The sequence below is a fragment of the Nocardiopsis kunsanensis DSM 44524 genome (genome assembly GCF_000340965.1).
Classification (GTDB): Bacteria; Actinomycetota; Actinomycetes; order Streptosporangiales; family Streptosporangiaceae; genus Nocardiopsis; species Nocardiopsis kunsanensis.
The window spans coordinates 1-113,960 of record NZ_ANAY01000011.1 but is presented as its reverse complement, the minus strand read 5'-3'; the positions used below and the strand labels follow the sequence as shown (position 1 = coordinate 113,960).

The window sequence follows — 113,960 nt, the reverse complement described above, 5'->3', positions numbered from 1 at the left end:
ACGCCGTCACGCACTCGCGCTCCCAATGCCCCGGCGGCACCGTGGTCCGACTGCTGTCCACCCCACTCGTGGTGGGACGGCAGACCACCCTGCGCCTGTGTGTGATCGACGACGGACCGCTCCCCCACCGCCCGACCGTGCCCTCGCCCCGACGCTCGGTCGAGGACTGGGAAACCACCGAGTCCGGACGCGGCCTGGCCCTCATCCACCACCTGGCCGACGAATGGGGCACCTGCCCGTGCCCCTTCTCCGACACCCCGGCCGGCCCCGGAACCGTGCTGTGGGCCGAGTTCACTTACCTCACCCGCCCCACCTGCGCCTGCGGAGGTGTGCGATGACCACCGCAGCACTGTCCCCGGGCATACGCCAGGTGCTGTCCGCGCCCCGCGGCCGGCGTTTCACCGGCCGCAGGGAACCCCGCACACGGCAGGCGGACATGCTCGCCCAGATGCAGGACAACCCCCGAGTGCGCTATCGGCAGCTCCACGGAGAACTCCCCGCCTGGATGCTGCCGAAGGAAGACCGGGTGTCCCGGCCTCCACGACCCCGGCCCGAGGCCCCACCCGTCCCCCGCCCGCGAACACCGAGCGGAGCCCGGCCCGCTCCCACCACGACCCGCACGCGCCCGCGCCCCGCGCGGCCGCCCGTGCCGGTACCGCAGAGCCGCCCGGGAGCCCACCGCAAACCACGCCGCCGCACCGGGTGGATCCTGGCCGGTTACACCCTGGCCGCCACCGCAGGGGCGCTGGCCTCCCATCTGCTCGGGGCAGCGGTAACACCCTGATCCGCTCCGGCGTGCCACGGGGCTGTCGCCGACGGCGGGTCCTGCAGCGACGCCTACGGGCCGGTACGGGGTGTTTCCGACATAGAAAAGGTCCCGGCTCCATCAGGAACCGGGACCGGGGTCTCAGCGGCGAAGCGTGCAAGAGCGGGGTTCACACGCTCCACCACCAACAGGTTTGTGAAGGTCTTGACGCCAGAAGGGGTCTTGTCACCAGAGGTGGTCCACGATGACCTCGGCATCGTCGATCTGGTGGTGGTAACGGTCGGGGTAGGCCGAGCGCTGCACGTCCTGGGCGACCTCGCCGGGGGCCACGTCCTTCCAGCTGTCACCGGGGTAGACCACGCTCAGCTCGTCGAAGAAGGCCTCGGTGGCCCACCCGACGTCGAGCCGGTCCTCGGAGGAACCGTAGTGGTTGCGTTGCTGGAAGAGGCCGACGCTGTCGCGGTCGCCGCCGGTGTAGTTGTTCAGGTGGGTCTCGACGATGGTGATGGCCATCGCGATGGCGGCGGCGTCCTTGCCCATGTCGCGGTCCTTCGCGGCCTCGATCACTTCCTTGGCGCAGGTGGCGGTCCGCGCGTTCATGTTGCCGGCCATGTCCTGCTTCAACTTGTCATTGAGGGCGTCGGCAGCCTTCTCCGCCTTCTCGGAGAAGTCACCGGAGACGCCGGAGACGCTCAGCCCAACGCCCGTACAGCCGTCACTGGCGTCGTCCTTCTTGTCATCGGCGGCAGCGGTGCCGGGCCCGGCCAGGAGGAGTCCTCCACTCAGCACCAGGGCCGAGGTCGCGGTAAACATAAATTTCTGCATCGGTTCTGTAAATTTCATGGGCGCAAACCTACGGCATGACCTGCCCTTCTAGGTCCCCTTCATGGAGTGGGATGGACAACACCAAGACGGAGCAACCTCTCGGGCACCTCGGCAGAGGCATCACTCTGCCGGGCCCGCTCCCCTGTACGCCGACCGCCCATGGACCCGCCGGACAAGCGCAAGAAGCCCTCAACCACCGCGCTCCACCTCGATGCGGCACGGATCGGGCCCGCGCTCTCGGACGTCGGGCAGCCGCCCACCACGAACATGTAAAGACCCCGGTTCCGTCGGGAACCGGGGCCGGGGTTTCAGCAGTGGAGCGTGTGAGAGCGGGGTTCACAGGCTCCACCACCGCAGGTCTACAAGGGGCTCATGACCAGAGGTGGTCCACGATGACCTCGGCGTCATCGATCTGGTCGTGGTAACGGTCGGGGTAGGCCGAGCGCTGCACGTCCTGGGCGACCTTGCCCGGGGACTCGTCCTCCCAGCTCCCGTCGGGGTAAACGACGTCCAACTCGTCGTAGAAGGCCTCGGTGGCCTGACCGGCGTCGAGCCGGTCCTCGGAGGAGCCGTAGTGGTCGCGCTGCTGGTACAGGCCGATGCTGTCGCGGTCGCCGCCGGTGTAGTTGTTCAGGTGGGTCTCGACGATGGTGGTGGCCATCGCGATGGCGGCGGAGTCCTTGCCCATGGCGCGGTCCTTCGCGGCCTCGACCACCTCGTTGGCGCAGGTGGCGGTCCGCGCGTTCATGTTGCCGGCCATGTCCTGCTTCAACTTGTCATTGAGGGCGTCGGCAGCCTTCTCCGCCTCCTCGGGGAAGTCACCGGAGACGCCGGAGACGTCCAGCTCCACGCCCGCACACCCCTTGTTGGGGGCCTCCTCCTTCTCATCAGCGGACGCGGCACCCGGGCCGGCCAAGAGCAGTCCGCCGGTGAGCAGAACGCTCGATGTCGCTGTAAACACAAACTTCGGCATCGATTCGATAAAGTTCATACGTGCAATGTATTCAGTGACCGGCCCTTGTACAGTGTTTGGGGCCACATTGCGTGCGTGTGATAGGCGACGCAAACACGAAGCAACCTTTTGGCCTCTTCCGCAGACACCACAGCCGCACGCACCGTGCACGCCAGGGGGTAACGCTGTAGGTCAGGCCGCATACAGGGCGATCCGGCCCGCCCCGTTCCTCGCATGTCCCCCGGCACGGAAGCAGCCGTCCGGCGAACAACCGGCCCCTCGTGGAGGCCGAGTCAATGATTCGGGAGGTTTCGGGGGCAGTGTGTCCTCGAACACTGCACACGCCACCTGTCCCGGCCCGCCCGCGCGTGATCCTCGTACTTCTTGGTGGGGCGTCGACTGGGGGCCGACCGCAGGGTCCGAGCACGGCCCCGCGTGCACACATCGACCCTGCCCCCTGTCCGTCGGCCGCTCACTGCTGCACACGTCTCAAGAACGCATCGCTGCCCCGGCTGCCCCGGGGCTCTGCGAACTGCACGAACACCTCTGTCGTGCTCGAACCCCTCGGACACGCCCTACGCAGGCAGCAACGAGGCACAGGAGTTCCGAGAGCACTTCACCCTGTTGGGGAGAACGCGGTCGCGCTCCGTCCGGACCTGGCCGCCGGGTCCGGGGCCACCCCCGCCGAGATACGGTGCCGGGTTCCGGCCGCCCCCATGTGGCACACGGCTACGACCCCGCTGTTCGGGAACCGGCCCGCCGGCACGAGCGGCTGATCGGACCTGAGAACCGATCGACCGCGTCTCCCCCGTTCTTCCGGTGCCGATGTGCGCCGGCAATCGACTGCCCCGTAGCAGATACATCTTCCGGTGCAGCCCAGTAGCCACCGTGTACACCACGAGTAGCAGCCACATTTGCACCATGCGCGTGTTGAACGCCGCAGAACCTCCTTCTTAGCGTCGCCCCACAACGAAGAAACGGAACGAGGAGCTTCTATGCGTATGGCGCTCGGCGCCGTGTTCGGGCTGGTCGGCGGGTTCTTTCTGGGAATGGTGCTCGACCAGGTGATCGGGATCATCGGGTTCCTGTTCTTCGACGGACCGGTCCATTTCCGGGGGCTGCCGGTGATCCTCGCGGTCGTGGGTATTGCCGCCGGCGTGTTCCTGGCATCGCGTTCGAGGACTCAGTGATCACCCTGGGGCGACACCTGCCCCGTGGGGCACCGGACCGCGTCCCACGGCCGCTCCACCCGGGACCACTGCTGGGCCCGGACGGACGGGCCGGACGGAGGACGCCCGGTCGGCCTACATCCCCGGCGGTAGGGACGGCGTACCGCCCACTTCCCCGGTTGTAGCACCGATATCCGCTCCGGAGGGATTCCACGGGGTGATGCACGCGGTCAGGGTTTCCCGTGACAATGCGTTTCCACCTGCAAAGGCTCCAGGATGTTCGAAGACCCGCTCCTGTCGGCGAGGTTCCAATTCGCCCTGACCGCAGCGGTCCACTACATGTTCGTCGCCTTCACCCTCGGCCTGGCCCCTTACATCTTGTTCGGCCAGTTCAGGGCTACTCTCCGGAGGGACGGACCCAGGATGCGCGCGGTCCGTTTCTGGGGAGGTTTGTACATCATCAACTACGCCATGGGGATCCTTTCCGGGATCGTCATGGAACTGCAGCTGTCGCTCAACTGGTCGGGCCTGCACGAAATGTACGGGTACGCCTTCGGAGCACCTCTGGCGATCGAAGCCATGGGGGCCTTCTTCGTCGAGTCCACCTTCTTGGGCCTGTGGATCTTCGGCTGGGACCGCATGGGCAAGTGGGCGCACTGGTGCTGTTTCCTGGTCGTCACGACCACCGCCTACGCCTCCGCCTACTGGGTCCTGGTCTCCAACGGCTTCCTCAAACACCCCACGGGCATCTCGATCGAGGACGGCGAGGCCGTCATCGACGACGTCGGGGCCATGGCCGCCAACCCGTCCGCCCTCCTGGCCTTCACCCACGTGACCTTCTCCGCGCTCCTGCTGGGCGGCGCCGTCATCGCGGCAGCGAGCGCCTACCACCTGCGCCGGGGCTGCGACCCCGACGGCATGTACCAGCGGGGTGTCCGGCACGGCACGGCCCTGCTGCTGATCGCAGTGTTGCCCACCGTGATCAGCGGTGGTCTCCAATTCATCATGTACGGCCAGGATCCACCGAGCAGCGGAACCACCTACTCGGCGGAGCAGATCGCCGCGATCGAGGAGGGCTACGGGGAACTGAGCACCGCTCACGCGCTCGGCATATCCGGCGACATGGTCATGATGCTCTCCTGGGCCCTGATGCTTCTGGTGGGCATGCTCTCCGCGGGGGTGTGGGCGTTCCGCGGGCTGGGCCGGTGGCGGTGGCACCTGCGCTTGCTCGCGTTCGTCCCGGTGCTGCCCTACGCAGCCAGTGTCGGCGGCTGGGTCTTCCGTGAGACAGAGCGCCAACCCTGGACCGTGCGCCACCACCTGACCACGGCCGACGCCGTGACCGACATGTCCCCGCTGATGGCGACCGTTTCGTTCTCCCTGTTCACGTCGGCCTTCGCCGTGCTCGGCACTGTGACTGCCTGGCTGCTCGTGCGCTTCGCGCGGCTGGGCCCGAACGCCGGTCCCCTCGCCCCACCCCGCGTTTTTGACCAGGACGACGAGGACGGGCGCACCCCGGTCCTGCGCCTCTAGGGGTGTCGGCCCCAAAAAGCTCTCGGATCGGTGAACGGCCGTTCAGGACGCGATCCCGGAATGATTCGACGACCACGAGCCGGTCCCACGGTCCGCCGACCCACAACCACAGGGAACCCGTATGGAAATCGCCCCGGCCCTCTTCCTGACAGGTCTGATCGTCGGCTACTTCGTCCTCGCCGGATGCGACATCGGGCTCGGCATGGCGGCGCCCTACCTGGCCCGTACCCCGGCCGAGCGCCGCCGCCTGGTCTCGGCGATCGCTCCGTACTTCCTCGGCAGCGAGGTGTGGCTCGTGGGCGCGGTGGGCGTGGTGGCCGGCCTGTTCCCGTCCTTGAAGGACGTGCTGTTCGAAGGCGGCATGTGGGCCGTGTCCACGGTCCTGTTGACCGGATGGCTCATGCGCGACGCAGGTCTGTGGCTGCGCGCCCGCGTGGACACCGGCGCCTGGCGTTCGGTGTGTGACTCCGCCCTGGTCAGCGGCAGTTGGCTGCTGGCGCTGTCCTGGGGACTGATCATCGGTGGCCTGCTCTCGGGCGGTGACCCCCTGACGCCCTTCTCGCTGGTCTGCGCCCTGACCGTGGCGGTCCTGTTCCTGCTGCGCGGCGCGGCCTTCGGGGCCGAACGGCTCGTTCCGGCCGACGGCTCCGCCTCCGGCCACACTGGACCGGCTACGGCTCCCGAAGCCGACCAGGCCGCCTGGGCCACCCGCGTTCTGGCCCGAACGGGCCTGGCCACGACCGCGGTGACCGCGGCTCTGGTCGCGTTCCCCGGCACGGGCCCGGCGGTGGACCGCCCGCTGCTGCTGGCCGCGGTGGCCGCCGTCCCGGCCACCGCGCTGGCGATCACCTCGGGGCTGTCGGGCCCGCATCTGTCCAGGCACACCTCGGCGGTGGCGATCGCCGCCGTCCCGCTGCTGGCGGGGGCCCTGAACCTGCCCCTGGGTACACCCCCGGCCGGCACCCTGCTGCTGACCGGGGGAGCGATCCTTCCCGTGCTGCCGCTCATGGTGGTGGGCCAGGTCGCGCTCCACCGGATGCTGCGGCGTCCGGCCGATGACCACGGTTTCTTCGTCACCCCACCGCCTCAGGACAGCCAGCCGGGGCGGACCGTTCCCGTCTCGTAGGCGATCACGACGAGTTGGGCGCGGTCGCGGGCACCGAGCTTGGTCAGGATCCGGCTGACGTGCGTCTTGGCGGTCGCGGTGGAGACGACGAGACGCTCGGCCAGTTCCCCGTTGCTGAGTCCGGCCGCGACCCCGGCCAGCACCTCACGCTCGCGTTCGGTGAGGCTGTTGAGGTTCACGGCGGGCGGTGGCTCCTTGATCCGTCCCACGAACTCGGCGATCAGCCGCCGGGTGACCGTGGGTGAGAGCAAGGAGTCGCCACGGGCCGCCACGCGTACGCAGTGGATGAGCTCCATCGGCTCGGTGTCCTTGACCAAGAAGCCGCTGGCCCCGGCCCGCAGCGCGGAGTAGACGTACTCGTCCACGTCGAAGGTGGTGAGGATGACGACCCGGACCTCCTTGAGCCGGGGGTCCGAGACGATGCGCCGGGTGGCCTCCAGGCCGTCCGTCCCGGGCATACGTACGTCCATCAGGACCACGTCGGGGCGCTCGCGCAGGGCCGTCTCGACCGCCGTACCACCGTCGGAGGCCTCCGCGACGACGCAGATGTCGTCCTCTTCGTCCAGGATCGAACGGAAACCCGCCCGCACCAGCTTCTGGTCGTCGGCGATCAGTACGTTGATCACGCTGCATCCCTCGTCGTTGCCGGGCGCAGAGCGCCGTCGTGCCGGATGTTCCCGTTCTGTGAGTCTGCCAGGATGTTCCGCGCCGTAGCAGATCATGTGGCGAGGGCCTACGGCTGCCCGGTGCTCAGTCCACCGGAAAGGCCGCCCGTACCTGGAACCCGCCTCCCGGAACGGGACCGGCCTCGAACCTTCCGCCCAGTGCCGCTGCCCTCTCACGCATGCCCCGCAGACCGTTGCCTTCCCGGTGCGGGCCGGCGTGGCCGGTCCCCTCATCCACCACGCTTACGACGATCTGGCCGGGGGAATTGTCGATGGCCACGTCCACCCGTGCGGAGTCCGAGTGGCGCCGCACGTTGGTCAGCGACTCCTGCACGATCCGATACACGGCCAGGTCCACCGGGGAGGGCAACGACATATCCGCCGCGGCGGATCCCCCTGGACCGTCCGTGACCGCTGAGTCCGTCCCGTCCACCGTGAAAGTTACGTCCAGACCGGCCTCACGGGTGCGGTGCACGAGCTCGGGCAGTCTGCTCACCCCGAGGGCGGGGGCTTCGGGCGTCCCGGCAGGCTCTTCGTCCACCTGGCGGAGCACGCCGAGTGTCGCGCGCAGTTCCCGCAGGGTGTCCTTGCTGGTGTCCTTGATCGTTTCCAGGGCCTGGAGGGCCTGTTCGGGTTCGCGCCGGTGCACCGCCGAGGCCGCTTGGACGTTGATCAGGGAGATGTTGTGCGCGATGACGTCGTGCAGCTCTCGTGCGATGTGCAGACGCTCCTCGCCGGCCCGGCGGCGGGCCTCCTCCTCACGGGTGCGTTCGGCCTCGGCCGCACGTTCCTCGGTCGCACGCAAGTACAGAGCACGGCCGCGACTGATCTCGGCGGCCGCGATGATGGCGATCATCCATCCCAGGACGGCGATTGTGCGCCATGGCTCGAAAGCCAGCGACTCCCCCACGCCGAAGACGGCAACGGCTGTGAGGACGGTGACCACGGGAGCTGCACGCCGCCCCGTCGCCGCCAGCCGCATGACGGCCACGAAGAGCAGGAGCCACGCGGGCCAGGCGTCGGTGCTGCCCGTCAGGTAGTACAGCGGCAGACACAGGCCCACGACCACGGCGGTGACCAGGGGCCGGCGGCTCAGGAACATGATGGAGGCGGCGCCCGCCACGAGCAGGCCCGTGCTGTGGATCTGGAGGGAAACGTCGTTCCTGTGGGCGAAGACGACCTCAGCGATCAACAGGGCCGTCGCCGCGACGACGGCGATAGCGACATCGTTCAGGGTCTCGTCCGGCCGGCCGGGAACGCGGTCGCTCCTGCGGGACTGAAACCAACGCGCCGCCATGTCCTCTACTTCCTTTCGCGCGAGACCAGCACAGGTGCGCAGATGAGGCCGAAGGCCGCGAACAGCGGGAGGAAATAGCGCAGGGCAGGGGCCCATTCCGGCAGTTCCCCGCCCCCCAGCACGAAGAGGAGAACGGCGAGCACCTCCGAGAGCGCGAACCCGACGGCGCCACCGGCGATCAGCCCCAGCGCCGCCGCACCGATGGCCTTCAGCGCCCGCATGTCCCCCGCCTTTCCGATGGGAGTTCGTTCCTGACCGTCCGTGGAACGGAAAGGACCCGTGTCTGTCCCGCCGCTCGTCGGAACACGTGGAGACCGCTGGGGTGAGGACGCCCTCTCACGTGGTCGCTCGACCAGCGCCGTGCAACGCTACATCGAAGCTTTCGGCCGTTCGTACAGCCGTGGCTGACACCTCTCGTCCTCCCCGAGATGTACGCCGCCGGTTCCTCCACCGCTCCCGCGCAAGGCATCGTCGATGCGGGCTCCAGTGCGGCAGGGGGCTTCGGGTGCGCGACGAGCCCCGAGGAGTAGTGGTGGTCGACACGGAAGAGACATCAGAAGGGGCCGGGCCCATGCCGCTGCCGCCCGTCCCGGAGTACCCGACCGGTCGTTACTACGTAGACCACCAATACATAGATTGCCAACACCAGCTCCGCTAGGCTGGCCGCCATGAGACAGGATGCTGTTCGCGGGCACCTCGACGGGTTGCTGCTGGCCGTGCTCGAATCGGGCCCTCTGCACGGATACGCGATCATCACCGCCGTCCAGCAGCGCAGCAGCGGAGTGCTGGAACTGCGCACCGGCACGATCTATCCGGCTCTCAACCGTCTGGAGCGGACCGGGCTCCTGCACAGCAGCTGGCAGTCGGTCGGCGAGCGCCCCAAGCGCTGCTACGAGCTCACGGACGCCGGTCGGCGCATGCTCTCCGAGGAGCGGTCGGCCTGGGAGTCGTTCACGACCGCCATCGGGTCCGTCCTCAACCCCGGCACGGCGCACGGGGCAATCTCGTGAGCGAGGCCGGTCCCGAGATCCCCACCGGGGACACCGATCCCGTCGAGCGCCACGTCGCGGCCCTCGATGCCGCGTTGGAGGGCCCGGCTCGCGTCAAGGCACGCCTGCTGGCGGAGGCGCGCGACGACCTCGCCGAAGCGGTGGCCGAGCGCACCCGTGCCGGGTCGACCCGGCACAGCGCGGCCGAGGGAGCCGTGGCGGAGTTCGGGACCACCGAGGAGGTCGTCGGCGCCTGGCAGCACGAGCTCACCATCTCCCAGGCACGGCACACCGCCGGCGCCGTCGCGATCACCATCCCTTTCGTCATGGCCTGCTGGTACCTGGTCCAGCAAGCCGGCCCCGCGGCGGTCTGGCCACTGCAGTGGTCGGCACGGATGCTGGCGGTCAACCTCGCCGGAGTGTCCGGGGCCGCCGCGCTGCTCGCGGCGGTCGCCTTGGCAGCCACCGGAACACTCGCGCGCCGGCTGCCGACACCGGACGAGGTCCCGCTGATCATCGCGTGGGCCGCAACGATCGCCAGTCTGGCGATGGCCGTCACCACACTCACCCTCGCCGTCGCGGCGGCCCTCGGCACGGACTGGGTCCTGTTCGCGTTCGCCGGAGTTCTCGCCGCCACCTCGCACGCGCTGGTGGCGGGTTCCGCCCGCGTCTGCCGCCGCTGCGCCCGGGCCACGGCTGCCCCGCGCTGAGCACCAAACCGAGTCGGCCGGAGTAGGGGTGAGCGTGGGGCCGTGGCCCTCGATGGCCACGGCGGTCCTTGTCCTGGTTCGTGCTCGGCGGCCACCGGGGGTGATCCGGGCGGACGGGATCAGGCCCCGGGACGGACGATCATCAACACCACGATCACCACCCAGAGCAGGTTGAAGACGCCGGTCACCATGGCCAGGCGTGCTGTCCCGGACCGCGTCGCCTCGGCGGATTCGGGGTCCTCCTCCGGATCGGTGGGAGGGAGGGCGAGCAGCCGCTTCTGGCCGGGCAGGATCGACCACACGAGCAGCGCCGCCGCGATCGCGGTGAGGACGACGGAGATGAGGAGCCAGGCCTCGCCGAGCGCCCCCATCTGCATGCCGGTGGCGATACCGAAGACCGGAACGGCGATGCCCACCACGGTGTAGCCGCGACAGATCTGGTGGAGGAGCGCCGCGCCGGCGGGCGTGCGCTCCTCCACACCGGTGTCGCCGGCCGGCCGTGGTGCGACGAATCGGGGGAACATCGACGCCGCCACAGTGATCGGTCCGATCGCCAGGATCGCCGCGATCACGTGGATCGACAGGAGGAGGTTGGTCATGGGGGGCCTCAATAGGGTTGTCTGCCAATACGTTTTCTGCCTACCTATTGATAGCACGCCCGTGCGTTCCACGGGAGAGTGGTCTGCACTCGGGCCGAGGCTCGGACCTGCACACCAGCGGCGATGCAGGAGCTCGCCGAACAGGAGCTGAGCTCGGAAGACCGTGAGTGTCCGTTGCCGTAACCGGCGAGCGGATCTTGCGAACGCCTCGTCCCTGCCCGGCGGCGTACGGTGGCTGGCAGGGACACCTGTCGGCACGTGGTCATCCGATCAGGCTTGCGCGTGCCCGGCAGCAGAGCCGTATCCCACAGAGGAAGGACGCTGCCATGCCCGCTCAGAACATCGAGACCGACCGGAGCGGAGAAGCTTCGCACCACGAACATGTCGATCTGCTCGTCATCGGATGGGGCAAAGCAGGCAAGACTCTTGCCGGCACCGCAGCACGCGAAGGGCTCAGGGTCGCGCTGGTCGAGCAGTCCGCGGACATGATCGGCGGTTCGTGCATCAACATCGCCTGCGTCCCGACCAAGATCCTGATCCACGACGCCGAGGAACGGCGCGATTCCGACGATCCGGAGCGGTACTTCGCCGATGCCGTCTCCCGCCGTGACACTCTGACCGGTGCGATGCGGAAGAAGAACTTCTCGCTGCTCGACGAGCTCGACTCGGTCCTCCTCGTCGACGGCACGGCGACCTTCACCGGCGAACGGAAAGTGCAAGTGACCGGAGGCAAGGAAGACCTGCAGATCTGCGCGGACACCGTCGTCATCAACACCGGCTCGTGCCCCGCGCTGCCGCCTATCGACGGGGCGCGGTTCGGCGGGCGGATACACAGTTCGCAGACCCTGCAGCACGTCTCACCGCTGCCGCGTTCCCTCGTCGTTGTCGGCGGGGGCTATGTCGGGCTCGAGTTCGCCTCGATGTTCGCCCACTACGGCTCGGAAGTCACCGTCCTCGACCGCGGGGAACGCCCCCTGAAGAACGAGGACACCGACGTCGCCCGGACCGCAGCCGAGGCGCTGCGCGGGGACGGCATCACGATCACCTCGGGGGCCACGGTGACATCCGTGGCCGACGGCCCCGATCATGCCCGGGTCACTTACCAGGTCGAGGGCCGGGAACAGACGATCGAGGCCGAGGCCGTGCTGTTGGCGCTGGGGCGCGCGCCGGCCACAGCGGACCTCGCGTTGGAGCGGGCCGGGGTCCGGACGGACGACCGCGGATACGTCGCGGTCGACGAGCATCTACGCACCTCGGCGTCGGGCGTCTACGCCGTCGGCGACGTCAACGGAGGACCGCAGTTCACCTATGTCTCCCTCGACGACAACCGCATCGTGGCAGATCAGCTCTTCGGTACAGGTCGGCGCGCGACCACCGACCGGGCAGCGGTGCCGTACACCATGTTCCTCACCCCGCCGCTGGCACGCGTCGGACTGAGCGAGGACACGGCCCAGGAACAGGGATACGACGTCGGCGTCGGAGTGAAGCAGATGGCCGACATCGCCGCCGCGCCACGGGCGAAGATCGAGGGCGACCCGCGCGGTATCGTCAAAATCGTCGTCGACAGTACGAACGACCAGGTGTTGGGCGCCGCACTCATGCACCTCCACTCACAAGAGGTGATCAACCTCGTGAGCCTGGCGATCCGGCACGGGATCACCGCATCCGAGCTCCGTGACTCGATCTACACCCACCCCTCGACGACCGAAGCCCTCAACGAGGTGCTCGGCGCACTGCAGTGACTGCGTCATCAACACGGGGCATGCGCCTCGATGCCCGTCGAGTCCGGAGATCTACTCCGTTTCGAAGGCAGCGACTGTCAGTGAGATCCCGACGGGCTCATCACCGGAGGGCCGCTCCGCCAGTTCATGGACGACCCGTCCGAGCTCGCGGGCGAGCTCGTGGACGCGCGGCCACTCCTCGGCCGGGATCGTGACGTGCGCATCGGTGAAGGCGAAACTCGTGCCCTCTCGGTACAAGGGCGCGCGCACGGACATCTGTCGGGCGAGCGCCTGCATGAGAGCGAGAAAGCTTTCCCGGTCAGAACCGTCGAGCGCCTCGCCGCTGCTGGGCTCGTGCGTGTACCGCTTGGCGATACCACCGCGCACAGGCATTTCGTCGACGAACGTGAGAAGCCCTCCCTCAGCGAGCCGCCGGACGTGGTAGCTGACGTTGGCCTGTGTCTCCCCCAGCTCTCGCGCCGCTTCCGCGGCGCTCATCGTCCGCCCGGTCAGCAACGAGAGCAGCCGAAGTCGGAGCGGGTGAGCGACCATCCGCAATCCGTTCAGGTCGACGCCGTCGCCCTCGCCCATACCTGCTCTCCTCGGCCTTCTCGCGACACCGTTGAACCACTCATCAGAGCTTCGGCCCGAGTCGGCCACTGTAGTCGGCGATACCTGGAACTCGTTCTCCGGATCAGCGTGACAGCGGTGCTCGTGCGCGACCTGCCTGCATCAGTGCCGCCAACAGTACGGCGACGACGATGAATGCCGCAGCGGTAGCGGCCATGAGGACCGTTGACACCGTGATCGTCACACTGTCCAGCAGTGCGCCGCCCAAGGCGAAGGCGAGCGCCGCCCCCGCGTTCACGGCCGTGTTGATCAGGGTGGAAGCTTCCGTCCGTTCTTCGATCGGAGCAATCTCATCGGCGGCGAGGTAACCGGTGATCATCGACGGTGCGACGAAGAGCCCGACCACGGTGAACAGGACAATGAGAACGACCAAGTCGCTTCCCCCGGCCGCGCAGAGCAGTGCGACGCACGCCGCGAGTCCCAGGAAGGTCATCCGGAGCAGCAGTGGCGCCGCCCAGGTGCGCGAGCCGTAGAACAACCCGCCGGCGGCACTGCCCACGGCGAAGAACGCCAGTAGCACACCGGCCAGGCTGGAATTGCCCATTGCTCGGCCGTGCGCCGTGGAGAGCAGTTCGATCGCGCCGAGCACGAGGCCGACGGCCGTGAGCGCGGACAGAACCGGCCAGATGCGCGCGTGCCGCAACGGGCCGACCCACCCGCTCCACCCCGACGCGCGGCGCTCCGCCCGCCCGGGCTTCGGCACCGGCGCGAGCACCACACCGACCGTGCCCAGGAGGCCGGCGGCTGCCGACGCGACGACCGCGGTGGTCGGGCCGTGCGGCAGCAGCACGGTGAGGCTCACCAGCAACGGACCGGCGATGAACACCAGCTCTTCGACGACCGCGTCGAGGCTGTAGGCCCGGGCCCGGTACTCCTCGGTCGGCGACAGCAGGGCCCACACTCCGCGCATCACCGCCCCCAGAGGCGGGGTGCACAGGCCGCTCAGTACCCCCAGCAGGACCGAGACGGCGCCCGGAGCGGCGCCGACGACGGCGAACACGATACCGAACAGGCCGGCGGCGTACCCGAGCGCAAGCCCGGGGAGGACGCGGCGGGCGCCGTACTGGTCCACCAGGCGTGCGCGCAGGGGCGCCACCACGACGTTTCCGAGGCCGAACCCGCCGACGACCGCACCGGAGAGAGCGAAGCCCCCGGGTCCCTCCTGCACCAGCAGCAGGAGCGCCAGCGAGACCATTGCGAACGACAGCTTGCCCACGACCGTCGGCAAGAAGGCGCGGAGGGCATACGGCAGACGCAGCACGTCCAGGTATGTCGTCCGCAGTCCAGAAACCATTCCGTTCCCCGTCCCCCGAGTGGCCCCGCAACCTCCGCGCACCGCGGAGCGCCGCGGAACACCGGAATGTGTCAAGTCCAATCGGACACGGACCAGTGATCGTCAGGCCGCTTCGCGCAGGTCAGGAACATGTTGCTCGGCTGCGGACTGCTCGTTGGGCTCGTTGATCCACGCGGCCTCGGGAAGGCCGGGCAACACGGCCCGGCGGGTGAACCGCTGCGGATGGGCTACCCGGAACGCCTCGATGGTCTCGGCCCGCTTGTGCTGGACCGCGCGTGCGGTGCCGATATGGACCGAAAAGGGCGTGTGCAGCCCGATCCCACAATGGTAGTGGTGGAAGTTGTAGAAACCGAAGAAGGAGCGGCAGAACTGCCGGGCATCCTGGGTGGACCCGAACCTGTCGGGAAAGGCGGGGCAGTACTTGAGTGTCTTGAACTGTGCTTCGCTGTAAGGGTTGTCGTTGCTGGTTTTCGGCCGCGAATGCGACTTACTGATCCCCAACACGGACAGCAGTTCAGCCACTGACAACGACGTCATTGCGGTACCGCGGTCGGAATGGATCACCTCGGCAGCGATCCCTTGGTTGGCATAGACACAGTTCTTGATGAATTCTCTGGCGGTACGGCCGGATTCGTGGGAGTGGATCTCCCAGTGCACCACGTACCGCGAATAGATATCGATCATGACGTACAGGTCGAAGTACCGTCCCTGCCCGGGCCCGCGCAGCTTGGTGATGTCCCAGCTCCACACCTGGTTGGGGGCCCGGGCCACCAGCTCGGGCTTGGCCTTGGCCCTGTGGCGGGCCTGGGCGCGCCGCTCCCGCACCTGGCCCTGGCTGCGCAGCAGGCGGTACATCGTCGAGACCGAGCACAGGTAGGTCCCCTCGTCCAGCAGTGCGGCCCACACCTGCCGGGGTGCCTTGTCCCGGAACCGCTGGCTGTTGAGCACAGCGATGATGTGCTGGCACTCCTCGGGTGAGAGCCGGTTCGGCGGCGGGGTTCTGGGTGTGTTCTCCGGCGGCTCGGGTGTGGGGTTGCGGTGGCGGTAATGGGTCGAGCGGTTGATGCCGGTCAGGCGGCACGAGGTTTTGATACCGACCCATGGTTCGAGGCGGGCTCTGGTGTCCTCGCGGAGGTGGTCTACGGGTTCTGAGTGTCCGCGCTCTCGGAGATGGTTTCCAAGAGCGCGTGTGCTTTTCCCAGTACTTCCATGGCGGCTTCGGTCTGCTGGAGTTTCTGGGACATCCGGGCGTTGGTGCGCTCCAGTTGCGCTTTTTCTTTGCGCAGTTGTTCCAGTTCGGCCTGCTCGGGTGTTTTCTTCTTTCCGGTGTTCGTGCGGGTGGAGGCCGAGGGGTCGAGTTCGCCGGCGTCGCGCTGTTTGCGCCAGAGTTGGATGCTGGAGTCGTAGAGGCCCTCGCGGCGCAGGAGGGCGCCTTTTTCTCCGGTGGGTGCGGCGTCGTAGTCCTGCAGGATCCGGAGTTTGTAGTCGGTGGTGAAGGTGCGGCGTTTGGGCCGGTCGGCTCTGGGGCCTTGGCCTGGGGTGTGGAGGTCGTGGTTGGTCATGGTCACTGTGGTTGCTGCCTGTCCTCGCCCTGCTTGTTCTAGTTAGTGAAGTTTAGTCCCTTGTGTCCCACCTGAGCCTGACACAGAGGGATCGCGGACCGTTTGGCGTAGGGGCCCGGCGCGGTCATGACGGCCCCGCAGCACATGGCCTTGGTGACCGCCCCCAGCGCCACCCCACTACATCGGTGCGGCACTGAGGGTGTGAAGTTCGGTGGTCGGCCTGGCCTTCACCGCCAGACTCTTGCTTAGCGGATTCCTGGTGGGCACCGTCGGCTGGGAGTGGATCTTCCTGGCCAACGTGCCGATCGGGCTTGCCCGGCTCGTCATGACTTGGGTCTGCTACCGGGCGGCCAGCCGCAGGGCCGCCCGGCTCGCCTCCTGCGAAATGTCGCTGTCCGACCCGGGCGCTCGTCCTGTTCTTCGCCTTGCAGAACGGGCAGCACTACGCGTGGCGCACAGTCTGCCCGGTCACCATCTCCGCCATTCTGACCGGCGGCATTCTACTACTGCTTGCCTTTGTCGCATCTGCGGGAGACACATCGCGAGAATCGCTGATGCCGCTCGGTCTTTTCCAGCGGCTGGATTTTAGCACGCCGTCGTGGAAGCGCCGCACGTCGGCTCCGACAACAACACAATGCCAGACCTCCTCGCGCGCACGGTCGATCAGGGTGTCCACACGGCGGCGACCATCCAGGCCGGTCACGGTCTGTTTGACCGGGACCTCGTCCACGTAGGGCATCCGGCGTGCTTCGAGGAAAGCGTGGAACTTCCTGTCGCGGCCGTAGGCGGAATCGGCGGCCACCTAACCGGCCTGGACCCCGACATCCAACGCCCGGGCGATCATCTCGTCAGCCTCCTCTGAAAACGGCCTTCTTCACCAATCCCGGTCCGGATCATCGATCCAGGACCGGGGGCAGATACAGCTCACGGTCGATCAACGCCCGCCACCCGGGGGTGCGACGTAGGCCAGGAACACATTCAGCTGGCAGCTCTCCACCCGCCCGGCCGTGCCCGAGTACTGACGCTGGCCCTCACGGAAAGACGCCCCTTCTTAAAGAATCCGGTCTCATCGACCACGAGCACACCTTGGGGCCGGCCAGAGCTTGGGCGACGTAGGAACGGACCGCACCGCGCACAGAATCGGCGTCCCACCGGGAGCGGTACACGAAGTGCTGGTTCCCTGTCGGTTCGGCCACACTGGCCGCCTCGGCCAGCTGCCAGCCGTTCTTACGTTCCACTGGTGCCAACAGACCAGTCAGGTACACCCGTGCCCACTTGCGCGTTTCTACCCGGCCAAAGCACCCGGCCAGGCGGCCGAACAGCTCGTTCAACCCGGCCCGCCATGCTGCATGTCGTGTGTCGAGACACTATCCACCACGACCACAGGATAGTGCACAACGAACTACGACTGTCGTCCTAGCCGGACCGCACAGGACCAGAGGCGTACCAAACTGGTCCAGTACCCGTTCTCACCCATTCAGGAATGTACAAAACTGATCGCCCATACCCCGCCATTTGCACCAGTGCGTGCACCAGCACGACCAAGCTGGCACACGCACTGCCTTCACCTGGAATTAAAAGAAGTTACATTTCCGGTCCGGATTAGATCAGAACACCTCATCTTTTCCAGCCTTTTCAATGATCGCCCTGGACCAACGCCGCGAGCGATTGAACCTCTCAGCTAGCTTTCGCTCCGAAATTGGACTCCCGATACGTACGCTCTCTCGGTACACCACCACTCCCATCTGGTCAGCATCACGCCCGCTAGGGGGAGCCTGCCCTGCCTCTTTGCCGCTCGTTCTAACCAGCCACATCAACATCTCATAGCATCCCACCAGAGCCACAGCAGGCCATGCAGCAACAATCGACCCGAAAACCCCGTACTGCCACCCGTGTGCGACGTTCGCCGCCAGAGTTGCCAGAATTCCGAGCCACAGCAGTGCCCATGCCAAAGGAGGAGCCTTGATCCCGATGCGAGCAGAATGAAGGATCACCATTGAGGCGGCGTAGACCAGACCGTCAATAGTCAACGGGATCATGATCGCCGTAGCTCCACTCTCACCGTACTGAGTCACTACTGCGTAGGCGTGGCGATAAGAGACGATGGCAGCAATCACTGCCACGATGCACACCACCAGCTTGGTGGTGCCTCGGATGAAGCGGTCGGCACTTGGCTCTTGCTTGGCCTCATCCCTGTCAGCCAGGGCTCACCTCACTTCCTCTGCCTCCATCAGAAGAAGCCGTTGAACCCGACAAAATGTGACACCAACTGAGCGACGAGATGACAGCTGGTTGGCTCTACTATCCGACGCCCGCAGTCGCCGTCTTCGCCTTCCCGGACACAGCGCCTTCAGCAGGGCGCCCCGCAGCCCTTGCCAGACGTCCTCGACACAGGCACAGCGAGAGCTCATTTCAGGACACTATGGACATGCAGACAGCTCCGTAGGCCGCGGGAGCTGATGTTGCCTCGAGCCACGACCCGAGCAACGCTCCCATGCGGATGAAGCTGCCACTGCTGACCTGCTGCAGCAACAGCAGGGCCCTCGGTTTTGGCACCCCATCATCCGCTGGGAAGAGGCCCAACCATCATTCAATGATGGCTGAGCCATCGTTGAACCATCATTCGAGTGTTCGCGGGTATACCCGCATGTGCTCAGGCGTACTACTCTAGGGGCCGCTTCCGATCCGCGTTATCCATGCTCACGACGCCGATCGGGCAACTGGCGCCGGTTCCGCCCGAGCCGCAGTATCCACTAGGATTCTTGTGCAAGTACTGCTGGTGGTAGTGCTCGGCGAAGTAGAACGCGCGCAGGGGCTCGATCTCGGTCGTGATCGGCCCGTACCCGGCACGCTCCAGCACCGGCTGGAACGCGTCGCGCGTGGCCTCGGCCGCCTCGCGCTGGGCCTCGTCGTGGTACAGGACCATCGACCGGTACTGGGACCCGACGTCGTTGCCCTGGCGCAGCCCCTGAGTGGGGTCGTGGCCCTCCCAGAAGATCCTGAGGATCTCGGTGTAGGAGATGCGGTCGGGGTCGAAGACCACACGGACCGCCTCGGTGTGCCCGGTCAGCCCGGAGCACACCTCCTCGTAGGTCGGGTTGGGCGTGTATCCGCCCGCGTAACCGACAGCGGTCGTGATGATGCCGCCCTCGGCGCCCAGGCGCCAGAAGACCTGTTCCGGTCCCCAGAAGCAGCCCATGCCGAGGTCGGCGATCTGCGCGCCTTCGGGGTAGGGCGGAGCGAGCGGTGTACCGAGCACGGTGTGGCGCTCGGGCACCGGGACCGGGGTGTCCCTGCCGGGCAGGGCGTTGGCTGGTTCGACCATGGTCGCGTTTCTCCCGAACATGTCCCCAGGATATCGCCCGGTCAAGGGGCGACCGGTGCCATGGCTCTCCACAGGACCCGGGACATAAGATCACAGGATGCCCGATTCGAACCGCGGCGTCCTCCTGGGTGCGAGCGCCTTCCTGTTCTGGGGCTTCGCCGCCCTGTACTGGCCCCTTCTCTCCGCCTCGGAGCCCTCCGAGGTGCTCGCCCACCGCATGGTGTGGGCACTGTTGGCGATGGCTGTGATCCTGCTGGTCACACGCCGCGGCTGGGGCTGGATGGTCCCGGTCCTGCGCGAGCCGCGCCGTCTGCTGCCGGTGGCCGTCGCCGCGGTGGTGATCTCCCTGAACTGGTGGGGCTTCATCTACTCGGTCTCGATCAACGAGACGCTCCAGGCCTCGCTCGCCTACTTCATCAACCCGCTGATGTCGGTTCTGCTCGGCATGGTCTTCTTCACCGAACGGCTGCGTTCCCTGCAGTGGGCGGCGGTGGCGCTGGGCACGACCGCGGTCGTGGTGATGACCATCGCCTACGGCGCGACACCGTGGTTGTCGCTGCTCATGGCCACCTCGTTCGCCGCCTACGGCGCGGTGAAGAAGTACGTGGACCTGGACGGCACCCAGAGCCTGACCGTCGAGACCCTGGTGATGTTCCTTCCGGCGCTCGGGTTCGTGGTGTACCTGGAGGCCTCCGGGTCGGGCACGGCGTTCTCGGTCTCGGCCGGGCACACGGCGCTGTTGGTCGGCGGCGGGTTCGTGACGGCCCTGCCGCTGCTGCTGTTCGGTATGGCGACGAGGCTGATCCCGCTGAGTGTCGTGGGGATACTGCAGTACATCGCGCCGACACTGATCTTCCTCATCGGGTGGCTGATCCAGGGCGAGGAGATGCCGGCGAGCCGCTGGGCCGGGTTCGTCCTGGTGTGGCTGGCGCTCTGTGTGTTCGTGTTCGACCAGTTCAGGACCCAGCGCAAGGCCCGGTCCACGGGAGCGAGTGGCGTGACCAAGGGCGAGGCAGACCCCGCGCAGGGCCGGGACGGGCAACCGGCACGGCAGGACGGACAGCCCGAACAGTGGGACGGGCCTCCGGAACGGCGCGGCTGCCCCTCCGACGAGTGACGGCACCGGCCACCCGGTTCCGGCAAACCGAAAACACGCTCGGTGGCGTTGTGCTAACGTGCAGTCGCATGCGCGGGACATCCGCGCAGACCGTAGTGCTCCCCGGAGGGTCCTCCCATGCCCGACACCGGCCGCGCGGCCCACGCCCCTCGCGTGGCCACCGCCGTGCACCCGGTCGTGGCGGCCCTCCTGATCCCCCTGCTGGCCTTCTTCTTCCTCACCGCGCTGTGGCTCCTGGGGAGCGGTCCCGCCCACGCGCTCGACCTGGACGGGGGTGTGGAGGGTTCCGAGGCCGGCGGCCCCGCCCCGGGCACCGAGGGCAGCGCCGGTGGGACAGGGTCTGCGGAGACCCCGGAGCCGGACTCCGACGGCGCCGCCGAGGGCCGAAATACCGAAGCCCCCCTGGACACACTCGTCCCGAGCGGGGTCACCGGTGAGGTGACCGTCCCCGTGACCGACACCCTCGGCTCCGTGCACCAGCGCATCGGGGATCCCGTGTCGGAACCCGGCGGCGGGCTCTCCGGGGCCGGGCTCCCCGTCGCGGAGATCGGCGAGGGCGCACGCCGCGCCGTCGAAGGCCTCGGCCGGGAGGAGAGCGTCGTCCCCGGTTCGGGCCTGACCTCCGTCATCACCGGTGAGGGGTCCCCCGCGCCCGACGCCGCCTCCGAGGACCGCGCCGAGAGCGCCGTCCGCGATCACGGCACCGGTGACGCCTGCGACACCGAACGCGACCATCGCGCCTCGGAGCGCACCGCACCGGAGGACCCCGGCGCCGCCCCCAGGACCGCCACCGGCACCACGACGGTGCCCGGCGGGGCCACCGACTCCGGCACCGACACGGTCTCGAAGGCCGGTGCTGGCTCCGACACGGGCGAACCGCGCCTCTCCCATCCGGCCTCGGCGCCGGCCGTCTCCGCCCAGACGGCGGGCCCGGCCGCGCCCGCCGTCGCCGGGTTCCTGCCTTCCGCCCCGGTCACCGGGCCCGCTTCCACCGCGGTCCGCCCGTGGTCGACCGCTCCGCACGGGGTGCCCGCCGGCCCGGTCGAGGACCCCACGGTCTTCCCCGACTAGACGGCCCGACGACGCAGCGCACGCCCGCGAGGACCGTCCCAGTTCCTGTCCCCTCGCCTGGGGGCTGACCTGAGTCCCGTGCCCGACGCTCACGGGGTTCACGTCAGCCGGTGGTCCAGTGCGTCTCCGACACGCCTACCGGCTGCTGCCCCGGCCGCCCCACACAGCGCGGCCGCCCCGAACACACCACGCACCACTGTTCGTCCAGGAAGGAAGACCCATGCCGCAGTACCGCCTCTTCACCGCGAGGACGGCCCTGCTCGCCGCGAGCACGGCCGGTTTCGTCGCCCTCGGTTCCGGGTTCGCCGGCGCCGGCACCCTCGAGTCCGCCACCCAGGAGGTCGCCCCCGCAGTGGAGCGGACCCTGATGGAGAACGTCGCGCCCACCGTCAACAGCCTCGTCCCCCAGGGCACGGGCAACGCTGCCGGGGGCGCACTCGACGAGCTCCAGCAGACCGCGAACGACCCCGACAAGCCCGCACCGGACCTCGGGGAGGCCCTGCCGGAGAGCGGGGATCGCATCGTCACCCCGGTGGGGGACGCGCCCAACCCGCTTCCCGTGGCCGCAGACACGCTCGCCGAGGGTCAGGAGATGACCGGCCTGGACGGCGACCCCTACGACACCGCGGGCCACCGGGCCGGGGAAGCCGTGGAGGAGACCGCACACGGGGCCGGGGACCGCCTCGAGGAGAGCGCCCGCGGCGCGGGTCAGGGCCTGGAGGAGACCGTGACCACGGTCGTCCCGCAGGCGGCCCGCACCTTCGTGGACGTGCGCGACCAGGTCGTCCCGCAGGTCTCGGACCTGGAGCGGGTCCCGGCTCTGCCCGGTGAGGCCGCCGACCGCGTCGGCGCTGAGGAGCCGCCGACGGTTCCGCAGTCCGCACAGGAGAGCCCGGGCCTGGCCGGGACGGCCGAGGCGGCGACCGACGGCCTCACCCCGGAGGGTGTCGAGACCTTCTCCCTCAGCGGTCCGGCCGCCGACACCGACGTGCGCCTGACCGACGGTGAACTCGACCCGGCGCTGGAGGCGGTCGAGCCCGTCACAGGACAGGTCGGGCAGACCCTCCCCCAGTCCTCGGAACTGGGGCTCCCGCAGGTCGCCGAGGGGGTGGACACCGGAACCGCCGAGGACCTCGTCGACGGGCTGAGCCGGGGCACCGACCTCGTGCACGACATCGACCTCAGCGACCCCGTCAGCATCTCCGGGGGCACCGAGGCGCCCGAGACGCCCGAGGGCATGGTCGAGCACCCGACCGTCACCGACCTGCCCGGATCCGACGCCCTGCCCCTCGTGAGCTGAGCCCCGCGCCGGCCCGGCCCCGGCCCTGCGTCGCCGCCCGACGGGCTCGGGCGGCGACGCCTCGTGTACGTTTCGGGACCTTCGTCGCACAGAACCGGTGACGAACAACGCCGTTCCCGAGCACGAGTGACCTGAGTCATGATCGAATCAGGGTGACGTACCCGCGGTGGAAGGCAGGAGGACCGGGATGAACCCCGAGCGCGAGGACATCGACCCGGACGACGAACCACTGACCGAGGAGGAACAGCGGTTGGACGAGATCCAGGCGCGCGGCCTCCGGGAGCGACAGGCCGACCAGAAACGGGCCGGGCACCGGTTCGACCTGTTCGACGAGTCCGAGTGGGGTCCGAAGGAATAGGAGCACACGTCCCGGTGCCGAGCAGGGAGCGGCGAACGCATCCGCTCCTGCGGCACGCGGCCGGTCGCGTGGGGCGGTGGTGCACCGTCCTGGGCGCGTCCGCGTCCGGCCGATTCCGAGGACCTCCTGACAGAAGTCCCGTCCCGCTCTAACCTGGAGGCCTCTGCCTCCGGGCAGCCGAGGGACCGGACACGGTACAACTGCCCCGCCCGGCGCGGGGCCGTCACTCGTAACGGAGGAGTCGTGACGACGTTGAAGGAACCGCACGACGAGGAGGCCGGCCCGACGGACGGCCGGGACCGCGTGGCCGCGTTGGAACAGCACTCGGCCCCCGACCCGGACGCTCCCCTCACCCCGGCCGAGCGCCGTATGGAGGAGCGGATCGGTAAGTGGCTGGAACGGGGGCGTGCACGTGAGGAACGGGCCCGGGCCGCGGGGTTGAGCCGCGAAACCGCCCGGGAGTCCTGGACCTGGCGTTGACCGCACCGTCGGCACCGCTCCGAGGCTGAACCTCCACCGGGCCCGGGCCCCATCGGGGTCGTTGTCCGACCGTGCCCGGGCCCCTGTGCCCGCGGGGCACGCCCGTGCCGGCCCCCGTTCCTGCCCGGGTCAGTCGCCGGCCAGACGCTCCACGTAGGAGCGGTACTCGCGCAGCACCAGGCGTAGCGACTCCGTGTCCGTCCTTGCCCCCTCGCCGTCCCAGACCGCCCGCAGTTGTGCACGGCGGGCCTCGATACCCGCGACGACGGCATCGGCGACCTCCGCTGCCAGCGCGTCCGCCTCGCGTACCGCCCGTGCGGGGTCGTCGACGAACCCGCCTTGGGTGCCCGTCCACCGTTCCTTCAGCCCTTTCGGGTCCATGCCCTGCGGCGCGATACGCCACGGGTCCCCTTCCCACGGTCGGGCGGGTCCGCTCGGGTCCGGATCCGGCCGGTCCTTACGCGCGGGTTTGCGGCGCACGGGCCTGCGTGCGGGGCCGGAGCCCTGGGCAACGGCGCCGCCCGCGCCGGTGCCCTTCCTCTGTTCCGGTGCCTTCACCGCTCGCCCGGCCTCCCGGCCCACGGTCCCGTCCGGATGATCCGCACGGGAGACTTCCGTGCTGTCGCCGTCTCCCCTGTCTCCCGCCGGTCGCTCGACCATCGTGCGCCTCCTCCTCTCGACGCCGGCCCCGGCGCCTCTCGGTCACCGTTCCGCGGGTCCGGCGCCGCTCGCCGGCCCCTCCTCGTCCGTGGGCTGTTCTGCCGTGCCCGCCGGCCACTCGGCTCCCGCTGTGTGTTCGATCGCCGGCCGCTCGGCCGCCGCGCACACCGGCGTGTTCCCTTCCCGGGCGGGTCCGCCTTCCAGCAGCGCGGACACCAGTGCCCGGTAGGCCACCAACAGCCCACGCAGCTCCTCCGTGCGGGCCCGCTCGACATCGGCCGGACGCACGGCCGCGTGCGCGCGATGGAGTCCGGCGACCGCGCCGGGATGGTCCACGGACAGGTCCTTGGTACGCCGCTCGAACGCCCCGTCGCTCTCACCCCGGTCGGGGTAGCCCAGGTCGGCCGCGATCGTCCCGGACAGGCGCCGCGCGCTGCGGACCGCACCGGCCGGGTCGTCCACGAACCCCTGCTGTATCTCGGCCCAGGCCCGCGTGTGGCGTTCCCGTTGCCCGTCGGTGAGTTCGCGGAGGTCGGTGCTGGAGCGTTCCCTCAACCGTGCGGCGAGGTCGTGTTCGGCCGCTGCCGTGTCCCCGTGTTCCTGGACGGCGTGGTCGTACTCCTCGCCGAACCGTTCTCTGAGCCGGGCCGTACGCCGGGCGGGCAGGACGAACGCCCACAGCAGGTACGCCGTTCCCGCCCCGATGAGCACGGCCACGACCACGGCGGCGACGACGATTCCCGTGTCCACGGAGCACCTCCTGTGGCCCAGGGGTTGCCCCGGCAGGGGGCGGCCAAACGCCCGCCCCGGCCCCCGGGAAACCTGCCCCGCCGAAGGAGCAGGTCGGGGCGCGGGTGTCCGGAAGTCTGCAGAACTCTCACCGCCGGGCACGTTTGGCGGTCCGGCGGGGCCGGGCCCGTCCGCGGGGCCGACGATCTCCCGGGTCCCGCACATGCCGTGGGCCCCGGCACAGAAGCGCCGGGGCCCAGAAGACCGGGGTCTCAGCCGGTGCGTTCGACCACGTAGTCGCAGAGCGCCTCGAAGGCCGCGCGGGGGCGGCCCTCGGGCAGGGTCGCGAGTTCGGCGCGGGCCTTGTCGGCCCACCAGCGCAGCGTCGCGTCGGCCTCGGCCATGGCCGGGTGCGGACGCAGCAGCGCCAAGGCCTCCTCGGCCTCGGTCTCGTCGAGCGGGCGGCCCAGCAGGGAGCGCAGGCGCTCGTCTGCGGGGTCGGTCGAGCGCTGGGCGTAGAACATCGGGAGGGTGAGCACACCCTCGCGCAGGTCGGTTCCGGGGATCTTGCCGGAGTCGTCGGGGTTGCCGACCACGTCCAGGATGTCGTCGGCCAGCTGGAAGGCCATACCGAGGGCGTCGCTGGCGCGGGTCAGGGTCCCGGTGGTCTCCGGGTCGACCTTGCCGAACATCCCGCCGAACTCGGCGGAGGAGGCGATCAGCGACGCCGTCTTGTCGCTGATGACCTGCAGGTAGTGCTCGAGCGGGTCGGTGTCCCCCAGCGGGCCGGAGGTCTCGCGTACCTGCCCCTTGACCAGGCGGGCGAAGGTCTCGGCCTGCAGCCGGACGGCCTCGGTGCCCAGGTCGGCGAGCATCCTCGAGGCCTGCGCGAACACGTAGTCGCCGGTGAGGATGGCGATGCTGTTGCCCCAGCGCATGTTGGCGCTCGGACGTCCGCGGCGGATCTCCGCCTCGTCCATGACGTCGTCGTGGTAGAGCGTCGCCACGTGGGTGAGCTCGACGACCGCGGCGGCGGGGACGAGGTCGGGGCTGTTAGGGTCGCCGAAATGGGAGGCCAGCAGCACCAGCATCGCGCGGAAACGCTTGCCGCCCGCCTGCAGCAGGTGCGAAGCGGACTCGGTCAACAGCGGATCGGCCGAACTCACCGAGTCCTCGAGCAACTCCTCGACCTTGTCGAGGTCGTCCTGCACCTCACGGGCGAGGGACAAGTCGACTCTCGGCAGAGCGAGAAACCCGCTCGGGACAGCACCGCTCACCGTAAAGCTCCACCTGTTGAACGGGCACGTACACGGCTCCGAAGGGGGAATCCGCGACCGTGCACAGCACATGAACATGATCCGACTTGCCACGGTATCCGACCCGGAATGGTGAACCAAAGCCACCACCCGGGTCGGGGACCCTGGGGCGGTCAGGGCGCCGTGCGCTCCAGCGATGCCTCGTCCACCATGACCGCGGCCGGCTCCGGGCCCGCCTCGTCCGACGGCAGGAGGGTGTCGAGCACGGGCCCCGGGAACACGCCGAGTGTCAGGGTCGCGGCCACACCCACGGTGATGACACCGCCGGTGAGCATGCCCGCGGGCACGACGGTCGGGCCTTCCTCCTCCGAATCCCGGAAGAACATCACAACGATGATCCGGATGTAGAAGAACGCGGTCACCGCGCTGCTGAGCACACCCACGACCACCAGCGGGGTGGCCCCGGCCGCCACGGCTGCCTCGAACACTGCGAACTTGCCGATGAAGCCGCTGGTGAGCGGGATACCGGTGAAGGCGAGCAGGAACAGCGACAGCGCTCCCGCCAGGCCGGGGTGGCGCCGACCGAGCCCGGCCCAGCGCTCGATGTCGCCGAGCTCCTGGCCCCCGTCGCGGGTGCGCACCAGCGTCAGGACCGCGAAAGCGCCCAGGGTCGTGAAACCGTAGGCGGCCAGGTAGAACATGGCTCCGGCGAGCCCGTCCGTGCTGGCGGCGACCACGGCGGTGAGGATGAACCCGGCGTGCACCACCGAGGAGTAGGCCAGCAGGCGTTTGACGTCGCGCTGGGTGACGGCCACGATCGCGGCGACCACCATCGTCAGCACGGCGATGGTCCACAGCATGGGCTCCCACAGTTCCAGGGAGCCGCCGAAGGGCACGAAGAAGACCCGCAGCAGGGCGCCGAAAGCGGCCACCAGGGTGCAGGAGGCCATGAGCGCCGTGATGGGTGTGGGTGCACCCTGGTAGACGTCGGGTTTCCAGTTGTGGAAGGGCACCGCACCGACCTTGAACAGCAGGCCGATGGCCACGAGCCCGACCCCCATGAGCATCAGGGGCTCGCCGTTGCCGCCGTCGAAGGCCGGGGCGCCGCCGTTCTCCACGGCAGCGCGCACCTCGGCGAAGTTCACACTGCCCGCGTACCCGTAGACCATGGCGATCCCGAAGAGGAAGAACGCCGAGGAGAACGCGCCGAGCAGGAAGTACTTCACCGCTGCCTCCTGCGAGAAGAGGCGACGGCGGCGGGCCAGCCCGCACAGCAGGTACAGCGGCAGGCTCATCACCTCGAGGGCGATGAACATGGTGAGGAAGTCGTTCGCGGCCGGGAACATGAACATCCCCAGCACCGCGAACAGCACCAGCGGGTAGACCTCGGTGTGCTGGGAGCCCGCCATGATGTGGGCGCGCTCCTGTTCACTCCCGGGCACAGTGGCGGCCTGGGCGGCGAAGGCGTCCCGTCCGTCGCGGCGCTCGGTGATGAGCACGAGGCTGATGAGCGCCAGCACCGCGACGGTGCCCTGGAAGAACAGGACGACCCGGTCCACGGCCAGCACCCCGGCCACGAGTGTGGCGCCCTCCTCCGGCAGGCTCCCGGCCTGCAGGACGAACAGCACGAAAGTGGTCAGCAGGGCCAGGAACGCGACGGCGATCTGCAGACCGCGGCGCCGTGCGGCGGGCACGAAGGCCTCGAAGAGCACGGCGAGCACGCCGGCGCCGAACACGACCAGGAACGGGGCGAGCAGCCACCAGTCCAGGGTCGGCGCCTGTGTTGTGACGACGGGTCCGGAGAAACCCTCGTCGGTGTTGAGGGGGATCACTCCCGTCCTCCTTCCTCGGCGGTGGCGCCGTCAGCGGCCGGGGCATCCGCGGTGCCGATCTGCACGGTGCGCTCGACCGCGGGGTCGATCGCGTCGAGCATCGGCTGCGGGTACAGGCCGAACACGATGAGCAGGGCCAGCAGCGGGCCGACCGCCCACTTCTCCCGCACGTTCAGGTCCTTCAGACCGGAGAGCCGCTCCGGGGTGGGGCCGGTCATGGTGCGCTGGTACATCCACAGGACGTAGAGCGCGGCCAGCACCACACCGAGGACGGCGATCACGGCTGCGACGGGACTGAAGGCGTAGGCCCCGATGAGCACCAGGAACTCGCTGACGAAGGGCGCCAGCCCCGGCAGTCCCAGACCGGCCAGACCGGCCACGAGGAAGGCCCCCGCCAGCACCGGGGCGACCTTCTGCACTCCGCCGTAGTCGGCGATCTCGGCGCTGCCGCGGCGGGAGACGAGGAAACCCACCACGAGGAACAGGGCGCCGGTCGCGAAACCGTGGTTGACCATGTACAGGGCCGCACCGGCCTGGGCCTGCTCTGTCAGGGCGAAGATCCCCAGTGTGATGAACCCGAAGTGGGACACCGACGTGTAGGCGACCAGGCGCATCATGTCATTCTGGCCGATCGCGAGGATCGCGCCGTAGACGATGCTGACCAGGCTCAGCGCGACGACGGGCCACACGAACGCGGACACCGCCGAGGGGAACAGTTCCAGGCAGTAGCGGAGCATGCCGTAGGTGCCGACCTTGTCGAGCACGCCGACGAGCAGCACCGCCGTGCCGGGCCGGGAGGCCTGCGCGGCGTCGGGCAGCCAGGTGTGTACCGGCCACATCGGCGCCTTGATCGCGAAGGCGATGAAGAACCCGAGGAACAGCCACACGGCCAGTTCCGTGTCGATGCCGGCCAGGGCCCCGCCGGATCCGGTGAGCTCGGTCCACAGGAAGGTCCCGCCGGCGACGTAGACGCCGATGACGGCGACCAGCATGATGAGTCCGCCGGCCAGGCTGTACAGCAGGAACTTGACCGCGGCCCGGGCCCGCTGCTCGCCCCGGCCGTAGCGCCCGATCATGAAGTAGACCGGGATCAGCATGGCCTCGAAGAAGACGTAGAACAGGAACACGTCCGCGGCGGCGAAGACGCCGACCATCATGGCCTGCAGGGCCAGGATGAGCGCGAAGTACCCGGCGCCGCCGTCCTGTCGATCCTCGTGCTCGCGCCAGGCGGCGAGCATGACCAGGGGCACGAGAACCGCCGAGAGCAGAATCAGCACCAGGGCGATGCCGTCGACACCGACCGCGTAGTGCACGCCGAAGCGCGGGATCCAGTCGTGGGTCTGCTCGAACTGCAGCCCGGAGGCGCCCGTGTCGAAACGCAGGGCCATGGCCACGACCACGGCCAGGGTCGCCAGGGAGAACCCGAACGCGGCGCGTTTGGCGTTCTCGGCACCGGCGGACGCCGACCGCTGGGCGGGGCGGACCCGGGTGATGGTGTCGGTGCCTCCGCCGGCGGCGGCCTCGGCCCGGTTCGTCTGTGCCGTGTCGGCCGCAGGTGTCCGGGACCGGGACAGCGCCCAGACGGCGACCGCGCCGATCGCGGGAAGCGCGATCGCGATGGTGAGCCAGGGGATCATTTACAACCTCACAGCCAGCGTCGCGGCGACGATGACGGCGCCGAAGAGCATGGTGAGCGCGTAGCTCCGGGCGAACCCGGTCTGCGCCCGGCCCAGCCCGGACGAGGAATCGCGGACCCCGGCCCCGAGGCCGTTGACCGCGGCGTCGACGACCTTGTCCTCGATCACGACCAGGGCCTTGGTGAGGACCTGGCCGGGGCGCATGACCAGGCCTTCGTTGATCTCGTTGCCGTACAGCTCCCTACTGGCGGCGACGGTGACGAGGTTGCCCTTCGGGGCGGTCTCGACCACCGGCTTACGCAGGTAGAGCGCCCAGGCCACGGCGACGCCGAGGACGAGGACGACCAGGGCCGCGAGGCCGTAGGGGGCGGTGAAGGCGTGGGCCACGTCGAAGTGGTGCACCTCGGCCCCGGTGGCGGGGGCGAGGAACGTGGCGAAGCGGTCGCCGAGCATGAGGAAGGCACCCAGGGCGAGCGAGCCGATGGCGAGCAGGACCATGGGCACGGTCATGTTCGCGGGTGACTCGTGGGGGTGCACGCCTTCCTCCCACCGCGGTTCGCCGAGGAAGGTCATGAAGACCATCCGCGACATGTAGAACGCGGTGAGCAGGGCGCCGAGGACGACGGCGCTGCCCAGGACCAGCCCGGTGGTACCGCCGACGCCGAAGGTGGCGGAGATGATGCTCTCCTTGGTCCACCAGCCCGACAGCAGCGGCACACCGATGATGGCGAGGTAGCCGACCCCGAAGGTGGCGAAGGTGATCGGCATCTTCGGGGCGAGTCCGCCGTAGCGCCGCATGTCCACGCCCTCGTTCATGGCGTGCATGACCGAACCGGCACCGAGGAACAGCCCGGCCTTGAAGAAGCCGTGCGTGATCAGGTGCGCGATGGCGGCGACGTAACCGACGGGGCCGAGGCCGGCGGCCAGGACCATCATGCCGATCTGGCTCATCGTGGACCCGGCCAGGGACTTCTTGATGTCGTCCTTGGCCGAGGCGATGATGCCGCCGGCGAGCATGGTGGCGGCGCCAACCGTGACGACCGCGGTCTGGGCGACCGGGGCGGCCTCGAAGATCGGGCCGGCGCGCACGATGAGGTACACACCGGCGGTGACCATGGTGGCCGCGTGGATGAGCGCGGACACCGGTGTGGGGCCCTCCATGGCGTCGAGCAGCCACGCCTGGAGCGGGAGCTGCGCGGACTTGCCGCAGGCGCCCAGGAGCAGCAGCAGGCCGACCGCGAGGAGGATGCCGTCGCCCGCGCCGGGTACGGCTGCGAAGACCTCGCTGAAGCTGATCGCTCCGAGCACGGCGAACATGATCATCATCGCCACGAGCAGGCCCAGGTCGCCGACCCGGTTGATGAGGAAGGCCTTCTTGGCTGCGGTGGCGGCCGAGGGTTTGTACTGCCAGAACCCGATGAGGAGGTAGGAGGCCAGGCCCACGCCCTCCCAGCCGAGGAAGAGCAGTACGAAGTTGTCCGCCAGCACCAGCACGAGCATTGCGGCGACGAACAGGTTGAGGTAGGCGAAGAAACGGCGCCGACCGGGGTCCTCGGCCATGTAGCCGATGGAGTACACGTGGATCAGTGAACCCACGAAGGTGATCAGCAGCACGAAGCTGATCGAGAGTGGGTCCACGAGGAGGTCGACCCCCGCCGAGAACCCGCCGACGGTGAACCACTCGTAGACGGGCACGGAGACGCTGCGTGCGTCGCCGGCCCGGCCGAGCAGATCGAAGAGGATCAGCACCGCCAGGACGAAGGAGGCCACCGGGAGGAGCGTCCCCAGCAGGTGGCCCCACTTGTCCGTGCGCCGGCCACCCAGCAGCAGGATCGCCGCGCCCGCGAGCGGGAGAGCGAACAGCAGCCAGGCGAACGACAGGACGGGGCTGCCGGCAGCGGTCGCCGCCGCGGGTTCGGCGGCGAGGTACGCGTGATGTGTCACAACTGCCACGTCGCCTTCTAGTTCTTGAGCAGGTTCGCGTCATCGAGCGACGCCGACCTGCGGGTCCGGAAGATCTGCATGATGATCGCGAGCCCCACGACCACCTCGGCTGCGGCGACGACCATCACGAAGAAGGCGATGACCTGCCCCTCGATGTCTCCGTGCATCCGGGCGAACGCGACGAACGCCAGGTTGCACGCGTTGAGCATGAGCTCCACGCACATGAAGACGATGATCGCGTTTCGGCGCACGAGGACGCCGACCGCGCCGATGGTGAACAGCAGCGCTGCGAGGACGATGTAGTTCATCGGGTCCACGAGGACTCGACCTCCTGCCCGTTGCCGTTCTCGTCGTGGCGGTAGGCCTCGCCGCTCTCGACGGTCCCGCCGTCGACGGTCGGGGTGCCCTGCTCCGGGTGCCCGGGGCCACCGTTGGCCGCCCCGATGGGTTCGGCGATCTTCAGGCTCGCCGGGTCGGAGCCGCTGCCGGCCAGCGCGGTCCGGCCGGCCAGCGCTTCCTCCGGCACGCTCGACTGGTGTTCGGGGTCGCGTGCGGTGAGGACCGGGTTGAGCGAGAGCTGGGAGACGGTGCCGTCCGGCAGCAGCGCGGGCATGTCGATCGCGTTGTGCCGGGCGTAGGTGCCGGGCCCGGGCAGCGGGGTCGGGTGGTCGCCGCGGATGCGGTCCTCCGACATCTCCCGCTGGGTTCGGCGCTTCTTGGTGCGGGAGGTGTGGGCCAGCACCATGGCGCCGAGCACGGCGGTGACCAGCAGTGCCGCCGTGGCCTCGAACGCGACCAGGTAGCGCAGGATCAGCTCACCGGCGATCCAGGGAATGCTGCCGCCCGCGGCGGCCGCTCCCCCGGCGATCCCGGCGGGGTCGCCGACGGTGATGCGGGTGATCCCGGTGACGAGGGCGCCGACGAAGGCCAGGGCGACGACGGCGGTCATGATCCGCTGCCCGCTGAGCGTCTCCACGAGGGAGTCCGAGGAACTGACTCCGACGAGCATCAGCACGAACAGGAACAGCATCAGGACCGCGCCGGTGTAGACGACGATCTGCACGACCATGAGGAACGGGGCCTCGTTGATGCCGTAGAAGATCGCCAGACCGACCATGGTCAGGGCCATCGACATGGCCGAGTGCACGGCCTTGCGGGAGAAGACCACGCCCAGGGCCCCGAGCACCGCGATGGTGCCCAGCACCCAGAAGACGCCGGCCTCCCCCGCACCGATGGGCGCGGCGAGGGTGGTCACGGGGACGGAGGGAACGAACGGGTTCAACGCAGGGCCTCCGCGTCCTCGGCCGTGCCCTGCGAGCCGTGCTCACCGCGCCCGGTGGCGTAGTAGTCCTGTTCGGTCTCCCCCAGGCGCATGGGGTGGGGCGGTTCCTCCATGCCCTCCTTGAGCGGGGCCAGGAGCTGTTCCTTGGTCCAGATCAGGCTCTGCCGGCTGTCGTCGGCGATCTCGTACTCGTTGGTCATGGTCAGGGCGCGCGTGGGGCACGCCTCGACGCAGAGGCCGCAGAGGATGCAGCGCAGGTAGTTGATCTGGTAGACGCGGCCGTAGCGCTCGCCGGGCGAGTACCGGTCGTCGTCAGTGTTGTCTCCGGCCTCCACGTAGATCGCGTCGGCCGGGCAGGCCCAGGCGCACAGTTCGCACCCGATGCACTTCTCCAGCCCGTCGGCCCAGCGGTTGAGCTGGTGCCGTCCGTGGAAGCGGGGCGCCGTGGGGCGCTTGACCTCCGGGTACTCGACGGTGGGCACCTTCTTGAACATGGTGTGGAAGGTGACACCGAATCCCTTCACGGGGTTGAGCCACTCAAGCACCGGAAACCTCCTCACCCTTCTCGTTGCGGTCGACAGCGCCGGCGGTGACGGCGTCGGCCGTCCTCGACGGTTCGGCGAGCACGCTGCTGCCGTAGTGCGATGCCGTGCTCGGGGGCACCGGGAACCCGCCGAAGGACGGGTCGCTGTGGGCCCGGCGCGCGTTCTCCGCGCGCCGTAGGGACTCCTCCGCGTGTTCGCGGCGCACATGGCGCAGCCAGGAGTAGAAAGCGGCGAGGGTGACCACGGTGAAGGCGGCCACGACCGCAGCGATGACCAGCGGGGAGGCGCCGTCGAGCACGAGCATGCGGACGACGGCCACGCCGGTGATCCACACGAGCTGGATGGGGATGAGCACTTTCCACCCGAGCTTCATGAGCTGGTCGTAGCGCACACGGGGCAGGCTGCCGCGGGCCCAGATGAACAGGAACATGACGGCGGCGAACTTGAGGAACCACCACAGGAAGGGCCACCAGCCCTCGTTCGCGCCGGCGAAGAGCGTGGAGACGCCGGGCGGGGCGTACCAGCCGCCGAGGAAGAGCGTCACCGACACCGCGGCGACGGTGCACATGTTGACGTACTCGGCGAGGAAGAACATCGTGAACTTCATCGACCCGTACTCGGTCATGAAGCCGCCGACGATCTCGCCCTCGCCTTCGGCCAGGTCGAACGGCAGACGGTTGGTCTCGCCGATCATCGTGACGATGTAGATGAGGAACGAGGGCAGCAGCAGGACCGCGAACCACACGTTCTCCTGGGCGGCGACGATCCCCGAGGTGGTGAGCGTGCCGGCCATGATGAAGACCGCCACGAACGACAGGCCCATGGCGATCTCGTAGCTGATGACCTGAGCGGAGGCACGCAGGCCGCCGAGCAGGGCGTACGGGGACTGGGAGGCCCATCCGCCGAGGACGAACCCGTAGACACCGAGCGCGGCGGTGGCCAGGACCAGGAGTGCGGCGATGGGCAGGTCGGTGAGCTGCAGCGGGGTCATGACCCCGAACATGTTCACCTCGGGGCCGAGCGGGATCACCGAGAACGCCAGGAACGCGGGGATCGCCGCGATCATGGGCGCCGCGATGTAGACGAACCGGTCGACCCCGCGCGGGATCACGTCCTCCTTGAGGGAGAGCTTGATGCCGTCGAACAGGGACTGCAGGAGCCCGAAGGGGCCCATGCGGTTGGGTCCGTGGCGCTGCTGCATGCGGCCCATGACCTTGCGGTCGGCCATGATCATCATGAGCACGCAGAGCATGAGGAAGACGAAGATCCCCAACGCCTTGATGGTGGTGATCCACCAGGGGTCGTTGCCGAACATCTCCAGGGTGCTCTCCGAGGCCAGATGGGCCACACGCGGATCGAGAGCGGCGGGGGTCACTGCTGCCTCCCGGCGTCGGTGGTGGGCGTGGCCAGCGCGACCGTCTCCCCGGCGTGGCTGCCCAGGTCACGGCGGACGTCGCAGCCGTGGGCGTTGGCGGGGAGCCAGACGACCCGGTCGGGGATGTCGGTGACGATCGCGGGGACGGTCACCGAGCCGGTGGCGCCGGTGACACGCAGGCTTCCCCCGTCGGCGACCCCGACCTCGTCGGCGGTGGCACGGGACAGGTAGGCGCGGGCGGGCCGGGCGGTACCGGCGAGGAACGGTTCCCCGTCCTCCATGCGCCCGGTGCCGAGCAGTTGGCGCCATGTGGACAGGACGGCCTGCCCGGCGCCGGGAGCCGACACCTCGGCGGGCCTGGCGGAGGGCGCGGGCGCCCGCTGCCCGGCCCAGGTCCCCAGTTCCATGAGTTCGCGGTAGGCGGTGGCGTCGTCGGGAAGCCCGAGGTGCACGTCCATGGCGTCGGCTACGGCGGAGAGCACCCGCAGGTCCGAGAGGGCTCCGGGCACCTTGAGTGCGTCGCCGAAGGGACGGTGGCGTCCCTCCCAGTCGACGAAGGTGCCGGACTTCTCGGCGACCGCGGCCACCGGCAGCACGATGTCGGCGCGGTCGGTGACCTCGCTCGCACGCAGTTCGAGACTGACGACGAACGGGACCCTCGCCAGGGCCTCGCGGGCCGCGGCGGGGTCGGGCAGGTCGTCGAGTTCGACGCCGGCCAGGACGAGTGCGTCGAGTTCCCCGGCTGCTGCGGCCGCGAGGATGGCCTCGGTGTCGCGTCCCGGTGTTTCCGGGACGGTGCCGGTGTTCCAGGCACGGGCGACCTCGGCCCGGGCCCCGGCGTCGGCGACGGGACGGCCGCCCGGAAGCAGGTTGGGCAGTGTGCCGGCGTCGACGGCGCCGCGTTCACCGGCCCGGCGCGGGACCCACACGAGGCGGGCCCCGGTGCGGTCGGCCAGTGCGGCGGCCGCGGTGAGCCCGCCGGGGACCGCACCCAGGCGTTCACCCACGACGACGACCGCGCCCTCGCGACCGAGGGCCTCTGCGGCATCGGGGTGTTCCTTCTCCAGCTGGTTGAGGGTGCGGGCTTCGTCGCCGGGGACGGTGGAGACCAGGGTGCCGTCGGCCTTGGTGAGGCCCAGGGTGGCGTGGGAGGCCACCGAGTAGACCTGGAGTCCGTGTTTGCGGTGGCCCTTGCGCAGGCGCAGGAAGACCGTCGGTGACTCGTCCTCGGCGTCGAACCCGGCCATGAGCACGGCGGGCGCCGTCTCCAGGGCGGTGAAGTCGACGTCGATGGGGCTGCCGGCGACCCGGTTGGCCAGGAAGTCGGCCTCCTCGTCGGAGGAGACCCGGGCCCGCATGTCGACGTCGTTGGTGTCCAGGGCCAGGCGCGCGAACTTGGCGTAGGCGTAGGCGTCCTCGAAGGTGAGTCGTCCGCCGGCGAGCACGCCGACCCTGCCGCGGGCGCGTCCGAGGCCGTCGGCGGCCATGCTGACCGCTTCGGACCAGGAGGCGAACTCCAGGGCGCGGCTGTCCTCGTCACGTACCAGCGGCCGGGTGAGCCGGTCCGGCTGGGTGGCGTAGGTGAAGGCCCAGCGGCCCTTGTCGCAGTTCCACTCCTCGTTGACCTGCGGGTCGTCCCCGGCCAGGCGCCGGGTGACCTTGCCGCGCCGGTGGTCGGTGCGTTGGGCGCAGCCGCCGGCGCAGTGCTCACAGACGCTGGGGGTGGAGACCAGGTCGAAGGGGCGCGACCGGAACCGGTAGGCGGCGCCGGTGAGCGCTCCGACCGGGCAGATCTGCACGGTGTTGCCGGAGAAGTAGGAGTTGAAGGGCTCGTCCCCGGCGATACCGACCTGTTCCTGGGCCCCGCGTTCCATCAGCTCGATGAGCGGGTCTCCGGCGATCTGTGCGGCGAAGCGGGTGCAGCGCGCGCACTGGATGCAGCGTTCCCGGTCGAGCAGGACCTGGCTGGACAGCGAGATCGGTTTGGGGAAGGTGCGCTTGACGTCGACGAACTGTGTCTCGCCCTGCCCGTTGGCCATCGCCTGGTTCTGCAGGGGGCACTCGCCGCCCTTGTCGCAGACGGGGCAGTCCAGCGGGTGGTTGATGAGCAGGAACTCCATGATCCCGCGCTGGGCCTTCTCCGCCACCGCCGAGGTCAGGTGGGTGTTGACCACCATCCCTTCCATGACGGTGATGGTGCAGGAGGCCTGGGGTTTGGGCATGGCTCGGCCGTTGCCCATGTCGGGGACCTCCACCAGGCACTGGCGGCAGGCCCCGACCGGGTCCAGGAGCGGGTGGTCGCAGAACCGGGGGATCTGGATCCCGAGGAGTTCGGCGGCCCGGATGAGCAGGGTGCCCTTGGGGACCTGGATCTGGAACCCGTCGATGGTGACGGTGATCAGGTCCTCCGGGGGCGGGGCCGGTGACGAACCACCGGAGGTGTTGGAGGTGACGGTCACTGGTTCCCTCCCGTCGTGGTCACGCGGTCGCCCCAGAGGGTGGACCTGGAGTGGTCGAAGGGGCAGCCGCCCTGCTCGTAGTGGTCGACGTACTCCTGGCGGAAGTACTTGATCGACGACATGACAGGGCTGGCGGCGCCGTCGCCCAGCGCGCAGAAGGCGCGGCCGAGCAGGTTGTCGCAGATGTCGAGGAGCTTGTCGATGTCGGCCTCGGTGCCCTCGCCGCGTTCCAGACGGTCCAGGACCTGGACCATCCAGTAGTTGCCCTCGCGGCAGGGCGTGCACTTGCCGCAGGACTCGTGGGCGTAGAAGGCGATCCAGCGTCCGACCGCGCGCACCACGCAGGTGGTCTCGTCGAAGAGCTGCAGGGCGCGTGTGCCGAGCATCGACCCGGCCTGGCCCACGGACTCGAAGTCCAGCGGGGTGTCCAGGTGCTCGTCGGTGAAGATCGGTGTCGAGGAGCCGCCGGGGGTCCAGAACTTGAGTTCGTGCCCGGGGCGCATGCCGCCGGCCATGTCGAGGAGCTCGCGCAGGGTGATGCCGAGCGGGGCCTCGTACTGGCCCGGTCGGGCCACGTGCCCGGACAGCGAGAAGAACCCGAAACCGGCGGACTTCTCGGTGCCCATGGCGGTGAACCATTCGGTGCCGTTGGCAACGATGCCGGGGACGCTCGCGATGGACTCGACGTTGTTGACCACCGTGGGCGAGGCGTAGAGGCCGGCCACGGCGGGGAAGGGCGGTTTGAGGCGGGGCTGGCCGCGGTAGCCCTCCAACGAGTCGAGCAGCGCGGTCTCCTCACCGCAGATGTAGGCGCCGGCGCCGGCGTGCACGACGACTTCGAGGTCGAAGCCGCTGCCGAGGACGTCGTTGCCGAAGATGCCGGCCTCGTAGGCCTCGGCGACGGCCTGGCGCAGGCGCCGGACCACGTGGAGGACCTCACCGCGCACGTAGATGAAGGCCTGGTGGGAGCGGATCGCGTAGGCGGCGATCGCCACGCCCTCCAGGAGCACGTGCGGGTTGGCGAGCATGAGCGGGACGTCCTTGCAGGTGCCCGGCTCGGACTCGTCGGCGTTGACCACGAGGTAACGCGGCTTGGGGTTGTCGTCGGGCAGGAAGCCCCACTTCATGCCGGTGGGGAACCCGGCCCCGCCGCGGCCGCGCAGGCCGGCCTGCTTGACCTGGTCGACGATGGCGTCGGGGTCCGTGTCCAGGGCCTTGCGCAGGGCCTGGTAGCCACCGGTCTCCCGGTAACCGTCGAGGGTGTAGGAGTCGGTGCGGTCCCAGTTCTCGGACAGGATCGGGGTCAGGGTGGTCATTGCTGGCCCCCTTCTTCCTCGGAGGGGCGGCTCGGGAGGTCGTTCGGGTCGGGAGCGGTCCAGCCCCGTTCACGGGCCAGCTTCAGCCCGGCCAGGGACGGCCCCTTGGCCTGGACGCCCTCGCCGCCGCGGCCGTCGTCGAACCCGGCCAGGACCCGGGAGGCCTCCTGCCAGGTGCAGAGGCTCTCCGCTCCGCGGGTGGGCACCACGTCCTCGCCCAGGCGCAGGCCGTCGACGAGTTCCCGCGCGGTGTCGGGGGTCTGGTGGTCGAAGAACTCCCAATTGACCATCACCACCGGCGCGAAGTCGCAGGCGGCGTTGCACTCGACGTGCTCGAGGGTGACCTTGCCGTCCTCGGTGGTCTCCCCGTTGTCCAGGTCCAGGTGTTCCTTGAGGGAGGAGTAGATCTCGTCCCCGCCCATGACCGCGCACAGGGTGTTGGTGCACACCCCGACCTGGTAGTCGCCGCCGGGGCGGCGGCGGTACATCGTGTAGAAGGTCGCGACCGCGTTGACCTCGGCCATCGTCAGGTCGAGCTGGTCGGCGCAGAAGGCCATGCCCGCCTGGCTGACGTGGCCCTCCTCGGCCTGGACCAGGTGCAGTAGTGGCAGCAGCGCCGACCGGGCCCGGGGGTAGCGGGCGATGATCTCCTTGGCGTCCGGTTCCAGACGGGTGACCGCCTCGTCGGGGAAACGGTCGGGCCCGCTCTCCGGTGTGATCTCGTTCTCGCTCACCGGTCCACGCCTCCCATCACCGGGTCGATACTGGCCACTGCGGCGATGACGTCGGCGACCGTGCCGCCCTCGCACATGGCCGCGACGGCCTGCAGGTGCACGAAGGAGGGGTCGCGGAAGTGCACGCGGTAGGGGCGGGTGCCGCCGTCGCTGACCGCGTGGCAGCCCAGTTCGCCCTTGGCGCTCTCGACCGCCGCGTAGGACTGGCCCTCGGGGACCCGGAAGCCCTCGGTGACCAGCTTGAAGTGGTGGATGAGCGCCTCCATGGAGCCGCTCATGATGTGTGCGATGTGGTCGGGGGAGTTGCCCAGACCGTCGGGGCCGAGCGCGAGCTTGGCCGGCCAGCCGATCTTGCTGTCCTCGATCATCACGGGCCCGGGCGTGAGCTTGTCCAGGCACTGCTCGATGATCTTGAGGCTCTCCTCCATCTCGGCCACACGTACGCGGTAGCGCGCGTAGACGTCGGCGCCGTCGGAGACGGGGACGTCGAACTCGTAGTTCTCGTATCCGCAGTAGGGCTGGGCCTTGCGCAGGTCCCAGCCCAGGCCTGCGGCGCGCACCATCGGCCCGGTCACACCCAGGGACATGCAGCCCGCCAGGTTGAGGTGGGCCACGTCCTGGGTGCGGGCCAGGTAGAGCGGGTTCTCGTCCAGGAGCTTGCGCATCACCTTGATGCGCTCGGGCATGACCTGGAGCAGTTCCTTGATCTTGCCGACCGCTCCGGGCGGCAGGTCCTGGGCCACACCGCCGGGGCGCACGTAGGCGTGGTTCATCCGCAGGCCCGTGATGAGCTCGAGGACGTCCAGGCACAGTTCGCGCTCACGGAAACCGTTGGTCATGATCGTGGTCGCGCCGAGCTCCATACCGAAGGTCGCCATCGCCACGAAGTGGGAGGACATCCGGTTGATCTCCATGACCAGGACACGGATGATGTTGGCGCGGTCGGGCACACGGTCGGTGATGCCGAGCAGTTTCTCGACCGCCAGGCAGAACGCCGTCTCGTTGAAGAGCGGCGTCAGGTAGTCCATGCGGGTCACGAACGTGGTCCCCTGGGTCCACGTCCGGAACTCCATGTTCTTCTCGATGCCGGTGTGCAGGTAGCCGATCCCGACCCGCGCCTCGGTGCAGGTCTCACCGTCCAGGGTGAGGATCAGGCGGAGCACGCCGTGGGTCGAGGGGTGCTGGGGACCCATGTTGACGACGAGGCGCTCGGCGCTGGTGGCCTGGGCCTTCTCGATGACGTCGTCCCAGTCCCCGCCGGTCGCGTCGATGTAGTCCTCGGTGACGGTCACGCCGTACCTCCCTTCTGGCCGAACTCGGTGTTGGTGGTCCGTCGGGTCACTGGTAGGACCTCCGTTCGTCCGGCGGGGGCACGGTGGCGCCCCGGTACTCCACGGGGATGCCACCCAGCGGGTAGTCCTTGCGCTGGGGATGGCCGTGCCAGTCGTCGGGCATCTGGATCCGGGTCAGGGCGGGGTGGCCGTCGAAGACGATCCCGAAGAAGTCCCACGTCTCGCGCTCGTGCCAGTCGTTGGTCGGGTAGACCGACACGATCGAGGGCACGTGCGGGTCGGCGTCGGGGCAGGTGGTCTGCACCCGGATCTGGCTGTTGTGGGTGATGGAGCGCAGGTGGTAGACGGCCTGGAGCTCCCGGCCCGTGTGTTCGGGGAAGTGCACGCCGCTGACCCCGATGCACAGCTCGTAGCGCAGTGCGGGGTCGTCGCGCAGCACCCGGACCAGTTCCAGCAGGGCCTCGCGCCGTACGTGGAAGGTGATCTCCCCGTTGGCGACCTCCACCCGTTCGACGGCGTCGCCGCGCTCGCCCAGGGCCGCTTCCAGTGCGTCGGCGACACGGTCGTAGTCGGCGGTGCGCGGGTCCTCGGGGTCGGCGAAGGGGCGGCTGCTGGACGCGGGAGCGCTCCCCCTCACCTGGAGCCCGCCGTAGCCGGAGGTGTCACCGGTGGTGCGCGCACCGAACATGCCGGTGCGTTTGACCGGTGCGGCCAGGCGTTCGCGTCCCTGGACGGCGGGCAGTTCCTCGGCCTGCTCGTCGCGGTCGCGCTCGTACTCGTTGCTCATGTTCAGTCCTTGTCCACGAGCGGGAGCGAACGGCGCAGCATCCGCTCCTCGGTCTCGGCGATCTCCTGCTCGCGGTGGGCGCCGAGCTTGGTGTTCTGCACCTTGTCGTGCAGCTTGAGTACGGCGTCCAGGAGCATCTCGGGACGGGGCGGACAGCCCGGCAGGTACATGTCCACGGGCACGACGTGGTCCACGCCCTGGACGATCGCGTAGTTGTTGAACATGCCGCCGCTGGAGGCGCACACGCCCATCGCGATGACCCACTTGGGTTCGGGCATCTGGTCGTAGATCTGGCGCAGGACGGGTGCCATCTTCTGGCTGACCCGGCCGGCGACGATCATCAGGTCCGCCTGGCGGGGCGTGGCGCCGAACTTCTCCATGCCGAAGCGGGCGATGTCGTAGTCGGGGCCGCCGGCCGACATCATCTCGATGGCGCAGCAGGCCAGACCGAACGTCGCGGGCCACATCGAGCTCTTACGGGCCAACCCCACGACCTGTTCGACGGTCGTGAGCGCGAACCCGGCGGGCAGTTTCTCTTCGAGTCCCATCAGCGGTCCTCCTCCGGGCCGGTCTGGGGGCGTGTGCCACGGATCGTGCGTGTTCCGGTCAGTCCCATTCGAGGCCCCCGCGACGCCACTCGTAGGCGTAGGCGATGGAGACGTTCACCAGGAAGAGCACGATCGCGATCAGGCCGAACCAGCCCAGGGCGTCGAAGTGCACGGCCCACGGGATGAGGAAGATGATCTCGATGTCGAAGACGATGAACATCATCGCCGTCATGTAGTACTTCACGGTGAACCGGCCGCCGCCGGCCGGCTGGGGGGTGGGCTCGATGCCGCACTCGTAGGACTGCATCTTGGCGCGGTTGTAGCGCTTGGGCCCGAGGACGGCACCGGCGACCATCGACACGACCACGAAGGCGGCGCCGATACCGCCGAGCACGAACAGCGGTGTGTACAGCTCCACCGTCATCCTCCTTGGAACTGGCGCCGGCCCGAGGGGGTCGAAGCGCTTGTGATTGCTTTCACTTGCACGGGTTCTTCTCTGGTTCGTCCCGTCGGTGTCTGAGGCCGGAGCGGGCGGGCCGCCCCGGGGGGGTCGCGGTTCGCTCAGGCGGCAGGCGCGATCCTGGACAGGCCGTTGACGACCCGGTCCATCGCGTCGCCCTTGCTGGGCTCTGTCAGGTTGGCCATCATCTTCAGCCCGAACTTCATGAGCGTGCGCTGGCGCAGGCCGTACTTGGTCGCGTACTTCATGAACTCCGGCTGGCCGATGAGCTTCACGAAGCAGCGGCCGAGTGTGTAGTAACCGCCGTAGGTGCCGGCGAGCACGTCGGGATAGCGCAGGAGCGCGCGCTCCCGGGTCTGCTGCGTGGGACGGCCGCGTGCCTGCACGATCACGTCGGCGGCGAGGCGGGCGGCCTCCATCGCGTAGGCGATGCCCTCACCGTTGAAGGGGTTGACCATGCCGCCGGCGTCGCCGACGAGCATGAGACCGCGGGAGTAGTGCGGGACCCGGTTGAAGGCCATGGGCAGGGCCGCGCCGCGGATGGAGCCGCGCTGGTTCTCCTCGGTGAAGCCCCACTCCTCGGGCATGGAGGCGGTCCAGCGCTGCAGCAGCTTGCGGTAGTTCACGTCCTGGAAGGAGGAGGTGGAGTTGAGGATGCCCAGCCCCACGTTGCTGGTGCCGTCACCCACACCGAAGACCCAGCCGTAGCCGGGCATGAGGACGTCCTTGTCGCCGCTGCGGTCCCACAGTTCCAGCCAGGCCTCGAGGAAGTCGTCGTCGTGGCGGGGGCTCTCGAAGTAGGTCCGCACGGCCACCCCCATGGGCCGGTCGTCGCGCTTGCGCACGCCCATGGCCACGGACAGGCGGGAGGAGTTGCCGTCGGAGGCCACCACGAGCGGAGCGCGGAAACTCGTCGGCTCGCGGTCGGCGTTCTTGGCGTGCACCCCGACGATGCGGTTGCTGCGCTCGTCGATGATCGGGCCGGTGACGGGGGTGCGCTCCATGAGCTCGGCGCCGGCCGCCACCGCACGGTCGACCAGGATCTGGTCGAAGTCGTACCGGGTGCGCACAAGGCCGAAACCCGGGTACTCGGCCAGGTCGGGCCAAGGCAGTTCCAGGCGTGCGCCGGCGCCGACCAGGCGCAGGCCGTGGTTCTTGATCCACCCTTCGTCCTCGAAGGTGATTCCCATTGCCGTGAGCTGCTTCACCGCCCTGGGTGTCAGTCCGTCACCGCAGACCTTCTCGCGGGGGAAGGAGGTCTTCTCCAGGAGGAGGACGTCCAGCCCGGCCTGGGCGAGGTAGTAGGCGGTCGTTGCGCCGGAGGGGCCGGCGCCCACGACGATCACGTCGGCGTCGTATGCGCTCCGCTCCCGACCTCTGGGAGGGGAGGTGGCTGTCTCACTCACGGGTCTGGTCCTCGGCTGTTCGCGGGTGCTGCGCGACCGTCCGTTGCGGGGCGACGGTCCGGTCATTCGGTGTGCTGTATCCGTTTGGGGACGTTCGTCTTGCCCGAGATGCGAAGTATGTCCCACATCTCCGGGCCTTGTGAAGCACTTCACAAACCTCTTTTCCGAAGTCTAGACCACTCCCGCACCCCATAGCGAACCCCGGGGGGTATGAAGATCGCGTGATGCACAAAATTCCCATTGACCTCAGACGCCCTCATCAGGAACGAATGCCGCCATTCGCGTACAAACATGCAGCTCAAGTTTGTTTCAGGCGCTACGGGCCGCCCCACCAGCACCCCGAGGACACAAAAACCCCGAGGAAGTGGACCTTCCTCGGGGTGCGCTGGGCCTTCGCCCTCTCCGCCCCCACGACGACTCGTGAGTGGTTTATGTTTTTTTATGCCTACTCATGCATGAATGGGCGTTATGCCGGTTTTACTTGCCCCGGAAGCCTCGGTGCAGAGCCACGATGCCGGTCGACAGGTTGCGCCAGGCGACCCTCTCCCAGCCGACCTCCTGCAGGCGCCGGGCCAGTTCGGGCTGCTTGGGCCAGGCCATGATCGACTCGGACAGGTAGTCGTAGGACTCCCCGCTTCCGGACACCAGGCCCGCGACCTTGGGCAGCGCACCCATGAGGTAGGTGGCGTAGAGCTTGTCGACGAACTCCACCGGGATGTGACTGAACTCGCAGATCACCATCCGCCCGCCGGGCTTGGTCACGCGGTGCAGCTCTTCCAGGGCCTGGTCGACGTCGGCGACGTTGCGCAGGCCGAACGAGATGGTGACGGCCTCGAAGGCCTCGTCCGCGAAGGGCAGCCGGAGGGCGTCGCCGGCGACGAAGGTCACCCCGCCGCGCGAGGCGCCGCCACGGCGCTGCACACCGGTGCGCAGCATGCCGAGGGAGAAGTCGGAGGCGATCACCCGGGCACCCTTGCGGGCGATGGACTCGGAGGAGGTTCCGGTCCCCGCGGCCAGGTCGAGGACCAGTTCGCCGCTCTGCGCGTCGACCGCGTCGACCACGGCCTTGCGCCAGAGACGGTCCTGGCCGAGCGAGATGACGTCGTTGACGAGGTCGTACTTCTCAGCGATGCCGTCGAACATCGCCGCGACGTCCTGGGGCTTCTTGTCGAGCTTGGCGCGGGTCATGGCACAAGACTAAAGGGCCCGCACACGCGGTGCGGCCCGGACGCCCCGGCCCGTACGGGCCGGCCGTCACGGCACACGGCCCACGAGTTCACCGGGGCCCGCCCCGCGTCCCGACACAGAACACAACATCCCATGAATCCCACGGGAAACAGGTCCCTGCTCGTCCAATATCTTTCGGCCAAGTTTCCTTGGCCAATAAGTCTTGGCCAAGGAAACTTGGTCATCTACCGTCGAAGTATGGACGAATCGCCCCCCCGTTCTTCCGCTTCCTCCCCCGACCCCTTCTCCGACGCCCTCGTGCTCGACGCCCGCTCACTGCGCGGTATCGCCCACCCATTGCGGTGGCGCATCCTCACCCTTCTGCAGCGCCGCGGGCCATTGACCGGAAAGGCCGTCTCCGAGGCCCTGGAGATCACCTCGGCCTCGGCCAGTTACCACCTGCGCCAGCTGCACACCTACGGCTTCCTCACCGAGGACCCCGGGCTGGGCACGAGCCGGGAGCGCTGGTGGAGGGCCCCGCACTCGGGGATCCGGCTGCCCGAACGCCTGGACACCGAGGCACCCGAACTGGCCACCGCCACCCGCGCCGCCATGGCCCTCATGTGGGGCGAGCGCCTGGCCGCCGCGGTCGACGCGTGGGCCTCCCAGCCCGAGGAATGGCGCGAGGCACAGGGCATGTCCGACCGCCTGACCCAGCTCACGGCCGAGGAGACCGACGCGCTCCGCGAGGAACTGCGTCTGGTGCTCGACCGCTACGCCCGGCGTCCAGGGCCGGAGGCCGACACCGAGGCACCCGACAGCCGGCTGGTGCAGGTCCAGCTCGCACTGTTCCCCAGCCCCTACCCCGACAACCAGCGGCCGCACGAGAACGGCGGCGAGGAGCGGTGAAGGCCCGCCCCTTACTCGGGCTGGTGGTGGCCCAGAGCTTGGCCTACGCGGGCACTCGCTTGGCGATGATCGCGCTCCCCTGGTTCGTACTCCAGACGACCGGCAGCCCCGCCCACATGGGTGTGGTCACCGCCGTGGAGATGGGTTCCTACGGGACGGCCCGTCTGCTCGGCGGCCCGATCATGGACCGCATCGGCCACCGGACCGTGGGGGTGTGGGCCGACGCCGCCGCAGCCCTCGCACTACTGGGTGTACCGCTGCTGCACCAGGCCGGCCTGTTGTCCTTTCCCCTGCTCCTGGTGCTGGTGATGCTGGTCGGTCTCTCCACCGGCCCCGCGGAGGCCGCCAAGGTGTCACTGACGCCGTTCGTGGCCGAGGTCTCCGGTGCCCCCATGGAACGGGTGACGGGACTGACCGGGACCGTCGACCGCCTCTCCCAGACCGTCGGCCCCGTCGTGGCGGGGGCGGTCGTGGCCGCTGCGGGTGTGATGCCGGCCTTCCACCTGACCGCCGCGCTCATGCTCTCGGCCGCGCTCGTGCTGCTGTTCTTCGTCCCACTCGAGCGGCCGGGCACTGACGTGCACGCGGATCCCGAAGCCGGGGCCGGTTATCCGGAACGCCTGCGGACCGGGTGGACCGCGGTGTGGAGCGACGTGCCGCTGCGGGTGGTGGTCTGTGCCGTGCTGGTCATGAACATCATCGACGTGACCGTGTCCACAGTGATCCTGCCGGTATGGGTGGACGCCCGGGGCCACGGCCCCGGGACCGTCGGCCTCATCGCCGGTGTCATGGGCGCCACGGCGGTGGCGGGAGCGGCTCTTGCCGCCTGGCTGGGTCACCGGCTGCCCCGGGTACCCACACTCGTGGCGGCCCTGCTGGTCAGCGGGGCGCCGCGCCTCACGGCGCTCGCACTCGACCTCCCCCTGTGGGCCGTGCTCGTCGTGTGGGGGGTGGGTGGGTTCGGCAGCGGGTTCGTCAACCCGATCCTGTCCGTGGTGATCCTGGAACGCCTGCCCCGCCACGTGGTCGGGCGCGGCATGGCGATGACGGGGGCGCTGACCCGGTTGGGAGTCCCGCTCGGCGCTCCGGTGCTGGGCGCACTCGTGGGGATCGTGGGCACGGCTCCGGTCCTGCTGGGCTCGGCCGTGGTCTACGCCCTGATCGCGACGGTGCCCGCGAACCGCAGAATCAGCGCGGGGATCGCCCGGTGTCCCTCCGGGAACGAAGAGGGCCCGGACGGACCATCCTCGGCCGACCGGGCCGGCTGACCGTACGGGCGGCGGACCTCAGCTGCCCTTGGTCTCGGCCCTGGCGGGCTCGTCGCCGTCCGCGGCGGCGGGCTCCTGGTCCGCCTGCGGGACGGCCCCGCCCTCGGGAGCCCCCTCCTGGGCGTCCTGAGACTCCTCTGCGCTCTCCTCAGGGGCACCCCGGCCCTCCTCCGCGGACTTGCCCGGAGTGTTCTCGGAGGAGGCCTCCTGAGAGCTCTGGGACTCTTCGGCGGCGTCCTGGAGGTGGTCCTCGCGTGAGGCCCCGCCATCGAGGCGGTCGCCCAGACGGACTCCCCGGCGCGCCTTGTCGCGATCGACGATCTGCTGGGAAATCCGGTCACGCCACTTCGACAGCAGGACGTAGGAGGCCAGACCGCTGACGACCCAGGCCAGGACCAATGCGATCCACGAACGGGCGCCGAAGAGGTAGACGACCCCGAAAGCAGCCGCGAAGAGACCGAGACGGGCCGCGGTATAGGTCAGCCAGCTACGCATCAAAAAGCCTCACAACAGACGATTGCCTGGACTAGATTGGTCGCCACACCCCTCTGTGCCGCGTGGCCGGGCCGAGGTCCGGTGGTCCGCCGTGGCGCGCCGATGTCCTCCGTCCAGGTTAAGGGGAGGCCGTTGGTACCCGGCACCAGGTCGGTGTGGTCCGGGTCGCAACGGTGTGCGCGGCGGAAACTGAGCGGGATTCATAAAAACATGGGATGTTTTCCAATCCCGACAGCCGGGCCGGGACATCACGTTCCGGTCACATATCTCGCACTCCTCCCCCCAACACCGCAATTTCTCCGAAAACTAGGGAGGAAACGGACCGACTCGTGCACACTAGGGGATCAAACGCCCGCCTCCCTCAGACTCCAAGGCGGGCAAGATTGGGGGAATGTGAAGGTGGAACGAGCAAACGAACGCCTGTTGACCCCCGGGGAAGTGGCTTCACTCTTCCGGGTTGATCCCAAGACCGTGACGCGTTGGGCCGCGTCGGGACGGATCAGCAGCATCCGCACCCCCGGCGGCCACCGCCGTTTCCGCGAATCGGAGGTGCGCGCACTGCTGCTCGGGGAACCGAGCGAGACGCACTGAGGGAGACTTCACCCCTGGCCGTGAGACCGGCGACCACGGCGGAACACCCTGTGTCGGAGAAGCATCGGCAGGATAGGCTTGGGGCATGCTGTGGCTCGGTGGCCTGATCACGTTCGCAACGATCGTTCTGTGGGTGTACGCGTTCTTCGACGCCATGACCACGCCCAAGCAAGAGATCCGGAATCTGCCCAAGATCTTGTGGATGGTCGTGATCGTCCTGTTCCCGGCCGTCGGTGCGGTCCTGTGGATGCTCCTGGGGCGCCCGTACGGGCCGATGGCCGCCCAAGGCGACGGACCCGCCCAGAGCGATCTCGGTCGTTCGGCGGACGACCTCGACCCGTCAGACTTCGCCAGGCCCTCGGACCCGTCTCGCCCACTCGGTCCGGACGACGACCCCGAGTTCCTGCGGAACATCAACCGGCGCATCGACCCGGACGAATGACCGCACACGCGCTCACGTGAAACCGTCCGGGGCACCGCCCCGGACGTACCGAGGGCCGGACCGGGCTGTATGCCGGGTCCGGCCCTCGGTACGTTCGGGCCCGCCTCGGGGTACGGCCCCGCGCGGGCGGACGGCCCGCCCCGTCAGGCGTAGGAGTGCAGCCCGCTGAACATGTAGTTCACGGCGAAGAAGTTGAACATGACCGTCGCGAAGCCCAGCACGTTGATCCAGGTGGCTCCGCGTCCCCGCCAACCACCGGTGGCCCGCGCGTGCAGGTAGGCCGCGTAGATCACCCATGAGATGAAGGACCAGACCTCCTTGGGGTCCCAGCCCCAGAAGCGGCCCCAGGCCTCGTCGGCCCAGATGGCGCCGGCGATGATCGCGAAGGTCCACAGCGGGAACGCGAACAGGACCATCCGGTGCGAGATGCGGTCCAACAGCTCGGAGCTGGGCAGTTTGCCGGCCACCCCGGAGACCTTGTGTCCGGCCGCCCGCTTGTCCTCCGCGCGGCGGGCGATCAAGTAGGTGACGGCAGCGGCACCGGAGACCATGAAGGCCCCGCCGGCGATGATGGTGGCGGTCACGTGGATCGGCACCCAGTAGGACTGCAGGGCCGGGATCAGCGGCCCCGGTTCCACGTAGAGCCAGCGCGCGCCGATCCCGAGCAGGACCACCACGGGGACCAGCACGAAGACACCGAGGAAGCGGGCCTGGTAGCGCCATGCCGCGAAGAGCAGCGCGCCGACGGCGACCAGGCACATCGCCACGATGAACTCGAACATGTTGCCCCAGGGCCAACGCTCCGCGGCCAGGCCGCGGGTGACGATCTGGGCCAGACTCAGCAGGAAGCCGAACCCGGTGACGCCCAGGGCGATCTTGCCGACGACGCTCTGGGGTGCCTTGGCCTCACCCTCGGTGGTGCGGACGTTGACGTGGATGTCCTCGTCCTCGCCCTCCTGGCCGCCCGCGGCGACCGGCATGAGCTTGCCGGACTTGAGTGCGGTGCGTCGGCCGTAGGCGGCCTCGACAGCGAAAAGGAACAGGGCGACCGAGTACACGACGATCATCGCGATGATCAACGTGTCACTGGTCGAGGTCATCGCCTCGTCCGCTGGTCCGGCGAGTGTGTACGTCACCGGTCACTCCCTCGTGTTCGTCGATTCTGGGGGGTCGGATGGGTTGGGGCCCTCGCCGGTCCGAGTACTGCGGAGCCGGCCGGCGAGCGTGGTGGTGAGTTCGTGGAACTCCTGATTGTTGGCGGCCACCTCGGTCTTGCCGAGCCCGGCCAGGACGACTTCGGTGCGGCCGTCCTCCCGTTCGGTGGCACGTACCCAGACCCGCCTCGGACGCACGAACAGGGTCAGGAGCAGGCCGCCGACCGCGGTCGCCGCGGCGCCCAGGGCGAAGGGCCGGGATCCGTCCCGGTTGCTCTGGAGACTGATGAACTCCTTGTAACCACTGAAGGTGATGGAGCCGGCATCGTCGGGCAGCTCCCAGGTGTCGCCCATCTCCATGACCGTGGACTCGCCGATCTGTTCCAGGTCCTGGGTCCGGAGTTGGTAGACCGACTGGGGTTCGTGCATGCCCAGGTCGCCCTGGTAGGCCTCCATCGTGACCACGGGGTTCTCCGGACCCGGGAAGGAGGAGACGAGTTCACCCTGCTCGTTTTCGGTGGCCGTCGGCAGGAACACGCCCGTGAAACCGAGTTCCTCGCCGCCCGTGTCGGGCACCTTGACGACGCCGTCGGAGGTGAAGCTCATGGTGTCGCGGTACAGGAACGGCACCGCCTGGTCGAAGACCACCTCGCCCTCGGCGTTGCGGACCTCGAACTCGGGGGCGTAGCCGTGACCGAGTAGGTAGACCTGCACGCCGTCGACGTTCAGCGGATGGTTGACCTCCAGCTCGTGGGTCTGTTCCTCGACCCCGGGCGACTCGCGGTAGGTCATGTCTGCGGAGTAGGAGTCGGCCTGGCCGCGCAACTTGCCCTCCTCGAGGAAGACCGCCTCGAAGTCGTCGAGCTGGAGGGTGAAGGGCTCCATCCGGTCGGTGTCGGTCCAGTGCCCCGGGTAGATCGCGTCGTAGGAGGGGAGGGTGTTGGCGAAGCCCTCCCCCTCGACCATGAGCATGTTTCCGCGGTACCCGAAGAACGACCCGGCGGCCAGGGCGAGGAGCAGAGCGATGAGGGCGACGTGGAAGAGCACGTTGCCGGCCTCGCGCAGGTATCCGGTCTCGCTGGACACCGAGTCCCCGTAGCGCTCGGTCCGGTACCCCTTGAGGAGCTTCTCCGCCTGCTTCAGAGCGGTCTCGGGCGCCGCATCGGTGCTGAAGGTCGCCGCGTAGGGCATGCGCTGCAGGTTCTTCGGTGTCCGCACCGGCCGACCGCGCAGTGCCTTGGCATGGGTCATCGCACGGGGGATCACACAGCCGGTCAACGAGACGAACAGCAGCAGGTAGATCGCCGCGTACCAGGGCGAGGAGAAGACGTCGAAGAGGTAGAGGGTGTCGAGGACCGGCGCCAGATCGGGGTTCTCACGGAAGTACTGGTCGACCTCGTCGACGCTGACCCCGTTCTGCGGCAGGATCGATCCGGGGATGGCACCGACCGCGAGCAGGAACAGCAGGATCAGTGCGGTGCGCATGGACGTCAGGATGCGCCAGGCCCAGCGGAGCCAGCCGATCGGGCCGAGCCCCTTGGGTTTCTTCTCGGGCGGTCCACCGGAGTCGGTGGAGGCCTCGGACGTGGTCGTGGTCATCAAATCACCGTCTGGAAGTTCCCGACCCACTGCTGCATGGCGATCGTGAGCTCGGCCCACAGACCACTGACCATCAGAAGGCCGACGAGGACGAGCATGAGGCCACCGGCGACGGTGACCGTGCGTATGTGCCGCCTGAGCCAGGCGAAGGTACCCAGGGCTCGCCGGTAGGCCAGCGCCGCCACGACGAAGGGCAGACCCAGGCCGATGGAGTAGAGGATCGAGAGGAACATGCCCCGTCCGGCTCCGCCCTCGACGAAGGCCAGACTCTGGACGGCGGCCAGGGTCGGGCCGATACAGGGGGTCCAGCCCAGACCGAAGAGGATCCCGAGCAGCGGGGCCCCGGCCAGTCCGGCCTTGGGCAGCCACGTGAAACGGAACTGGCGCGCGAATCCGGGCACGAGCCCCATGAAGGCCAGACCGAGGACGATGGTGAGCGCACCGAGGACCCGGGTGATGGGGTCGGTGTACTCGATGAAGAGGTCGCCGAGCCAGCCGATGAAACCGCCCACTGCCACGAACACGAGCGTGAACCCGGCGATGAACAGGACGCTTCCGGTGACCATGGTCCAGCGGCGGGTCGCGAGTTCGGCGTCGACATCGGCGACGGTCGCGGTTCCGCCCCCGCCCTCGCCGGAGGTCCGTTGCCTGACCTGGGTGCCGCTCATCCCGGTCACGTAGGAGAGGTAACCGGGTACCAACGGAAGCACGCACGGGGACAGGAAGGACACGAGCCCGGCTGCCAGGGCGAGGGGTGCCGCGAGGAGGAGGGAGCCGCTCAGGACGGTAGTGCCGATGGGGTCCATTACTCGGAGTCTCCCTCGGCGGCACCGTCGTCGGTTCCGCTGCTCTCTTCGGAGTCCTGTTCCTCCTGCTCCTCCTCGGCCTCCTGTTCGGCCACCCGCGGACGTTCCTCCGGGTCTCCGAGGTCGAACTCCGTGACGACCGGGTTCAGCAGGTCGGTGAGCTGACCGTAGGTGGTGGGGCCGATGACGCGGGCGGCGATGTCACCCGCGGGGTCGATGACCAGCGTGCTGGGGATCGCCCGCGGGGGCACGGTGTCGCGGAAGGCCTGCGGGACCTCTCCGGGCTGGTCGTAGAGGCTGGGGTAGGCCACACCCTTGTTCTCGGTGTAGGCCTCGGCCGCAGTGCGGTCGTCCTTGATGTTCACACCGAGGAACTCCACGCCCAGGCCGGTGTACTCCTCGTGGACCTCGTCGAGCACGGGCTGCTCGGCCCGGCAGGGGCCGCACCAGCTCGCCCACACGTTGACGACGAGGATCTCGCCCTCGTAGTCGCTCAGTGCGAGGCTCTCGTCCTCGAAGGTGGTGCCTTCGACCTCGGGGGCGGGTTCGCGCTCGCCGGCGTCGAACGCGGTCGCACTGCCGTCGCCGGAGATGAAGCGGTCGTCCTCCCCTCCGGTCTGGACCTCGTTCCCCCCAGCGCATCCGGACAGGGCGAGAGCGGCGACGGACACGGCCGCCACGGTACGCGCCACGGAGTTCCGCGGTCGCGCACCGGTTCTGGTTCTGCGCATCGAGCGAGCCTCGCGAACGGGGTGTGAACAGGACTGACTACAACAACGACAAAGTGTAGTAGACGCCCTGGCCGAGCCGGAGGCACCCCGGCACGAGTGGGTGGTCGAGGCAGGCGGGTCCTGCGGCGGGATCCGTGGAGGCGGTTCCCGTGGAGGGGCGGTGTGTGGGGGACACCGCCCCTGTGCGCTACGGGGCGGCCGCCGAGGCGCGGGCGGTCATGCCCTGCCTCGGCCGCCCTGCCGGTCAACCAGCCTCGACGAAAGCCTCGCGGAGGTAGTCGTGCACGGCCCGCTCGGGCACCCGGTAGGAGCGCCCCACACGAATCGCGGGGAGATCCCTGGAGTGCACCATTCGGTAAACGGTCATCTTGGACACACGCATGATCGTGGCGACCTCCGCCACGGTCAAGAACCTGACCTCGTCGAGAGGCAGCTTGCTCCCGTTCATCTTCCGACGCCCTCATTCCCGGACGTGAATATTGTCTACCGTTCGACCCGGCGATGGCGGACGGCGGGCGACCCCGGTACGTGCCCGCCCCAAAGCCATGCCAGCGTGTCGTGCTTTCACTTTTGACACGTCCGTTTTCAGAGTAGAGCGGAGTTCCCGTCGACGAAAGACCGTTTTCCGTTCCTCCGGCTCCTCCCGCCTCTCACGGGGCCCGATGATGTTTAACGGTGGGTATAAATGGTCGAACTCGTTCAGAGAAGTCCGGCCCGCGCCAGGACGTACTCCCGCAGAGGGGCGTAGTCCTCGGTCAGATATCCGTCGTCCATAGGCACGGTGACCAGTAGTTTTCCCTCGTGCTCACCCAGAAACAGGGCCGGGTCGTTGCAGTCCGCGAAACCCACGGTCGGCACTCCGGCCTCACCTGCCGCACCCGCGAAACCGTGATCGGCGATGACCAACTGCGGCCACGCTTCACCGCGCTGTGTGAGCGCTTCGAGGATGGCACGCATCGCGAACGGATGGTGGCTGTGCCGCGGGAGGTGGCCGTCGGTGACGATGGCGATCTCCTCCTCCCACTCGACGATGCGCTGCGTGGGCGGGCGCTCGGTGGTCACCTCGTAGGAGTAGCCCCCTGCCGCTGTCACCACCGCACACCCGTGTCGGGCGAGCGCGTCCTTCCAGGACCTGTAGGTCTCCCGGAGTTTGGTGGGGTGCCCCGTCGCGAACATGACCGTCTCCTGCCGTTCCGCCGCCAGGGCCATACGGTCGGCGAGAACTTCGAGGGCGTCCACGGTCAGATCGGGGTCGATGGTGTCGATGCCCCACGAGTAGTCGGGGTCGCCCACCACCCCGCAGCGTTTGGTCATCAGGGACAGGACCTCGTCGAAGGACCATTCGTGCCCGAAGGTGAGCCCGAACTGGTGGTAGGGGTCGTTCTCGACGAGCCGCCGGTAGTGCTTGAGGTTGTTCTGGCGAGGCGTGTCCACATGACCGGCGATCCCGGTCCTCACCAGGTAGGTGATGAGTTCAGCTCGTTTCGGCGGCGTCACCGGCGTCCCCTTCCGTTCCGTCGTCTGCGCGGGAGACACGTGGTTCACCGCACGGCCACCACCGCGTCGAGTCCCGTTCGCCCGTACTCGAACGTCTTCCTACCCGCTTCGCGCGACCGACGCCCGTTCCGGTCCGATTCGTGACCTGTTCCGACCCGAGACGCTCTCGCGGCCACCGTCATCCTTCACGCCGCGGAACACGTTCTCGTCACAGGGTCGGGTCGATCCCGTGGCTGGGGAAGACCGCGGTGCGTGTGGCGTGGATGGACCGGTCGAGAGGTTTGCCGGGGTCGTAGCCCTCCTCGAAAGGCGTGAAGGAGACCTCGCGACCGTCGGTCATGTAGAGCGGGGCGAGCTCACCGGTGCGTTTCCGGACGAAGTCGCGCCAGCTCTGCGGGGTCTCGGCGTCGGGGTCCACGGGAACCCCGGCGGCCTCACCCAACAGGTGGGTCCAGGCTCGGGGCACGACCTGCACGAGCCCGTACCCACCGCCGCCGAAGAGGAGCCAGCGCCCGCCGGCGGTCTTCTGCGCGAGCTGGTGCAGCTCCTGGTAGGCGCGGCGCTGGCCGTCCACGCTCAGGGTCAGGTTGGCGAGGGGGTCGAGGGCGTGGGTGTCACAGCCCTGCTGGGACACGAGGATCTCGGGTTGGAACTCGTGCAGCAGGGGCGGAACCACGGCCTGGAAGGCGCGGTGCCACCCTTCGTCGCCGGTTCCCGCGGGCAACGGCACGTTGACGGCGTAACCCTCGGCGCCGGGTCCGCCGGTCTCGCCGGACATCCCGGTACCGGGGAAGAGGGTCGTCGGCGATTCGTGGAGGCTGATGGTGAGCACACGCGGATCGTCGTAGAAGGCGTTCTGCACACCGTCGCCGTGGTGGACGTCCACGTCGACGTAGGCGATGCGTTTGGCGCCCTGTTCCAGGAGCCAGGCGATGGCCAGCGCCGGGTCGTTGTAGACGCAGAACCCCCAGGCGTTGTCGCGCATGGCGTGGTGCAGGCCGCCGGCCACGTTGGCGGCGTGGGCGCTGCGCCCCGTCCAGACCGACTCGGCCGCGGCCACGGACGCGCCGGAGATGAGTGCGGCGGCGTCGTGCATGTCGGGGAAGACGGGGTTGTCGGCGGTGCCGAGCATGTGCTCGTCGTTGGGTTCCAGGGTGCGCCCGGCCTGTTTGACCGCCTCGATGTAGGCGGGTGAGTGCACGAGGGAGAGGAGCTCGTCGGAGGCGGGTTCGACATCCAGCAGCTCCACACCCGGTGTGTCGAGGATGCCGAGCTCCCGGGTGAGCGCCATGGCCAGTTCGACCCGGATCGGCGCCATCGGGTGTTGCGGGCCGAAATCGTAGCTGGTGAATCCTTCGTCCCATGCCACCCGAAGCGAGCAGGACGTGCGCCCTCCCATGTGGTGACCCCCGTTCCAGGTGTGCGTGTTCCGGAGCACACAGTACGCAAGCCCGCAGGTGGCGCCGACCCCGGGGGGCACACCGCGAGAGGCCGCGGGCGGCTCCGTCGTTCGGATCCGCCCGCGGCAAGGATGTCCGTGCGGCCCGGGCCCTACGGTGAGAGCCCGGACACACCTGTGGAGGTCATTCGTTGACCAGGAAGAAGCAGTCCTCGTAGGTCTCGCCGGCCCCGAACTCCACGGACTCACCGTGGAGCACTCCGCCCTGGCCGGGGAAGCCGATGACGACGCGGTACTCACCCGGCTCGATCTCGGCCTCCAGAGTGTCGATACCGCTGGGGCAGTCGCCCGTCGGCAGATCGTCGTAGACCTCGCAGTCCTCGCAGGCCTCAGCGGTGACTTCGCCGTGCTCACCGTCGGGCCCCACGTAGAGGAGCTTCATCTCGTAGGGCGAGTCGTTGCCGAAGGACAGCGTCGTCTTGTCGCCGCCGCCCTCTCCGGTGCGCTGCAGTTCGAGGGTCTCCTCCCCCACCGCGACGAGCACGTCCATCTCCTGCTCGACGAACCCTGCGCCCACCTGCTGCTCGAGGTTCTCGACGTCATCGGGCTGGTGGTCGGGGTAGTCCTCGGCCAGCACGGTGTGCATGTCGTCGGCGGTGTCGGGGTCGCCGGCGTCGAGGCTGTACCACCCGCAGCCCAGGGCCGCGTCGGGGTGCTCGTTCCCGATCGCGTTGGCCACGCTCGGGGCCGCCTCCCAGTCGAGGCCGGCGAAGACGTCGATCTCCTCGAAGGCAGTGCACTCGTCGTCGCCCCCGTAGGAGGAGGTGCCGTCCCGGTACAGGTCCATGAGCGCACCAGGGGCCTCCTCTGCGGCCGCGGTGCCCTCGTAGTCCTGCGGAATGATCGAGTAGACCTCCTGGGCGCCTTCGTAGTCCCCGTCCTCGGCGAGGTTCTGGGCGAAGTCGAGGTGGATCCGTGCGATCTCGCCGTCGCTGTCCTTCCAGACCGAGCGCGGCATCTCGAAGTAGGCCGCGTAATCGTCCAGCGCCTGCTCGAACTCGCCGTCGTCGACGCCTTGCTGCGCTCGTTCGAGTCGGGCACAGGCATCGGTGCCCTCTCGGGCACGGTCCATGAGGGAGGGGGAGAAGGAGAGCTGGAACCCGTTCTCGATCCGTTCGTAGGCCTCGGCGGCCTCCGAACACCGCCCCTCACCGTGGAGAGCGTCGGCACTGCGCAGTTGCCACTCCCCCGTCTGCCACACGCCGAGCAGAGCAGCGGTGACAGCGACGACCAGTCCGGCGGCGGTGAGCAGGGGCCCGCGTGTGCGTGGGAGGGGTTCTCCCCGGGTCAGGGCGCGCCGGTCGCGGGCGCGGCCGGCGAAGAGCCCGTGCACCACGGCGGTGAGGATCCAGACGAGGAAGATGGGCGCCCAGACGAGCAGGCTGTCGGCCGCGCCCATGATGCCGGCGGTGATGAGCAGGCCTGTGGTGATGATGAGGGCGGCGGCGAAGAACGGCCACTGCTTGAGGTGTGCGTATCCGGCGCCGACCCCGGAGAGGTTGAGCAGCCCGGCCCGGCGCGCGGAGGGCGAGGAGAACAGGCCGAGTTCCGGGGGTCCCGCCCCGCCGGGGCCCATGGGAGCGCCGGGACCACCGAAGGGGGGCGCACCGCCGGCCGCAGGTGTGCCGCCCGAGGGCAGGGGCTGCTGGTGCGGTGGACCGGGCGGCACGGGTCCGCCGTGACCGGGGTGCGGGGGGTTCGCGCCCGAGGGCTGAGAGCCCGGCGGCGGACCCGGGGGCTGCCCGCCCGCAGGGGGCCCGATCGGGGGAGGGCCTGACGGCGGGGTGTTGCCGCCCGAAGGAGCATGAGGATGCGGGGGATCCTCTTCCGACGGCCAGGGCGGTCCGGAAGGGGGATGCTCATGTGTCATGGGAGAGCCTGAGGTGTGGAGGGAGGGACACGGGGCCTGACCAGCCCCGCCCTCCAGAATAACGACGAAGAGGAAAAAAGGACGTCAGTCCCCGGGTTCTGGCCGTTTGCGGCCCCTCCCCCGGACTCAGCTCTGCGACAACGACCGGCTGCGGTCCCGCGCGGCCTCGATCGCGTCGGTGAAGGCGGTGCGCACCCCGTGCCGCTCGAGCTCGCGCAGCGCCGCCGCTGTGGTGCCCCCGGGCGAAGTGACGTTCTCCCTCAGCACGACCGGGTGTTCACCGGTCCCCTCCAGCATCGCAGCGGCGCCGGTGACCGTGTGCCCGACCAACCGCTGAGCCGTGTCGCGCGGCATACCCATGGCCACGCCGGCCTCGACCATGGTCTCGGCGATGAAGTAGAAGTAGGCCGGCCCGCTACCGGAGATCGCCGTCACGGTGTCCATGTGGCGTTCCTCGAGCCTGATGACCTCACCGACCGTGCCCAGGAGCTGCTCCGCGCGCTCCAGGTGCTCGGGGCCGGCGTGGCTTCCGCCGGCCAGCGCCGTCATGCCCTCGCCCACCAGCGCGGGGGTGTTCGGCATCGCGCGCACGACCGGCACGGACACCGGCAGGTGGCTCTCCAACGCCTCGGTGGTCAACCCGGCCGCGACGGAGATGACGAGGGTGTCGGCGGACAAGTGGTGCCCGATCTGCTGCAGCAGAGCGGGCATGTCGTGGGGCTTGAGAGCGAGCAGCAGGGTGTCGGCCCGCTTGGCCGCCTCCTCCGACGGCACGACGTCGATCCCGTAGCGGGCACGCAGCTCGTCGGCGTGCTCCTCGCGCGGTTCGGTCACGAGGACCTCGTGCTGCGCGTGGTCCTTGGCCAGCATTCCGGCGAGAAGGGCCTCGCCCATCTTGCCCGCGCCGATGATCGCGATCATGAGGATTCCTTTCTTTCGGGCGCGCCCGGCCGGCACTGCCCGCCTTCACGTCCGCGACGGGAGCCCGGCGGCGCAGTAGCGGTCGCGGCGGCGGAAGGCGCCCTCCGACGCGCCCTCTCCCCTCCACGCTATGGGTCGCAGCGCGCTCGTGTGCACGGGCCGTCCCGGTCCGTGCACACACGGGGCCACGAGCCCTGTCACTCGCGGCCGTCGCTCTCCTCGTCGACGGTGCCGTCCCGGTCGACGGAGAAGTTGCGCGGCGGCTCTCCCGCACGGCGGCGCAGCAGGGAGATGCGCTCGCGCCGGCCCCCGGAGTCCGCGAGATCCTGAGGGGCCGGTGCGAAGTGCAGACGTGTGAAGGCCAGTGCCTCGGCGAGCTCGCGCATGCGCGCCTGGCGGTCGGGGACCTTGCGTGTGCTGACCTCGAGCACGAGCTGTCCTCCGTACCCGTTGGTGGCCAGGTGCTCGAGCAGCGGGGCGACGGGTTGGCGCCCCCGGCCGGGGATCAGGTGCTCGTCGATGTTCTGGCCGCCGAACCCGTCGGCGACGTGGACGTGGGAGAGGCGGTCGCCCAGGCGCTTGGCCATGTCCATGGCGTCGGAACCGGACATGGCGGTGTGCGACAGGTCGAGTGTGACGTCGGGGTAGTCGCGGTCGACAGGGTTCCAGCTCGGCGCGTAGGGCACGACCTCGCGTTCTCGTACGCGTACCGGGTACATGTTCTCGACCGAGAAGACGACGTCGGTCTCGTCCTGCATGCGGGCGATGCCGCGTTCGAAGTCGCGGGCGTACTCGCGCTGCCAGCGGAAGGCCGGATGGACGACGATGGTGCTCGCACCGAGGGCCTCGGCCATCTCCTTGGAGCGGACGAGTTTGCCCCACGGGTCCTTGCCCCAGACCCTCTGTGTGAGGACGAGACAGGGCGAGTGCACAGCGGTCACGGGGATCTGGTGGTAGTCCGACAGACGCCGCAGCAGGTCGATGTCCTGGCTCGCCGGATCGGAGGAGACGAGGACCTCCACGCCGTCGAACCCCAACTTCGCGGCGATCTCGAAGGCGGCCGGGGTCTTCTCCGGGTAGACCGACGCCGACGACAGGACGACGGGCGCGTCTGGGACCTGGATAGGGCTCACCTGACCCAGTTTATGCGCTCCTGGTGGCTCCGTGCTTCCCCGCCCCGTGAAGGCGGCGTGGCGGAGGGGTCGGTGCGAGTCCCGGTCCGTCCGTCGCCACCGGGACGGACGGACCGGGGATCGGTGGTGCGGGGCTCGCCGGTGCGGTGACCACCGCGGCGAGTCATCCGGTGTCAGCCGAGCCGGACGGCTCCGGCGAGGTTGGCGTGGTAGACGTCGCGCTCACCGACCCGGCCTCCGGAGTTGGGGGCGTCGATCATGCGGCCGTCGCCGAGGTAGATCGCGACGTGGTAGGCGTATCCGCCATCGCTCCAGTAGAGGATGTCGCCCCTCTGCGCGTTCTCGTAGGAGACCTTGCTGCCTCGAGCGACCTGGTCGTGGGTGACCCGGGGAAGGTCGATGCCCGCCTCCCCGAAGGCCCACTGCACCAGGCCGGAGCAGTCGAAGGAGTCGGGCCCGGTGCCGCCCCAGGCGTACGGGGTGCCGGCCTGGGACTCGGCGGCGTCGATGACCTGCTCCACGGTGGAGTCGGACAGGGACTGGTGGACACGCTCGGCGGGCGGTGTCGGCGGGGACGAGGGGGCCTGTGCGGTGTGGGCGGCCGCAGGGGCCGCTCCGACTGCGAGGGCGGCGGCCAGCGCTGCGGTCGTGAGTGCGCGTGCCCCGCGCGCGGGGTTCTGGTCGGGTCGGGCCTGCCGTTTCACGATGCGTGTTCGACAGGCCTTGATTTGCTCGTGATGCCGAGGTTCATACATGGATGCCTCCAGCGGTCTCACGGCTGCCCGCGCCCTTGTGACGCAGGTCTCTCAACCGATCACTCCTTCATTGGTCACACACAGAAAGAAAGAAGTCACTCTAGGTAGCCAAAGCACGGCTCAACACGAGCAAAAACCTGATTGGCTCCAGGCACACGAACCCCACATAAGGACACAAAAAGACCGCGCCCCGAAGGGAGCGCGGCCGAGCCTGATCAGGTCATGACCGGGTCAGGGAGCGGGCACCTCCAGGGCCTCTCCGATGAAGGCGGTCGTGGCCTCCATCCCCGCCCGGTTGGGGTGGACCGGAGCGGCGGAGTTCTCGGGGACCACACCTTCCACCCAACGCACGTCGGAGGGCTGGCAGGAGTCGTGACCGCGTTCGAAGACGTCCACGAAGGTCGCACCGTGCGCGGCGGCCTCCTCGGAGAGCATCGCATTGAGGTCGATCTGGGCCTGGTCCAGGTACGGCACGTCCCCGCTGGAGACCGGCACGGTGGGCCAGCAGCCCCCGCTCTCGGGCAGGATCTGCAGGTAACCCACGAACACCACGGTGGCGTTCGGGCTGCGTTCGGAGACGTCGTCGAACACACCGGAGATGTCGCTGCGCATGTTCTCGATGCGCTGGTCGAGCTCGTCCCCGTAGTAGTCGGAACACGGACTGCCGAAGGGATTGGTGACACTGCGCTTGGCGCACTCGATCAGCACGTCGGCGAACCCGAAGTCGTTACCGCCGATACCGATGGTGACCAGATCGGTCTCCGGGGTCAGGGCCTCCAGTTGGGCCGGCTGGTCGTGGAACTGGGCCTCGTAGAGGTCCTCCACGACCGCACCGGAACAGCTCACATCGACGAGCTCGCCGACACCGAGCTGTTCGGCGAGCATCTTGGGGTAGTTGGCGCCGGACTGCATGCAGCCCAGGAGCGGGGCCTGCTGCTGGACCACCAGGGGTCCGGCCGTGAAGGAGTCGCCGATCGCCACGTACTCCTCGAACGCCGCGGCCCCGGGGATCTCCCCGGTCGTATCGGCGGACTCGGCGGCGACGGGGGAGCCGGCCAGGGACAGCCCCAGCAGCGCGGCAGCGGGCAGGGCCACGCGGGCGGCCCAACGTCGCAGACGCCCGGGGGCGGGGGTGCGGGCCGACGTGTCGTCAGGACGGAACACGCGGGTCTCCTCTCCTGTGAGCGGGGGTGGATGGAGTGGGGGAGCGCGGTTCTTACGCCACCCCGACAGACCCTGGAGAATTCTTAACATAATTTTCATCTTCGGTCGCCTGCCTCGTAGGTAACTTTCATGTATCTCCGCTCGCGTGTCCGCCCTCCGGCGGACGGATCCGGTGGTGTCTGCCCGTGCCGATAACGTGGCGGACATGGCCAAAGCTGCGAAGTCGACGTTCCGGTGCACCGAATGCGGATGGTCCACCCTCAAATGGGTCGGCCGCTGCGGGGAATGCCAAGCCTGGGGCACCGTCGAGGAGGCCGGGGCACCCGCTCCCGCCTCCGTCGCACCTGCCCCGGTGAGCACCCGGGCCCGGCCCATCACCGAGATCAGCGTGGAGACCGCCGAGGCCGTACCCACCGGAGTGGACGAACTCGACCGTGTACTGGGCGGAGGCGCCGTGCCCGGCGGGGTCGTGCTGCTCGCCGGCGAGCCCGGTGTGGGCAAGTCGACCCTCCTGCTCGAGGTCGCCTCCATGCGCGCGCAGCAGGGGCCCGTCCTCTACATCACCGGAGAGGAGTCGGCCGGGCAGGTACGCCTGCGCGCCGAACGCCTGGACGCCTTGTCCGAGCAGCTCTACCTGGCCGCCGAGACCTCCATCGCCTCCCTGGTCAGCCACGTGGATGCGGTCGCGCCGCGCCTGCTCGTGGTCGACTCGGTGCAGACGATGGTCTCGCCCGAGGTCAGCGGCGTTCCGGGCGGAGTGACCCAGGTCCGTCAGGTCACCGGCGCCCTCATCCAGATCGCCAAGGAACGCGGCATCGCCACCGTGCTCGTCGGCCACGTGACCAAGGACGGCTCCATCGCCGGCCCGCGCCTGCTCGAACACCTGGTGGACGTGGTCCTGCAGTTCGAGGGCGAACGCCATTCCCAGCTACGGCTGCTGCGCGCGGTCAAGAACCGCTACGGCCCCACGGACGAGATCGGCTGCTTCGAGCTCACCGAGGACGGCATCGAGGGCCTGCCCGATCCCAGCGGCCTGTTCCTCACCGAGCGCACCGACCCGGTCTCCGGCACCTGCGTGACCGTGACCCTGGAGGGACAGCGTCCCCTCATCACCGAGATCCAGGCCCTCATCGCACCCACCCCGCTCCCGGCCCCGCGCCGGGCCACCTCGGGGCTGGACACCGGACGGGTGAACATGATCCTCGCGGTCCTGGAAAAGCGCTCCGGGATGAAACTCGCCAACATGGACGTGTACACCTCGACCGTGGGCGGTGTGCGCCTGGCCGAACCGGCCGTGGACCTGGCCCTGGCGATCGCCGCGGGCAGCTCCTTCAACGACAAGTCCCTGCCCTCCGGGTTCGTTGCCATCGGGGAGGTGGGCCTGGCCGGGGACGTGCGGGCGGTGACCGGGGTGCGCCGCCGGGTCGCCGAGGCACAGCGTCTGGGCTTCACCCTGGCGGTGGTGCCCAAGGGCTTCGGTGAACCGGTCCCCGGGATCGAGACCCACGAGGTCGAGGAGCTCAGCGAGGCCCTCACCCACGTGGCCAAACACCCGAAGCGGCGCCCGGCCGAGGGGTGACCGGGCCGCCGTCCCTCAGAAATCGAAGACCGCGCCCTTGGCCAGTCCGAGCTGACAGGGGTTGCCGAAGGTCTCGGAGTACTCCTCTGCGCCCATGGCCTCGACCGTGACGGGGTTGTACTCCATCGTGCAGAAACCCTCGCCGGCGGGGATCTGCTCGATCGTCCCGGCCTCGGCGAGCAGATCGCAGGCCTCCTCGGCGTTGGGGTGGGTTCCGCCCGCGGGGTCGCAGTCGAGGCTGACCTGGCGCTGCTCACCGGAGTTGTCGAACTCCATGGTGAGCACGTAGTCGGCGTCGGTGCGGGCCGCCGACGCCGGAGCAGCGAGGCCGACCGCACAGGCGGCCGCTGCGGTACAGGCGAGGACAGGTCCGAGGATGCTGCGCTGCACGATGACTCCAGAGACGTGTGGGAATCAGTGGACAGCACACATAGTAACCAGGTAAGTACTTGTCGTGCCGGAGTTCGGGACAACCGGTACCCGGCACGGAGGCCGGGCCCGATCAGCCGATACGGAAACGCAGGTCGTCGGCGCCACCGCTGTAGGTCCCGCCGAGCTCGGCGTGGTACCAACCGCTGCCGACGGCCGATGCGGTGCCCCGGCAGTCGGAGAAGGAACGCTCACGCGCCCAGTCGATGACGTAGCGGTGCGTGCGGCCGTGGTCGAGCTGACGCTCGTCGCTCGTGTCGCCCTTGCGGCAGTGGGACGTGGAGTAGACCGAGTCCTGGCCGGAGGTGATCACCATCTCCAGTGCCTCGGGGCCGACGTCGACGGTGCAGGTCTGCTCCCCGGTGTTGACGGCCTCGACGACGAAGGAAGGGTTCACCCCGGCGGGGTACTGCTGCTCCTCGCCCTTCTTCTCCTCGAAGTCGAAACTGACGACGACGTCCTGGGGACGGCAGGGGTCCTCGGCGCTCTCGGGGGCGGCTATTTCGGAGCCGCCTGCCTCACCGCTGCCACCGTCGGGGCCGCCGTCGCCGTCGCCGTCCGCTTCCTCCCCGCCGCCTTCGGCGTCCTCAGCGGGTTCCTCGGAGGGGGAAGGGTCCTCGGTGGGCTCGGTCTCCTCTTCGTCGTTCCCGCTCTCGCTGTCCTCCTCCGGTGGGACACTGGGAGAGGCCTCGGTGTCACCGCCCGCCCCGGCCTGGTTCTGCTGCCCCTCCTCGCCTGCCGAGGGCGAGCAGGCATAAGCCAGGACAGCGATCACCGCCAGGAAGGCCGCCAACACCAGGGCGCGCCGCTTCCAGTAGGTCTCGCGACTGACAGCTCCTGGGTGTCCGGTACTTGACGCCATGGGCCGTAGTATTGCGTTTTTGCGCGCCACTCACCTACCCAACCCGCCGAATTCCCATAAAAGATGAGCGACAACCCTTACAGCACAGCGGTTCTGGCGTGGTACGAGACCAACGCCCGCGACCTGCCCTGGCGTGCCCCCGATGCTTCGCCGTGGTCGATCCTCGTCAGCGAGATCATGCTCCAGCAGACCCCGGTCGTCCGGGTCCTGCCTGCCTGGCAGGCCTGGATGGAACGGTGGCCCACCCCCGCTGACCTGGCCGAAGAGCCCTCGGGTGAGGCCGTACGCATGTGGAACCGGCTCGGCTACCCGCGCCGCGCGTTGCGCCTGCACGCGTGCGCGGTGGCCATCACCGAGGAACACGGCGGTGAGGTACCCAGCGACCACGCGACCCTGCTGGCGCTCCCGGGGGTGGGTTCCTACACCGCCGCGGCCGTTGCGAGCTTCGCTTTCGGACAGCGCCACGCCGTTCTGGACACCAACGTGCGCCGGGTCCTGGCCCGCGCCGAAACCGGGATCGAGTACCCGCCGAAAACCCAGACCAAGGGCGAGGTCGCGCTGGCCGAGTCGCTCGTGCCCGGGCCGCCGTCGGTCGCCGCGCGCTGGGCCGTGGGGGTCATGGAGCTGGGCGCGTTGGTGTGCACCGCACGTTCGCCCAAGTGCGCGGACTGCCCCATCGCCGGCCAGTGCGCATGGCGGCTGGCCGGCAAACCGGCCCACGACGGGCCGCCCCGGCGCGCACAGACCTATGCCGGCACCGACCGCCAGGTACGCGGCCGCCTGCTGGCTGTGTTGCGTGAGGCCGAGCACCCGGTGCCCAAGGACGCACTGGACGCGGTCTGGGACGACGGGGTCCAGCGCGAGCGCGCTCTGGACGGTCTGGTCTCCGACGGGCTCGTCGACCCGTTGGACGACGGACGCTTCGCGCTGCCCGGCTGAGGCCCCGCCGGGGCCCGCTCGGGCCCGCTCACGGGCTGCCCGGTACCGGTCCGGCCGCTGTCGGTGCGCCCGGAGCGCTACGGGCCGGTGTCGGCGTACCCCGGGCCACTACCGGCAGGGCCCACTCGTCCCGCTCCCCGCTCAGCCGTGCTCCTCCACCAAGGCCTCGAGCTGTTCACCGTCGTCCTGGAACTCGGCCTCGGTCCCGGAGTAGGCACCACTGCACGGACCGCCGTGTTCGGGGGTGGTGACCCCGCGGTCGAACTCGCGCAGGAACTCCTCCAACACCGGGTCCGCAGGGTCTTCCAAGGCCACCTGCGCGCCCCAGGCCGAAGCGACGACGGGCGCGGGCAGGTTCTCCATCGGACTGACCAGGACGAAGTCACCCGGGTTGTAGTACGCCGCCAGTGTCTCGACCTCGTCGGGTTCCAGTACCGCCTCGTCATAGGTGATCCAGACCGCGCCGTGCTCCTGGGAGTGCACACCCAGCTCCGTTCGGACGGGTTCCTCGTAGACACCGCAGTCCTGCCAGATGTCGTAGTGGTCGCCGCCCACGGGCGGGTGCAGCCCGTACTCCACCTCCGTCCCGACCTCCACGTGCGAGGCCGAGGGGGCGCCGAAACGTTGCACGACCCCGATCTCGTCGGGGTCCACGGGGCCGGCCGAACGGTTCACGTCGGCGATGTCGGCGCCGCCCGCCGCATTCTGGCCCTGGGAGCCGAACAGGACGTTGCATCCCACCGCTCCCCCAGCGACCACCAGGCCGGTGACGAGCAGACCGACGGCGAAACCCCAACCGTTGCCGGAGGCGGGCCGGCGCGGGGCCGGGCGTGCGCCGTCCTGTCGTGGTTCCGGTGCGGGACCGGAGCCCCGGGGGGAAGGATCATCAGTCACGTGGGAACCCTAGCCCCCGCTCGAACGCTCCGCCAGGGCCGCCATGCCCCCGAACACACGCCGCGGGGGCGCCCCGTGAGGGACGCCCCCGCGCCAGGACCGGTCACGACCGGTACGTGTGGTTACTCGCCGGTGCCGGCGGCCGACTCCTCGACCTCCGGTGTGTCCGGGACGTTGGACGGCTTCGGAACGCCCTTGAAGGTGAAGGTCGCGTCGGAGCCCTCGCCCTCGGCGTCGATCACGACGATCTGGCCGGCCTTGACGTCGCCGAAGAGGATCTTCTCGGAGAGCTGGTCCTCGACGTCCCGCTGGATCGTGCGGCGCAGCGGCCGCGCGCCCAGGACCGGGTCGAACCCGCGCTCGGAGAGCACCTCCTTGGCCTTCGGCCTCAGCTCGATGCCCATGTCCCTCTCCTTGAGGCGGGCGTCGAGACCGGAGATCATCAGGTCGACGATCTCGAAGATCTCCCTCTGGGTCAGCTGGTGGAAGACGATGACGTCGTCCACACGGTTGAGGAACTCCGGCCGGAAGCTGTTCTTGAGCTCCTCGTTGACCTTGGACTTCATCCGCTCGTAGTTGGTGCCGGCGTCGTCCTCCTTGGCGAAGCCCATGGCCACACCCTTGGAGATGTCCCGCGTACCCAGGTTGGTGGTCATGATGATGACCGTGTTCTTGAAGTCGACGTTGCGACCCTGGGCATCGGTCAGACGACCCTCCTCCAACACCTGGAGCAGGGAGTTGAAGATGTCGGTGTGAGCCTTCTCGATCTCGTCGAAGAGGATCACGGAGAACGGCTTGCGGCGCACCTTCTCGGTGAGCTGGCCGCCCTCCTCGTAACCGACGTAGCCGGGCGGGGAACCGAACAGCCGCGAGACCGTGTGCTTCTCCATGAACTCGGACATGTCGAGCTGGATCAGCGATTCCTCGTCCCCGAACAGGAACTCGGCCAGGGTCTTGGACAGCTCGGTCTTACCGACACCGGACGGGCCGGCGAAGATGAACGAACCACCCGGGCGCTTGGGGTCCTTCAGACCGGCGCGGGTACGGCGGATCGCCTGGGAGAGCGCCTTGATGGCGTCCTCCTGGCCGATGACCCGCTTGTGCAGCTCGTCCTCCATGCGCAGCAGCCGGGAGCTCTCCTCCTCGGTGAGCCTGAAGACCGGGATACCGGTGGAGGCGGCCAGGACCTCGGCAATGAGCTCCTCGTCGACCTCGGCCACGACGTCCATGTCGCCGGCCTTCCACTCCTTCTCCCGCTGCGCCTTCTTGTTCAGCAGCTGCTTCTCGTCGTCGCGCAACGACGCGGCCTTCTCGAAGTCCTGCGCGTCGATCGCCGATTCCTTCTCCAAGCGCACGTCGGCGATCTTGTCGTCGAACTCGCGCAGGTCCGGCGGAGCGGTCATCCGGCGGATACGCATCCGCGAACCGGCCTCGTCGATGAGGTCGATGGCCTTGTCCGGCAGGTAGCGGTCGCTGATGTAGCGGTCCGCCATCTGCGCCGCGGCCGCCAGGGCCTCGTCGGTGATGGAGACCCGGTGGTGGGCCTCGTACCGGTCGCGCAGCCCCTTGAGGATCTCGACGGCGTGCTCGGTGGAGGGCTCGTCGACCTGGATCGGCTGGAAACGCCGCTCCAGGGCCGCATCCTTCTCCAGGTACTTGCGGTACTCGTCGAGCGTGGTCGCACCGATGGTCTGCAGCTCACCCCGGGCCAGCATGGGCTTCAGGATGGAAGCGGCGTCTATGGCACCTTCCGCCGCCCCTGCGCCGACCAGCGTGTGCAGCTCGTCGATGAACAGGATGATGTCGCCGCGCGTGCGGATCTCCTTGAGGACCTTCTTCAGCCGCTCCTCGAAGTCACCGCGGTAGCGGCTGCCGGCCACGAGAGCGCCCAGGTCCAGCGTGTACAGCTGCTTGTCCTTGAGCGTCTCGGGGATCTCGCCCTTGGTGATCTTGAGTGCCAGGCCCTCGACAACGGCGGTCTTACCGACACCGGGCTCACCGATGAGCACCGGGTTGTTCTTGGTCCGCCGCGACAGGACCTGCATGACCCGCTCGATCTCCTGGTCCCGACCGATGACCGGGTCGAGCTTGCTCTCCCGGGCGGCCTGGGTCAGGTTCCGACCGAACTGGTCGAGAACGAGGGAGGTGGAAGGGGTGGACTCGGAGGAGGCGCCCGAAGTCTGGGCCTCCTTGCCCTGGTATCCGTGCAGGAGCTGGATGACCTGCTGGCGCACGCGGTTGAGGTCCGCGCCGAGCTTGACCAGCACCTGGGCGGCCACGCCTTCGCCCTCACGGATCAGACCGAGCAGGATGTGCTCGGTCCCGATGTAATTGTGGCCCAACTGGAGTGCCTCGCGAAGCGACAGCTCCAGGACCTTCTTGGCGCGCGGTGTGAAGGGGATGTGACCCGACGGCGCCTGCTGGCCCTGGCCGATGATCTCCTCGACCTGCTGCCGAACCGCTTCGAGGCTGATGCCGAGGCTCTCCAGGGCCTTGGCGGCGACGCCCTCACCCTCGTGGATGAGGCCGAGCAGGATGTGCTCCGTACCGATGTAGTTGTGGTTGAGCATCCTGGCTTCTTCCTGAGCCAGGACCACCACTCGCCGCGCGCGGTCGGTAAACCTCTCGAACATGTCTCGTCGCTCCTCTACAGAGCGGTCAGGCAGGGACGGTGTTTGCCGACCCAACTCTTCCGCATATCGGCCCCACAGGGATAACCGCCCCGGGGAGCTCTGCCGCACCCGTCCGTGGCCGGACGACAGGCCCGCCGACCAAGACGGACGCCTCCGCAAGGCCGGCCGCAGCCGCCCGTGCCAGAGACTTTCCCCGACGATAGGGCGTTCACCCAACATCCAACTACCAATTGCCTCGTCAGATTTCGGTGTACGCCGAAGGCGAACGGCCCGGAGACCTCCGACCTTCACGGGGTCTCCGGGCCGCACCTGTGCACGCCGAATTAATCTGCTGAGAGCGAACAGACCGCGCTGCTCGAAGACGATAGGAGTCTGACCGGAATCTTGTGGTACAAGCAGCCGCAAGTCCGGGAAGGCACCTGCGGGAGGCCCTGCGAACCGGCCGCTCGCGGGAGTGCGCGGCTGCGCCTTCCGCATGCCGCGCTCCACTGAAGAATTTTCGGTTCGGACCGCGTCGCCCCCCGGCACCCACGGCCCAGAGTTATCCCCTGCATCCCCGTGTCACAGGGCCTTTCGTTCACGGCCCCGGGATGTGCGCCCATGCCCCTCGCGCCCACCGGCGCCATTCATCAAGAAGTGACAACATTTCGGCGAACCGAGGCTACCGGCAAAGCTATCCCTTGACCGCCTCATATTCGGCGACGATCGCAGCGGGGATACGGCCACGCTCATTGACGGGCTTCCCCGCAGCCTTGGCCCAAGCGCGAATCTCGGCGCTGCGCTCGCGGCTGGGAGTATTGCGGCTGCTCTTCTTCGCTCCGCGGCCGGTCTTGGCCGGTGCCTTGCGGGCCACCTCGACGAAGGAGCCGAGGGCTTCACGGAGCTTGGCGGCATTACCCGCACTGAGGTCGATTTCGTACATCGAGCCGTCGAGCCCGAACGTCACCGTCTCCTCGGCCTCGCCGCCGTCGAGGTCGTCGACCAGGAAAACCTGGACCTTCTGTGCCATGGAATCAAACCTTTCAGAAGCGCGGTGTCTCCACACCTGAATATAAAGCTATCTCGGAAGAACGCAGAAGACAATTCCCGGCGTGCCAGAAATCATCATGACTTGGCCCCGAGGTTTCGGAGGGGCGCACCACGGCGGCACGACGGGCCCCATACGCAGCTCACCTGCGGACCGAGTCCCGGACGGGGTCGACCGGTTACCGTATCAACGCCCGTCGGAATCCGCGCGTTCCCCGTCCCCGGCATTAGATGCCTCGTTCGCCGTGGCGGCATCTCCGGACTCGGCAGCGTCTCGATCGCTCTCATCACCGGAGTCGGTTCCCTTGCCGACCAGGCTTCCGTCACTCCGCCGCGGAGCCATCTCGTTCCGCAGGATCTTGATGATGAAGAAGCAGAAGGTGCCACCGACCACCACCGGCGGGAGCAACGCCGACAATACATCGATGAGACCAGGGGGAAGCAGTGATGAGAAAAAGTCACCCATCGAAGCGGCCCGCCCTTCCCGGTTGTCACTTATCGCAGCAAATACCCGACCGAGGGTCGGGGCACTCCTGGGGGGCCGACGCCGACGAGCCGGGCAAACCATGACCCGAGACGCTCGGTCCGGCCGATCCCTGGTTTGTCATCGGACGCACCGGACTCCGCCCCCGGCGAACCCGATCACCGTCAATGTCCGGTCGTGTACCCGCTCAACGGCGGGCAGGGCCGGTCTCCATGATCGGCCTTCCCGAAATACACGGGTCCGGCCACGGGCGGTGAACTCGAGTGCCTGTCGGCACCACCGGCGAACGCAGGACCACATTACCCGCCCTCTTCCGCCCCGATACCACCCGGTGGTGATTAGCGATCGTCCGTCCGGTGCGGGGCCTGGTCGAGGTGCACGAGCATCCTGGTGTTCCCGAGTGTGTTGGGTTTGACGCGCTCGAGGTCGAGGAATTCGGCCACGCCCTCGTCATAGGAACGGAGCAGTTCCTCGTAGACACGGCCCTGTACGGGGGTCCCCCGGATCGGTGAGAACCCGTGTGCGGCGAAGAATCCTGTCTCGAATGTCAGGCAGAACACACGGCTCACTCCGAGCTCTCTCGCGGTGTCCAAGAGGACGGAGACGATGCGGTGCCCCACGCCGAAACCGCGCAGTGTGGGGTCCACGGCGACGGTACGGACCTCCGCCAGGTCCTCCCAGAGCACATGGAGGGCGCCGCAACCCACGACGCGGCGTTCGGTCCGGGGGGCCGCACGCCGCTCACCGGGCCCGCCGGCCCCCTGCCCGTGTGAGGCCTCCGGGGCGTCGGCGGGGAGATCTCCGGGGGCCTCCTCGGCCTCGGCGATCCAGAACTCCTGTATGTCCTCGTAGAGGTTGACGGTGCTCTTGGTCAGCACACGGCGGTCGGCGGTGTAGGTGTCGACGAGCCGGCGGATGTGGACCACATCGCTCGTGCGCGCACGGCGCACCTGAACATGACGAACGGGCATAGCCGGACCAGACTATGCCCCCGGCGGCCTCCGTTCCCACCGGTGCGCCCTGCCGCTCTCGGGGCGGCAGGCGCAGACTCTCGGCGGACGGTACGCAGCGGGCGTGCAGCGGTTCCGGATATGCCCGTGGCTCGGTCCCGGCCCCGTGCCGGGACCGCATCAGATCAACTGACGCCGCGCGGCCCACACGACCGCTTCGATGGGCGTGTTCACTCCGAGCACGTCGCAGATGTTGCGGATGCGACGGCGCAACGTACGGGCGCTCAGCTCCAGATGCCGGGCGGCCACCTCGGTGGTCACCCCGGTGGCGATCTCGGCCAGCAGTTCCAGTTCCTCGCGGTTCAGTTCGACCGGGGTGTAGGTACTGCTCAGCGCGGTTTCGCTCGTCCGGGCCTGGAGAGGCACCACGTTCTCTCGGTGCTCCCGGGGCGCGGGAGCCTCCTGGTCCTCTGCAGTACGTCGTACGAGTGTGGCCTGTTCCACTCCGTCCTCCCTCATCCATGTGAGTGCGGAACAACAACTCGTCACCTGTGTGGATGCCGACGGGCTCGGTCCGGTTCTGTCCACCGGCTCGCACCCGGACCACCGTTCCTCTGGCACAGGGCAGGTGAGCTGGATGCGGGCACGACGGAGCCCGTACACCCCGTGGCCGTGAACTGGGACGGTCAGCTCACAAGTAGGGGCGTTCGGCGTGCACGAGTCCGGGAAGGACACTGACCCGGCCCGGGGCTCGTCCACCGTCGGTCTTTTTCCACTTAGGCAATCGAGCGGACCGAAGTCCGCCAATCAGCACGCTAGGCCGAGGAGTTCCGACCGTCAAGACCCGATAAATTACCATGTGTGTCCAGGTCAAGACGTTGCGTTACACCCGGGGTGGAGAAAACGACCAGCGCCGATGGTGACCTGCGTGAATAATCTTCATTCACCGGCGGGGGCCACGTATACCCCATGACCGGGAAAAATGACGAACTGGCCCCGGGGACACCCTGCTCTGACCACGGGGCGAGACAGCAGGGCCGAAAAGTGAGATGCCACCGTGTGGCACCCGACACGTCCCCGGGGCGGTCGTCCGTACGCCGTTCTCAGTCCCCGTCGGGCTTGACGATCGGGAAGAGGACGGTCTCACGGATGTTCTTGCCGGTGAAGGCCATGAGCAGCCGGTCGATGCCCACGCCCACACCGCCGGAGGGCGGCATCCCGTACTCCAGCGCACGCAGGAAGTCCTCGTCGAGCTGCATCGCCTCTGGGTCGCCCTCGGCCGCCATCATCGACTGCTCGGTGAGACGGCGGCGCTGCTCGACCGGGTCGACCAGCTCGGAATAGCCGGTGCCCATCTCCATGCCGAAACCGATGAGGTCCCACTTCTCGGTGAGCAGCGGGTCCTCGCGGTGCTGACGGGTGAGCGGGCTGGTCTCGACCGGGTAGTCGCGCACGAACGTGGGCTGCATGATCGTGTGCTCGACCAGCTCCTCGAAGACGTGCTCGACGAGCTTGCCCTGGCCCCAGGCAGGGTCGAACTCCACGCCCTCGGCCTCGGCCAGCCGCTGGACCTCCTCGACCGGTGTACGCGGGTCCACCTCGGCGCCCAGCGCCTCGGAGACGGCTCCGTACAGAGTGACCTGTGGCCACTGTCCACTCAGGTCGTAGACGACCCCGTCGCGCTCGATCTCGGCCGAGCCGAACGCGGCCCGGGCGGCCTCCTGGATGATGTCGCGGGTCACGTCCGCCATCACGTTGTAATCGGCGTAGGCCTGGTAGAACTCCAACATCGTGAACTCGGGGTTGTGCGTGGAGTCCGCTCCCTCGTTCCGGAAGTTCCGGTTGACCTCGAAGACCTTCTCCAGGCCGCCCACGACCAGGCGCTTGAGGGACAGTTCCGGCGCGATGCGCAGGTAGAGGTCCATGTCGTAGGCGTTGATGTGGGTGGTGAAGGGGCGCGCCGTGGCACCACCGTGCACCCCCATGAGCATGGGGGTCTCGACCTCGATGAAGTCACGGGTGTTGAGCCCCTCCCGGATCGCACGGATGGCGGCCGAGCGGCGGCGCACCATTTCCTGCGACTCGGGGTTGACGATGAGGTCGACGTAGCGTTGGCGCACCCGGGCCTCGGGGTCGGTCAGGCCCTTGTGCTTCTCCGGGAGCGGACGCAGGCACTTGGCCGTCAGCCTCCAGGACTCGACCATGATCGACAGCTCGCCGCGGCGGGAGGTGATGACCTCGCCCTCCACGCCGACGTGGTCGCCGAGGTCGATGTCGGCCTTCCAGGCGTCCAGACGCTCCTTGCCGACCTTGTCCAGGGACAACATGATCTGGATGTCGCCGCTCTCGTCGCGCAGGGTGGCGAAGCAGAGCTTGCCTCCGGTGCGGTAGAGCATGACACGTCCGGCGATCGCGACATGGACACCGGTGCCCGTGTCGGCCTCCAGGCCCTGGTGTTTGTCACGCACGGTGCCGATCGACGTGTCACGGGGGAAAGTCACAGGGAAGGGGTCGGTGCCCTCCTCCCGTAGACGGTCCAGCTTCTGCCGCCGGACACGCATCTGTTCGGGCAGGTCGTCGTAGGTGTCATCGTGCGCGTCATTCACGCGCACGATCCTACCGGCGTTCCGGGCCCCGGCCGACCGGGGCCGCCGGAGCCGGCTCAGGAGGAGTTGCGTTCGAAGACCAGGCGCAGTCCGATGAGCGTGAGCCAGGGTTCGTGGACGTCCACGGTCTCGCACTCCCCCACGACCGTGCCGGCGAGGCCCCCGGTGGCCACCACGGTGACGTTGTCGGGGTTGTCGGAGAGCTCGGTGACCATACGGTCGACGATCCCGTCCACCTGTCCGGCGAACCCGTAGACGATGCCCGAGCGCAGCGCCTCGGTGGTGTTCTTGGCGATCGCCGCACGCGGACGCACGATCTCGACCATGTGGAGTTGGGCGCCCCGCTGGGAGAGGGCGTCCACGGAGATGTCGATACCCGGAGCGATGGCACCGCCCACGTACTCACCCTTGCTGCTCACCGCGTCGAAGGTGGTGGCCGTGCCGAAGTCGGCGACCACGCTCGGGCCGCCGTAGAGGTGGCCGGCGGCCAGGGCGTTGACGATCCGGTCGCTGCCGACCTCCTTGGGGTTGTCCATCCGGATCGGCACCCCGGTGCGCACACCCGGTTCGACGATGACCGCAGGCACGTCCCCGAACGCGCGCCGGAACATCTCCCGCATCTCGTGCTGGACCGAGGGCACCGAACAGCACAGGGCGATACCGTCGATGCCGTCGGGGCCGGTCATGGCACTTCCGGCCACGAGCCCGTTGAGCACCACCGCCCACTCGTCGGCGGTGCGGCGGGTGTCGGTGCCCACTCTCCAGTGTTCGACGAGCTCTTCGGCGTCGAAGAGGCCGAGGACCGTCTCGGAGTTGCCGACGTCGATCGCGAGCAGCATTCTGTGGACCCTCATCCGTGGTCGAAGTGACGTGTTTCCCAGGAATCTTCCACCAACAGGACCCCTCAGGCCAGGTCCAGGGCGATGTCCAGCGCGGGACTGGAGTGCGTCAGACCTCCGACGGCGAGGAGGTCCACACCGGTGGCGGCGACCTCGGCGGCCACGTCCAGGGTCAGGCCCCCGGACGCTTCCAGGAGAGCGCGGCCGTCGACGAGTTCCACGGCCTTGCGCAGGTCGGCGGGGGCGAAGTTGTCCAGGAGGATCTCCTCGGAACCGGCCTGGAGGGCCTCCTCGACCTGGTCGATACGGTCGACCTCGACCTCCAGGGGGAGGTCGGGGAAACGCTCGCGGATCGCGCGCACGGCCGCACCGACGCCTCCGGCTGCCACGACGTGGTTGTCCTTGACGAGGCCGGCGTCGCTGAGGCCGTACCGGTGGTTGATGCCTCCACCGCAGCGTACGGCGTACTTGTCCAGGGCACGCAGGCCGGGGCGGGTCTTGCGGCTGTCGCGCACGCGTGCCCCGGTCCCGGCCACGGCGTCGACCCAGCGTCGGGTGGCGGTGGCGGTACCGGACATGTGGGTGAGCAGGTTGAGGGCGGTGCGCTCGGCGGTGAGCAGGTCACGGGTGCGTGCGGTGACGGTCATGAGGACGTCGCCGCGGCGGACCCGGTCGCCGTCGGAGGCACGGCGCCCAACCTCCACCGCACCGTCGGCCACGAGCCAGAACACCAGTTCGGCGAGGGCGAGCCCGCTGACGGTGCCGTCGGCGCGGGCGGCCACGTGACCGGTGCGGACCTGGTCGGCGGGGATGGTGGCCACGGTCGTCACGTCGATACCGGGTCCGGCGGTGAGGTCCTCGGCCAAGGCACGGCGGACCAGGTCCAGGTGGGACCGGTGGGGCGCTGTCCAGGGCAGCGCGAAGTCGGCCCGGGCGCCGGGGTCGCGGTCGGCTGCGGCCAGAGGGAAGGCGATCGTGTCGAGCTCGGCGCGGAGGGCGGGTGGCAGGGAGGGGGAGCGGTCCTCGAGTGCGGTCACAGTGGTGTCGCCTTCCAGTCGGACGATGACGGCGGTCGAACGCAGGTCGGGGCGCGGGTCGGGATGGTCGGTGCGCTGGTGGGACCCCCGGCTCTCGGTGCGGTGCAGGGCGGCCGAGGCCACCATGCGTGCCACGGTGAGCAGGTTGGCGGCTTCCCAGGAAGCCGTGTCGGGCACGACGGGGGCCCTCCGGTGGGCGAGGGTGTCGAGTTCGCGCACCAGCTCGGTGAGGCCTTCCCCCGTGCGCAGGACCCCCGCATGGGCGGACATGAGGGCGCGGACACGCGGGACCAGAGCAGGGTCGGTGAGCGGGAGCCGTTCGGGGTCGGGGCCGGTGTCGGTGGCGGCAGAGGTGGTGCCGGCGGGCGCCCTGCCGCCGGTGTGTTCCTCGACCAGGCGTGCGGCGGCCCGGTCGGCCTGCACCAGACCTTCCAGCAGGGAGTTGGACGCCAAGCGGTTGGCGCCGTGCACGCCGGTGCGGGAGACCTCCCCCACGGCCCACAGCCCCGGCACCGAGGTCCGGCCGTCCACGTCGACCTCCACCCCGCCGGAGCCGTAGTGGGCGGCCGGGGCGACCGGCAGCGGGTGTTCCAGTGGATCGATGCCGTGTTCGCGGCAGGAGGCGAGGATCGTGGGGAAACGCCGTTCCCAGGTATCCCGGCCGAAGTGGCGGGTCTCCAGGTACACGTGGTCGGTACCCTCCTCGACCATGGCACGGGCGATGGTGCGTGCCACGACGTCGCGCGGCGCCAGGTCGCCGAGTTCGTGCACCCCCTCCATGATGCTGCGCCCCCCGGCGTCGACGAGGCGGGCGCCCTCGCCTCGCAGGGCCTCCGAGATCAGGGGCTGGCGCCCGTTCGCATCGGGGCCCAGCCACAGAACGGTGGGGTGGAACTGGACGAACTCCAGGTCGCGTAGGCGTGCCCCCGCGCGGGCGGCCAGGGCGAGACCGTCACCGGTGGAGACGGACGGGTTCGTGGTCGAGGAGAAGACCTGCCCCATCCCTCCGCTGGCCAGGACCACCGCCGGGGCGTGGACCGCGCCCACACCGCCGTGTTCGCCCTCGCCCATGACGTGGAGCGTCACACCTCCGACGGCCCCCGTCGCGGGGTCGCGCAGCACGTCGAGGGCCACGGCGTGCTCGATCGTCTCGATGCGTTCCTCGGCGCGGGCGGTATCGACGAGGGCCCGCTGGATCTCGGCCCCGGTCGCGTCACCTCCGGCGTGGGCGATGCGGTCGGTCCGGTGCCCGCCCTCCCGGGTCAGGGAGAGCTCCCCGGACTCGGAGCGGTCGAATTCGGCACCCAGGCCGATGAGCCTGCGCAGGGCATCGGCTCCCTCGGTGGCGAGTACGTGCACGGCGAGGGGATCACACAGTCCCGCCCCGGCGAGGTGGGTGTCGACCATGTGGGCGACGGGGCTGTCACCGGGGGCCGTGGCCGCGGCGATCCCGCCTTGGGCGTAGGCGGTGGAGCCGTGGGAGAGCCGGTCCTTGGTCACGAGCACGACCCGGCCGTGACCGGATCGCCGGGTGTACTCCAGGGCGGTGCTCAGACCGGCGATGCCCGATCCGACGACGACGATGTCGGCACCGACGGACCACCCGGGGTCAGGGGCGTCGAGACGGGCGGGGCGGGGCGGCGTCGGTGCGTTCATCAGCCTCTCTCGGTAAGGGGGAAGGTGCCCTCAGAGGGGCACCGCCGTGTTGTCGATGAGTCTGGTCCCGCCCACACGGGCGGCCACGGCCAGCACCGCTTCGCCTCTGTGGTCGGCGGAGGCCTCACCGAAGGTCGCGGGGTCGACCAGGGCGAGGTAGTCGAGGCGGACCGGCGGGTCGGCCGCGGCCGCCTCATCCAGCACCTTGCGGGAGGCGGCTCGGACGTCCTCGGCACCGCCGGGTGCGGCCTCGCGTCCGGCGGTGAGGGCACGGGAGAGCGCCAGGGCGCTGGTGCGTTCCTGCTCGGACAGGTAGGCGTTGCGGCTGGAGGAGGCCAGGCCGTCCGGGTCGCGGCTGAGAGGCGCGCCGACGATCTCCACGGGCAGGTTCAGGTCGGTGACCATGCGGCGCACGAGAGCGATCTGCTGGGCGTCCTTCTCCCCGAAGACGGCGAAGTCGGGGCGCACGAGGTGGAAGAGCTTGGCCACGACGGTGAGCACGCCGGTGAAGTGCCCGGGGCGGGAGGCGCCCTCGAGGCGCTCGCCCATGGTCCCGGCGTCCACGGTGACCATCTGGGGCGCGGGGTACATGGTCTGCGTCTCGGGTGCGAAGACCACGTCGACGCCCTCCTCGGCGCACACGCGGGTGTCGGCCCCGAGGTCGCGGGGGTAGTGCTCGAAGTCCTCGTCCGGGCCGAACTGGAGCGGGTTGACGAAGACGCTCACGACCACCGTTCCGGCTCGTCCGCGGGCCAGGCGCATGAGGCTGCGGTGACCGCTGTGCAGGGAGCCCATGGTGGGGACGAGGCCTACGCCGTCGGCGTCGGCGAGTGCGGCGCGCAGCTCCTCGGGGGTACGGGCGACGACGGGCCCGTGCTGGGTGGGTGGGGTCATGGTTGGTCTCTCGGTCGTGGCCCGGGGCCGGGTCGGGGGCGTGGACGGGGTCCGGGAGCGACGGTGCGGGGCGTGGAGCCGGTCGGTCCGTTCCTCAGCGGCGCAGGACGTCGAGCAGGCGTGCGGCGTCCTCGGGTTTGAGGAGGCCGGCGGTGATGGCGCGGTCGGCGGTGAGGCGGGCGAGTTCGACATAGCTGGCCACGCTCTCGGGGGCGTTGTCCCTGAGCTGTTCGATGTGGCCGGCCACGGTGCCGGAGTCGCCGCGCAGGACCGGGCCGCTGAGACCGTGGATACCCAGTCGCAGGGCGTTGTCGAGGGCGGCGCTGAGCATCGGTGCGAGCATGCGCCCGGGCTCGGGTACCCCGGCGGCCTGCAGGAGGCCGGCGCTGTCGGCGACCAGGGTGACCAGGTGGTTGGCCCCGCCGGCCAAGGCGGCGTGGTACAGGGTGCGTTTGTCCTCGGCGATCCACACCGGTTCGGCTCCCATCTCGACGACGAGGGCCTCGGCGATGGGACGGAGCTGCTCCGGTGCGGTGACTCCGAAGGCGCAGTCGGCGAGCCGGTCGATGTCCTCGTCGCGGCCGGTGAAGGTCATCGCGGGGTGCAGGGCCAGGGGCAGGGCACCGGCCACGGTGGCCGGTGCGAGCACCCCGTAACCGTGGGCGCCGCCGGCGTGCACGAGGATGGTGCCGCGCAGATCGGTGCCGGTCTCGGCGAGCCCTTCGGCCACGTCGGCGAGGGCATCGTCGGGCACGGTGAGCAGGACCAGGTCACTGGCCTCCACGACCTGGGCGGGTTCCATGAGGCGAGCGCCCGGGAGGCGCTCCTCCACGTAGCTGCGGGAACGTTCGGAGACCGCCGCGGCCGCGACGACCTTGTGTCCTGCCCGGCCGAGTGCCTGAGCGAGAACGGATCCGACGCGACCGGGTCCGATGACCCCGACCCGTAGCCGCGCGGGACGTCCCTGCGTCGACTCCATCGTGCGTGCCCCCTCGGTGGTCCGGGACGTCCGGCCCGCTCGTTCGGCCGTGACGCCTGAGCACACGATAGCCCGCCCGTTCCGGTGACCTGCCGCCCCGTCCCCCGGCGTTCGTGTGGGGGCGGGCCCCGAGGTACCCGCCCCCTGTGTGTTCCTGCTGGTCTCCGTCCTGGTCAGTTCTGGATGATCACACCCGAGTTGAAGCACGAGGCCTGGGTCTTGCCGAGCACGGCGTTGGCGTTGCCGCAGCCCTCGTTCTCGTTCTCCACCCCGTTGATGTAGGAGAGGTTGCCGCTCACGTCGGAACCGTGGCTGTGCGTCCAGGCTCCGGAGTGAGCTGCGGCCGGTGCGGCGGTGAGGAGGATTCCGGCGGAGGCCAGGGCCACGGCACCGGTGGCGAGTGTCTTCTTCAGCACTGGGTGTTCTCCTTCTGCGTCCGGTCGGGGGGACCGCCGGACCGCGTGTGTTTTCCGAGGGCACCTTCTGGGGGCGCCGACCGGGAATGTACCGACGCGGAGCCCTGGGATAACCCCGTTGAACTGCTGAGATCACGATTGGCTCGAAAGATCTCACCCTGTGTAGTGAAGAGCGGGGGGCCGATCCGGACGTAGGGGCATACGTCCGTCTGCGCGTGGTGGCGCTGCGTCACTGGGAATAGCGGTTCCAGCCGGGCAGGAACAGGGGTTGCGGGCTGTCCGGGCCACTGCAGGCAGAGCACGGGGGCCAACGCCGGGATCGCCGCCTTACCGGATCTTGATTTCGGCCCCAGGGGGCGAAGCTCCGGTCCGACCGAAGGGCCCGGGACACAAGAGAGGCGCCACCCCGCCGTCACGGGATGGCGCCTCCACACTCACACGCCTGGCACGACCACCCGCCGGGGCCCCTCGGGCGGGTCGGCCGGGCCCGAGCGTGCGAGCTCACAGCATTACCAGTCCTTGACGGTGGAGCCGGAGTCGACGCAGTTGGCGCCGGCGACGCCCAGGATCGCGACCGAGTTGCCGCAGACGTTGACCGGCACGTCCAGGTCGGCCACGAGCTGGTTGCCGGAGAGGACACCGCCGTTGCCGGAGGTCGCGACGTCATCGGCGGCCATGGCAGGGCCACCGGTGAACAGCACACCGCCGGCGGCGGCAACGATGGCACTGGCGGCGAAAGCCTTCTTCAGCATGTTTTCTCCTACGGACCGGCCCTCGAGGGAACCAATCATCCGGAAGTCGACGATTTGCATGACTGTGAACACTCCCCGTGTTCAGAGACTATTGAGCCACATACACCGACCTCGTGGGGGCGATTCCGAGAATTTTTTCCGGCCGCGACCTGGGGATATGACCTTCCGTGACACCCCATGTCGGACATGGTGGAGCGAAGTGGAATCAAATCAGGGCCCATGTGTGCCATAGGTCACAGCCTTCATAGACCGCGCATGTGTCCCAAACGCGACGACATCGCCGGCGCAAACCTTCCCCAGCGGCCCCCTGGGGCCCGAACACGGGACACCGACGGTTCGTGGCCGTCTGCAGCAGACCGAACGCCTGCTGTGTTCGCTGTTATTCAGCCACATCCGATCGCATGTACGTCGACCACCGTCGGCGTGTCGCGGTACCGGTGTCCGAAAACCCTCAGGAACCGCGCGAGCCACCCCGAACACGGCTCAGCGTGGCCCGGGTGGCCCAGCGTTCCGTGCCCGCGCCGGGGCCCCGCGCACGGCGTCCGTACCCCGCGAGCGCGTCGAGGAGAGAGCGGGCACGGTCCGCTCCCAACCCGTGGGCACGCGCGTCGGCCGGCCCCGGCGGGGTGTCCGCCCCGACCGTCAGGCGGCCCGTGAAACGGGACCACGGACCCTCGGCCAGGCGCAGCGCCTGTACGCGCTCCACCGGCACCACGTCGGTGGTCCGGCAGAACAGCCCGCGAGTGGTCACGAACAGGTACTCGTCGGCGCCGACATCACTGTGGTGCATGCCGTCGCCGGCGGCCAAGGGGACGGACGCCGCGTCACTGCCCGGGAAGACCTCGTTGACCAGGGCGAACGCACGGTGGCGCGGAGCCACTGGGAGCAGGGTCGCCGAATCCCCCTGGCGGGCGCCCGCATAGCCGGCGACGTTGGCCTCGACGCGGGCCACACCGAGGGCCCTCCACAGGAGTGGTTCCACCACGCGCACCGCCTGGACACGACCGGGCGGGACGGTCTGCATCCGACGCTGGAACATGCCGTAACGCAGACGGAGCCCGTCACCGGATGTGGAGGCGTAGAAGTCGGTGTAGCGGGTGAGCGGCCCCCAGAAGTGCCGCAACAGACCGAGCACGAGGGGGACCACCGCACCGAAGACCCCGGGTTCTCCGAAGACCACCCCCGCGGTCAACAGCATCAACAGCGCCACGAAGGCCAGCAGGACCGGGACACGGAACAGCAGCGCACCCAGCATCAGTGGGAACGGCAGGCGGTAGAACGGCCACTCGGGGCTCTCCGGGGCGCGCCCGGGCAGTCCGGCGGCGTGCGCCATCACCGCTACGCGCATGCGTTCGGCGAGCGCGTGGCGCAGACACGTGAGGCGGACGACACTGCCGTCGCCTCCGGCCAGTTCCACACGTAGCTCGGCCAGACCGAAGACCTGCATGAGCAGCGGGCGCACCACGTCGACCGCCTGGAGCCGGCTCAGCGGGATCTCCCGGGAGCCGCGCAGGACGAGTCCGCTGTGCACCACGAGGTGGTCGTCGCGCAGCCCGAACGTGGCGTACCACCACGCGGGCAGGCAGTAGGCGAGCGTTCCGAAGAGCACCGCGACCGTCATCATGAGGACCCAGTCGAAACCGAACTGGCCCAGGATCGGCCCCGCGAGTGCGGCGAACACCAGCGTGACAGCGGTGACCCGGAACGGGATGACGATCCAGTGGGCGCGGAAGACCCCCGTGGTCACGTCCCCCAGGGGACCGGGCGGTGGTGCGGCGTGCCACTGGCCCCGGGGAGCCGGCTCCGCGGGCGGCGGGGCCCACTGGAACGCGGGCCGGCCGACGTGCGAAGGATGCGGGCCTTGCGGCGGGTACTGCAGGTGCTGCGGCGCCTGGGGGGCGTTGGGCCCCTGCGGGTCCTGGGGCGGTCCCTGCGGCGGCGTCCACCCTTCCGGCGGTGGCCCGGACGGCGGTCCCCCGCCCGGCGGGGTCCATCCCCCGTTCTGTGGGGGCGTCCGTCCGTCCCCGCGGTCTCCGTCACCGTGTTCCGGCCGTGCTGGTCCGTGCACCTACAACCCCGTCGAGAAGCTCTCGCTGCGCGCCGCGAGACGGCCCCGCAGCTGGACGGCCTGCTCCAGCGGCAGACCGAGGACCTTGGTGTCGGCGGTGCTGGCCGCCGTGCGGATGCGCACCGTCGCGATGCCCAGGGCTTGTTCCAGGAGGTCGGCCGTCATGTCCACGACCTGCATACGCCCGTACGGCACCACCACGAGTTGGCGGAGGAGGACCCCGTAGGTCAGGTACAGCTCCGACTGCGCTTCGACGAACCCCCAGGAACGTTGGAAGGCGCCGGCCACGAACCAGCTGACGGCCAGCACCGTGGCCGTGGCCACGACCCAGGCCAGGGCCCATGCCCATCCGCCCCACACCAGTGCCATGACACCGCCCAGGCCGCCCAGGAGCAAGCAGAGGCCCGCAGCCGCCAGGCGGCGGTACCACGCCAGTGCCCGGGACACCCGGATCCACTGGGTGCCCTCGGGTGGGTCGAAGGGCCCCTGGGCCCGCACGGGCCCAGGGGTCACGTCCGGCTGTGTCGGCTCGCTGCTCTCCACGAGGCCAGTCAACCATCTGTTCGCAACACCCCGGTGCACCCTCCTGCTGCGTGGCCGCCTCCCGGGACGCACCCGTACACGCGGTCCCCTCGCGTGTGTCCGGAACGGACGCACGCGCAGCAGCGGATCCTCCGACGGGAAGAAGCGCCGGGGCCGTGGTCGGGGGCCCTCCGGGTCAGGGAGAGGCGTCGTCGTCGCGGTCGTCGTCCGGCACGCGGCAGGCCCGCTCCAGGTACAGGGCAGCGGCCAGGAGCAGGCCGGAGGCCGCAGCGGTGCCCAGGGAGTTGATGAAGACCTCACGGTGCACGGGCAGGGCGAGGGTCTCCACCAACGGCAGGGCCAGGCCCACGAAGACCCCCGAGGCGAGCGCGGCGAGCACCGCACTCGCCTTGGCCAGTGCCAACAGCCGGGCTGCGCTGATCGGCTCCATGGGTTCGGTACCGGGGTCGCGGCGGATCCTGCGCCGGGTCCGACTGCCGGTGAACAGCTCTGCCAGCGCCAACAGGAGCAGGGTCGGGACGGCCGACCACGGAACCATCGGGATCCCCGCGACGACCTGGTCGACCAGGAGTCCCAGCAGAACCCCGCACACCGTGAGCAGCGTCGGCAGACGCCACCCGGTGGGTGCGAGGCGCTCCTGCGGGTCGTCGGGCATCAGGTCCCCCGTGGCAGGGAGAGCGCCAGGTCGTCCCTGCGCTCCAGTTCCTGGTCCTCGCCGATCCGGTCCAGGAGTCCGGGGACCGGGCCGTGCCCGGGAAGCTCGGCGCCCGGGTCGGCCTCCAGCCACGGACGCAGCACGAACGCACGCTCGTGGGCACGCGGGTGCGGCAGGGTCAGTTCCGGGTCGTCGGAACGCGTCCCCCCGAAGACGATGACGTCCACGTCCAGGGTGCGCGGGCCCCAGCGCACCTCCCTGACCCGGTCGAACCGCTGCTCGGTACGCTGGGCCAGGGCCAGCAGCTCACGCGCGGACCCGCCGGTCTCCACGACCAGAACCGCGTTGAGGAACGCCCCCTGCTCGGGCCCGCCCACCGGGGCGGTCTCGAACACAGGGGACAACGCCACCGCACGAGGTGCGTCCGCTCCCGACAACAGCGCGTCGACCGCGCCCTGGAGCGTCGCCCTTCGGTCGCCCAGGTTCGACCCGAGCGCCAGTACCGCCGTGGTCACCGTTCCTCCTCACGCCGCCGGTCGACGGTCACCGCCACGTCCTCGAACTCGTGCTCGATGGGAGCGGACGGTTTGTGCACGGTCAGCTCGACCCGTTCCACGAGCTCCTGGGCCAGGCACACCCGGGCCAGACGCTCCGCGAGGGTCTCGATCAGGTCGACGGGTTCGCCCGTGACGACCTGCACGAGCCGGTCGGCGAGCTCCCCGTAGTGCACGGTGTCCTCGACGTCGTCGGAGGCGGCGGCAGGGGCGGTGTCCACGTGCAGGACGGCGTCCACGACGAAGACCTGGCCCTGGCGGCGCTCGAAGTCGAAGACCCCGTGGTGGCCGACAGCGCGCAGCCCGCGCAGGGTGATGCGGTCAGGCATCCGGGGTGCCCTCCGCTTCCTCGTCCTCCATGAGGACCGGCGAGGCGTGGTGCGACCACAGCCGCCATCCGTGCTCGGTGTCGACGAACAGGTTGGTGGTGACCACCTGGCCGCCGGCGACGAACCCGGGGCTGTCGTCCTCGGCGGTGAGCACGTTCTCCTCGCAGGTGACCATGGCGATGCCGCCGGACACCCCGATGTGGGTCTCGGTGAGTACGTACTGGATGTAGGTCACGTTGGCCATGATCAGCGACCAGGCCCGCATGATCTCGGCGCGTCCGCGCAGCAGGGGCCACCCGGGGTTGACGCAGACCAGGTCGGGGGCTTCGTGCTCCTCGGCCCAGACCGAGCGCATCAGGTCGATGTCACCGTTCTCGATGGCGCTGTAGAACTGCGCGTTGGCCTCGGCCACGCACTCCATGACCTCTTGCCGCGACTTCACAGGCCGCCCCGGTCGGTCGCGGGGTCGCGGCCCTCGTCCAGGCGGGCTCCGCCGTCGGACCATGCAGCGGCCACCCGGACCGCGTCGGCGTTGGGGCGCACGTCGTGCACCCGCACCGCCCAGGCGCCGCGGTCGGCCGAGAGGGTGGTGACGGCAGCGGTGGCCGAGTCGCACTCGGTGAAGGGGCGGTCCTCCGCCTCGGGATCGCCGAGCAGACGGCTCAGGAAACGTTTGCGGGAGCCGGCCACCAGAACGGGGCGCCCGAGTTCGTGGAACCGTTCGAGCTGGTGGAGCAGCGCCCAGTTGTGCGCCGGCTCGGGGCGTTTGGAAAAGCCCAGCCCCGGGTCCAGGACGATCTGGTCGGGGGTCACACCTGAACTGATCATGGCCTCCATACGGTCTCGGAGCTCATCGAGGACCTCCTGCACGACATCCGTGTACACGGCACGGCTCTGCATGTCATGACTATGCCCACGCCAGTGCATCAACACGTACGCCACACCGGAAGAAGCCACGAGACGCGCCATGTCGGGGTCGGCCAGACCGCCGCTCACGTCGTTGACCAGGACGGCACCGGCCTCGACGGACCGTTCGGCCACACTGGCCCGCATCGTGTCGACGCTGACGGCCACCCCGGCGGCGGCCAGTTCACGCACTACGGGAACGACGCGGCGCAGTTCTTCCTCGGCCGACACCCGTTGGGCGCCGGGGCGGGTGGACTCGCCGCCCACGTCGATGATGTCGGCCCCTTCTGCGACCAGGCTCAGGCCGTGCTCGACCGCACGACCGTGGTCGAACCACGCGCCGCCGTCGGAGAAGGAGTCGGGGGTGACGTTGACGACCCCCATGACCTGGCACCGGCCGTGTTCGGCCAGGCCCGGAACTGTGTGATTCGGCCCCATGGGGATCAACCCTAAGTGCAGGCGGCGGGGCCGGGGGAGCTCGCCCCCGGCCCCGCCGGTCGTTCGGTCGCCGAGACGGAGGGGGTCCGTCTCAGCGCTGGTCGAAGATGAGGCTCATGGCCTCGGACCGCGTGCGGTCGCTGGCGCGGAACGCGCCCCGGACCGCGGAGGTCACGGTCTTGGCTCCGGGTTTGCGGATTCCGCGCATGGACATGCACAGGTGCTCGGCCTCCACGACGACGATGACGCCGCGCGGGTCGAGATAGTCCATGATCGCGTCGGCGACCTGGCCGGACAGGCGCTCCTGTACCTGCGGGCGGCGCGCGTAGACGTCCACGAGCCGGGCCAGCTTGCTCAGGCCGGTGATGCGTCCGTCCACTCCGGGGATGTAACCCACGTGCGCGACACCGTAGAAGGGCACGAGGTGGTGCTCACAGGTGGAGTAGAGCTCGATGTCCTTGACCAGGACCATCTCTTCGTGGTCGGCCTCGAAAGCCGTGGTGAGCACGTCCCCGGGTTTTTGGCCCAGTCCGGCGAACTGCTCCTCGTAGGCCCGGGCGACCCGTGAGGGGGTCTGCTGGAGTCCGTCCCGGTCGGGGTCCTCCCCGATCGCCAGGAGGATCTCCCGGACGGCGTTCTCGATGCGAGCGTGGTCCACGCGTCTGGGAGGAATGTCCTCGATCTCGCTCACGTGTCCCCTCCCTCGGTCTCTGCGGACGAGCCGGTGAACTGTCCGCTGGTCTGTGTTCCCTGGTGGGCGCCTGCGCCGTTGAGGCGAGCGAGCTCCTTCTGGGACCGCACCGGCGGCCGCTCGGAGGGCTGGCGCTTGCCGTAACCGGTGAAGGAGCCTCGGGAGGGGCGCTTCTCCACAGGGGCGAAGACCTCCAGCACCTGCGACTTGGTGAGTGTCTCCTTCTCCAGGAGCTGCAGCACGAGCTCGTCGAGGACGTCGCGGTACTCCATGAGTACCTCGTAGGCCTCGTCGTGGGCGGACTCGATGAGGCGGCGGACCTCCTCGTCGATGACCGAGGCGATCTCGTCGGAGTACTCGGGCGCGTGCGACATCTCCCGGCCCAGGAAGGGCTCGGAACCGGAGGTGCCGAACTTGCGTGCGCCCAGCCGCTCGCTCATCCCGTACTCGGTGACCATGTTGCGGGCCAGGCTGGTGGCCTTGTCGATGTCGTTGTTGGCACCCGTGGTGGGCTCGTGGAAGACGAGCTCCTCCGAGGCACGTCCGCCCAGCATCATCGCGAGCTGGTCCATCATCTGCGAGCGCGTGGTGAGGAACTTGTCCTCGGTCGGCAGCGACATGGTGTAGCCGAGGGCGCTACCGCGCGGCAGGATCGTGACCTTGTGCACCGGGTCCGCGTTGGGCAGTGCGTGCCCGACGAGTGCGTGGCCGCCCTCGTGGTAGGCGATGACCTTCTTCTCGTGGTCGGACATCACCCGGGTCTTGCGTTCGGGTCCCGCCATCACCCGTTCGATGGCCTCCTCCAACAGCGCGTGGGTGATGACGTCCTCACCACCGCGCGCCGACAGCAGAGCGCCCTCGTTGATGACGTTGGACAGGTCCGCACCGGTCATGCCGGCCGTCTGGCGGGCGATGACGTCGAAGTCGACGTCCTCGGCCAGGGGCTTTCCCTTGGAGTGGACCTTGAGGATGTCGCGGCGCCCGTCCATGTCGGGGCGGTCCACGACGACCTGGCGGTCGAAACGGCCCGGGCGCAGCAGTGCGGGATCGAGGATGTCGGGACGGTTGGTGGCGGCGATGAGGATGACGCCGCCCTTGACGTCGAAACCGTCCATCTCGACGAGCATCTGGTTCAGGGTCTGCTCGCGCTCGTCGTGTCCGCCGCCCATGCCGGCGCCGCGGTGGCGTCCGACGGCATCGATCTCGTCGACGAAGATGATCGCGGGGGCGTTGGCCTTGGCCTGTTCGAACAGGTCGCGCACACGCGAGGCGCCCACACCGACGAACATCTCCACGAAGTCCGACCCGGAGATGGAGTAGAACGGCACCCCGGCCTCGCCGGCGACCGCACGCGCCAGCAGGGTCTTACCGGTCCCGGGCGGTCCCATGAGCAGTACACCCTTGGGGATCTTGGCGCCCATGGACTGGAACTTCTCGGGGTTCTGGAGGAACTCCTTGATCTCGTGGAGCTCCTCGATCGCCTCGTCCGCGCCGGCGACGTCGGAGAAGGTGTTCTTGGGGGTGTCCTTGGTGATGAGTTTGGCCTTGGACTTGCCGAAGTTCATCACGCGGGAGCCGCCGCCCTGCATCTGGCTGAAGATGAACCAGAAGATGAGGATGAGGATGACCAGCGGCAGGAGGCTGAACAGGGCGGTCGACCACACCGGTGTGGTGGCCACCGACACCTGGTAGGAGTCGAGGTTGCTGTCCTCGCTGTCCGCGGACGTCTGGAGCATCTCCGCGAGCTGCATGCCCTGGTTCTCGACCCAGTAGGCCTCGAGGACCTCGTCGTCCGTGGTCGTCAGCACGATGCGCTGGTCACGGTCGACGATCTCGGCACTGACCACTTCGTCGTTCTCGACGAGCTGGTAGACCTCGGAGATGTCGGCCTCGCGCGTCTCGGGTCCGCCACCGATGTCGAACACACGGAAGCCGATGACGAGGACGACGAAAACGGCCAGGATCCAGATCCACGGGCCGCGGAAAATACGCTTCAGATTCATGTGAGCGGTCCCCTGACGGGTCCGTCCCTTCTGGCCAGGCAGCCCGCACCGGAGGAGTTTCCGAAGCAGGACGTATCGGACACGTGCTCCCCGCGAAGTCGCCGGGATAATCGACGGTACACCTCACGTCGCCGAGCAGGCACACCGCTCGTCCCGAGCGGAGCCCCACGGGGCGGGGGTGCGGAACCGTCATGGTGGGAACGACGGCACCCCGTCCGGTTGTTCCCCGGTCGGACCGGGGACCGGGGTGAGACGGGCTACGCTCCCTCGCCCAGGGCCTGCGCCGCGGGCCAGGCCCTAGTCGTTCTTGTAGACGTGCGGCGCGAGAGTGCCGATGAAGGGCAGGTTGCGGTACTTCTCGGCGTAGTCGAGCCCGTAGCCGACGATGAACTCGTCGGGCAGGTCGAAACCGATGTATCGCACGTCCAGGTCGACGTCGAGTGCCAACGGCTTGCGGACCATCGTGCAGACCTCCACCGACTTGGGGCCGCGGGACTTGAGGTTACCCACGAGCCAGGACAGCGTGAGGCCGGAGTCGATGACGTCCTCGACGATGAGCACGTCGCGGTCCTGGATGTCGGTCTCGAGGTCCTTGAGGATGCGCACCACCCCGGAGGAGGTCGTTCCCGCCCCGTACGAGGAGACGGCCATCCAGTCCATCTCGACCGGGGAGTGCAGGGCACGCGCCAGGTCGGCCATGACCATGACGGCCCCCTTGAGCACACCCACGATCAGCAGGTCCCGCCCCGCGTAGTCCGCGTCGATCCGCGCGCCCATCTCCTTCAGGCGCGTAGTGATCTGCTCTTCCGTGACCAGGACCTTCTCGAGGTCCTGGCCCATGTCCTTGGCGTCCACGCTTCGTGTTCCTCGCTGCTGGGTTGCCCGTGTGCGGCACCAAGGATAAACGCGGTCGGAACCGGCATCGCGCCCCGGTCACCCACCGATGCGGATCCGGCCCCCGTGTCGGCGCCCCCGCAGTCCGCCCGGCAGGTCGATGTGCGACTGGCCACCCCAATCGGTGACCAACCGGTCGAGTTCACGGACGTGGCGTGCGTTGAGGTCGCTCGGCGGGCATCCGGCCTCCAGAGCGGCCCGGTGCAGGACCCTCGTGCGCAGGGCGGAGGGGGCTGCCTCCAGTTCGGCGACCGAGAGCCCCTCCCCCGAGGCCCCTCCGGCGCGTGCGCGCAGGTCGCCGGCCAGCTCGTCGAGGGTGTCGGCGTCCGAACGCAGCATCCCGGCGGTGCGGGCGAGCGCGCGTGCGACCCCGGGACCGAGGGTCTTCTCCAGGGCGGGCAGGGCCTCGTGACGGACCCGGGAGCGGGTGAAGCGCGGGTCCTCGTTGTGCGGGTCCTCCCAGGGGGAGAGATCCATGCGCAAGCAGGCGCGGCGTACGGTCTGGCGGTCCAGTTCGAGGAAGGGCCGCAGGTAGGCGCCGGAGCGCGGCGGCATTCCGGCCAAGGAGCGCGCGCCCGATCCCCTGGCCAGGCCGAGCAGGACCGTCTCCGCCTGGTCGTCGAGGGTGTGGCCGAGGAGCACGGCGGCGGGTGCGTGCTCGGCGGCGGCGGTGTCGAGAGCGGTGTAACGGGCGGCACGGGCGGCCGCCTCAGGGCCGCCCCGGCCCTCCACACGTACAGTACGCACGAGCACCGGATCCAGTCCCAGTTGTGCCATGATCCCGGCGACGGTGCGGGCGCGATCGGCCGAGCCGTCCTGCAAGCCGTGGTCGACGGTCACTCCACCGGCCCGGTAGCCGCGGCGGGGCGCCTCGAAGGCCAGTGCTCCGGCCAGGGCCAGGGAGTCGGAGCCGCCGCTGCACGCGGCGAGCACGGTGGTCCCGCGGGGCAGAGCGCGTAGAACCCGCCGCACCGCCGAACGCACGGCGGCAACGGCGGGATCGGGTCCGCTCACTCGGCGATGGCGGTGGGGCGGACCACGCGGTCGATCCAGACCTCCGGGTCACGGATCTCCGCCATCGTCGGCAGGGTCTCACGGGAGGTCCACACCTTGTTGAAGTCGGCCATGCCCACCCGGTCGACGACCGTGCGCACGAAGGCCGCGCCCTCCTCGTACTGCTTCATCTTCATGTCCATGCCCAGGAGCTGGCGCATGATCCGGTCCATCGGGTTGGCGGCCTCGCGGCGTTTCTGGAAGCGGGCCCGGATACGTTCGACGCTCGGCACGACCTCGGGGCCGACAGCGTCCATGACGTAGTCGCCGTGTCCCTCGGCCAGGCTCATGACCGCGCTGACACGGTCCATGATCTCCTGCTGTTCCGGGCTCTGGAGAGCGGTGAGCAACCCGCCGGCCTCACCGCTCCCGCGCACGGTGCCGGCCACGGCCTCACCCGCGGAACGCAGGCGGTCGACGAAGTCGGAGACGTCCATCTCCGAGGACAGCAGGAGCTCCTGCATGAGGTCCTGGACGTACCCGCGCAGCCACGGCGTGGACGTGAACTGCATGCGGTGGGTCTCCTCGTGCAGGCAGACCCAGAGACGGAAGTCGGACGGATCGACGTCCAGTTCCCGTTCGGTGTTGACGATGTTGGGCGCCACCAGGGTCATACGCCCGGTGGGCAGGTTTCCGTCGGGGTCCGGCGGGAGGAAGAGTTCGTACTGGCCGAGGACCTTCCCGGCCAGGTAGGACAGCACAGCACCCAGCTGCATGCCGGCCACCCGGGACCCGACCGCGCCGGCCAGGTTCGCGCCGGGAACGGTGTTCCCGGTGCGTTTTTCATTCATCTGTTCGAGGGCGGGTTCGAGCACGACCCGGAACCCGTCGACATTGGCCCGGATCCACCCGGGGCGGTCGACGACCACCGCGGGTCCGGTCTGCATGAGAGGGTTCAATCCGGTGAATTCGCTCACGTGGCCGGCGGCGACGGTGGAGAGCTCACGCAACTGCGCGACGGCCTGCCGCGCGTCGGACAGCTCCACCTGCGGCCCCGGTCGCACGAGGCGGACCCCGGTGCTGACGGCTACGTCCCAGTCGATCACAGTCACGCTCGTCAGCCTACCCACGGGTCCGGCGGCGGCACCGGCATCAGGGCAGGAAATCAGGGTCCTTCAAGGGTTCCGCCCGAGGAGGAGGGGCACCCCCGGGGCGTGTGCCTTCCCCGGGCCGGGCCTCAGGAGCACCCGCACTCGCTGAGTGCGGCGGCGAAGGTGTCCAGCTGCGGACCGGTGGCGCCGTCGACGTTGGCGACGAAGGCGTACACGAAGAAGTTGCCCTCCTGGTCGTGCACGGTCCCGGCCAGGGAACTGACGCCGTCCAGGGTCCCGGTCTTGCCGCGGACGAGCCCGGCCCCGCCGTGGGAGGCGGAGTACTCGGAGTAGCGCCCCGCCAGGGTGCCGGTGGCGTGAGCGGTGGGCAGGCCCGTGACAGCTGCGTCCAACTCCGGGTGTTCGGGGTCGCCGGCGAGCTGGATCATCTCCACGAGCGCGCGGGGCGTGATGCGGTTCTCCGGGCTCAGGCCGCTGTTGTCGGACAGGTCCACGCCCTCGACGCCGAGGCCCTCCAGGGCCTGGTGGGTGGCCGCCGCGGCACCGGCGAAGTCGGGTTCCTCGCCCGTTTCCAGGGCGGCCAGGCGCCCCAGTGACTCGGCCATGTTGTTGTCGCTGGCCAGCATCATGAACTCGACGAGCCCGGAGACGGGCGCGGACCCGACCTCGGCCAGTACCTCACCGGAGGCCTTCTCCTCGGAAGGCTCGCCCTCGACCTCGATCCCGGCCTCCTCCAGCTGGACGGCGAAGGCGTCGGCGGCCGCGCGCGGCGGATCCGCCTCACGGGTGGACATACCGGGTTCGACACGGCCTCCGTCCATGAGCAGGGCATGGGCGGCGGCGGTGCTGCCCTCGGTGATGTAAGTGGGTTTCCATCCGGGGCCGGTGCGGGAACCGGTGAAGTGCGAGTCGTCGTATCCCAGGGAGACCGACTCCACGCCCTTGCCCCCGAGGGCCTCAGCGGTGCTCTCCGCGAGCCCTTCCAACGTCGCTACCTGCGGGTATGCTGCGGTGTCGGACGTCTCGGTCAGTGTCGCGTCGCCCCCTCCCCGCAGGACCACTTGGTTCTCCTCCGGGCCGAGGTGCACCTCGGTGGTCAATCTGTGGTCGGGGCCGGCGGTGGACAGCGCTGCGATGGCCGTCGCGATCTTCGTGGTCGAAGCGGGGACGGCCGCGGTGTCGGCGTCGCGCTCGAAGAGCGTCTCACCGGTGAGCCCGTCCACGACGAAACCGGAGAGGCCGTCCCCGAGCCCGGAAGCCGACATGGGATCATCGAGGGCGTCCGCGACCCGAGCCGGGTCGGCCGGGGTGGAAGCCGCGGGATCCACCGATGTCACGCCCTCGGCGTCGGTGACCGGGTGGGGTGATGCCGGGAGTGGTCTGGCCTCGATCATGTCGAGGGTGACGAAACCGGCGATCAGCACGAATATGTTGAGAAGGGCCAGCGTGACGAACGCTTCGCCTCGTACCCGTCGCACCCGGGGCACCTGCCCTTCCTTCGGTGTCGCGGCCTGACATTGTAGTTATAAGGCGACATTAGTCGCATTGGGAGCCGAGATCAGCATGGAATTCGACGTTACGATCGAGATCCCCAAGGGGGAGCGCAACAAGTACGAGGTGGACCACGAGACCGGTCGGATCCGTCTCGACCGCATGCTGTTCACCTCCACCACCTATCCCGCCGACTACGGATTCGTCGAGGGAACGCTCGGTGAGGACGGTGACCCCCTGGACGCGCTGGTCCTGCTCAAGGCCCCGACGTTCCCCGGTTGCCTCATCCGCGCCCGCGCCATCGGCATGTTCCGCATGCGCGACGAGGCCGGCGGCGACGACAAGCTGCTGTGCGTCCCGGCGACGGACCCCCGTCAGGAGCACCTGCGTGACATCCACCACGTGAACGAGTTCGAGCGCCTGGAGATCGAGCACTTCTTCCGCGTGTACAAGGACCTCGAGCCCGGAAAGTCCACCGAGGGCTCGTCCTGGGCGGGCCGCCACGAGGCAGAGCAGGAGATCCTCGCCTCGATCAAGCGCGCCGAGGAGCACGGCACCCACGGCGACCCCTCGCACATCACCACCACGCCCTCCGCCGAGTAACCGGCCTCCACCCGGGCCCCGTCAGCGCTGACTCCGCGGCGTGGCGGTGCCCGGGAGCGGCCCGAACGCGGTCTCGTCGGAGAGCACGACCCCCGCCAGGGTCAGCAGCAACAGGGCGCCCAGCAGCGCAAGGCCCACCGGCACCAGCGGGAGCAGGCCCCGCAGCGGTGCCGGCTCACCCGCACGGCGCGGGAAACCGTCCCTGCGGAAGTCGTCCGCACGTGCGGCCACGTGCGCGCGGTAGCCGTCCAGTTCCGGGCCCGCGGTCCCTTTGAGTACGCGACAGCGCACCATCTCGGTACTGCCCGGCAGCCCCGACGGCGGCAACGCCCCCGTCGCCGCCCGGTGGCGCTCGCACTCCGCCTTCGCCATCGCGTGCAACCAGTCCCGGAGGCGGTCGGGATGCTTCACCTTGTCGATGTGTGCGCAGGACGCGATGAGCACGTCCCTGAGCACCACGTGCGCGGCGTCGCGGTCGGCCAGGGCGAGGATGCAACACCGGTAGAGCTCGTCGCCGTAGTTGTCCAGGAGTTCGGCGTAGGCCACCTGGGGCGGGGTACCGCTGGAGCTCAGGGTCAGGAGCAGGTCCCGGTCGGTCATAGACCAAGAATCTACGCCGCGCACACCGCCCTCCCCCTTCATTCACCGAAAGTCGGTCGGGTCGCTCCCCTCTCCGCCGGCGTCGTCGCGTTCCTGCGCAGGAGGCCACGGCCGCCCGCCCCACGCGAAGCGGGAGCGCAGCCAGAGGAGCACGTACGTGGAGGCGGCCAGGACCACCACCAGAACCGCCGCGCCCGCCCCGAGGAAACCCAGTGTCATGATCCCGGCGGCCGCGATGACGAGCCCACGCACGAGCAGGCGCGCCCACAGTCCCGGTTCCCGGGAAATCAAGCGGGCCTTCTGAGGGATGCCATGGCGGCCACTCCTGTTTCACTACCGCGGGGGATACCCCGGGTCGGCGAACGGGCCTTCCACCGGGGTGCACATGTCACCACCACGGGGCTCCGGCCGCAACACGCCCGGCGTCGGCGCCGGGCTCACGCTTTACCCGGACCGGCTTGACTACCCCTGTGGATGCTGGTGTCCTTGCAACCATGGATCCGCGCACCCGCACCTCCACCCCGGCTCGCACGGCCCCCTGGGCCCCCTGCCGCCTGGCCGGTGCGGCGTGTCCGTGTTGTCGTCCCTGAGCCACCGCGACGGCCGTCCTCACTGACCGGCCCGGTGTCTCGCACCGTCCGACCGCACTCCTGCGACGACGGTGATCAGCTCTTGTGACCGCGGGAGACCTGTGTTCGCGGCGCCCCTCGGCGCCCACTGCTCCCCGGTGCCCTCGGACGACCCACGCGCCCGCCATGGAGCCGGGCGCGCACACGTGAAGGATAGTGCCCCGATGTCCCGTCGGATCTCGCCCACCGCCCCTTCCGGGACCGCCGCCCGGATCTCCCTGGAAGGGGTCGGCGACGTCGTCGACGCCGGTTCCCGGTCCGGCTATGCCCATCTGCGCGAGCGACGCGCCCCGACCCTGGGCCGCCTGTGCTCGGCCGCACGGGACGCCGCCGCTGTCCTGGCCGCGCCTTCCCGGTGGCCGGAGCGCCGGGGCCGCTGGCAGCCCGCGCCCCGTCACGCCCGCCTCCACGCGGGCGGTGGGATGCGGGTGAGCGTGGTGGCCCTGGAACCGAACAGCTTTGTGGCCGGGACACAGGTGCGGGGCGGCCGATCCGGCTCTCTGGAAGTACTGCACCTGGTGGGAGGGCGTGCCCACCTGATCGACTCCGGCCCGGACGGGTGGATGCGGTCGGCCGCCGAGCTGGCGCCGGGCCGTACCCGCGTCGTGGGGGCCCCGGTCGGCGGCGGTCGGCGCGGCCAACAGTTCCTGGTCAACACCGGCGACGAGGTGGCCGTCGTGCTCAGGGTGACGGCCTGAGCGCGGTGCCTCACGTGTCATCGGCCCGTCCGGCAGCGGCCTCGCGCAGGGCCGTGTCGACCGTCTCGATCGAACGCAGCAGCGCCGCCGTTCTCTGCCCCTCGTTCAAGTAGGCGTTCATCACCTGGTCGAGCGCGTGCGGCGGCAGGTGCTCGCGCAGGTCCACGCGCGCGGTCCGGTATCCCTCCCGGGCGGCCTCCAACGCTGCGGACACGTACTGGCGGGCCAAGCGGGACAAGGCGACGGGGTGTCGGCGCAGGACCCCGTGCAGGCGGTAATCGGCGGGCACGTGGTCGAACAGCCACACCAGGGCCGTCTGTTCGAAGGAGTCCGCCCCGGGTGGGTGCACGCTCGCCGGCCAGTCCGGCGTCAGAGACTGATCGGACATGCGCTCAGCATACCCGGTTCTTCGTAAATATGTTCGACTCGTGTTCGGTCAGCTCTCCGAGCCGCTCTCGGACCTGCCCCCGGGCCCGTCCTCGGACCCCTTCTCGGCGGCCCGCCTCTCCAGCTCCACGTTGAGGGCGTGCTCAGCTGCGTCGATCGCGGCCCGCGCGGTGATCGCGTTCGTGTGCGCCCGGTCGACCTCGTCCAGCAGGATGCAGTCGAAGGAAACCCTGGCGTCGTGGATCGCAGCTTCCAACTGACGTGATGCCTCTTGCAGACTCATGTTCCCCTCTTCCCCGCAAAAGGGGCACCGCACACACGTTCCACACGCCCCTCGCATCCCAGGAGAACCACCAGCACAGCTATCGTTCTCAACCACGCCCCTGTTGCCCGGGGAGCGCCCTGCACATCCGAACGGCACACCGGGAAGCCCGTACTGTCGGGGCCCGACGACCCACGAAGGAAGACCGTGCTCCGTATCGTCCTCGTACTACTCGCAATCTGGATCGTCCTGGGGATCCTCGGTGCGGTCCTGCGCGGACTGTTCTGGCTGACGGCGATCGCCGCCGTGCTGTTCGTGGCGACCGCCGCCTGGGGATGGTTCACCAGGTCGCGGAAGGACTGACCGCCCACGTCATTCGGCCGCGGGGTCGCCGGCCACGTCGGGGTCGCCCAGGTCGGCCACGATCCGACGGGCCCGCGCGTGGTCGGCACGCAAGCGGTCGGCGACCATGCGCACGGCCTCCTCGCGACGCCCGTCGGCGACCAGGGCCAGCGCGCGGTGGCGCACGGACGCCGGCAGCCGCTCCTCCGAGGGCGCCGCCGGGACGTACCCGCCCACCTGTCCCTCGGGGGCCGCGGTGGGACGCCGACCGCCCCCGGGCGACCGGCGTCCCTGCTCCACCCGCGCCACGACCATGCGCAGGGCATAGGATCCACCGCCCAGGACCGCGATCGCCCCGAGCAACACGACCATCATGAACATCAGGCTCATGGCGCGATCCTACACAGTGTCATGAAAAGGACACGCAAAGTTGACAAAACTCTCGCCAGGCCAGGTCCTGGGGCCTCAGCGTCTGCAGCTCCTCCACCCGCCCCACCTCTCGGGCACCGTCCGCCCGCCTCCCCGGATCTGCCCGCCCACGCCCCGCACCGGGGACCCCCCCACTGCGGCCACGGACCGCGCGCCGAGGAGCGGGCGGCGCTGAGAGCGCTCTTCGCAGCGGACCCCGTTCAGCCCGCTGCGGGGGTGGGGCAAGGACTGCACAGTCGTACGCGAACCGGCGCCACCGCGGGTGAGTCTGTTCTCCTACCGGAACGACGAAGGCCCGTCCGGGCGGGCCGGACGGGCCTTCAGGGATCGGAGCCGCCTATCGGAATCGAACCGATGACCTATTCATTACGAGTGAATCGCTCTGCCGACTGAGCTAAGGCGGCACCGCGCCACACATCGCGTGCGGCGAGGCAGGAACCAGTCTAACGCCTTCCCGGAGTGCCGGGTACACACGTTCCGGTGCGGTCAGGCACAGACCATACCGTCCTCGGGCACGGTGAGATCGATCAGATAGTCGTCGACGATCCCGTCGATGCAGGGGTCACCCATGCGGTAGCCGGTGTGACCGTCCCCGTCCCGGGTGAGCAGGAAGCCGGGGTCGAGCTGCTCGGCCAGCGCCTCCGACCAGGCGTAGGGGGTAGCGGAGTCGCGTGTGGTGCCCAGCACCATGATCGGATCGGCACCCTCGGCGGTGAGCTCCCCGCCCTCGGACACGGCCTCCTCCGGCCAGAACGCACAGGTGAGGGCTCCCCAGGCGAGCCCGGGGCCGAAGAGCGGCGACTGCTCACCTGCGGCTTGCGCGGCCTCCTCGTAGGCGTCCACGTCGCGCGGACCGGGGGCGTCGGAGCAGTTCACCGCGGAGAGCATCGCAGTGGAGTTCTCGTAGGCCGCCGGGTCACCACGGCTGTACAGGTCGTCGGCCAGCTGCATCAGGACCGTGCCGTCGCCCTCCTCCATACCGGCGGTGATGCCCGCACGCACCCGTTCCCACAGGTCCTCGCTGTAGAGGGCGGCCGCCATACCGAGCTCGGCCCGGGCACGGTTGACCTCACGGTCGTCGCCGGCGTGGTCCAGGGGCCGGCGGGCGGTGTCCTCGAGAAAGCCGGCCAGGGCCTGCACACCGTCCTCGACCTCGTCGCCCGGCCCGCCGAGGGGGCAGTCCTCCCGGCCCAGGCAGTCCTCGACGAAGGCGCGCAGCGCGGTCTCGAACCCGGTCGCCTGCGCCACGCCGGCCTCCAGCGGTGTCTGGCTGGGATCGACCGCGCCGTCCAGGACGAGCGCGCGCACCCGGTCGGGGAACTGCTCGGCGTACTGGGCACCGATGTGCGTGCCGTAGGACGCACCCATGTAGGTGAGCCGGTCGTCGCCGAGCAGCACCCGGAGCACGTCCATGTCGCGGGCCACGTTCTCGGTACCCACGTGCATCATGAGCTCGGGGGCCTGCTCCTGGCAGGCGGCCACGAAGTCGCGGCTGTTCTCCTCCAGCTCGGCCACACCCTCCTCGGTGAGGTCCGCCGCGTCACCGGTACCGTCCTCGGTGTCGTACCCAGCACCGAGGTACTCGTCGATCTCCTCCGTCCCCATACAGGTCAACGGTGTGCTGCGGCCGACTCCGCGCGGGTCGAACCCGACCACGTCGAAGTTGCTGCGCACCTCGCCACTGGTGATGAAGGGAGCGGCGTCGGCGAAGTCGAAGCCCGAGCCGCCCGGCCCGCCGGGGTTGACCACGAGCGACCCCACGGGGTCACCGGACTCGGAGGGGAAGCGTTTGACGGCGATCTCGATGCGTTCGCCCCCGGGCTCCCCGTAGTCCAGGGGGACCTCGAACGTGGCGCACTCGGTACCGGAGGTGCCCTCCTCACAAGCGCTCCAGTCCAGACCCTGGTCGGTGAACGCCTCGGGCGCTGCTTCGGAAGGGGCCGGTTCCTCCTGCACGGGCCCTTCGGCCTCCTGACCCGTGCAGCCGGAGACGGCCAGAACCGCCACGGCGACCAGCCCGGCCACCGCTTTCCTCGCCCTCGTGCTCACCCGTCACCCTCCCGTCGTGGCCGCAGCACCGGCGTGTCCCCGGCGCCCGCCCATTCTGCCCGACAGCAGGACCGCGGCGTCAGCCGACCAGGAGGGCCGAGGTCATCGCCTCCATCGCGATCTGCGGGTGGACGTTTGCGGCGATGCGTCCACGGCACTCCATGATCGCGTCGAGGCGGCGCAGAGTGCTCTCGGGGGACCCGGACCCGGCCATGCGCCGCAGATCGCCGGAGCGCTCCTCGGTGGAGCGTTCGACCTGCGCACCGAGCTGGAGGGTGAGCACGTCACGGTAGAAGGCGGCCAGGTCGAGGAGCGCACGGTCGTAGGAGTCGCGTTTGATGCGGGTGGCGCGGCGCTTCTGGCGTTCCTCCAGTTCCTTGAGGGCCCCGGAGGCGCCACGGACGGCCTTGGCCACGCCCTTGCCCTTGGAGCCCTCGCCGAAGGCGGCCTTGAGCTCCTCACGTTCCTTCTCGTCGAGCTCACCGGTGAGCGCCTTGGCTTCCTGCTCGGCGATCTCGTAGAGGCGTGAGGCCGCCGCCACGCACGCACCGAGGCCGTCCAGGCGCATGGGGATGGACAACACCTCCTCGCGGCGGCTGCGGGCCTCGGGGTCGGTCGCCAGTTGGCGGGCACGGTCGATGCGTCCGGCCGACGCACGGGCCGCCTGTTCGGCGGTGGAACGGTCGATGCCGTCGCGGTCGGTGAGCGCGGCGACGAGTTCGGTGGTGACGGGGCTGGTGAGGGTGGCCAGGCGGCAGCGCGAACGGATGGTGACGAGCAGGTCCTCGGGGGTGGGAGTGCACAACAGCCACACGGTGCGCGGGGAGGGCTCCTCCACAGCCTTGAGCAGGGCGTTGGAGGCGGCCTCGGTAGCACGGTCGGCGTCCTCGAAGAGCACGATGCGGAACCGGCCCCCGGCCGGTTTGGAGCTCGCGCGCAGGACGAGGTCCCGGGTGGCGGCCACCCCGAAGCTGAGGCCGCTCGGACGCACGTAGAGCACGTCGGGGTGGGTGCCGGCGAGCGTCTGGTGGCAGGAGTCGCAGTGCCCGCAGCCGCCCTCGGTGCATTGCAACGCGGCGGCGAAGGCGCGGGCGGCCTCCTCCCGGCCCGACCCCGGCGGGCCGGTGAAGAGCCATGCATGGGTCATCCCGGTGCCGCTGCCACCGGAGACGAGGTCATCGGCCCCGGCGACGGCTCGGCGGAGCTGGGCGACGGCCGTCCGCTGGCCGACGAGGTCGTCGAAGACCGTCACGCGTACCCCCGGGGAAACTCGGTCCTGCAGGTCCGTCCCCAGGATAGGAGCGCCCGACGACGTTCGGACCCGCCCCGCGGGATCCCGTCCGGGCACGTGCCGATGAGTCCGGGGGCGGGTAGGTACGGGTGAACGCACCTCGTGAGGAGCACACCATGACCACGCACTCCGACTTCCCTGAGACGGCGCTGTGCCCGGAGTTCAGCACCCCCGGCGCCGGTCCCGTGCCCTGGGACCGAGCGCGTGCGGTGGTGACCGAGGCCCCGCTGTGCCGGGTGACGACCGTGCGTCCGGACGGTCGTCCGCACATGGCACCGCTCCTGGGTGTGTGGGTCGACGGGGCCGCGCACTTCTGCACCGGGGAACACGAGCGCAAGGCCCTCAACCTCGCGAGCGATCCCCACTGTCTGTTCAGCGCGGGCACGGACCGGTTGTACGGCCCGCCGGAGGTCGTGGTGGAGGGCCGCGCCGTACCGCTGGAGGAATCCGGCGACCTGGACCGGGTGGCCCGGGCCTACGAGGACAAGTACGGGGAGGAGGTGACCTCGTCCGAGGGGACCTGGTTCGGTCTCTGCGAGGGGATCCGGGCCGCGCGGGTGCTGGTCCTGCGGGTGGAGGCCGAGCGCGCGCTGGCGTTCGGCAAGGCCCCGGGCTTCAGCCAGACCCGGTACGTCTTCACGTGAGTGCGGCCAAAGCCGGGACGGGGGTGAGGCCCTCAGCCGCACCGCCTCCCGCTCGCCCCTCCCGGGCACCACGGTCGACGGCGACGGCACCACCACTGTCGAGGCCGTCGCCGATCGCACCACGCCACTGCCCTGAGCCCGCCGCACGAACAGGAGGAGGCCCCGGCATGCGCCGGGGCCTCCTCCTGCCCGAGGTACTCAGTCCTCGTCATTGACGATCGGGATCATGCCGGTCACCGCTTCGGAGCTGCTCGGTACCGGGTCGGGCAGCAGGCTGCGCACCCGCTTCTGGATCCGGCGGGTGACCTTCTCCAACGGCTCGCTCGCGTCCACGACCAGGTAGCGGTCGGGCTCGGCTTCGGCCAGGGACCGGAACTCGCGCCGCACCCGCTCGTGGAAGTTCGTCGACTCCGACTCGATGCGGTCGGCGGGGCCGCCCAGGCGGCCGAGGCCGTCCTCCGGGCGCACGTCCAGCAGCACCGTGAGGTCGGGGACGAGGTTCTGTGTGGCCCAGCGGTTGATCTCGCGCAGCTCCTCGGTCTCCAACTCGCGCCCGGCCCCCTGGTAGGCGAGCGTGGAGTCGATGTAGCGGTCGCTGATGACGACGGCGCCGCGACGGAGCGCGGGCAGGATCTCCTGCTCCACGTGGTCGGCCTTGTCGGCGGCATAGAGCATCGCCTCGGCCCGCGGGGTGATGTGGGAGTTCTCCCGGTCCAGCAGGATGCCGCGCAGGCGCATGCCGAGCTTGGTGGCGCCGGGCTGGCGGGTACCGACGACCTCGAACCCCTGCTCCCGCAGCCACACGGTGAGATCGCGGACCTGGGTGGACTTCCCGGCCCCCTCACCGCCCTCGATGACCACGAACGCGCCGGGGGTGCGCACCTCCCCGTCGCCTTCCCCTGCGTTGGGGTCGACCCCGCGCAGCGCGGCGAAGAGCTCCGGCAGCAGACCGGGGCCGGCCTCGGGGTCCTCCCGGTTGACCAGGTGGTGGGCGACGGCGCTGAGCACGACCGCGACCAGGCCGACCGCCATGAGCACGATGCCCGTGCCCCAGAGCTGGTACTCGAGCTCGCCGCCGAGAGGCAGGGTGTGGTCACCGGCCAGTCCGGCGACCACGGGGGTGAGTACGGCCACGGCCACGAAGGTCAGGCGGGCGGCCCCGTGCACGAAGGAGAACGCACGCTCACGGTGGGCCGACTCCTCCGAGACGGTGCCGGCGGTGGCGGACGCGGCGACGTCGAGCAGGCGCAGACCGGTACCGGCTGCCACACCGGAAGCGAACCCGAGGACCAGCACGAGCACGGCCGAGAGCACCATGTCCCAGACCGGACCGGTGAAGAGCAGCGCGATCGATGCGAGGAGGAGCACGAGACCGAACAGGCGCCGCCGGCTGAACTTCTTGAGCAGGCGCGGACCCGCGACCATACCCAGCGCGGCACCGCCGAAGACCGCGGCGAAGAGCACACCGAAACCGCCGTTACCGGCCCCCAGCGCCTCCACGTGCGCGCGGCCCACACCGACGACGGACGCACCTGCGGCCACCGCGGTCAGCAGGCCGATGACGAGCCCGCGGCCCAGGGCCGTTCCGCCGGTGTGGCGGGGGCCGCTCACGACCGAGCGCAGGACGGCGCCGTCGCGGGTGGGGCTCGCCGCCGAGACACCGGGGTTGTGTTTGGGGATCGGCAGGGTCCCCACGACGATCGCCGCGGTGAAGAACGTGAGGCCGTTGAGGTACAGCGCGATGTCGGCCTCGGGGTTGGCCAGCGAGGGCACGAACGCGCCGAGGACGTTGTTGAACGAGGCCAGGGCGGCGAAGAGCAGCGCGGCCAGGGGCGCGGTGATGTAGGAGGCCAGCAGTGTGAGGCGGTTGGCCTCGGCGAGCTGGCGGCGCGGCACGAGACTGGGGACGGTGGCGTCCTTGGCAGGGGTCCACAGCAGGGCGACGACCTCGGCGAGCAGGCTCGCGATGAACAGCCACTGCAGTGCGAAACCGGACCAGAGCAGCCCCACGACCGGGATGGACACGTAGAACAGCCCGCGCACGACGTCGGCGCCGACCATGGTCCAGCGGCGGTCGAGTCTGTCGGCCAGCGCACCCACCAGCGGGCTGAACAGGACGGACGGTGCGAGCTTGATCGCCGCGACCGCGGCCACGGCCAGGTGGCCGGCCAGGGGCGCGGCGTCGGCGGTGAAGACCACCGCGAGCGACATCAGCGCCAGCAGGCTCAGCCAGTCACCCAGGCTGGACAAGGAAAGCGAGATCCACAACCTTCTGAAGGATGTGATCGCCAGGACGTTGCGCGCCTCGGACGGCGCTCCCAAGGGTGCAGATCTGCTCATAGCGCTCACGATTGTCGATGAGGGGAGAGGGGACGGCGGGACGATCGACCCGCGCGAAGAATTTCGGTGGATGTTGACGGGGTTCGTCTACGTTTCAACGGCCCCGTCCGCCTCACACAGACTAGTACGGCGCGGCAATCCGGGCACAGTTCCTGATCGTCACGAGGGGATCTCGGAGGCGGAACGGCCCGCCCGAGATCGGACAGGCCGTTCCGTGCGCTGTGCCGGAGGGCGGCGGGTCAGCTCTCGTCGGTCTTCTGCGAGGAGCTCCTGGGCTCCCCGGTCTTCTTCGCGGGCGCCTTCTTGGCCGTCGACTTCTTGGTGGTCGTCTTCTTGGCGGCGGTGCCCTTCGCTGCCGTGCTCTTGGTCGTGGTGCTCTTCTTGGCCGGAGCCTTCTTCTTGGCCGGGGCCTTGGCGCGGCGCTCTGCGAGCAGCTCGGCGGCGCGCAGGTCGCCCAGGGAGTCGACCTCGTCGCCCTTGCGCAGGGAGGCGTTGACCTCCCCGTCGGTGACGTAGGGGCCGAACCGGCCGTCCTTGATGACCATCTTCGCACCGCTGGCCGGATCCTGGCCGAGCTCACGCAACGGCGGGACGGCGGCACGGCGGCCACGCTGCTTGGGTTTGTCGAAGAGCTCCTTGGCCTGCTCCGGGGTGATCGAGAAGATCTGCTCCTCGGTCTCCAGGGAACGGCTGTCGGTGCCCTTCTTCAGGTAGGGACCGAAGCGTCCGTTCTGCGCGGTGACCTCTTCACCGTCGACCTCGCCCACGACCCGGGGCAGCGACAACAGGCGCAGCGCGTCCTCCAGGGTCACGGTGTCCAGGTCCATGCTCTTGAACAGGGAGCTGGTGCGCGGCTTGACCTTGGCCTTGCCCTTGGGCTTGGTCCCGCCCTCGGCCGGCTCCTCCAGGACCTCGGTGATGTAGGGGCCGAACCGGCCGGTCTTGGCCACGATGGTGCGCCCGGTCTCGGGGTCTGTACCGAGCTCGCGGTCGCCGCTGGGCTGGGCGAACAGCTCCTCGGCCTTGTCCTTGGTGAGTTCGTCCGGGGCGAGGTCCTCGGGCACGTTGACGCGCTCGCCGTCCCGGTCCAGGTAGGGGCCGTACCGCCCGACCCGCAGCAGGATGTCGGTGCCCGGCACCGGCAGGGAGCTGATCTCCTTGGGGTCGATGTCCGAGAGCTGGTCGCCGACGAGCTCCTTGAGCCCGACCTCGGACTCACCCCCGGAGGTCTGGCCGCCGAAGTAGAAGCGGCGCAGCCACGGAAGGCTCTCCGCCTCGCCCCTGGCGATGTCGTCGAGCACGTCCTCCAGACGGGCGGTGAACTCGTAGTCGACCAGGTTGCCGAAATGGCGTTCCAACAGCTGCACCACGGCGAAGGCCAAGAAGGAGGGCACCAGGGCCGTGCCCTTCTTGAACACGTACCCGCGGTCGAGGATCGTGCCGATGATCGAGGCGTAGGTGGAGGGACGGCCGATCTCCCGCTCCTCCAGTTCCTTGACCAGGGTCGCCTCGGTGTAACGCGCCGGCGGCCGGGTGGCGTGGCCCTCCGCCTCCAGGTTCTCGGCCTTGAGCGGGGCCCCCTCCTCCATCGAGGGCAGGCGACGCTCGCGGTCGTCGAGGTCGGCGGCCGGGTCGTCGGAGCCCTCGACGTAGGCCTTGAGGAACCCGTGGAAGGTGATGACCTTGCCGGTCGCGGTGAACTCGGCGACCTCGTCGGCGCTGGAGGTGCCCTCGATCCGGACGGTGACGGACTCGCCGGCGGCGTCCTTCATCTGGGAGGCGACGGTGCGCTTCCAGATGAGCTCGTAGAGGCGGAACTCGGGGCCGTTCAGTCCGGTCTCGGCCGGGGTGCGGAAGGTGTCACCGGCCGGGCGGATCGCCTCGTGCGCCTCTTGGGCGTTCTTGACCTTCTTGGCGTAGACGCGCGGCTTGTCCGGCAGGTAGTCGCCGCCGTAGAGGCGCCGCACCTGGTCACGGGAGGCACTGACCGCACTGTCCGACAGCGTCGTACTGTCGGTACGCATGTAGGTGATGTAACCGTTCTCGTAAAGGCGCTGGGCGACCTGCATCGCCTGCTTGGAGGAGAGCCCGAGCTTGCGGGAGGCCTCCTGCTGCATCGTCGTGGTGCGGAACGGCGCGTAGGGCGAGCGCCGGTAGGGCTTGCGCTCGACCGAGCTGACCGCGAACGCGGCCCCGTCGAGGCGCCCGGCCAGTTCACGGGCGGTCTGCTCGTCCATGTGGTGCACGTCGCGGTCGGAACGCAGCGTGCCTCGGGAAGTGAAGTCGCGCCCCACGGCCACACGGCGCCCGTCCACCGACATCAGACCGGCCGGGAAGGTTCCGGCCCCGTCGGGGGCACCGGAACCGGAGGCGTCGAAGACCGCCTTGAGATCCCAGTACTCGGCGGGGGTGAAGGCGATGCGCTCACGCTCGCGCTCGACCACCAGGCGGGTGGCCACGGACTGCACCCTGCCCGCCGAGAGCTTCGGCATGACCTTTTTCCACAGCACCGGCGAGACCTCGTAGCCGTAGAGGCGGTCGAGGATGCGGCGGGTCTCCTGAGCGGTGACCAGGCGGGTGTTGAGGTCGCGGGTGTTGTCGGCGGCGCGGCGGATCGCGTCCTTGGTGATCTCGTTGAAGACCATGCGCCGGACGGGGATCTTGGGCTTGAGTTCCTGGAGCAGGTGCCACGCGATGGCCTCGCCCTCGCGGTCCTCATCCGTTGCGAGCAGGAGCTCGTCGGCCTCGGCCATGAGCTCCTTGAGCTTCTTGACGTGTGCCTTCTTGTCGGTGTTGACGACGTAGAGCGGCTCGAAGTCGCCGTCGACGTCGACACCCAGGCGCGCCCAGGCCTGCCCCTTGTACTTGGCCGGGATCTCGGCGGCCTTGGTCGGCATGTCCCGGATGTGGCCGATGCTGGACTCCACGACGTAGCCGCGACCCAGATAGCCGGCGATGGTCTTCGCCTTGGCGGGGGACTCGACGATGACAAGAGCGGTTCCCTCGCCCTGCCTTGCGTTGTCCTTGGAGCCGTTCTTGCCGGCGCTACCCTTCGTGGCTGGCACGCTGTTCCCCTACGTCTAGCCTTACCTGATCTGTTCGGCTGTGGTCCATCGGTGTCCTGTGGAGACCGACAGTAACCGAATACCGGGCCCTCCCCCGTCGGTGGGACACCGGGTCGTGTCCCGTACGCACGGACGACGTGTCGCCACGGTCGGCCCGCGCCCCACCGGCATCCGCAGAATAAGCGTTCGATGCACCGGTACCGGCCCGTAACCCTGAACAGGGACAACGGCGACGGGGCCCGGAACCCTTCCACCGCCACTGTCGAGCACCCAGAACGCCGTCAAGAGGTGACTTCCGCCACACTTGCTCTTCCTCGCCGTTCCTCCGTCCGCAATGCGGCGAGCCCTCCCGGATATTCCGAGAGGGCTCGACTCGCCCTGCATGGTGTTCTCGAGCGGAGGCCACCCCGCTCCCCTGCTGTCCACCGCGACGTCTGCGATCAGGGGGCGGAGGCGACCACCCTCGTCAGGTCCGCTCCTGTGGTGGATGCCTCAGGTGTCCCGCGGTCCACCGCGACCTCCGTTGACCGAACGGAGGCGGGACACCTTCGTGCTCCCGGTCCCGACCTGCACGTCGGGACCTGCCACGTTCACGGACCCGGTGGGGCGTGTGTGGCTCCGTCCCTCACAGACCCAGGCCCACAGCGCCCAGCACGTCGTCGACGGGGCTGCCCAGGCCGCCCTCGGATGCCTCGGGCAGCAGCCCCGTGGAGTCGTCGGAGGGGGCCTCTTCCGCAGGGGCCGCCGGGGCCGGGGACTCCTCGGCCGGCGCCTCGGGGGCCGGGTCCACCGGAGCCTCCTGCGCGACGACGTTCTCGGCCGGAGCCTCCTCCGCGCTCTGGGCCTCGGTCTCCTGCAGGTCGTACGCCACGGGCAGCTGCTCGGAGACCGGGACCTCAGGCAACTGCTCGACGACCGGCAGGCTCTCCAGCGCCGTCTGCTGCTCGGACGCGCTCTGGTGCTCGACCTCGGCCTCGGCGTCCGTGGCGTTGGCCCCCGCAACGCCCAGCACGCCGATCCCGTTACCGGTGACGTTGACCGGGACGTCCAGGTCGCCCACCAGCTGGTTGCCGCCCAGCAGCGAACCGTTGCCGGAGGAGCGCACGTCCTGGTGGTGGTGCTCGACCTCGGCCTCGGCGTCCGTGGCGTTGGCCCCCGCAACGCCCAGCACGCCGACCGCGTTGCCGGCGATGTTCACCGGAACGTCACCGTCGATCACGGCCTGGTTCCCGCCCAGCAGCGAACCGTTGCCGGAGGTGGCGACGGAGTCGTGGCCGTGTCCCCCGGGGGCCGACTGGCGCAGCACGCCGGCGTCCACCCCGGAGGTGTCCGCGGCCGGCAGGAGCTGTGCGTTCTCTGCGGCCTCGCCGAGCACGTCGGTGGCCGTGACCTCGCTCGGCGCGGACTGGTGCTCGACCTCGGCCTCGGCGTCCGTGGCGTTGGCCCCCGCAACGCCCAGCACGCCGACCGCGTTGCCGTCGATGTTCACCGGAACGTCACCGTCGATCACGGCCTGGTTCCCGCCCAGCAGCGAACCGTTGCCGGAGGAGCGCACGTCGTTGTCACCGTGGTCCTCGACCTCGGCCTCGGTCTCCGTGGCGTTGGCCCCGGAGACGCCCAGGGCACTGACCGCGTTGCCGGCGATGTTCACCGGAACGTCGGCGTTGGCCACGATCTGGTTCCCGCCGATCGCCGACCCGTTGCCGGAGGTGGCAGCGCCGCTGTCGGCGAAGGCGACCCCGCTGCCCAGGGCGACGAAGCCCGCCGCGAGGAGCAGCGACTTGGCGGATGTACTGGCCCACTGACGCATGTGGAACGTCCTTTCCAGATTTCGGAAACGTCCGTCTGATGACTGAGAAGGTTGTGCCGCCGGACCCGGGCCGCCTCTCCCCTGGTTGGGGACGGCGCCCCCGGTCCGACCGGGGAACATCCGGTCGGCCGCGCACCTGGACGGTGCGTGTCTGCCGGGTCGTGGGACGCGCCGCCACCGGTGTCCACTGGATGTGGGACCGGGTGCGCACGCCCTGTCCGATCAACCCCGCCCCTGGTCGGGACGGTGGCTGACGTGAACCCCGCAAACATGGCCTCCGGCCCGTGCTGCGGGACTCGCGTCAACCCCCGGACCGCCCGTCGGCGGCCCGGGAGGGCCGATCAGGCTCCCGCGCGACGGCGCAGACCGAAGAGCAGGCCGGCGCCGACGGCCAGCGCACCCACGGCGGCGGCGATCAGGCCGACCAGGGGGCCGCGCTCGGTTCCGGTCACTGCCAGGTCCTCCTCCACCGGGGAGGACTCACTCGGCGCGGAGATCTCGTCGGGGACGTGGCCCGGCTCCTCACCCTGGTCGTCGGGCGTCTGCGACCCCGGCTCATCCGGGTGCTCGGGCTCACCCGGGCCCCCGGGCTCCTCGGGGTCCTTCGGCTCACCCGGGTTTCCGGGCTCCTCGGGGTCCTTCGGCTCCTCGGGCTCATCCGGGTGCTCGGGGACCTTCGGCTCCTCGACGGAGGCCCCGGAGTCGGTGCACTGGGCGCCGGCCACACCGAGCAGGCCGATGGCATTGCCGCAGAGGTTGATCGGCGCGTCGACGTCGGCGCCCAGCTGGTTGCCGCCACCGATCGATCCGTTCCCGCTGGTGGCGGTATCGGCGAAGGCGGCGCCCCCGGAGGTCATCAGGAAGCCGGCAGCCACCAGGGCGGCGATCCGGGCGTGGGTTTCATTGGTCATCGCATGTCCTTGGGTCGGCGAGAGAAGAGTTGACTGGAGCCACTCGTGTCGACCGCGGACAGGCATGACCCGGGCGCTGGGGCCGGGGTCGAGGCGCTACCCGCCGGAAAGGGCGGGGCGACTGCGCGCAAGCGCGCGGACCGGCCGCGGTCGTGGAAGATCGCGGCTAGTCAGGGGTGTACGACGGGTCGTCGGCAGCGTCGCGGACCACCACAGTGGGGTCCCCGGGCAGAACGACCCGCTGGGCCCGGGGAGCCGTGTGACCGGCCCGGGCGGTGAGGAACCCGGCAGCACCGGGTGCGGGGAAGGTCGGCGAGGAAGCGCCCGTGGCGTCCGTTCCCACCGAGTACTGGCCGCCACCGGCGATGAGGTGGATACGCTCCGCCCCATCATCGGAGGACACGTGGTGGGCGGCCTCCTCGGCCGCTGCCCGCCACGCGGGGTCCTCCGTCTGGGCGAGGGCCTGTGCGGCGTCCGCAGACGCGGAGGTCTCTTCCTCCCGGCCGTCGCCGCGCCCGTCCCCTTCGGGCTCCGTGGAGAGTTCGCCGTCGTCGGTCTCGCGTGTCTCGTCTGCGGCGGTGCCGTCGACGGGCACACCGACGGAGCGGGCCGACTCGGTCAGCCCCTCGGTGACACTGTCGACCAGAGTGGTCCCGCCGCGCAGGGAGCCGTCGGTGGACTCCACGACGTCCTCGCCGGTACGGGCCAGGCCGGTGACCAGCTCGCCCGCACCGCGGGCGGTGTCGCCGACGGCCCTGGAGGTCTCGTCGACCACCCGGCCGGGCTGTTCGCCGGCCCCTTCGAGGGCTCCGGAGACACCGGACTCGCCAAGGGAACCGGTCACGTCCGCAGCACCCTCGAGGGACTCGGCGGCGCCGGTGCCCTCCAGAGTGTCCGCGGGCAGGGAGACGGCACGGGAGGCGGTCTCCCCGGTGACCCGACCGGTGGTTTCGGTAGCACGGGCGGCGGTGTCGGAGAGCCGGGAGTCCCGGACCTCGTCGCCGGCCGCCTGGCCGGCCTGCTCGGTGTTCTCCCCGAGCTCCCGGACGTTGTCCACGAGCCCCTCGGACTCGGGGGCGGTGTCACTGTGGGCGACACCGAACCCCCCGGCCAGCCACGCGACGGCGACGATGCCGGACAGGAGCAGCAGACGGACCAGGGCGTTGGAGCCGTGGTCAGCGCGTCCGGTCAGAACCGGCCACCCCCGACCCACGAGCACCATCGATGCCCCTTTCCTCGCTGCTGGACGGTCCCGCGCGTCGGCATCACCACGGCCGCGCGGCGGGGCCGGGCCGTCCGCGCACACCTGAGACCGGTGGCGCCGAGGGACTCCAACCCCTTGAACTCGACGCAACCATAGCATCACGTTCCGTGACTGAACACCGGTCCGCCAGGCCGGACCGAGAAGATTTCGGCCCGGCCGGAGGGCGTCCCGGGACAAGTTCTCCCGAGACGGACAGATCAGCTCATGCTGACGAATCGGTCGAGTACCCGCACACCGAACTGGAGGCCGTCCACGGGCACCCGTTCGTCCACCCCGTGGAACATTCCGGCGAAGTCGAGCTCCGGGGGGAGCTTCAACGGGGAGAAGCCGTAGTTGCGGATCCCCAGGCGCTGGAAGCTCTTGGAGTCGGTACCGCCCGACAGGCAGTAGGGCACGGCCTTGGCACCCGGGTCCTCCGCCAGCAACGATTCCGACATCGCGTTGACCAGGCCGCCGTCGAAGGAGGTCTCCACCGACGGCAGGTGCTGGATGAACTCGCGGCTCACCTTCGGGCCGAGCAGCTCGTCGATCTTGGCGAAGTACTGCTCCTCGGTGCCCGGCAGGAACCGGCCGTCCACCTGCGCGGTCGCCTCACCCGGGATGACGTTGGCCTTGTAACCGCCGCCCAGCACCGTCGGGTTGACCGTGTTGCGCAGGGTCGCACCGATCATCTTCGCGATCGGGCCCAAGCGCGCCACCGTGCCCTCGACGTCGCGCTCGTCGAAGGGGATGCCGAACTCCTCGCACACCTCCTCCAGGAACGTGCGCACCGTCGGCGTCAGGTACACCGGGAACTCGTACTCGCCCAGACGCGCGACCGCAGCGGCCAGCTCGGTCACCGCGTTGTCCCGGTTGGTCATCGAGCCGTGGCCCGCCGTGCCGCGCGCGGTGAGCTTCATCCACGCGATGCCCTTCTCGGCGGTCTCCACCAGGTACAGGCGGCGGTTCTCCTCCATCGTGACCGAGAAACCGCCGACCTCGCTGATGGCCGAGTCGCAGTCGGCGAACAGCTCCGGGTGTTCGTTGACCAGGTACTGGGCGCCCCACGTACCGCCGGCCTCCTCGTCGGCCACGAACGCGAGCACGACGTCGCGCGGCGGACGGCGTCCCTCGCGCAGGCGCTGGCGCATCATCGCCAGGACCATCGCGTTCATGTTCTTCATGTCGACCGCGCCACGGCCCCACACGCATCCGTCGGCGATCTCGCCCGCGAAGGGGTGGTGCGTCCAGTCCTCGGCGGCCGCCGGGACCACGTCGAGGTGGCCCTGGATCAACAACGGCGGGCGGCTGGAGTCCTCGCCCGCGATGCGTGCCACGAGGTTGCTGCGCCCCGGGTGGCTCTCGTAGATCTGCGACTCCACACCGACCTCGTCGAGCCGGCCCGCGACGTACTCCGCGGCCTTGCGTTCACCCGGACCCGAATGGTCGCCGTAGTTGGAGGTGTCGATCTGGATGAGCTCCCTGCAAAGGTCTGTGACCTCGGCTTCCGCCGCGCTCAGGTCTGTGTCGGGTTCAGCCATCTGTGCACTCCCGTCCATCCGCACCTTGTGCCCTGCTTTCACCCGAACACTAGCCACGGAGTGCCCTCGGCGGAAAACATGGTTCGGGCACCCTCTCAACTTTGCTATGGTTGAAGTGCACGGAGCGAGAGCCCCGGCATCACCCAGGTCCGGGTGGCGGAATAGGTAGACGCGCTAGCTTGAGGTGCTAGTGCCCGTTAAGGGCATGGGGGTTCAAGTCCCCCCTCGGACACGGAATTACCCCATGAAGGGGTACGGGCCCGATCCAGGTGACTCGATGACGTCGCTCTGGGTCGGGCCTTCGGTGTCTTCAGCTCGGGCGAGCTCCCACTCCCCTGAGTCGCACAGGACCACGAGATCGTCCCTGCGTAAACGCCGGAGGGTGTCGAGCGGACCGCTGTCGGGAAACCATGCGGCAAGCGTGGCCATCGCCCGGTCCTCACGGACATAGAGACTCTTCTCCCGAGCCGATCCGCGCGGCCGGGAACTGTTGTGGCCGTGGCGGCACCGATAGCCCGGCCGGTCATTGACCCAGTGCGCATCCATCCGCCGTCCGCACATCCGGCATACCAACAGCCCAGCGCACAGGTACTCGCGAACCCGCCCGTCCTTGGTCGGACGGCTCGCACGTACCGCTTGGACCGCGACGAAGTCCGCTTCACTGACCAGCTCCGGATGCGCGGCCTCCTTCGAAACTGCCCAATCCTCCCCCGGCCCGTCCCTGGTCGAACTTTCCGAACCGGAGATGCGGGCGGAGCGAGCGCCCGAGCTGCGCTGCCAGACCTGGCGGCCGGTGTAGCGGGGGTTGTTCAGAATCGCGGCCACGGTCTGTACCGTCCACGCTTGCGCCGACCGGTGTGGGTTGCGCTGTCGGTCCGCGCTCGACGGGCACGCCACACCCCTCTCGTTGAGCCGTCGAGCGATGCCGGCCATGCTCCGCCCAGCTAACCGTTCGGCGAAGATCCACCGCACCTGCGGGGCGGTTCCCGGGTCGGGGACCAAGCGTTGCAGACGGCGCCCCCATGCGGCATGGGCACCGTTGGGGTGCGGGCCGGCATCCACGAGCCGGTACCCGTAGGGTGGGCGCCCTCCCAGGTAGCGCCCCTGCTCACATGTTTGGGCCCGCATGGCGGCCAGCACCCGGTGCCGACTGCGGAGCACCTCACGCTGAGACTGGGCTCCCAGCACCGTCATGAGCGCCCGATGCATCGGATCGCTCAAGTCGACCGGCCCTGCGGCTTCGGGTAACCACACCTGCACCCCGCAGTGCCCGAGTTCCGTCGCGATCCGTTCGAACTGGTCGCCCACGAACGCACGCTCGTATTCGCCCACCACGATCGCGTCGAACGGGCGCTCACTGCTGGTGGCCATCCGAAGCAGCGCCGCCGCTTCGGGACGTTGATCCCACGGCACCTGACGCGAACACCCTCCGTCGAAGAACTCGGCCACGATCGCACCGCGGTCGGCGATCACGGTCTCTGCTGCCTCGCGTTGCCAACCGCATGAGGACTGCTGGTCCTGGAAACGCGTCGTGGAGGTGCGGCCGTAGAACGCGAGCCGCACCCCGTGGGGTTGCCCGTGGCGGCTCCTACGTCTGCCTGTGCGGCGACCGCTCTTGATCCATTTCCACAGCTCGTCTTGGTTGCCTGCTTCGCGAACCACCGCCATACCGCCCCTTCCACCGATTCGGCCTCTTAGAGGTCATCTCATTTGGCGAGTCTGCGGTAGCAGATCAGCGTGCAGGCGATACCG

The 113,960-nt window shown here is 69.5% G+C and carries 109 protein-coding genes, 2 tRNA genes and 1 pseudogene (1 of these 112 running past the window's edge); 24 read left to right on the top strand and 88 right to left on the bottom strand.

Going from position 1 to position 113,960, the window contains the following annotated elements; translation table 11 throughout:
* On the top strand, positions 1–338 hold the 3' portion of the coding sequence (locus tag D456_RS0109200; RefSeq protein WP_017575884.1) for an ATP-binding protein. Its footprint begins 190 nt before the window's first position; 338 of the gene's 528 nt are visible here — the last part of the coding sequence; its start codon lies beyond the left edge, outside the window; its stop codon occupies positions 336–338.
* Positions 335–784: a hypothetical protein gene (locus D456_RS23910; protein ID WP_017575883.1), complete on the top strand. Its 450-nt coding sequence runs from the start codon at positions 335–337 to the stop codon at positions 782–784. Before D456_RS0109200 ends, D456_RS23910 begins: the two co-directional genes overlap by 4 nt.
* Before the next feature lie 207 nt (positions 785–991).
* On the opposite strand, the gene D456_RS0109190 is transcribed toward D456_RS23910, so the two are convergent.
* Entirely contained in the window at positions 992–1,579 is a 588-nt protein-coding gene (locus D456_RS0109190; RefSeq protein ID WP_017575882.1) for a hypothetical protein, read from the bottom strand.
* Positions 1,580–1,961: 382 nt separating this feature from the next.
* On the bottom strand, positions 1,962–2,564 hold the full coding sequence (locus tag D456_RS0109185) for a hypothetical protein (protein ID WP_051049433.1): 603 nt from the start codon (positions 2,562–2,564) through the stop codon (positions 1,962–1,964).
* Between the two features lie 974 nt (positions 2,565–3,538).
* Between D456_RS0109185 and D456_RS0109180 the strand changes: the two genes are divergently transcribed.
* From D456_RS0109180 to D456_RS0109170, 3 genes are all read left to right on the top strand, one after another.
* Complete coding sequence (locus D456_RS0109180) at positions 3,539–3,733, top strand: DUF5957 family protein (RefSeq protein ID WP_017575880.1); 195 nt, start codon at positions 3,539–3,541, stop codon at positions 3,731–3,733.
* A gap of 255 nt (positions 3,734–3,988) precedes the next feature.
* On the top strand, positions 3,989–5,245 hold the full coding sequence (locus D456_RS0109175) for a cytochrome ubiquinol oxidase subunit I (RefSeq protein WP_017575879.1): 1,257 nt from the start codon (positions 3,989–3,991) through the stop codon (positions 5,243–5,245).
* A 121-nt stretch (positions 5,246–5,366) separates the two neighbouring features.
* Positions 5,367–6,371: a cytochrome d ubiquinol oxidase subunit II gene (locus D456_RS0109170; protein WP_017575878.1), complete on the top strand. Its 1,005-nt coding sequence runs from the start codon at positions 5,367–5,369 to the stop codon at positions 6,369–6,371.
* Here the strand turns inward: D456_RS0109170 and D456_RS0109165 are convergent.
* From D456_RS0109165 to D456_RS0109155, 3 genes are all read right to left on the bottom strand, one after another.
* Positions 6,332–6,997 (bottom strand): response regulator, encoded by a 666-nt coding sequence (locus D456_RS0109165; RefSeq protein ID WP_017575877.1) that lies wholly within the window; start codon positions 6,995–6,997, stop codon positions 6,332–6,334. The two genes, D456_RS0109170 and D456_RS0109165, sit on opposite strands and share 40 nt — an antisense overlap.
* Before the next feature lie 124 nt (positions 6,998–7,121).
* Complete coding sequence (locus D456_RS0109160) at positions 7,122–8,333, bottom strand: sensor histidine kinase (protein WP_017575876.1); 1,212 nt, start codon at positions 8,331–8,333, stop codon at positions 7,122–7,124.
* 5 nt (positions 8,334–8,338) lie between these two features.
* Positions 8,339–8,554, bottom strand: coding sequence for a DUF5957 family protein (locus D456_RS0109155; protein ID WP_017575875.1), 216 nt, complete (start codon positions 8,552–8,554; stop codon positions 8,339–8,341).
* A 447-nt stretch (positions 8,555–9,001) separates the two neighbouring features.
* On the opposite strand from D456_RS0109155, the gene D456_RS0109150 reads away from it, so the two are divergent.
* Together D456_RS0109150 and D456_RS0109145 are read left to right on the top strand one after the other, a co-directional pair.
* Positions 9,002–9,343, top strand: a complete 342-nt coding sequence (locus D456_RS0109150) for a PadR family transcriptional regulator (RefSeq protein ID WP_026115717.1) — start codon at positions 9,002–9,004, stop codon at positions 9,341–9,343.
* Positions 9,340–10,032, top strand: a complete 693-nt coding sequence (locus tag D456_RS0109145; RefSeq protein WP_017575873.1) for a permease prefix domain 1-containing protein — start codon at positions 9,340–9,342, stop codon at positions 10,030–10,032. Before D456_RS0109150 ends, D456_RS0109145 begins: the two co-directional genes overlap by 4 nt.
* A 119-nt stretch (positions 10,033–10,151) precedes the next feature.
* Here D456_RS0109145 and D456_RS0109140 read toward each other — a convergent pair whose 3' ends face one another.
* Positions 10,152–10,631, bottom strand: a complete 480-nt coding sequence (locus D456_RS0109140; RefSeq protein ID WP_017575872.1) for a DUF2269 family protein — start codon at positions 10,629–10,631, stop codon at positions 10,152–10,154.
* Positions 10,632–10,957: 326 nt separating this feature from the next.
* Here D456_RS0109140 and D456_RS0109135 point away from each other — a divergent pair, with 326 nt between their 5' ends.
* Positions 10,958–12,373 (top strand): dihydrolipoyl dehydrogenase family protein, encoded by a 1,416-nt coding sequence (locus D456_RS0109135; protein WP_017575871.1) that lies wholly within the window; start codon positions 10,958–10,960, stop codon positions 12,371–12,373.
* Between the two features lie 51 nt (positions 12,374–12,424).
* Here the strand turns inward: D456_RS0109135 and D456_RS0109130 are convergent, their stop codons facing one another.
* The 7 genes and pseudogenes from D456_RS0109130 to msrA all read right to left on the bottom strand — a co-directional run bounded on the left by D456_RS0109130 (position 12,425) and on the right by msrA (position 19,184).
* Complete coding sequence (locus D456_RS0109130; protein ID WP_017575870.1) at positions 12,425–12,943, bottom strand: winged helix-turn-helix domain-containing protein; 519 nt, start codon at positions 12,941–12,943, stop codon at positions 12,425–12,427.
* 103 nt (positions 12,944–13,046) lie between these two features.
* Positions 13,047–14,276 (bottom strand): MFS transporter, encoded by a 1,230-nt coding sequence (locus D456_RS0109125; protein WP_152442520.1) that lies wholly within the window; start codon positions 14,274–14,276, stop codon positions 13,047–13,049.
* Between the two features lie 102 nt (positions 14,277–14,378).
* Positions 14,379–15,838, bottom strand: a protein-coding gene (locus D456_RS26270) for an IS3 family transposase (RefSeq protein ID WP_086002072.1) whose coding sequence is annotated in 2 segments (ribosomal slippage) — positions 14,379–15,478 and positions 15,478–15,838 — 1,461 coding nt in all. Because the reading frame shifts where the segments join, the coding sequence is not laid out codon by codon here.
* A 442-nt stretch (positions 15,839–16,280) separates the two neighbouring features.
* Positions 16,281–16,640 (bottom strand): hypothetical protein, encoded by a 360-nt coding sequence (locus D456_RS26545; RefSeq protein ID WP_152442519.1) that lies wholly within the window; start codon positions 16,638–16,640, stop codon positions 16,281–16,283.
* An 81-nt stretch (positions 16,641–16,721) separates the two neighbouring features.
* Positions 16,722–17,187 (bottom strand): annotated as a pseudogene (locus tag D456_RS25580) (IS701 family transposase); the annotation flags it as partial.
* Positions 17,188–17,445: 258 nt separating this feature from the next.
* Positions 17,446–17,973, bottom strand: a complete 528-nt coding sequence (locus D456_RS25575; RefSeq protein WP_040698984.1) for a DUF2637 domain-containing protein — start codon at positions 17,971–17,973, stop codon at positions 17,446–17,448.
* Positions 17,974–18,500: 527 nt separating this feature from the next.
* On the bottom strand, positions 18,501–19,184 hold the full coding sequence (msrA, locus tag D456_RS0109105; protein WP_026115713.1) for a peptide-methionine (S)-S-oxide reductase MsrA: 684 nt from the start codon (positions 19,182–19,184) through the stop codon (positions 18,501–18,503).
* A 76-nt stretch (positions 19,185–19,260) separates the two neighbouring features.
* Here msrA and rarD point away from each other — a divergent pair, with 76 nt between their 5' ends.
* The 5 genes from rarD (at position 19,261) to D456_RS0109080 (ending at position 23,489) form a co-directional block, all read left to right on the top strand.
* A complete protein-coding gene (rarD, locus tag D456_RS0109100; protein WP_017575863.1) occupies positions 19,261–20,280 on the top strand; it encodes an EamA family transporter RarD in 1,020 nt (339 codons plus the stop codon).
* A gap of 117 nt (positions 20,281–20,397) precedes the next feature.
* Complete coding sequence (locus D456_RS0109095) at positions 20,398–21,351, top strand: ICP22 family protein (protein WP_017575862.1); 954 nt, start codon at positions 20,398–20,400, stop codon at positions 21,349–21,351.
* A gap of 220 nt (positions 21,352–21,571) precedes the next feature.
* Positions 21,572–22,651 (top strand): hypothetical protein, encoded by a 1,080-nt coding sequence (locus D456_RS0109090; RefSeq protein WP_020480248.1) that lies wholly within the window; start codon positions 21,572–21,574, stop codon positions 22,649–22,651.
* A gap of 187 nt (positions 22,652–22,838) precedes the next feature.
* Complete coding sequence (locus D456_RS27070) at positions 22,839–23,009, top strand: hypothetical protein (protein WP_017575861.1); 171 nt, start codon at positions 22,839–22,841, stop codon at positions 23,007–23,009.
* Positions 23,010–23,252: 243 nt separating this feature from the next.
* On the top strand, positions 23,253–23,489 hold the full coding sequence (locus tag D456_RS0109080; protein ID WP_152442518.1) for a hypothetical protein: 237 nt from the start codon (positions 23,253–23,255) through the stop codon (positions 23,487–23,489).
* A gap of 129 nt (positions 23,490–23,618) precedes the next feature.
* Here the strand turns inward: D456_RS0109080 and D456_RS0109075 are convergent, their stop codons facing one another.
* The 19 genes from D456_RS0109075 to D456_RS0108985 all read right to left on the bottom strand — a co-directional run bounded on the left by D456_RS0109075 (position 23,619) and on the right by D456_RS0108985 (position 44,939).
* Positions 23,619–24,149: a hypothetical protein gene (locus D456_RS0109075; protein ID WP_017575859.1), complete on the bottom strand. Its 531-nt coding sequence runs from the start codon at positions 24,147–24,149 to the stop codon at positions 23,619–23,621.
* Between the two features lie 42 nt (positions 24,150–24,191).
* Positions 24,192–24,899, bottom strand: coding sequence for a hypothetical protein (locus D456_RS0109070; protein ID WP_017575858.1), 708 nt, complete (start codon positions 24,897–24,899; stop codon positions 24,192–24,194).
* Between the two features lie 251 nt (positions 24,900–25,150).
* Positions 25,151–26,155, bottom strand: coding sequence for a polyprenyl synthetase family protein (locus D456_RS0109065; protein WP_026115712.1), 1,005 nt, complete (start codon positions 26,153–26,155; stop codon positions 25,151–25,153).
* A 152-nt stretch (positions 26,156–26,307) separates the two neighbouring features.
* Complete coding sequence (gene nuoN / locus D456_RS0109060; protein ID WP_017575856.1) at positions 26,308–27,966, bottom strand: NADH-quinone oxidoreductase subunit NuoN; 1,659 nt, start codon at positions 27,964–27,966, stop codon at positions 26,308–26,310.
* The gene (locus D456_RS0109055; protein ID WP_017575855.1) at positions 27,963–29,603 is read right to left on the bottom strand and encodes an NADH-quinone oxidoreductase subunit M; all 1,641 of its coding nucleotides are present in this window, start codon (positions 29,601–29,603) and stop codon (positions 27,963–27,965) included. Before D456_RS0109055 ends, nuoN begins: the two co-directional genes overlap by 4 nt.
* On the bottom strand, positions 29,604–31,547 hold the full coding sequence (nuoL, locus tag D456_RS0109050) for an NADH-quinone oxidoreductase subunit L (RefSeq protein ID WP_017575854.1): 1,944 nt from the start codon (positions 31,545–31,547) through the stop codon (positions 29,604–29,606).
* 17 nt (positions 31,548–31,564) lie between these two features.
* Positions 31,565–31,864: an NADH-quinone oxidoreductase subunit NuoK gene (gene nuoK, locus D456_RS0109045; protein ID WP_017575853.1), complete on the bottom strand. Its 300-nt coding sequence runs from the start codon at positions 31,862–31,864 to the stop codon at positions 31,565–31,567.
* Complete coding sequence (locus tag D456_RS0109040; protein WP_017575852.1) at positions 31,852–32,829, bottom strand: NADH-quinone oxidoreductase subunit J; 978 nt, start codon at positions 32,827–32,829, stop codon at positions 31,852–31,854. The genes nuoK and D456_RS0109040 overlap by 13 nt, the downstream gene beginning before the upstream one ends.
* Positions 32,826–33,374, bottom strand: coding sequence for an NADH-quinone oxidoreductase subunit NuoI (nuoI, locus tag D456_RS0109035; RefSeq protein WP_017575851.1), 549 nt, complete (start codon positions 33,372–33,374; stop codon positions 32,826–32,828). The genes D456_RS0109040 and nuoI overlap by 4 nt, the downstream gene beginning before the upstream one ends.
* A complete protein-coding gene (gene nuoH / locus D456_RS0109030; RefSeq protein WP_230480078.1) occupies positions 33,367–34,689 on the bottom strand; it encodes an NADH-quinone oxidoreductase subunit NuoH in 1,323 nt (440 codons plus the stop codon). The genes nuoI and nuoH overlap by 8 nt, the downstream gene beginning before the upstream one ends.
* Before the next feature lie 56 nt (positions 34,690–34,745).
* Positions 34,746–37,208, bottom strand: a complete 2,463-nt coding sequence (locus tag D456_RS0109025; protein ID WP_017575849.1) for an NADH-quinone oxidoreductase subunit G — start codon at positions 37,206–37,208, stop codon at positions 34,746–34,748.
* Positions 37,205–38,524, bottom strand: coding sequence for an NADH-quinone oxidoreductase subunit NuoF (nuoF, locus tag D456_RS0109020; protein WP_017575848.1), 1,320 nt, complete (start codon positions 38,522–38,524; stop codon positions 37,205–37,207). Before nuoF ends, D456_RS0109025 begins: the two co-directional genes overlap by 4 nt.
* A complete protein-coding gene (gene nuoE, locus D456_RS0109015; protein WP_017575847.1) occupies positions 38,521–39,258 on the bottom strand; it encodes an NADH-quinone oxidoreductase subunit NuoE in 738 nt (245 codons plus the stop codon). Before nuoE ends, nuoF begins: the two co-directional genes overlap by 4 nt.
* On the bottom strand, positions 39,255–40,550 hold the full coding sequence (locus D456_RS0109010) for an NADH-quinone oxidoreductase subunit D (protein ID WP_017575846.1): 1,296 nt from the start codon (positions 40,548–40,550) through the stop codon (positions 39,255–39,257). The genes nuoE and D456_RS0109010 overlap by 4 nt, the downstream gene beginning before the upstream one ends.
* 46 nt (positions 40,551–40,596) lie before the next feature.
* Positions 40,597–41,337 (bottom strand): NADH-quinone oxidoreductase subunit C, encoded by a 741-nt coding sequence (locus D456_RS0109005; protein ID WP_017575845.1) that lies wholly within the window; start codon positions 41,335–41,337, stop codon positions 40,597–40,599.
* Positions 41,338–41,339: 2 nt separating this feature from the next.
* Positions 41,340–41,885 (bottom strand): NuoB/complex I 20 kDa subunit family protein, encoded by a 546-nt coding sequence (locus tag D456_RS0109000; RefSeq protein WP_017575844.1) that lies wholly within the window; start codon positions 41,883–41,885, stop codon positions 41,340–41,342.
* Positions 41,886–41,943: 58 nt separating this feature from the next.
* Positions 41,944–42,303 carry an NADH-quinone oxidoreductase subunit A gene (locus tag D456_RS0108995; RefSeq protein ID WP_026115710.1) on the bottom strand — a complete coding sequence of 120 codons (360 nt, stop codon included), beginning with the start codon at positions 42,301–42,303 and terminating at the stop codon, positions 41,944–41,946.
* Positions 42,304–42,446: 143 nt separating this feature from the next.
* The gene (locus D456_RS0108990) at positions 42,447–43,751 is read right to left on the bottom strand and encodes a geranylgeranyl reductase family protein (protein WP_026115709.1); all 1,305 of its coding nucleotides are present in this window, start codon (positions 43,749–43,751) and stop codon (positions 42,447–42,449) included.
* Between the two features lie 477 nt (positions 43,752–44,228).
* Positions 44,229–44,939, bottom strand: a complete 711-nt coding sequence (locus tag D456_RS0108985) for a demethylmenaquinone methyltransferase (RefSeq protein WP_017575841.1) — start codon at positions 44,937–44,939, stop codon at positions 44,229–44,231.
* A 237-nt stretch (positions 44,940–45,176) separates the two neighbouring features.
* On the opposite strand from D456_RS0108985, the gene D456_RS0108980 reads away from it, so the two are divergent.
* A complete protein-coding gene (locus D456_RS0108980; protein WP_017575840.1) occupies positions 45,177–45,827 on the top strand; it encodes a winged helix-turn-helix domain-containing protein in 651 nt (216 codons plus the stop codon).
* 23 nt (positions 45,828–45,850) lie between these two features.
* Positions 45,851–47,095 carry an MFS transporter gene (locus tag D456_RS0108975; RefSeq protein ID WP_239643794.1) on the top strand — a complete coding sequence of 415 codons (1,245 nt, stop codon included), beginning with the start codon at positions 45,851–45,853 and terminating at the stop codon, positions 47,093–47,095.
* Positions 47,096–47,113: 18 nt separating this feature from the next.
* Here D456_RS0108975 and D456_RS23895 read toward each other — a convergent pair whose 3' ends face one another.
* Positions 47,114–47,590, bottom strand: a complete 477-nt coding sequence (locus D456_RS23895; protein ID WP_017575838.1) for a DUF4229 domain-containing protein — start codon at positions 47,588–47,590, stop codon at positions 47,114–47,116.
* A gap of 393 nt (positions 47,591–47,983) precedes the next feature.
* On the opposite strand from D456_RS23895, the gene D456_RS0108965 reads away from it, so the two are divergent.
* Complete coding sequence (locus D456_RS0108965; RefSeq protein ID WP_017575837.1) at positions 47,984–48,181, top strand: BldC family transcriptional regulator; 198 nt, start codon at positions 47,984–47,986, stop codon at positions 48,179–48,181.
* Between the two features lie 85 nt (positions 48,182–48,266).
* On the top strand, positions 48,267–48,623 hold the full coding sequence (locus D456_RS0108960; protein WP_017575836.1) for a PLD nuclease N-terminal domain-containing protein: 357 nt from the start codon (positions 48,267–48,269) through the stop codon (positions 48,621–48,623).
* Between the two features lie 143 nt (positions 48,624–48,766).
* Here D456_RS0108960 and ccsB read toward each other — a convergent pair whose 3' ends face one another.
* From ccsB to D456_RS0108900, 12 genes are all read right to left on the bottom strand, one after another.
* Positions 48,767–49,759, bottom strand: coding sequence for a c-type cytochrome biogenesis protein CcsB (ccsB, locus tag D456_RS0108955; RefSeq protein WP_017575835.1), 993 nt, complete (start codon positions 49,757–49,759; stop codon positions 48,767–48,769).
* A gap of 3 nt (positions 49,760–49,762) precedes the next feature.
* A complete protein-coding gene (resB, locus tag D456_RS23890; protein ID WP_017575834.1) occupies positions 49,763–51,376 on the bottom strand; it encodes a cytochrome c biogenesis protein ResB in 1,614 nt (537 codons plus the stop codon).
* A complete protein-coding gene (locus D456_RS0108945; RefSeq protein WP_017575833.1) occupies positions 51,376–52,182 on the bottom strand; it encodes a cytochrome c biogenesis CcdA family protein in 807 nt (268 codons plus the stop codon). The genes resB and D456_RS0108945 overlap by 1 nt, the downstream gene beginning before the upstream one ends.
* A complete protein-coding gene (locus tag D456_RS0108940; protein WP_051049431.1) occupies positions 52,182–52,913 on the bottom strand; it encodes a TlpA family protein disulfide reductase in 732 nt (243 codons plus the stop codon). Before D456_RS0108940 ends, D456_RS0108945 begins: the two co-directional genes overlap by 1 nt.
* A 244-nt stretch (positions 52,914–53,157) precedes the next feature.
* Positions 53,158–53,361: a helix-turn-helix domain-containing protein gene (locus D456_RS0108935; RefSeq protein WP_017575831.1), complete on the bottom strand. Its 204-nt coding sequence runs from the start codon at positions 53,359–53,361 to the stop codon at positions 53,158–53,160.
* Positions 53,362–53,612: 251 nt separating this feature from the next.
* Positions 53,613–54,410 (bottom strand): phosphatase, encoded by a 798-nt coding sequence (locus D456_RS0108930; protein WP_017575830.1) that lies wholly within the window; start codon positions 54,408–54,410, stop codon positions 53,613–53,615.
* Between the two features lie 208 nt (positions 54,411–54,618).
* Positions 54,619–55,779 carry an acetoin utilization protein AcuC gene (locus D456_RS0108925; protein WP_026115708.1) on the bottom strand — a complete coding sequence of 387 codons (1,161 nt, stop codon included), beginning with the start codon at positions 55,777–55,779 and terminating at the stop codon, positions 54,619–54,621.
* A 214-nt stretch (positions 55,780–55,993) separates the two neighbouring features.
* The gene (locus D456_RS0108920) at positions 55,994–57,445 is read right to left on the bottom strand and encodes a hypothetical protein (RefSeq protein ID WP_017575828.1); all 1,452 of its coding nucleotides are present in this window, start codon (positions 57,443–57,445) and stop codon (positions 55,994–55,996) included.
* A gap of 420 nt (positions 57,446–57,865) precedes the next feature.
* Positions 57,866–58,660, bottom strand: a complete 795-nt coding sequence (proC, locus tag D456_RS0108915; protein WP_017575827.1) for a pyrroline-5-carboxylate reductase — start codon at positions 58,658–58,660, stop codon at positions 57,866–57,868.
* A 197-nt stretch (positions 58,661–58,857) separates the two neighbouring features.
* Complete coding sequence (locus D456_RS0108910) at positions 58,858–59,793, bottom strand: sugar phosphate isomerase/epimerase family protein (protein ID WP_017575826.1); 936 nt, start codon at positions 59,791–59,793, stop codon at positions 58,858–58,860.
* A 173-nt stretch (positions 59,794–59,966) separates the two neighbouring features.
* Positions 59,967–60,548, bottom strand: a complete 582-nt coding sequence (locus D456_RS0108905) for a C40 family peptidase (RefSeq protein WP_026115707.1) — start codon at positions 60,546–60,548, stop codon at positions 59,967–59,969.
* Positions 60,549–60,779: 231 nt separating this feature from the next.
* Positions 60,780–61,712: an SGNH/GDSL hydrolase family protein gene (locus D456_RS0108900; RefSeq protein ID WP_017575824.1), complete on the bottom strand. Its 933-nt coding sequence runs from the start codon at positions 61,710–61,712 to the stop codon at positions 60,780–60,782.
* Between the two features lie 205 nt (positions 61,713–61,917).
* Here D456_RS0108900 and radA point away from each other — a divergent pair, with 205 nt between their 5' ends.
* Positions 61,918–63,291, top strand: a complete 1,374-nt coding sequence (radA, locus tag D456_RS0108895; protein WP_040699024.1) for a DNA repair protein RadA — start codon at positions 61,918–61,920, stop codon at positions 63,289–63,291.
* A 15-nt stretch (positions 63,292–63,306) separates the two neighbouring features.
* On the opposite strand, the gene D456_RS0108890 is transcribed toward radA, so the two are convergent.
* Together D456_RS0108890 and D456_RS0108885 are read right to left on the bottom strand one after the other, a co-directional pair.
* Positions 63,307–63,681, bottom strand: coding sequence for an SSI family serine proteinase inhibitor (locus D456_RS0108890; RefSeq protein ID WP_017575822.1), 375 nt, complete (start codon positions 63,679–63,681; stop codon positions 63,307–63,309).
* A gap of 112 nt (positions 63,682–63,793) precedes the next feature.
* Complete coding sequence (locus D456_RS0108885; RefSeq protein WP_040698976.1) at positions 63,794–64,582, bottom strand: hypothetical protein; 789 nt, start codon at positions 64,580–64,582, stop codon at positions 63,794–63,796.
* Between the two features lie 63 nt (positions 64,583–64,645).
* Between D456_RS0108885 and D456_RS0108880 the strand changes: the two genes are divergently transcribed.
* On the top strand, positions 64,646–65,521 hold the full coding sequence (locus tag D456_RS0108880) for an HhH-GPD family protein (protein WP_017575820.1): 876 nt from the start codon (positions 64,646–64,648) through the stop codon (positions 65,519–65,521).
* A 141-nt stretch (positions 65,522–65,662) separates the two neighbouring features.
* Here the strand turns inward: D456_RS0108880 and D456_RS23885 are convergent, their stop codons facing one another.
* From D456_RS23885 to dacB, 26 genes are all read right to left on the bottom strand, one after another.
* Positions 65,663–66,415 (bottom strand): DUF3105 domain-containing protein, encoded by a 753-nt coding sequence (locus tag D456_RS23885; protein WP_017575819.1) that lies wholly within the window; start codon positions 66,413–66,415, stop codon positions 65,663–65,665.
* A 122-nt stretch (positions 66,416–66,537) separates the two neighbouring features.
* Positions 66,538–69,048 (bottom strand): ATP-dependent Clp protease ATP-binding subunit, encoded by a 2,511-nt coding sequence (locus tag D456_RS0108870; protein ID WP_083904544.1) that lies wholly within the window; start codon positions 69,046–69,048, stop codon positions 66,538–66,540.
* A gap of 673 nt (positions 69,049–69,721) precedes the next feature.
* The gene (locus D456_RS0108865; protein ID WP_017575817.1) at positions 69,722–70,057 is read right to left on the bottom strand and encodes a histone-like nucleoid-structuring protein Lsr2; all 336 of its coding nucleotides are present in this window, start codon (positions 70,055–70,057) and stop codon (positions 69,722–69,724) included.
* A 204-nt stretch (positions 70,058–70,261) separates the two neighbouring features.
* Positions 70,262–70,540: a hypothetical protein gene (locus D456_RS0108860; RefSeq protein WP_026115705.1), complete on the bottom strand. Its 279-nt coding sequence runs from the start codon at positions 70,538–70,540 to the stop codon at positions 70,262–70,264.
* A 356-nt stretch (positions 70,541–70,896) separates the two neighbouring features.
* Complete coding sequence (locus D456_RS0108855; protein ID WP_026115704.1) at positions 70,897–71,529, bottom strand: amino-acid N-acetyltransferase; 633 nt, start codon at positions 71,527–71,529, stop codon at positions 70,897–70,899.
* Between the two features lie 159 nt (positions 71,530–71,688).
* Positions 71,689–72,012, bottom strand: a complete 324-nt coding sequence (locus tag D456_RS0108850) for a LuxR C-terminal-related transcriptional regulator (RefSeq protein WP_017575814.1) — start codon at positions 72,010–72,012, stop codon at positions 71,689–71,691.
* 599 nt (positions 72,013–72,611) lie between these two features.
* Complete coding sequence (lysX, locus tag D456_RS0108845; RefSeq protein WP_017575813.1) at positions 72,612–74,114, bottom strand: bifunctional lysylphosphatidylglycerol synthetase/lysine--tRNA ligase LysX; 1,503 nt, start codon at positions 74,112–74,114, stop codon at positions 72,612–72,614.
* A 56-nt stretch (positions 74,115–74,170) separates the two neighbouring features.
* Positions 74,171–74,953 (bottom strand): type III pantothenate kinase, encoded by a 783-nt coding sequence (locus D456_RS0108840; RefSeq protein ID WP_017575812.1) that lies wholly within the window; start codon positions 74,951–74,953, stop codon positions 74,171–74,173.
* A 65-nt stretch (positions 74,954–75,018) separates the two neighbouring features.
* The gene (locus D456_RS0108835; protein WP_017575811.1) at positions 75,019–77,646 is read right to left on the bottom strand and encodes an L-aspartate oxidase; all 2,628 of its coding nucleotides are present in this window, start codon (positions 77,644–77,646) and stop codon (positions 75,019–75,021) included.
* A gap of 30 nt (positions 77,647–77,676) precedes the next feature.
* The gene (gene panC, locus D456_RS0108830) at positions 77,677–78,540 is read right to left on the bottom strand and encodes a pantoate--beta-alanine ligase (RefSeq protein WP_017575810.1); all 864 of its coding nucleotides are present in this window, start codon (positions 78,538–78,540) and stop codon (positions 77,677–77,679) included.
* 94 nt (positions 78,541–78,634) lie between these two features.
* Complete coding sequence (locus D456_RS0108825; protein ID WP_017575809.1) at positions 78,635–79,519, bottom strand: Rossmann-like and DUF2520 domain-containing protein; 885 nt, start codon at positions 79,517–79,519, stop codon at positions 78,635–78,637.
* Positions 79,520–79,692: 173 nt separating this feature from the next.
* Positions 79,693–79,935 (bottom strand): hypothetical protein, encoded by a 243-nt coding sequence (locus D456_RS0108820; protein ID WP_017575808.1) that lies wholly within the window; start codon positions 79,933–79,935, stop codon positions 79,693–79,695.
* 509 nt (positions 79,936–80,444) lie between these two features.
* Entirely contained in the window at positions 80,445–80,687 is a 243-nt protein-coding gene (locus D456_RS0108815; protein WP_017575807.1) for a chaplin, read from the bottom strand.
* A gap of 451 nt (positions 80,688–81,138) precedes the next feature.
* The gene (locus D456_RS23880; RefSeq protein WP_017575806.1) at positions 81,139–82,434 is read right to left on the bottom strand and encodes a PH domain-containing protein; all 1,296 of its coding nucleotides are present in this window, start codon (positions 82,432–82,434) and stop codon (positions 81,139–81,141) included.
* Between the two features lie 321 nt (positions 82,435–82,755).
* The gene (locus D456_RS0108805; protein WP_026115703.1) at positions 82,756–83,202 is read right to left on the bottom strand and encodes a PH domain-containing protein; all 447 of its coding nucleotides are present in this window, start codon (positions 83,200–83,202) and stop codon (positions 82,756–82,758) included.
* Positions 83,203–83,473: 271 nt separating this feature from the next.
* A complete protein-coding gene (locus tag D456_RS0108800; RefSeq protein ID WP_017575804.1) occupies positions 83,474–83,953 on the bottom strand; it encodes a DUF3180 family protein in 480 nt (159 codons plus the stop codon).
* Positions 83,953–84,468, bottom strand: a complete 516-nt coding sequence (folK, locus tag D456_RS0108795) for a 2-amino-4-hydroxy-6-hydroxymethyldihydropteridine diphosphokinase (RefSeq protein ID WP_017575803.1) — start codon at positions 84,466–84,468, stop codon at positions 83,953–83,955. Before folK ends, D456_RS0108800 begins: the two co-directional genes overlap by 1 nt.
* Positions 84,465–84,836 carry a dihydroneopterin aldolase gene (gene folB / locus D456_RS0108790; RefSeq protein ID WP_017575802.1) on the bottom strand — a complete coding sequence of 124 codons (372 nt, stop codon included), beginning with the start codon at positions 84,834–84,836 and terminating at the stop codon, positions 84,465–84,467. The genes folK and folB overlap by 4 nt, the downstream gene beginning before the upstream one ends.
* Entirely contained in the window at positions 84,829–85,278 is a 450-nt protein-coding gene (locus D456_RS0108785) for a nuclear transport factor 2 family protein (RefSeq protein WP_017575801.1), read from the bottom strand. Before D456_RS0108785 ends, folB begins: the two co-directional genes overlap by 8 nt.
* The gene (gene folP / locus D456_RS0108780; RefSeq protein ID WP_026115702.1) at positions 85,275–86,180 is read right to left on the bottom strand and encodes a dihydropteroate synthase; all 906 of its coding nucleotides are present in this window, start codon (positions 86,178–86,180) and stop codon (positions 85,275–85,277) included. The genes D456_RS0108785 and folP overlap by 4 nt, the downstream gene beginning before the upstream one ends.
* Before the next feature lie 91 nt (positions 86,181–86,271).
* Positions 86,272–86,871: a GTP cyclohydrolase I FolE gene (folE, locus tag D456_RS0108775; protein WP_017575799.1), complete on the bottom strand. Its 600-nt coding sequence runs from the start codon at positions 86,869–86,871 to the stop codon at positions 86,272–86,274.
* Positions 86,868–88,874, bottom strand: a complete 2,007-nt coding sequence (ftsH, locus tag D456_RS0108770; protein WP_017575798.1) for an ATP-dependent zinc metalloprotease FtsH — start codon at positions 88,872–88,874, stop codon at positions 86,868–86,870. The genes folE and ftsH overlap by 4 nt, the downstream gene beginning before the upstream one ends.
* 297 nt (positions 88,875–89,171) lie before the next feature.
* Positions 89,172–89,729 (bottom strand): hypoxanthine phosphoribosyltransferase, encoded by a 558-nt coding sequence (gene hpt / locus D456_RS0108765; RefSeq protein ID WP_017575797.1) that lies wholly within the window; start codon positions 89,727–89,729, stop codon positions 89,172–89,174.
* A gap of 78 nt (positions 89,730–89,807) precedes the next feature.
* Complete coding sequence (tilS, locus tag D456_RS0108760) at positions 89,808–90,782, bottom strand: tRNA lysidine(34) synthetase TilS (RefSeq protein WP_017575796.1); 975 nt, start codon at positions 90,780–90,782, stop codon at positions 89,808–89,810.
* Positions 90,779–91,867: a zinc-dependent metalloprotease gene (locus tag D456_RS0108755; protein WP_017575795.1), complete on the bottom strand. Its 1,089-nt coding sequence runs from the start codon at positions 91,865–91,867 to the stop codon at positions 90,779–90,781. Before D456_RS0108755 ends, tilS begins: the two co-directional genes overlap by 4 nt.
* A 131-nt stretch (positions 91,868–91,998) precedes the next feature.
* Positions 91,999–93,360 carry a D-alanyl-D-alanine carboxypeptidase/D-alanyl-D-alanine endopeptidase gene (gene dacB, locus D456_RS0108750; RefSeq protein WP_017575794.1) on the bottom strand — a complete coding sequence of 454 codons (1,362 nt, stop codon included), beginning with the start codon at positions 93,358–93,360 and terminating at the stop codon, positions 91,999–92,001.
* 76 nt (positions 93,361–93,436) lie between these two features.
* Here dacB and D456_RS0108745 point away from each other — a divergent pair, with 76 nt between their 5' ends.
* Positions 93,437–93,967, top strand: a complete 531-nt coding sequence (locus D456_RS0108745) for an inorganic diphosphatase (RefSeq protein ID WP_017575793.1) — start codon at positions 93,437–93,439, stop codon at positions 93,965–93,967.
* 21 nt (positions 93,968–93,988) lie between these two features.
* On the opposite strand, the gene D456_RS0108740 is transcribed toward D456_RS0108745, so the two are convergent.
* Together D456_RS0108740 and D456_RS0108735 are read right to left on the bottom strand one after the other, a co-directional pair.
* Complete coding sequence (locus D456_RS0108740) at positions 93,989–94,567, bottom strand: hypothetical protein (RefSeq protein ID WP_017575792.1); 579 nt, start codon at positions 94,565–94,567, stop codon at positions 93,989–93,991.
* A gap of 42 nt (positions 94,568–94,609) precedes the next feature.
* Positions 94,610–94,858: a hypothetical protein gene (locus D456_RS0108735; RefSeq protein ID WP_017575791.1), complete on the bottom strand. Its 249-nt coding sequence runs from the start codon at positions 94,856–94,858 to the stop codon at positions 94,610–94,612.
* Between the two features lie 502 nt (positions 94,859–95,360).
* Between D456_RS0108735 and D456_RS0108730 the strand changes: the two genes are divergently transcribed.
* Positions 95,361–95,894, top strand: a complete 534-nt coding sequence (locus D456_RS0108730; RefSeq protein WP_017575790.1) for a hypothetical protein — start codon at positions 95,361–95,363, stop codon at positions 95,892–95,894.
* Positions 95,895–95,904: 10 nt separating this feature from the next.
* On the opposite strand, the gene D456_RS0108725 is transcribed toward D456_RS0108730, so the two are convergent.
* Together D456_RS0108725 and D456_RS0108720 are read right to left on the bottom strand one after the other, a co-directional pair.
* Entirely contained in the window at positions 95,905–96,282 is a 378-nt protein-coding gene (locus D456_RS0108725) for a hypothetical protein (protein ID WP_017575789.1), read from the bottom strand.
* 48 nt (positions 96,283–96,330) lie between these two features.
* Complete coding sequence (locus tag D456_RS0108720) at positions 96,331–96,564, bottom strand: hypothetical protein (protein ID WP_017575788.1); 234 nt, start codon at positions 96,562–96,564, stop codon at positions 96,331–96,333.
* Between the two features lie 186 nt (positions 96,565–96,750).
* Here D456_RS0108720 and D456_RS27065 point away from each other — a divergent pair, with 186 nt between their 5' ends.
* A complete protein-coding gene (locus tag D456_RS27065; protein ID WP_017575787.1) occupies positions 96,751–96,906 on the top strand; it encodes a DUF7554 family protein in 156 nt (51 codons plus the stop codon).
* 9 nt (positions 96,907–96,915) lie between these two features.
* Here D456_RS27065 and D456_RS0108710 read toward each other — a convergent pair whose 3' ends face one another.
* The 4 genes from D456_RS0108710 to D456_RS0108695 form a co-directional block, all read right to left on the bottom strand.
* A complete protein-coding gene (locus D456_RS0108710) occupies positions 96,916–97,275 on the bottom strand; it encodes a hypothetical protein (RefSeq protein ID WP_017575786.1) in 360 nt (119 codons plus the stop codon).
* Between the two features lie 370 nt (positions 97,276–97,645).
* Positions 97,646–97,718, bottom strand: a tRNA-Thr gene (locus tag D456_RS0108705).
* Positions 97,719–97,800: 82 nt separating this feature from the next.
* Positions 97,801–99,339: an alpha/beta hydrolase gene (locus tag D456_RS0108700; RefSeq protein ID WP_017575785.1), complete on the bottom strand. Its 1,539-nt coding sequence runs from the start codon at positions 99,337–99,339 to the stop codon at positions 97,801–97,803.
* A gap of 103 nt (positions 99,340–99,442) precedes the next feature.
* Positions 99,443–100,615 carry a DNA polymerase III subunit delta' gene (locus D456_RS0108695; protein ID WP_017575784.1) on the bottom strand — a complete coding sequence of 391 codons (1,173 nt, stop codon included), beginning with the start codon at positions 100,613–100,615 and terminating at the stop codon, positions 99,443–99,445.
* A 155-nt stretch (positions 100,616–100,770) separates the two neighbouring features.
* Between D456_RS0108695 and D456_RS0108690 the strand changes: the two genes are divergently transcribed.
* The gene (locus D456_RS0108690; RefSeq protein ID WP_017575783.1) at positions 100,771–101,298 is read left to right on the top strand and encodes a pyridoxamine 5'-phosphate oxidase family protein; all 528 of its coding nucleotides are present in this window, start codon (positions 100,771–100,773) and stop codon (positions 101,296–101,298) included.
* 198 nt (positions 101,299–101,496) lie between these two features.
* Here D456_RS0108690 and tmk read toward each other — a convergent pair whose 3' ends face one another.
* From tmk to D456_RS0108660, 6 genes are all read right to left on the bottom strand, one after another.
* Positions 101,497–103,638, bottom strand: coding sequence for a dTMP kinase (gene tmk, locus D456_RS0108685; RefSeq protein ID WP_026115700.1), 2,142 nt, complete (start codon positions 103,636–103,638; stop codon positions 101,497–101,499).
* 239 nt (positions 103,639–103,877) lie between these two features.
* Positions 103,878–106,703 carry a type I DNA topoisomerase gene (gene topA, locus D456_RS0108680; protein WP_017575781.1) on the bottom strand — a complete coding sequence of 942 codons (2,826 nt, stop codon included), beginning with the start codon at positions 106,701–106,703 and terminating at the stop codon, positions 103,878–103,880.
* A 625-nt stretch (positions 106,704–107,328) separates the two neighbouring features.
* Complete coding sequence (locus D456_RS0108675; protein WP_017575780.1) at positions 107,329–108,513, bottom strand: hypothetical protein; 1,185 nt, start codon at positions 108,511–108,513, stop codon at positions 107,329–107,331.
* 341 nt (positions 108,514–108,854) lie between these two features.
* Positions 108,855–109,424: a chaplin family protein gene (locus tag D456_RS0108670; protein WP_017575779.1), complete on the bottom strand. Its 570-nt coding sequence runs from the start codon at positions 109,422–109,424 to the stop codon at positions 108,855–108,857.
* A 166-nt stretch (positions 109,425–109,590) separates the two neighbouring features.
* A complete protein-coding gene (locus D456_RS0108665) occupies positions 109,591–110,646 on the bottom strand; it encodes a hypothetical protein (protein WP_020480247.1) in 1,056 nt (351 codons plus the stop codon).
* 239 nt (positions 110,647–110,885) lie between these two features.
* On the bottom strand, positions 110,886–112,208 hold the full coding sequence (locus D456_RS0108660; protein WP_026115699.1) for a M20/M25/M40 family metallo-hydrolase: 1,323 nt from the start codon (positions 112,206–112,208) through the stop codon (positions 110,886–110,888).
* A 147-nt stretch (positions 112,209–112,355) separates the two neighbouring features.
* On the opposite strand from D456_RS0108660, the gene D456_RS0108655 reads away from it, so the two are divergent.
* A tRNA-Leu gene (locus D456_RS0108655) sits at positions 112,356–112,440 on the top strand.
* A gap of 5 nt (positions 112,441–112,445) precedes the next feature.
* On the opposite strand, the gene D456_RS23875 is transcribed toward D456_RS0108655, so the two are convergent.
* Complete coding sequence (locus D456_RS23875) at positions 112,446–113,876, bottom strand: recombinase family protein (protein ID WP_083904543.1); 1,431 nt, start codon at positions 113,874–113,876, stop codon at positions 112,446–112,448.
* Positions 113,877–113,960 lie beyond the last annotated feature (84 nt).

Coding starts and splice junctions, on each gene's coding strand:
- D456_RS23910 (WP_017575883.1), top strand. CDS start 335: ATGACCACCGCAGCACTGTCCCCGGGCATACGCCAGGTGCTGTCCGCG.
- D456_RS0109190 (WP_017575882.1), bottom strand. CDS start 1,579: ATGTTTACCGCGACCTCGGCCCTGGTGCTGAGTGGAGGACTCCTCCTG.
- D456_RS0109185 (WP_051049433.1), bottom strand. CDS start 2,564: ATGCCGAAGTTTGTGTTTACAGCGACATCGAGCGTTCTGCTCACCGGC.
- D456_RS0109180 (WP_017575880.1), top strand. CDS start 3,539: ATGCGTATGGCGCTCGGCGCCGTGTTCGGGCTGGTCGGCGGGTTCTTT.
- D456_RS0109175 (WP_017575879.1), top strand. CDS start 3,989: ATGTTCGAAGACCCGCTCCTGTCGGCGAGGTTCCAATTCGCCCTGACC.
- D456_RS0109170 (WP_017575878.1), top strand. CDS start 5,367: ATGGAAATCGCCCCGGCCCTCTTCCTGACAGGTCTGATCGTCGGCTAC.
- D456_RS0109160 (WP_017575876.1), bottom strand. CDS start 8,333: ATGGCGGCGCGTTGGTTTCAGTCCCGCAGGAGCGACCGCGTTCCCGGC.
- D456_RS0109155 (WP_017575875.1), bottom strand. CDS start 8,554: ATGCGGGCGCTGAAGGCCATCGGTGCGGCGGCGCTGGGGCTGATCGCC.
- D456_RS0109150 (WP_026115717.1), top strand. CDS start 9,002: ATGAGACAGGATGCTGTTCGCGGGCACCTCGACGGGTTGCTGCTGGCC.
- D456_RS0109140 (WP_017575872.1), bottom strand. CDS start 10,631: ATGACCAACCTCCTCCTGTCGATCCACGTGATCGCGGCGATCCTGGCG.
- D456_RS0109135 (WP_017575871.1), top strand. CDS start 10,958: ATGCCCGCTCAGAACATCGAGACCGACCGGAGCGGAGAAGCTTCGCAC.
- D456_RS0109130 (WP_017575870.1), bottom strand. CDS start 12,943: ATGGGCGAGGGCGACGGCGTCGACCTGAACGGATTGCGGATGGTCGCT.
- D456_RS0109125 (WP_152442520.1), bottom strand. CDS start 14,276: ATGGTTTCTGGACTGCGGACGACATACCTGGACGTGCTGCGTCTGCCG.
- msrA (WP_026115713.1), bottom strand. CDS start 19,184: ATGTTCGGGAGAAACGCGACCATGGTCGAACCAGCCAACGCCCTGCCC.
- rarD (WP_017575863.1), top strand. CDS start 19,261: ATGCCCGATTCGAACCGCGGCGTCCTCCTGGGTGCGAGCGCCTTCCTG.
- D456_RS0109095 (WP_017575862.1), top strand. CDS start 20,398: ATGCCCGACACCGGCCGCGCGGCCCACGCCCCTCGCGTGGCCACCGCC.
- D456_RS0109090 (WP_020480248.1), top strand. CDS start 21,572: ATGCCGCAGTACCGCCTCTTCACCGCGAGGACGGCCCTGCTCGCCGCG.
- D456_RS27070 (WP_017575861.1), top strand. CDS start 22,839: ATGAACCCCGAGCGCGAGGACATCGACCCGGACGACGAACCACTGACC.
- D456_RS0109075 (WP_017575859.1), bottom strand. CDS start 24,149: ATGGTCGAGCGACCGGCGGGAGACAGGGGAGACGGCGACAGCACGGAA.
- D456_RS0109055 (WP_017575855.1), bottom strand. CDS start 29,603: ATGATCCCCTGGCTCACCATCGCGATCGCGCTTCCCGCGATCGGCGCG.
- nuoH (WP_230480078.1), bottom strand. CDS start 34,689: ATGTTCGGCAACGACCCCTGGTGGATCACCACCATCAAGGCGTTGGGG.
- nuoF (WP_017575848.1), bottom strand. CDS start 38,524: ATGACCACCCTGACCCCGATCCTGTCCGAGAACTGGGACCGCACCGAC.
- D456_RS0109005 (WP_017575845.1), bottom strand. CDS start 41,337: ATGAGCAACGAGTACGAGCGCGACCGCGACGAGCAGGCCGAGGAACTG.
- D456_RS0109000 (WP_017575844.1), bottom strand. CDS start 41,885: ATGGGACTCGAAGAGAAACTGCCCGCCGGGTTCGCGCTCACGACCGTC.
- D456_RS0108985 (WP_017575841.1), bottom strand. CDS start 44,939: ATGACCCGCGCCAAGCTCGACAAGAAGCCCCAGGACGTCGCGGCGATG.
- D456_RS0108980 (WP_017575840.1), top strand. CDS start 45,177: ATGGACGAATCGCCCCCCCGTTCTTCCGCTTCCTCCCCCGACCCCTTC.
- D456_RS23895 (WP_017575838.1), bottom strand. CDS start 47,590: ATGCGTAGCTGGCTGACCTATACCGCGGCCCGTCTCGGTCTCTTCGCG.
- D456_RS0108960 (WP_017575836.1), top strand. CDS start 48,267: ATGCTGTGGCTCGGTGGCCTGATCACGTTCGCAACGATCGTTCTGTGG.
- resB (WP_017575834.1), bottom strand. CDS start 51,376: ATGACCACGACCACGTCCGAGGCCTCCACCGACTCCGGTGGACCGCCC.
- D456_RS0108945 (WP_017575833.1), bottom strand. CDS start 52,182: ATGGACCCCATCGGCACTACCGTCCTGAGCGGCTCCCTCCTCCTCGCG.
- D456_RS0108940 (WP_051049431.1), bottom strand. CDS start 52,913: ATGCGCAGAACCAGAACCGGTGCGCGACCGCGGAACTCCGTGGCGCGT.
- D456_RS0108935 (WP_017575831.1), bottom strand. CDS start 53,361: ATGAACGGGAGCAAGCTGCCTCTCGACGAGGTCAGGTTCTTGACCGTG.
- D456_RS0108920 (WP_017575828.1), bottom strand. CDS start 57,445: ATGGGCCCCGGCGGGGCGGGACCCCCGGAACTCGGCCTGTTCTCCTCG.
- proC (WP_017575827.1), bottom strand. CDS start 58,660: ATGATCGCGATCATCGGCGCGGGCAAGATGGGCGAGGCCCTTCTCGCC.
- D456_RS0108905 (WP_026115707.1), bottom strand. CDS start 60,548: ATGTATGAACCTCGGCATCACGAGCAAATCAAGGCCTGTCGAACACGC.
- radA (WP_040699024.1), top strand. CDS start 61,918: ATGGCCAAAGCTGCGAAGTCGACGTTCCGGTGCACCGAATGCGGATGG.
- D456_RS0108885 (WP_040698976.1), bottom strand. CDS start 64,582: ATGGCGTCAAGTACCGGACACCCAGGAGCTGTCAGTCGCGAGACCTAC.
- D456_RS0108880 (WP_017575820.1), top strand. CDS start 64,646: ATGAGCGACAACCCTTACAGCACAGCGGTTCTGGCGTGGTACGAGACC.
- D456_RS0108870 (WP_083904544.1), bottom strand. CDS start 69,048: ATGTTCGAGAGGTTTACCGACCGCGCGCGGCGAGTGGTGGTCCTGGCT.
- D456_RS0108865 (WP_017575817.1), bottom strand. CDS start 70,057: ATGGCACAGAAGGTCCAGGTTTTCCTGGTCGACGACCTCGACGGCGGC.
- D456_RS0108860 (WP_026115705.1), bottom strand. CDS start 70,540: ATGGGTGACTTTTTCTCATCACTGCTTCCCCCTGGTCTCATCGATGTA.
- D456_RS0108855 (WP_026115704.1), bottom strand. CDS start 71,529: ATGCCCGTTCGTCATGTTCAGGTGCGCCGTGCGCGCACGAGCGATGTG.
- D456_RS0108840 (WP_017575812.1), bottom strand. CDS start 74,953: ATGCTGCTCGCGATCGACGTCGGCAACTCCGAGACGGTCCTCGGCCTC.
- D456_RS0108835 (WP_017575811.1), bottom strand. CDS start 77,646: ATGAACGCACCGACGCCGCCCCGCCCCGCCCGTCTCGACGCCCCTGAC.
- panC (WP_017575810.1), bottom strand. CDS start 78,540: ATGACCCCACCCACCCAGCACGGGCCCGTCGTCGCCCGTACCCCCGAG.
- D456_RS0108825 (WP_017575809.1), bottom strand. CDS start 79,519: ATGGAGTCGACGCAGGGACGTCCCGCGCGGCTACGGGTCGGGGTCATC.
- D456_RS0108815 (WP_017575807.1), bottom strand. CDS start 80,687: ATGCTGAAGAAGGCTTTCGCCGCCAGTGCCATCGTTGCCGCCGCCGGC.
- D456_RS0108800 (WP_017575804.1), bottom strand. CDS start 83,953: ATGCCCGACGACCCGCAGGAGCGCCTCGCACCCACCGGGTGGCGTCTG.
- folB (WP_017575802.1), bottom strand. CDS start 84,836: ATGCCTGACCGCATCACCCTGCGCGGGCTGCGCGCTGTCGGCCACCAC.
- folP (WP_026115702.1), bottom strand. CDS start 86,180: ATGGGGCCGAATCACACAGTTCCGGGCCTGGCCGAACACGGCCGGTGC.
- ftsH (WP_017575798.1), bottom strand. CDS start 88,874: ATGAATCTGAAGCGTATTTTCCGCGGCCCGTGGATCTGGATCCTGGCC.
- D456_RS0108745 (WP_017575793.1), top strand. CDS start 93,437: ATGGAATTCGACGTTACGATCGAGATCCCCAAGGGGGAGCGCAACAAG.
- D456_RS0108740 (WP_017575792.1), bottom strand. CDS start 94,567: ATGACCGACCGGGACCTGCTCCTGACCCTGAGCTCCAGCGGTACCCCG.
- D456_RS0108730 (WP_017575790.1), top strand. CDS start 95,361: ATGTCCCGTCGGATCTCGCCCACCGCCCCTTCCGGGACCGCCGCCCGG.
- D456_RS0108725 (WP_017575789.1), bottom strand. CDS start 96,282: ATGTCCGATCAGTCTCTGACGCCGGACTGGCCGGCGAGCGTGCACCCA.
- D456_RS0108720 (WP_017575788.1), bottom strand. CDS start 96,564: ATGAGTCTGCAAGAGGCATCACGTCAGTTGGAAGCTGCGATCCACGAC.
- D456_RS0108710 (WP_017575786.1), bottom strand. CDS start 97,275: ATGAGCCTGATGTTCATGATGGTCGTGTTGCTCGGGGCGATCGCGGTC.
- D456_RS0108690 (WP_017575783.1), top strand. CDS start 100,771: ATGACCACGCACTCCGACTTCCCTGAGACGGCGCTGTGCCCGGAGTTC.
- tmk (WP_026115700.1), bottom strand. CDS start 103,638: ATGAGCAGATCTGCACCCTTGGGAGCGCCGTCCGAGGCGCGCAACGTC.
- D456_RS0108675 (WP_017575780.1), bottom strand. CDS start 108,513: ATGCGTCAGTGGGCCAGTACATCCGCCAAGTCGCTGCTCCTCGCGGCG.
- D456_RS0108670 (WP_017575779.1), bottom strand. CDS start 109,424: ATGACCAATGAAACCCACGCCCGGATCGCCGCCCTGGTGGCTGCCGGC.
- D456_RS0108665 (WP_020480247.1), bottom strand. CDS start 110,646: ATGGTGCTCGTGGGTCGGGGGTGGCCGGTTCTGACCGGACGCGCTGAC.
- D456_RS0108660 (WP_026115699.1), bottom strand. CDS start 112,208: ATGGCTGAACCCGACACAGACCTGAGCGCGGCGGAAGCCGAGGTCACA.
- D456_RS23875 (WP_083904543.1), bottom strand. CDS start 113,876: ATGGCGGTGGTTCGCGAAGCAGGCAACCAAGACGAGCTGTGGAAATGG.